The organism is Microbacterium sp. K36 (assembly GCF_004794355.1).
GTDB classification, from domain to species: domain Bacteria; phylum Actinomycetota; class Actinomycetes; order Actinomycetales; family Microbacteriaceae; genus Microbacterium; species Microbacterium paraoxydans_D.
Genome location: NZ_SSDN01000092.1, coordinates 1 through 99,247 on the forward strand (window position 1 = coordinate 1; position 99,247 = coordinate 99,247).

At 70.3% G+C, this 99,247-nt stretch carries 98 protein-coding genes, 2 tRNA genes, 1 other RNA gene and 1 pseudogene; 45 read left to right on the forward strand and 57 right to left on the reverse strand.

What is annotated here, in order from left to right:
* Positions 1-463 (forward strand): annotated as a pseudogene (locus DW296_RS16510) (hypothetical protein); the annotation flags it as partial.
* A gap of 104 nt (positions 464-567) precedes the next feature.
* Complete coding sequence (locus tag DW296_RS12190; RefSeq protein WP_136052452.1) at positions 568-1,716, forward strand: AI-2E family transporter; 1,149 nt, start codon at positions 568-570, stop codon at positions 1,714-1,716.
* On the opposite strand, the gene DW296_RS12195 is transcribed toward DW296_RS12190, so the two are convergent.
* Genes DW296_RS12195 through DW296_RS12210 form a run of 4 tightly spaced genes read right to left on the reverse strand, consistent with a single transcriptional unit; the run spans position 1,717 to position 7,248 of the window.
* Entirely contained in the window at positions 1,717-2,637 is a 921-nt protein-coding gene (locus DW296_RS12195; RefSeq protein WP_136052453.1) for a diacylglycerol/lipid kinase family protein, read from the reverse strand. It abuts the gene before it with no gap.
* Between the two features lie 48 nt (positions 2,638-2,685).
* Positions 2,686-5,661, reverse strand: a complete 2,976-nt coding sequence (locus DW296_RS12200) for a bifunctional [glutamine synthetase] adenylyltransferase/[glutamine synthetase]-adenylyl-L-tyrosine phosphorylase (RefSeq protein ID WP_136052454.1) — start codon at positions 5,659-5,661, stop codon at positions 2,686-2,688.
* 7 nt (positions 5,662-5,668) lie between these two features.
* Entirely contained in the window at positions 5,669-7,006 is a 1,338-nt protein-coding gene (glnA, locus tag DW296_RS12205; RefSeq protein ID WP_025103603.1) for a type I glutamate--ammonia ligase, read from the reverse strand.
* Positions 7,007-7,008: 2 nt separating this feature from the next.
* Positions 7,009-7,248 (reverse strand): hypothetical protein, encoded by a 240-nt coding sequence (locus DW296_RS12210; RefSeq protein ID WP_025103604.1) that lies wholly within the window; start codon positions 7,246-7,248, stop codon positions 7,009-7,011.
* Between the two features lie 81 nt (positions 7,249-7,329).
* On the opposite strand from DW296_RS12210, the gene ppgK reads away from it, so the two are divergent.
* On the forward strand, positions 7,330-8,076 hold the full coding sequence (gene ppgK, locus DW296_RS12215; protein WP_136052455.1) for a polyphosphate--glucose phosphotransferase: 747 nt from the start codon (positions 7,330-7,332) through the stop codon (positions 8,074-8,076).
* A 75-nt stretch (positions 8,077-8,151) separates the two neighbouring features.
* Here the strand turns inward: ppgK and rnpB are convergent.
* From rnpB to DW296_RS12235, 4 genes are all read right to left on the reverse strand, one after another.
* Positions 8,152-8,508: RNase P RNA component class A (gene rnpB, locus DW296_RS12220), an RNA gene on the reverse strand.
* A 24-nt stretch (positions 8,509-8,532) separates the two neighbouring features.
* Positions 8,533-10,233 (reverse strand): bifunctional 3'-5' exonuclease/DNA polymerase, encoded by a 1,701-nt coding sequence (locus DW296_RS12225; RefSeq protein ID WP_136052456.1) that lies wholly within the window; start codon positions 10,231-10,233, stop codon positions 8,533-8,535.
* 22 nt (positions 10,234-10,255) lie between these two features.
* Positions 10,256-10,993: a zinc ribbon domain-containing protein gene (locus DW296_RS12230; RefSeq protein WP_136052457.1), complete on the reverse strand. Its 738-nt coding sequence runs from the start codon at positions 10,991-10,993 to the stop codon at positions 10,256-10,258.
* A gap of 37 nt (positions 10,994-11,030) precedes the next feature.
* Positions 11,031-11,414 (reverse strand): YchJ family protein, encoded by a 384-nt coding sequence (locus DW296_RS12235; RefSeq protein ID WP_136052458.1) that lies wholly within the window; start codon positions 11,412-11,414, stop codon positions 11,031-11,033.
* A 99-nt stretch (positions 11,415-11,513) separates the two neighbouring features.
* Here DW296_RS12235 and DW296_RS12240 point away from each other — a divergent pair, with 99 nt between their 5' ends.
* Positions 11,514-12,353, forward strand: coding sequence for an aldo/keto reductase (locus DW296_RS12240; RefSeq protein WP_136052459.1), 840 nt, complete (start codon positions 11,514-11,516; stop codon positions 12,351-12,353).
* 11 nt (positions 12,354-12,364) lie between these two features.
* On the opposite strand, the gene DW296_RS12245 is transcribed toward DW296_RS12240, so the two are convergent.
* Positions 12,365-13,201 (reverse strand): helix-turn-helix transcriptional regulator, encoded by an 837-nt coding sequence (locus DW296_RS12245; RefSeq protein WP_136052460.1) that lies wholly within the window; start codon positions 13,199-13,201, stop codon positions 12,365-12,367.
* A gap of 100 nt (positions 13,202-13,301) precedes the next feature.
* On the opposite strand from DW296_RS12245, the gene DW296_RS12250 reads away from it, so the two are divergent.
* Positions 13,302-14,066, forward strand: coding sequence for an SDR family oxidoreductase (locus DW296_RS12250; protein WP_136052461.1), 765 nt, complete (start codon positions 13,302-13,304; stop codon positions 14,064-14,066).
* A 34-nt stretch (positions 14,067-14,100) separates the two neighbouring features.
* Here DW296_RS12250 and DW296_RS12255 read toward each other — a convergent pair whose 3' ends face one another.
* The 3 genes from DW296_RS12255 to DW296_RS12265 all read right to left on the reverse strand — a co-directional run bounded on the left by DW296_RS12255 (position 14,101) and on the right by DW296_RS12265 (position 16,106).
* Positions 14,101-15,054, reverse strand: a complete 954-nt coding sequence (locus DW296_RS12255; RefSeq protein WP_136052462.1) for an L-lactate dehydrogenase — start codon at positions 15,052-15,054, stop codon at positions 14,101-14,103.
* Between the two features lie 64 nt (positions 15,055-15,118).
* Positions 15,119-16,006, reverse strand: coding sequence for a TIGR01777 family oxidoreductase (locus DW296_RS12260; RefSeq protein ID WP_136052463.1), 888 nt, complete (start codon positions 16,004-16,006; stop codon positions 15,119-15,121).
* Between the two features lie 27 nt (positions 16,007-16,033).
* A tRNA-Val gene (locus DW296_RS12265) sits at positions 16,034-16,106 on the reverse strand.
* 153 nt (positions 16,107-16,259) lie between these two features.
* Here DW296_RS12265 and aceE point away from each other — a divergent pair.
* The 6 genes from aceE (at position 16,260) to DW296_RS12295 (ending at position 23,881) form a co-directional block, all read left to right on the forward strand.
* Positions 16,260-18,986 carry a pyruvate dehydrogenase (acetyl-transferring), homodimeric type gene (gene aceE / locus DW296_RS12270; protein WP_136052464.1) on the forward strand — a complete coding sequence of 909 codons (2,727 nt, stop codon included), beginning with the start codon at positions 16,260-16,262 and terminating at the stop codon, positions 18,984-18,986.
* Between the two features lie 31 nt (positions 18,987-19,017).
* Complete coding sequence (locus DW296_RS12275) at positions 19,018-20,214, forward strand: PucR family transcriptional regulator (protein WP_136052517.1); 1,197 nt, start codon at positions 19,018-19,020, stop codon at positions 20,212-20,214.
* A gap of 94 nt (positions 20,215-20,308) precedes the next feature.
* Positions 20,309-21,229 carry an ACP S-malonyltransferase gene (locus tag DW296_RS12280; protein ID WP_136052465.1) on the forward strand — a complete coding sequence of 307 codons (921 nt, stop codon included), beginning with the start codon at positions 20,309-20,311 and terminating at the stop codon, positions 21,227-21,229.
* Positions 21,226-22,227, forward strand: coding sequence for a beta-ketoacyl-ACP synthase III (locus DW296_RS12285; RefSeq protein ID WP_085607669.1), 1,002 nt, complete (start codon positions 21,226-21,228; stop codon positions 22,225-22,227). The genes DW296_RS12280 and DW296_RS12285 overlap by 4 nt, the downstream gene beginning before the upstream one ends.
* A 69-nt stretch (positions 22,228-22,296) precedes the next feature.
* Positions 22,297-22,545: an acyl carrier protein gene (locus tag DW296_RS12290; protein WP_017202249.1), complete on the forward strand. Its 249-nt coding sequence runs from the start codon at positions 22,297-22,299 to the stop codon at positions 22,543-22,545.
* 97 nt (positions 22,546-22,642) lie between these two features.
* The gene (locus DW296_RS12295) at positions 22,643-23,881 is read left to right on the forward strand and encodes a beta-ketoacyl-[acyl-carrier-protein] synthase family protein (protein ID WP_136052466.1); all 1,239 of its coding nucleotides are present in this window, start codon (positions 22,643-22,645) and stop codon (positions 23,879-23,881) included.
* 48 nt (positions 23,882-23,929) lie between these two features.
* On the opposite strand, the gene yczE is transcribed toward DW296_RS12295, so the two are convergent.
* Positions 23,930-24,607, reverse strand: a complete 678-nt coding sequence (yczE, locus tag DW296_RS12300) for a membrane protein YczE (protein ID WP_136052467.1) — start codon at positions 24,605-24,607, stop codon at positions 23,930-23,932.
* A gap of 95 nt (positions 24,608-24,702) precedes the next feature.
* Between yczE and yczR the strand changes: the two genes are divergently transcribed.
* Entirely contained in the window at positions 24,703-26,106 is a 1,404-nt protein-coding gene (gene yczR / locus DW296_RS12305) for a MocR-like transcription factor YczR (protein ID WP_136052468.1), read from the forward strand.
* A 139-nt stretch (positions 26,107-26,245) separates the two neighbouring features.
* On the opposite strand, the gene DW296_RS12310 is transcribed toward yczR, so the two are convergent.
* Complete coding sequence (locus tag DW296_RS12310; protein ID WP_025103621.1) at positions 26,246-26,749, reverse strand: DUF3145 domain-containing protein; 504 nt, start codon at positions 26,747-26,749, stop codon at positions 26,246-26,248.
* 192 nt (positions 26,750-26,941) lie between these two features.
* On the reverse strand, positions 26,942-27,715 hold the full coding sequence (locus DW296_RS12315) for a hypothetical protein (RefSeq protein WP_025103622.1): 774 nt from the start codon (positions 27,713-27,715) through the stop codon (positions 26,942-26,944).
* 176 nt (positions 27,716-27,891) lie between these two features.
* On the opposite strand from DW296_RS12315, the gene DW296_RS12320 reads away from it, so the two are divergent.
* Genes DW296_RS12320 through DW296_RS12330 form a run of 3 tightly spaced genes read left to right on the forward strand, consistent with a single transcriptional unit; the run spans position 27,892 to position 31,486 of the window.
* Positions 27,892-29,895 carry a DUF262 domain-containing protein gene (locus DW296_RS12320; protein WP_136052469.1) on the forward strand — a complete coding sequence of 668 codons (2,004 nt, stop codon included), beginning with the start codon at positions 27,892-27,894 and terminating at the stop codon, positions 29,893-29,895.
* Positions 29,892-31,148, forward strand: a complete 1,257-nt coding sequence (locus DW296_RS12325; RefSeq protein ID WP_205807982.1) for an alpha/beta fold hydrolase — start codon at positions 29,892-29,894, stop codon at positions 31,146-31,148. The genes DW296_RS12320 and DW296_RS12325 overlap by 4 nt, the downstream gene beginning before the upstream one ends.
* A gap of 53 nt (positions 31,149-31,201) precedes the next feature.
* Positions 31,202-31,486 carry a hypothetical protein gene (locus tag DW296_RS12330; RefSeq protein WP_240743081.1) on the forward strand — a complete coding sequence of 95 codons (285 nt, stop codon included), beginning with the start codon at positions 31,202-31,204 and terminating at the stop codon, positions 31,484-31,486.
* Positions 31,487-31,555: 69 nt separating this feature from the next.
* Here the strand turns inward: DW296_RS12330 and DW296_RS12335 are convergent, their stop codons facing one another.
* The 3 genes from DW296_RS12335 to glgA all read right to left on the reverse strand — a co-directional run bounded on the left by DW296_RS12335 (position 31,556) and on the right by glgA (position 33,946).
* Positions 31,556-31,813 carry a type B 50S ribosomal protein L31 gene (locus DW296_RS12335; protein ID WP_017202258.1) on the reverse strand — a complete coding sequence of 86 codons (258 nt, stop codon included), beginning with the start codon at positions 31,811-31,813 and terminating at the stop codon, positions 31,556-31,558.
* Positions 31,814-31,958: 145 nt separating this feature from the next.
* Positions 31,959-32,744 (reverse strand): ABC transporter ATP-binding protein, encoded by a 786-nt coding sequence (locus tag DW296_RS12340; RefSeq protein ID WP_025103627.1) that lies wholly within the window; start codon positions 32,742-32,744, stop codon positions 31,959-31,961.
* Positions 32,745-32,761: 17 nt separating this feature from the next.
* Positions 32,762-33,946 (reverse strand): glycogen synthase, encoded by a 1,185-nt coding sequence (glgA, locus tag DW296_RS12345; protein WP_085607679.1) that lies wholly within the window; start codon positions 33,944-33,946, stop codon positions 32,762-32,764.
* 69 nt (positions 33,947-34,015) lie between these two features.
* Here glgA and DW296_RS12350 point away from each other — a divergent pair, with 69 nt between their 5' ends.
* From DW296_RS12350 to DW296_RS12360, 3 genes are read left to right on the forward strand one after another with little or no spacing between them, the layout of a single operon-like run.
* Complete coding sequence (locus tag DW296_RS12350; RefSeq protein WP_060921847.1) at positions 34,016-35,257, forward strand: glucose-1-phosphate adenylyltransferase; 1,242 nt, start codon at positions 34,016-34,018, stop codon at positions 35,255-35,257.
* A 48-nt stretch (positions 35,258-35,305) separates the two neighbouring features.
* Entirely contained in the window at positions 35,306-35,941 is a 636-nt protein-coding gene (gene serB, locus DW296_RS12355) for a phosphoserine phosphatase SerB (protein ID WP_136052472.1), read from the forward strand.
* A 38-nt stretch (positions 35,942-35,979) separates the two neighbouring features.
* Complete coding sequence (locus DW296_RS12360; RefSeq protein WP_136052473.1) at positions 35,980-36,675, forward strand: alpha/beta fold hydrolase; 696 nt, start codon at positions 35,980-35,982, stop codon at positions 36,673-36,675.
* 15 nt (positions 36,676-36,690) lie between these two features.
* Here the strand turns inward: DW296_RS12360 and fabG are convergent, their stop codons facing one another.
* Positions 36,691-37,401, reverse strand: coding sequence for a beta-ketoacyl-ACP reductase (gene fabG, locus DW296_RS12365; protein ID WP_136052474.1), 711 nt, complete (start codon positions 37,399-37,401; stop codon positions 36,691-36,693).
* Positions 37,402-37,541: 140 nt separating this feature from the next.
* Between fabG and DW296_RS12370 the strand changes: the two genes are divergently transcribed.
* The 4 genes from DW296_RS12370 to DW296_RS12385 are packed head-to-tail and all read left to right on the forward strand — an operon-like array spanning position 37,542 to position 39,442.
* Positions 37,542-38,045, forward strand: a complete 504-nt coding sequence (locus DW296_RS12370) for a DUF4190 domain-containing protein (protein WP_240743082.1) — start codon at positions 37,542-37,544, stop codon at positions 38,043-38,045.
* Positions 38,046-38,097: 52 nt separating this feature from the next.
* Entirely contained in the window at positions 38,098-38,442 is a 345-nt protein-coding gene (locus DW296_RS12375; protein ID WP_083391784.1) for a DUF3099 domain-containing protein, read from the forward strand.
* On the forward strand, positions 38,439-38,636 hold the full coding sequence (locus DW296_RS12380) for a hypothetical protein (RefSeq protein ID WP_060921850.1): 198 nt from the start codon (positions 38,439-38,441) through the stop codon (positions 38,634-38,636). The genes DW296_RS12375 and DW296_RS12380 overlap by 4 nt, the downstream gene beginning before the upstream one ends.
* Complete coding sequence (locus DW296_RS12385) at positions 38,633-39,442, forward strand: SURF1 family cytochrome oxidase biogenesis protein (protein WP_136052475.1); 810 nt, start codon at positions 38,633-38,635, stop codon at positions 39,440-39,442. Before DW296_RS12380 ends, DW296_RS12385 begins: the two co-directional genes overlap by 4 nt.
* A 176-nt stretch (positions 39,443-39,618) precedes the next feature.
* Here the strand turns inward: DW296_RS12385 and DW296_RS12390 are convergent, their stop codons facing one another.
* Positions 39,619-40,212, reverse strand: coding sequence for a pyridoxamine 5'-phosphate oxidase family protein (locus DW296_RS12390; protein ID WP_136052476.1), 594 nt, complete (start codon positions 40,210-40,212; stop codon positions 39,619-39,621).
* A 22-nt stretch (positions 40,213-40,234) separates the two neighbouring features.
* Positions 40,235-41,833 (reverse strand): ABC-F family ATP-binding cassette domain-containing protein, encoded by a 1,599-nt coding sequence (locus DW296_RS12395; RefSeq protein ID WP_060921888.1) that lies wholly within the window; start codon positions 41,831-41,833, stop codon positions 40,235-40,237.
* A 131-nt stretch (positions 41,834-41,964) separates the two neighbouring features.
* Here DW296_RS12395 and DW296_RS12400 point away from each other — a divergent pair, with 131 nt between their 5' ends.
* The 4 genes from DW296_RS12400 to DW296_RS12415 all read left to right on the forward strand — a co-directional run bounded on the left by DW296_RS12400 (position 41,965) and on the right by DW296_RS12415 (position 45,967).
* Positions 41,965-42,618, forward strand: coding sequence for a DedA family protein (locus DW296_RS12400; protein WP_240743083.1), 654 nt, complete (start codon positions 41,965-41,967; stop codon positions 42,616-42,618).
* A gap of 5 nt (positions 42,619-42,623) precedes the next feature.
* Positions 42,624-43,892 carry a sensor histidine kinase gene (locus DW296_RS12405; protein ID WP_136052477.1) on the forward strand — a complete coding sequence of 423 codons (1,269 nt, stop codon included), beginning with the start codon at positions 42,624-42,626 and terminating at the stop codon, positions 43,890-43,892.
* Positions 43,889-44,560 carry a response regulator gene (locus DW296_RS12410; RefSeq protein WP_062634324.1) on the forward strand — a complete coding sequence of 224 codons (672 nt, stop codon included), beginning with the start codon at positions 43,889-43,891 and terminating at the stop codon, positions 44,558-44,560. Before DW296_RS12405 ends, DW296_RS12410 begins: the two co-directional genes overlap by 4 nt.
* Before the next feature lie 96 nt (positions 44,561-44,656).
* A complete protein-coding gene (locus tag DW296_RS12415; RefSeq protein WP_136052478.1) occupies positions 44,657-45,967 on the forward strand; it encodes an acyltransferase family protein in 1,311 nt (436 codons plus the stop codon).
* Between the two features lie 3 nt (positions 45,968-45,970).
* Here DW296_RS12415 and DW296_RS12420 read toward each other — a convergent pair whose 3' ends face one another.
* Positions 45,971-46,564, reverse strand: a complete 594-nt coding sequence (locus DW296_RS12420; RefSeq protein ID WP_136052479.1) for an energy-coupling factor transporter transmembrane component T — start codon at positions 46,562-46,564, stop codon at positions 45,971-45,973.
* On the reverse strand, positions 46,561-47,274 hold the full coding sequence (locus tag DW296_RS12425; protein WP_136052480.1) for an energy-coupling factor ABC transporter ATP-binding protein: 714 nt from the start codon (positions 47,272-47,274) through the stop codon (positions 46,561-46,563). Before DW296_RS12425 ends, DW296_RS12420 begins: the two co-directional genes overlap by 4 nt.
* A gap of 50 nt (positions 47,275-47,324) precedes the next feature.
* Here DW296_RS12425 and DW296_RS12430 point away from each other — a divergent pair, with 50 nt between their 5' ends.
* Entirely contained in the window at positions 47,325-47,909 is a 585-nt protein-coding gene (locus tag DW296_RS12430) for a TetR family transcriptional regulator (protein ID WP_136052481.1), read from the forward strand.
* Here DW296_RS12430 and DW296_RS12435 read toward each other — a convergent pair.
* The 7 genes from DW296_RS12435 to sufB all read right to left on the reverse strand — a co-directional run bounded on the left by DW296_RS12435 (position 47,872) and on the right by sufB (position 54,547).
* Complete coding sequence (locus DW296_RS12435) at positions 47,872-49,242, reverse strand: MFS transporter (RefSeq protein ID WP_136052482.1); 1,371 nt, start codon at positions 49,240-49,242, stop codon at positions 47,872-47,874. The genes DW296_RS12430 and DW296_RS12435 overlap by 38 nt on opposite strands.
* The gene (locus DW296_RS12440) at positions 49,239-50,393 is read right to left on the reverse strand and encodes a MalY/PatB family protein (protein WP_136052483.1); all 1,155 of its coding nucleotides are present in this window, start codon (positions 50,391-50,393) and stop codon (positions 49,239-49,241) included. Before DW296_RS12440 ends, DW296_RS12435 begins: the two co-directional genes overlap by 4 nt.
* A gap of 93 nt (positions 50,394-50,486) precedes the next feature.
* On the reverse strand, positions 50,487-50,816 hold the full coding sequence (locus tag DW296_RS12445; RefSeq protein WP_017202280.1) for a metal-sulfur cluster assembly factor: 330 nt from the start codon (positions 50,814-50,816) through the stop codon (positions 50,487-50,489).
* A 9-nt stretch (positions 50,817-50,825) separates the two neighbouring features.
* Positions 50,826-51,596, reverse strand: coding sequence for a Fe-S cluster assembly ATPase SufC (gene sufC / locus DW296_RS12450; protein WP_025103648.1), 771 nt, complete (start codon positions 51,594-51,596; stop codon positions 50,826-50,828).
* Positions 51,597-51,599: 3 nt separating this feature from the next.
* Positions 51,600-51,926 carry a non-heme iron oxygenase ferredoxin subunit gene (locus DW296_RS12455; RefSeq protein ID WP_136052484.1) on the reverse strand — a complete coding sequence of 109 codons (327 nt, stop codon included), beginning with the start codon at positions 51,924-51,926 and terminating at the stop codon, positions 51,600-51,602.
* The gene (sufD, locus tag DW296_RS12460) at positions 51,923-53,128 is read right to left on the reverse strand and encodes a Fe-S cluster assembly protein SufD (protein WP_136052485.1); all 1,206 of its coding nucleotides are present in this window, start codon (positions 53,126-53,128) and stop codon (positions 51,923-51,925) included. The genes DW296_RS12455 and sufD overlap by 4 nt, the downstream gene beginning before the upstream one ends.
* A complete protein-coding gene (sufB, locus tag DW296_RS12465; RefSeq protein ID WP_136052486.1) occupies positions 53,129-54,547 on the reverse strand; it encodes a Fe-S cluster assembly protein SufB in 1,419 nt (472 codons plus the stop codon).
* A gap of 232 nt (positions 54,548-54,779) precedes the next feature.
* Between sufB and DW296_RS12470 the strand changes: the two genes are divergently transcribed.
* Together DW296_RS12470 and DW296_RS16665 are read left to right on the forward strand one after the other, a co-directional pair.
* Entirely contained in the window at positions 54,780-55,901 is a 1,122-nt protein-coding gene (locus DW296_RS12470; RefSeq protein ID WP_136052487.1) for a COX15/CtaA family protein, read from the forward strand.
* Between the two features lie 68 nt (positions 55,902-55,969).
* On the forward strand, positions 55,970-56,455 hold the full coding sequence (locus DW296_RS16665; RefSeq protein ID WP_240743084.1) for a hypothetical protein: 486 nt from the start codon (positions 55,970-55,972) through the stop codon (positions 56,453-56,455).
* Here DW296_RS16665 and DW296_RS12480 read toward each other — a convergent pair.
* On the reverse strand, positions 56,401-57,306 hold the full coding sequence (locus tag DW296_RS12480) for a heme o synthase (protein ID WP_029989291.1): 906 nt from the start codon (positions 57,304-57,306) through the stop codon (positions 56,401-56,403). The two genes, DW296_RS16665 and DW296_RS12480, sit on opposite strands and share 55 nt — an antisense overlap.
* 249 nt (positions 57,307-57,555) lie before the next feature.
* Here DW296_RS12480 and tkt point away from each other — a divergent pair, with 249 nt between their 5' ends.
* From tkt to pgl, 6 genes are read left to right on the forward strand one after another with little or no spacing between them, the layout of a single operon-like run.
* Positions 57,556-59,652 (forward strand): transketolase, encoded by a 2,097-nt coding sequence (tkt, locus tag DW296_RS12485; protein ID WP_126893156.1) that lies wholly within the window; start codon positions 57,556-57,558, stop codon positions 59,650-59,652.
* The gene (gene tal, locus DW296_RS12490) at positions 59,649-60,761 is read left to right on the forward strand and encodes a transaldolase (RefSeq protein WP_136052488.1); all 1,113 of its coding nucleotides are present in this window, start codon (positions 59,649-59,651) and stop codon (positions 60,759-60,761) included. Before tkt ends, tal begins: the two co-directional genes overlap by 4 nt.
* Positions 60,758-62,365: a glucose-6-phosphate isomerase gene (locus tag DW296_RS12495; protein WP_136052489.1), complete on the forward strand. Its 1,608-nt coding sequence runs from the start codon at positions 60,758-60,760 to the stop codon at positions 62,363-62,365. Before tal ends, DW296_RS12495 begins: the two co-directional genes overlap by 4 nt.
* A gap of 20 nt (positions 62,366-62,385) precedes the next feature.
* A complete protein-coding gene (zwf, locus tag DW296_RS12500; protein WP_071329489.1) occupies positions 62,386-63,936 on the forward strand; it encodes a glucose-6-phosphate dehydrogenase in 1,551 nt (516 codons plus the stop codon).
* On the forward strand, positions 63,933-64,868 hold the full coding sequence (locus tag DW296_RS12505; protein ID WP_060921903.1) for a glucose-6-phosphate dehydrogenase assembly protein OpcA: 936 nt from the start codon (positions 63,933-63,935) through the stop codon (positions 64,866-64,868). Before zwf ends, DW296_RS12505 begins: the two co-directional genes overlap by 4 nt.
* Before the next feature lie 5 nt (positions 64,869-64,873).
* A complete protein-coding gene (gene pgl / locus DW296_RS12510; RefSeq protein ID WP_205807985.1) occupies positions 64,874-65,653 on the forward strand; it encodes a 6-phosphogluconolactonase in 780 nt (259 codons plus the stop codon).
* Here the strand turns inward: pgl and DW296_RS12515 are convergent.
* Positions 65,647-66,687 carry a DMT family transporter gene (locus DW296_RS12515; RefSeq protein WP_105949946.1) on the reverse strand — a complete coding sequence of 347 codons (1,041 nt, stop codon included), beginning with the start codon at positions 66,685-66,687 and terminating at the stop codon, positions 65,647-65,649. The genes pgl and DW296_RS12515 overlap by 7 nt on opposite strands.
* Positions 66,688-66,748: 61 nt before the next feature.
* Between DW296_RS12515 and def the strand changes: the two genes are divergently transcribed.
* Together def and DW296_RS12525 are read left to right on the forward strand one after the other, a co-directional pair.
* A complete protein-coding gene (gene def / locus DW296_RS12520) occupies positions 66,749-67,315 on the forward strand; it encodes a peptide deformylase (RefSeq protein WP_082750022.1) in 567 nt (188 codons plus the stop codon).
* Between the two features lie 116 nt (positions 67,316-67,431).
* Positions 67,432-67,947, forward strand: coding sequence for a hypothetical protein (locus DW296_RS12525; protein WP_136052491.1), 516 nt, complete (start codon positions 67,432-67,434; stop codon positions 67,945-67,947).
* Positions 67,948-68,011: 64 nt separating this feature from the next.
* On the opposite strand, the gene DW296_RS12530 is transcribed toward DW296_RS12525, so the two are convergent.
* Positions 68,012-69,424, reverse strand: coding sequence for a PucR family transcriptional regulator (locus DW296_RS12530; protein WP_136052492.1), 1,413 nt, complete (start codon positions 69,422-69,424; stop codon positions 68,012-68,014).
* A 114-nt stretch (positions 69,425-69,538) separates the two neighbouring features.
* Here DW296_RS12530 and DW296_RS12535 point away from each other — a divergent pair, with 114 nt between their 5' ends.
* Positions 69,539-70,636 (forward strand): alcohol dehydrogenase catalytic domain-containing protein, encoded by a 1,098-nt coding sequence (locus tag DW296_RS12535; RefSeq protein WP_136052493.1) that lies wholly within the window; start codon positions 69,539-69,541, stop codon positions 70,634-70,636.
* Positions 70,637-70,682: 46 nt separating this feature from the next.
* On the forward strand, positions 70,683-72,119 hold the full coding sequence (locus DW296_RS12540; protein WP_136052494.1) for an APC family permease: 1,437 nt from the start codon (positions 70,683-70,685) through the stop codon (positions 72,117-72,119).
* 118 nt (positions 72,120-72,237) lie between these two features.
* Here the strand turns inward: DW296_RS12540 and DW296_RS12545 are convergent.
* The 5 genes from DW296_RS12545 to dusB form a co-directional block, all read right to left on the reverse strand.
* Positions 72,238-72,313: transfer RNA gene (locus DW296_RS12545), tRNA-Asn, on the reverse strand.
* Between the two features lie 97 nt (positions 72,314-72,410).
* A complete protein-coding gene (locus tag DW296_RS12550) occupies positions 72,411-73,184 on the reverse strand; it encodes an ATP-binding cassette domain-containing protein (protein ID WP_025103667.1) in 774 nt (257 codons plus the stop codon).
* A gap of 36 nt (positions 73,185-73,220) precedes the next feature.
* Positions 73,221-75,089 carry a DNA primase gene (dnaG, locus tag DW296_RS12555; protein ID WP_136052495.1) on the reverse strand — a complete coding sequence of 623 codons (1,869 nt, stop codon included), beginning with the start codon at positions 75,087-75,089 and terminating at the stop codon, positions 73,221-73,223.
* Positions 75,089-76,474 (reverse strand): deoxyguanosinetriphosphate triphosphohydrolase, encoded by a 1,386-nt coding sequence (locus DW296_RS12560; protein WP_136052496.1) that lies wholly within the window; start codon positions 76,472-76,474, stop codon positions 75,089-75,091. The genes dnaG and DW296_RS12560 overlap by 1 nt, the downstream gene beginning before the upstream one ends.
* Positions 76,464-77,618 (reverse strand): tRNA dihydrouridine synthase DusB, encoded by a 1,155-nt coding sequence (dusB, locus tag DW296_RS12565; protein WP_136052497.1) that lies wholly within the window; start codon positions 77,616-77,618, stop codon positions 76,464-76,466. Before dusB ends, DW296_RS12560 begins: the two co-directional genes overlap by 11 nt.
* Before the next feature lie 59 nt (positions 77,619-77,677).
* On the opposite strand from dusB, the gene DW296_RS12570 reads away from it, so the two are divergent.
* Together DW296_RS12570 and DW296_RS12575 are read left to right on the forward strand one after the other, a co-directional pair.
* Entirely contained in the window at positions 77,678-78,172 is a 495-nt protein-coding gene (locus DW296_RS12570) for a glutathione peroxidase (RefSeq protein WP_060922173.1), read from the forward strand.
* A gap of 143 nt (positions 78,173-78,315) precedes the next feature.
* Positions 78,316-79,512, forward strand: a complete 1,197-nt coding sequence (locus DW296_RS12575; RefSeq protein WP_168429034.1) for a metallophosphoesterase family protein — start codon at positions 78,316-78,318, stop codon at positions 79,510-79,512.
* Between the two features lie 64 nt (positions 79,513-79,576).
* Here the strand turns inward: DW296_RS12575 and DW296_RS12580 are convergent, their stop codons facing one another.
* Positions 79,577-80,251, reverse strand: a complete 675-nt coding sequence (locus DW296_RS12580; protein ID WP_136052498.1) for a DsbA family oxidoreductase — start codon at positions 80,249-80,251, stop codon at positions 79,577-79,579.
* A 52-nt stretch (positions 80,252-80,303) separates the two neighbouring features.
* Here DW296_RS12580 and DW296_RS12585 point away from each other — a divergent pair, with 52 nt between their 5' ends.
* Positions 80,304-80,912 carry an AAA family ATPase gene (locus DW296_RS12585; RefSeq protein WP_136052499.1) on the forward strand — a complete coding sequence of 203 codons (609 nt, stop codon included), beginning with the start codon at positions 80,304-80,306 and terminating at the stop codon, positions 80,910-80,912.
* Here DW296_RS12585 and DW296_RS12590 read toward each other — a convergent pair.
* Positions 80,855-81,655, reverse strand: coding sequence for an isoprenyl transferase (locus DW296_RS12590; protein ID WP_071329502.1), 801 nt, complete (start codon positions 81,653-81,655; stop codon positions 80,855-80,857). The two genes, DW296_RS12585 and DW296_RS12590, sit on opposite strands and share 58 nt — an antisense overlap.
* Positions 81,652-82,395, reverse strand: a complete 744-nt coding sequence (gene recO / locus DW296_RS12595) for a DNA repair protein RecO (protein ID WP_025103676.1) — start codon at positions 82,393-82,395, stop codon at positions 81,652-81,654. Before recO ends, DW296_RS12590 begins: the two co-directional genes overlap by 4 nt.
* 34 nt (positions 82,396-82,429) lie before the next feature.
* Between recO and DW296_RS12600 the strand changes: the two genes are divergently transcribed.
* The gene (locus tag DW296_RS12600) at positions 82,430-83,122 is read left to right on the forward strand and encodes a trimeric intracellular cation channel family protein (RefSeq protein WP_136052500.1); all 693 of its coding nucleotides are present in this window, start codon (positions 82,430-82,432) and stop codon (positions 83,120-83,122) included.
* Between the two features lie 66 nt (positions 83,123-83,188).
* On the opposite strand, the gene DW296_RS12605 is transcribed toward DW296_RS12600, so the two are convergent.
* Positions 83,189-83,902, reverse strand: coding sequence for a TetR/AcrR family transcriptional regulator C-terminal domain-containing protein (locus DW296_RS12605; RefSeq protein ID WP_136052501.1), 714 nt, complete (start codon positions 83,900-83,902; stop codon positions 83,189-83,191).
* Positions 83,903-83,968: 66 nt separating this feature from the next.
* Between DW296_RS12605 and DW296_RS12610 the strand changes: the two genes are divergently transcribed.
* Positions 83,969-84,349, forward strand: a complete 381-nt coding sequence (locus tag DW296_RS12610; protein ID WP_136052502.1) for a VOC family protein — start codon at positions 83,969-83,971, stop codon at positions 84,347-84,349.
* 73 nt (positions 84,350-84,422) lie between these two features.
* On the opposite strand, the gene leuA is transcribed toward DW296_RS12610, so the two are convergent.
* A complete protein-coding gene (gene leuA / locus DW296_RS12615) occupies positions 84,423-86,177 on the reverse strand; it encodes a 2-isopropylmalate synthase (RefSeq protein ID WP_136052503.1) in 1,755 nt (584 codons plus the stop codon).
* 191 nt (positions 86,178-86,368) lie between these two features.
* Between leuA and DW296_RS12620 the strand changes: the two genes are divergently transcribed.
* Entirely contained in the window at positions 86,369-87,019 is a 651-nt protein-coding gene (locus tag DW296_RS12620; RefSeq protein ID WP_240743085.1) for a hypothetical protein, read from the forward strand.
* Here DW296_RS12620 and DW296_RS12625 read toward each other — a convergent pair.
* From DW296_RS12625 to DW296_RS12690, 14 genes are all read right to left on the reverse strand, one after another.
* Positions 87,016-87,957 carry a quinone oxidoreductase family protein gene (locus tag DW296_RS12625; protein ID WP_136052505.1) on the reverse strand — a complete coding sequence of 314 codons (942 nt, stop codon included), beginning with the start codon at positions 87,955-87,957 and terminating at the stop codon, positions 87,016-87,018. The two genes, DW296_RS12620 and DW296_RS12625, sit on opposite strands and share 4 nt — an antisense overlap.
* Positions 87,958-88,001: 44 nt before the next feature.
* Positions 88,002-88,472: a hypothetical protein gene (locus DW296_RS12630; protein ID WP_136052506.1), complete on the reverse strand. Its 471-nt coding sequence runs from the start codon at positions 88,470-88,472 to the stop codon at positions 88,002-88,004.
* The gene (locus DW296_RS12635; RefSeq protein WP_136052507.1) at positions 88,469-89,449 is read right to left on the reverse strand and encodes a hypothetical protein; all 981 of its coding nucleotides are present in this window, start codon (positions 89,447-89,449) and stop codon (positions 88,469-88,471) included. The genes DW296_RS12630 and DW296_RS12635 overlap by 4 nt, the downstream gene beginning before the upstream one ends.
* Positions 89,449-89,970, reverse strand: coding sequence for an RNA polymerase sigma factor (locus DW296_RS12640; RefSeq protein ID WP_136052508.1), 522 nt, complete (start codon positions 89,968-89,970; stop codon positions 89,449-89,451). Before DW296_RS12640 ends, DW296_RS12635 begins: the two co-directional genes overlap by 1 nt.
* Before the next feature lie 54 nt (positions 89,971-90,024).
* Entirely contained in the window at positions 90,025-90,921 is an 897-nt protein-coding gene (gene era, locus DW296_RS12645) for a GTPase Era (protein WP_136052509.1), read from the reverse strand.
* A complete protein-coding gene (locus tag DW296_RS12650; RefSeq protein WP_136052510.1) occupies positions 90,914-92,206 on the reverse strand; it encodes a hemolysin family protein in 1,293 nt (430 codons plus the stop codon). The genes era and DW296_RS12650 overlap by 8 nt, the downstream gene beginning before the upstream one ends.
* Positions 92,203-92,664 carry an rRNA maturation RNase YbeY gene (gene ybeY / locus DW296_RS12655; RefSeq protein ID WP_025103688.1) on the reverse strand — a complete coding sequence of 154 codons (462 nt, stop codon included), beginning with the start codon at positions 92,662-92,664 and terminating at the stop codon, positions 92,203-92,205. The genes DW296_RS12650 and ybeY overlap by 4 nt, the downstream gene beginning before the upstream one ends.
* The gene (locus DW296_RS12660; protein WP_240743087.1) at positions 92,661-93,686 is read right to left on the reverse strand and encodes a PhoH family protein; all 1,026 of its coding nucleotides are present in this window, start codon (positions 93,684-93,686) and stop codon (positions 92,661-92,663) included. The genes ybeY and DW296_RS12660 overlap by 4 nt, the downstream gene beginning before the upstream one ends.
* Positions 93,687-93,732: 46 nt before the next feature.
* Positions 93,733-94,080: an HIT domain-containing protein gene (locus tag DW296_RS12665; protein ID WP_136052512.1), complete on the reverse strand. Its 348-nt coding sequence runs from the start codon at positions 94,078-94,080 to the stop codon at positions 93,733-93,735.
* Positions 94,081-94,117: 37 nt separating this feature from the next.
* On the reverse strand, positions 94,118-94,846 hold the full coding sequence (locus tag DW296_RS12670) for a 16S rRNA (uracil(1498)-N(3))-methyltransferase (RefSeq protein WP_136052513.1): 729 nt from the start codon (positions 94,844-94,846) through the stop codon (positions 94,118-94,120).
* Between the two features lie 2 nt (positions 94,847-94,848).
* Complete coding sequence (gene dnaJ / locus DW296_RS12675) at positions 94,849-95,961, reverse strand: molecular chaperone DnaJ (RefSeq protein WP_136052514.1); 1,113 nt, start codon at positions 95,959-95,961, stop codon at positions 94,849-94,851.
* A 36-nt stretch (positions 95,962-95,997) separates the two neighbouring features.
* A complete protein-coding gene (gene hrcA / locus DW296_RS12680) occupies positions 95,998-97,029 on the reverse strand; it encodes a heat-inducible transcriptional repressor HrcA (protein ID WP_136052515.1) in 1,032 nt (343 codons plus the stop codon).
* Between the two features lie 107 nt (positions 97,030-97,136).
* Complete coding sequence (gene hemW / locus DW296_RS12685; protein ID WP_136052516.1) at positions 97,137-98,354, reverse strand: radical SAM family heme chaperone HemW; 1,218 nt, start codon at positions 98,352-98,354, stop codon at positions 97,137-97,139.
* Positions 98,354-99,007, reverse strand: a complete 654-nt coding sequence (locus DW296_RS12690; protein WP_025103695.1) for a DUF1990 family protein — start codon at positions 99,005-99,007, stop codon at positions 98,354-98,356. The genes hemW and DW296_RS12690 overlap by 1 nt, the downstream gene beginning before the upstream one ends.
* Between the last annotated feature and the right edge of the window lie 240 nt (positions 99,008-99,247).

Sequence of the window (99,247 nt, forward strand, 5' to 3'; positions counted from 1 at the left end):
CCGCCGTCGCGCCGCCCCGGCGCACCCCGCGGCGTCCCCGGCACGGCGTACGCGACGTCGTCGCGAGTCCCTGCTCATCGCTGCGGTGGTCGTGCTCGGCGCGGTGACCACCGGCTCCGCCGCACTGCTCGGTCACGGCGAGCAGGCCCTCGCCAGCTCGGGTGCCGTCTCCGACGGTGCGTCGAGGATCGTCGAGGGCGTCGAGGACCTCGTGCCCGTCGAACCGGCTCCCGCCGACACCGTCGCCAACCCGGCGCCGGCAGAGACCATCGCCGTGGAGCCGGTGGCCGCGACCCCGGTGGCACCGGCGTCCTCGGTCACCGAGTCGGTGCCGGACACGAGCCTGCCCGAGAACGCCGCACCTCAGGCGCAGGAGAACCGGGGGAAGAACCCCGGCCGCGACGGCAACAACGGCAAGGGCAACAGCAACGGCAACAGCGGTAAGGGAAACAGCAGCCACTGACCCGCGTCCCTGGAGCACCCGCACCGCCCGCGGGTGTCGCTGAGCAGCGCGCGGGAGCGGGTGGAGGATGATCGAGTGTCGAGTATCGACAGAGGGAGGGGACCATGCGTCGCAGGAAGTTGATCGCACCACCGGACCAGGCACCGAGTGTGGCCGCTCAGCGACGGTCACCGTCGAGTGTGGTCGCCGGTGCCAGGGCGAACCCCTTCATGTTCGGTCTCCTCGGTGCCCTCGGGGTGCTCGTCGCGCTCATGATCGGCGGCATCGTCGGCCAGCTCGCCACCGTGCTGGTCTACATCGGCGTCGCGCTCTTCCTGGCGCTCGGGCTTGACCCGATCGTGCGCTTCATCGAGCGCAAGCTCCCCCGTCCGGCCGCGGTCGCCGTGGTCGTGATCGGGGTCCTCCTCGCCTTCGCCGGGATCATCCTCGCGATCATCCCCACCCTCGTGGAGCAGATCGGCAACCTCATCAAAGACGGTCCGAAGATGATCGAGGACTTCACGAACAGCGCCTGGTTCCAGGACGTGAGCGGACAGTTCGGCGGCACGATCAAGGACGCGGTCGACGGCGTGCTCGGCTTCGTGCAGAACCCGGACAACTTCCTCGACATCGGCGGCGGCGTCTTCGCCGTCGGTGCCGGGATCGCCGGTGGCCTGACGGGCATCACGATCGTGGTCATCCTCACGCTCTACTTCATGGCGTCGCTGCGCAGCATGAAGCGGGTGGCTGCCCGGTTCGTCCCGGCCTACCAGCGCGAGACGTTCAGCGAGCTCCTGGAGGACGTCTCGAGCGCCGTCGGGCGCTACGTCATCGGTCAGGCGAGTCTCGCGCTCATCAACGGCATCCTGAGCCTCATCTTCCTGACCATCATCGGAGCGCCGGTGCCGGCGCTGCTCGCACTGATCGCCTTCATCGGCTCGATGATCCCGCTCGTCGGAACCCTCTCGGCGTCGATCATCATCTCGCTCATCTGCCTGTTCGTCTCGCCGACGACCGCGCTGATCGCGATCATCTACTACCTGATCTACATGCAGATCGAGGCGTACGTGCTCTCTCCGCGGATCATGAACAAGGCCGTCGATGTCCCTGGCGCGCTGGTCGTCATCGCCGCAGTGGCCGGTGGTGCGCTCGGCGGGATCCTGGGTGCGCTCGTCGCCATCCCGGTGGCCGCGAGCATCATCATCATCGTGCAGAAGGTCGTCTTCCCCAATCAGGACAGGAAGAAGACGCCGCCCGCGGTGACCGTCGCCTGATCAGCGGACGAGGACGGCGCCGGGCTGCACACGGACGGTGAAGGCGTCGACCTCGCCGATCTCCTCGCCATCGATCTCGAACATCTGCGGCGCGGCGAGCTGCACCCGGATCCGCTCTGCCGAGACGTGGGTCGTGGAGTCCGTGCTCACCGCCTGATCGACGTTCCCGATCATGCGACGGATCCCGTTGTCCCAGACGACGGAGCGGACGGTGTCGAGCCACTGCAGCGCGCCGTCGGAGCTGATGAGCAGCATGTCGAGGAGGCCGTCGTCGAGGACGGCGTCCGGAAGCAGCCGGATGCCGCCCTGGAGCATGCCGCAGTTGCCGACGAGCAGCGTGTGCCCGCGCACCTCCTCCGGCTCGTGGTCGTCGAGCTGCAGCGTGATGTCCGTCATCTCGGTACCGGCGAGTGCCCGCCCCATCGCCTCTACGTACGCGAGCCAGCCGGCGCGATCCTTGAGATCGTCGTTGGTCTCCACGAGCATCTGCGCATCGACCCCGAAGCCGACCATGACGGAGAAGGCGTGCTCCTCGCCGTCGAACTCCACCCAGCCGAGGTCGATGCGGTGGGGCTCCGAGTCGCGGATGTGCTCGAGCGCCGGCAGCACGCCCTCCAGCGGCACGCCGAGGTTGCGCGCCAGGAGATTGCCGGTGCCCTGCGGCACGATCCCGAGGGCGACATCCGTGCCGACCAGAGCTTCGGCGACGGCGCGGATCGTGCCGTCGCCGCCGACTGCGATGACGAGGGCGCAGCCTTCCTCGACGACCTTCGCGGCGACTCCCCGACCGGGGTCGTCCGGAGTGGTCTCCCCCCAGCGCACATCGGCTTCCTCGCCGAACGCGAGGGTGACGGCCTCCTCGAGGACATCCCGGTCGGACTTCGTCGGGTTCCAGATCACGCCGATGCGAGGAGAGGTCATACGCTCACTCTGAGCGACGGAGGGCGATCGTGCAACTCGACCGGCCGTCTAGCCGTAGAAGAGCTGCTCGAAGGTCCGTCGCGCGCGCCGCGTGACCGCCAGATAGTCCTCTTCGAGCTGTGTCGCCGACCGGGGCGGATAGCCGAGCAGACGGGCCAGGGCGTCCAACTGACGACGGTCCGCGGGGAGGACGTCGCTCGTCTGGGCCGTGAGCAGCGTGATGCCCGAACGGAGCCGACTGGACAGCAGCCACGCCGCCCGCAGGCGCTCCGCGTCTTCCTCCTCGACGAGCCCGGCCTCGACCGTGGCGTCCAGCGCCTGCAGCGTGGATGTCGTGCGGAGACCCGGAACGTCGGTCGCATGCTGAAGCTGGAGGAGCTGCACGAGCCACTCCACGTCGCTGAGAGTCCCCGGCCCGAGCTTGAGATGACGACGCGGGTCCGTGCCCTGCGGCAGGCGCTCCCCCTCGACGCGGGCTTTGATCCGCTTGATCTCCCGGAGGCCCTGAAGGTCGACCGTCTCGGGATACCGGATGCTGTCCGCGAGCTCCATGAACCGCCCGATGAGCTTCGTGCTCCCGGCAACACCACGCGCCCGCAGCAGCGCCTGGGCCTCCCAGGACAGCGACCAGCGGCGGTAGTAGGCCGCGTAGGCGTCGAGGGACCGCACGATCGGACCGTTGCGCCCCTCGGGGCGCAGACCCGCGTCGAGGTCGAGGGGGAGGCGATGATCGGTGAGGTGTTCGCGGAGCCCCGCCACGATCCGCGTCGCGAGCTTCTCCGCTCTGCCCGGGTCGACGCCGTTCGCGTCGTACACGTACAGCACGTCCGCATCGGACCCGAAGCCGAGCTCGGCACCGCCGAACCGCCCCATGCCGATGACCGCGAAGTCGAGCGCCGCGTCCTCGGGCGGCACGACCTCGCGGAGGACGGCACGGAGGCCGGCCTGGATCGTCGCATCCGTGATGTCGGTGAGCGCGGTGGCCACCTCCTCGATGGTGACGACGTCGAGCACGGCCGCCATCGCGGTGCGCAGGAGCTCGCGACGCCGCAGGGCCCGCACGGCTCGCAGCGCATCGGCGACCGTCTCATGGCGCGTCTGGATCGCTCGGGCCTCGTCGTCGAGCGCCTGCGCGCTCCGCGGACGCAGCCGCTCGGCGCTGTCCAGCCACGCCACCGACTCCGGGATCCACTCCAGCAGCTCGCCGATGTACCGCGAGGACGACAGCAGTCGGGTGAGGCTCTCCGCCGCGCCGGACGAGTCCCGCAGCATGCGCAGGAACCACGAGGTGTCCCCCAGCCGCTCGCTGATGCGGCGGAACGCGAGGAGACCGTAGTCGGGGTCGCTGCCGTCCGCGAACCAGCGCACCATGACGGGCATGAGGTGACGCTGGATCGTCGCCTTGCGGCTGAGTCCGCGTGTCAGCGCGCCGATGTGGCGCAGCGCTCCCGCCGGGTCGCGGAACCCGATCGCGGCGAGCCGGTCGTGAGCCTGCTCCGCCGACAGGGTGCGCTCTTCCTCGGGCAGTCCGGCCACGGCGCTCAGCAGCGGCCGGTAGAAGAGGCGGGTGTGGATGTCGCGCACCTCGCGACGGACGCTCTCCCAGCGTGCCCAGACGCCCTCCCCCGTCTCCGCCAGCTTCGTGCTGCGCGCCAGGATGCGCAGGCCGGCCGGCGTCTTCGGCATGAGGTGGGTGCGGCTGAGGTCGCGCAGCTGCAGACGGTGCTCCATGAGCCGCAGCACCCGATAGTCGTCCGCGAAGGTGCCCGCATCCGCCCGACCGATGTAGCCGCCGGCGACCAGGGCGTCCAGGCTCTCCAGCGTGCCACGGGTGCGCAGCGACTCGTCGGTGAGACCGTGCACGAGCTGCAGGAGCTGCACCGTGAACTCGATGTCGCGCAGCCCGCCTGCCCCGAGCTTGAGCTGGTACGGAGCGTCCTCCGGGTCGATGTGCTCCATGACCCGCTCGCGCATGCGCTGGACGCTCTCGACGAACTCCTCCCTGGCGGCACTCGACCACACGCGCGGCTGCACCGCATCGATGTAGGCCGCGCCCAGGTCGGGATCGCCGGCGAGCGGACGAGCCTTCAGCAGAGCCTGGAACTCCCAACTCTTCGCCCACCGGTCGTAGTACGCGACATGGGAGGCGAGGGAACGCACGAGGGCGCCCTGCTTGCCCTCCGGACGCAGCGCCGCGTCGACCTCCCAGAGCGGCGGCTCGACCTCGATGGCGCTGAGGTTGCGCATGGTGTCCCTGGCCAGACGCGTGGCGATGTCGATCGCCTGCGGCTCGGAAAGCGCCTCTTCATCCGCCGTGCCGCCGACGAAGATGACGTCGACGTCGCTGACGTAGTTGAGTTCCCGCGCGCCGGCCTTCCCCATGCCGATCACGGCCAGTTGGGTGGCAGCGACGGCATCGCGACCGGCGGACGGGGCCTGGCGGGTGCGGGCGATCGCGAGCGAGGCCTCAAGGGCCGCGCCGGCGAGATCCGCGAGGGAAGCGGCGACCGCGGCGACCACCTCTTCGGGACGCGGGTGGCTGAGATCGAAGGCGGCGATCTCCGCGAGGTTCCGCCGATACGCGACGCGGAGCGCCACGACCGTCCCGTCGTCCGCCGAGTCGGCGAACCCGTCCTCCGCCCCGACGGCAGCGAGGAGGCGATCGCGCCACACGTCCGCCGCGGGGAGCACGTCGACCGCTGCCGCCAGCACCTCCAGCTCGTCGGGATGCCGCAGGAAGAACTCCGCCAGTCCCACGGAGGCGCCGAAGACGCGCCAGACGCGCCGGCGTGTCTCCTCGTCGCCGACGAGCGCTCGCAGCGGGGAGGGATCTCGTCGAGCGACCCGCAGCATCCCGCGAACGGCCGCATCCGGATCCGCGGCGACGGCCGCCTCGAGCAGCATCGCGCGCGGCACGCCGAGCAGGCTCTCGAGCTCCGCCAGCGACGCCACGGCCTCGCTCAGCTCGGCGAACCCGAGCCGGGCGAGGGCCGAGAGCGAGACGGAGGCGTCGGGGCGAGCCATGCAGCGCTCAGAGGAGCTCGAGGTTGTTCTTCAGCTCCAGCGGCGTGACCTGGCCGCGGTACGCCTCCCACTCCTTGCGCTTGTTGAGCAGCACGTAGTTGAACACCTGCTCCCCCAGCGTCTCCGCGACGAGCTCCGAGGCCTCCATGTACTCCAGGGCGTGGTCGAGGCTGGCGGGCAGGGCGGAGTATCCCAGCGCCCGGCGCTCGGCGTCGCTCAGCGCCCAGACGTTGTCCTCCGCCTCCGGCGGAAGCTCGTACTCCTCCTCGATGCCCTTGAGACCGGCGGCGAGCATGAGCGCGTAGGCCAGGTAGGGGTTCGCCGCAGAATCGAGCGCGCGGTACTCGACGCGCGACGACTGCCCCTTGTTCGGCTTGTACATCGGGACGCGGACCAGGGCGGAGCGGTTGTTGTGGCCCCACGTGATGAAGCTCGGTGCCTCGTCGCCGCCCCAGAGCCTCTTGTACGAGTTGACGAACTGGTTCGTCACGGCGGAGATCTCGTTGGCGTGCTTGAGTAGACCCGCGATGAAGTGGCGTCCGGTCTTGGAGAGCTGGTACTTCGCACCCTCCTCGTAGAAGGCGTTCTGATCGCCCTCGAACAACGACATGTGCGTGTGCATGCCGCTGCCGGGCTGGCCGCTGAGCGGCTTCGGCATGAACGTGGCGTACACGCCCTGCTCGATAGCGACCTCCTTGATGACCGTGCGGAAGGTCATCACGTTGTCCGCGGTGGTGAGGGCGTCGGCGTAGCGCAGGTCGATCTCGTTCTGGCCGGGGCCACCTTCGTGGTGGCTGAACTCCACGGAGATGCCGAGGTCCTCCAGCATGCGGACCGAACGGCGACGGAAGTCGTGCGCCGTGCCCCCGGGCACGTTGTCGAAGTAGCCGGCAGAGTCGACGGGGACGGGTCCCTCAGGGCCGAACGACGACGACTTGAGCAGGTAGAACTCGATCTCCGGGTGCGTGTAGAACGTGAAGCCCGCATCGGCGGCCTTCGCGAGCGTCCGCTTCAGCACGTGACGGGGATCGGCCACCGCGGGCTGCCCGTCGGGGGTGGTGAGGTCGCAGAACATGCGAGCGGTCGGGTCGATCTCCCCGCGCCACGGCAGCGTCTGGAAGGTCGTCGGGTCGGGCTGGGCGAGCAGATCGGACTCGTAGGTGCGGGTCAGCCCCTCGATGGCGGAGCCGTCGAACCCGATGCCCTCGGCGAAGGCGCCCTCGACCTCTGCCGGCGCGATGGCGACGGACTTGAGCGTGCCGATCACGTCGGTGAACCACAGGCGCACGAACTTGACGCCGCGCTCCTCGATCGTCCGGAGGACGAAGTCCCTCTGCTTGTCCATGGCTACTCTGCGCCCTGGCCCTTCTCCGCACCGAAGCCACTGGACGGCTTCGCATCCCAGCCCTGCTCCGCGGCCTCTTCCTCGGCCCAGGCGCGCGACCGCTCCTTGAGCACCTCGGGGGCGCGGCGCGCCTCGGCCTCGGTGTCGAACGGACCGATGCGGTCGATGGACGGCGACAGCATGCCGAACTCGACCTCGCCCGTGACGGAGTTGTACCAGTACTTGTGATCGCCGTCGGTCATGGCTGCTCCTTCTTCCCGCGAGCGGTTGGGGTGATGTCATCGATCCTACTGGCGTGCACCGTGGTCGCTAAGCTATCGGCCATGGCAAAAGCGATCGGCGTCGACATCGGCGGCACGGGCATCAAAGCGGGAATCGTCGACCTCGAGCACGGCACCATGGCCTCGGATCGGGTGCGCGTGCCCACTCCGGCCGGCGCGGCACCGGAAGACGTCCTCGTCGCGGTGCAGACCGTCCTGAAGACGCTCGACGTGCACGAGTCGACCCTGCCGCTCGGCGTGGCGTTCCCCGCGATCGTCAAGCGCGGCAAGACCCTCTCCGCGGCCAACGTCTCGAAGGAGTGGATCGACTTCGACGCCGAGCGCTTCTTCCGCGACGGCCTCGGCCGCAACATCGTCTTCGTGAACGACGCCGATGCCGCCGGCGTCGCGGAGGCCCGCCACGGAGCCGCCCGCGACGTGCTCGGCTTCACGCTCCTGACCACGCTCGGCACCGGGATCGGCTCCGCGTTCCTGTACGACGGCGTCCTGCTGCCGAACACGGAGCTCGGCCACCTGAACTTCCGCGAGTACGAGTCCGTCGAGACCTACGCGGCCACCTCGGCGCGCGAGCGCGAGGGCCTGAGCTGGGCGGAGTGGGCCGAGCGCCTGCAGGCGTTCTACTCGCACATCGAGTTCCTGTTCAGCCCCGACCTGTTCGTGGTCGGCGGCGGCGTGTCGAAGAACGCGGGCGACTTCCTGCCCCTGCTCGACCTGAAGACGCCGATCGTCCCGGCGATCCACCGCAACAACTCCGGCATCATCGGCGCGGCCTCGCTCGCCGGCGACTGACCCTTCGACAGGCTCAAGGACCCAACGAGAGAAGGCCCCGATGACGCGAGTCATCGGGGCCTTCGGCGTTCGAGGCGAATGGGCCGACCTGTACGCCGGGTTCTGTTCCGGGGTTCTTCGCCCCTTCGACGGCCATCTCTCTCGGCGACACGTTGCCGTGCCGCTCCAGCGGTCTACCCGAGGACTCGGCGGGCCGCGTCATCATCCTCTGTCTGACCTTGCTCCGGGCGAGGTTTACCTGGCGGGCCGTGTCACCACGGCCCCCGGTGGTCTCTTACACCACCCTTTCACCCTTACCCCTCGCGGGGCGGTCTGCTCTCTGTGGCACTGTCTCGCGGATCACTCCGGGTGGGTGTTACCCACCGCCCTGCCCTCTGGAGCCCGGACGTTCCTCGGTGCGGTTGCCCGCCACGCGACCGTCCAGTCGACCCATTCGCCCCTCCAGTCTACGGGGCCTCACTTCTCTGCGGAGTCCGCGATGCGCAGGTCGAGCGGCACGTCGATCGGGAAGGTGCCGAACAGGCGGGTGGTGGCAACGGCAGCGGCATCGCGCACGGCGTCCGCGGCGGCTTCCGCGTGCTCCTGCGGCGTGTGCAGGATGACCTCGTCGTGCAGGAAAAATGCCAGGTGCGGCTCCCGGGCGAACGCCCCCGATGCCTCGGCCGCGCCGAAGACCTCGGGGAGCTGTGCCAGGCGATGACGGATCTCTGCGAGCCAGATGAGCGACCACTCCGCCGCGGTGCCCTGGACGACGAAGTTCCGGGTGAAGCGCCCCCACTCCCGCGCGCGGCGGCGGGCGAGGGAGACCACGGCGGGGTCGGCATCCGCGCCCGTGGCATCGGCCTGCAGCCGCATCCACTCCGTGGAGGGACGCGGCGAGGAGCGACCGAGCCAGGTCGAGACGATGCCGCCGTCCTCGCCCACCCGCGCCGCGTCGTCGACGAGCGCCATCGCACGCGGGTACACCTTCCGCAGCCGGGGAACGAGTCGCCCGCTGTCGCCGCTGGTGGCGCCGTACATCGCACCAAGCACCGCGTACTTCGCCTCCTCGCGGGTCGCGACGGCACCCGACGCGACGACCCCCGCGTAGAGGTCGCCGCCGCGCGCCGCGGCCGCCATCGCCTCGTCGGCAGCCATGGCCGCGAGCATCCGCGGCTCGAGCTGGGCGACGTCCGCGACGACGAGGGCCCAGCCCGGATCCGCGCGCACCGCGGGGCGGAGGTTGCGCGGCAGTTGCAGCGCGCCGCCGCCGGCCGATGCCCACCGTCCGGTCACGACGCCCCCGGGGATGTACACCGGGCGGAAACGGCCGTCCTGCACCCACTCCGACAGCCAGCTCCAGCCGTTCGCGCTGAGCAGTCGAGACAGCTTCTTGTAGGCGAGGAGCGGTTCGATCACCGGGTGCTCGTGGGCGGACAGCTCCCACTTGCTCGTGGACTCCACCGACACGCCCACGCGGTGCAGCGCCCGCAGCAGCTTCTGCTGGCTGTCCAGGTGCAGCGTGGGGTCGTCGAGCAGGGCCCGCACCTCGTCGCCGCGCTCCACCATCCGTCGGGGCAGCCCGCCCGCGGCCGGACGAGCCCCCAAGGTCTCGGTGAGGATCGCATCGTGCACCCCGGCGTCCCACGGGAGCCCCGCGACGCGCATCTCCTCCGCGATCAGCCCGCCGGCCGACTCCGCGGCGCACAGCAGCGTCAGGCGCCCGTCGGCCGCCTCCGCCATTACGGTCCGCTGCGCGCGGTACTGCTCGAGTGCCGCGGCGATCGCGTCCTCGCCGGACTCCTCGTCGAGGACGTCGAACAGAGAGGGGGTGGTGTCGACCGGGTCGCGGCGCTCCCACGTAGCGGCGGGTGCCAGCGGCGTGGACACCATGGCCGTGTCGCGCAGGATCGCGTGGCAGAGCACGAGATCATGGCTGCGCGTGATCCTGACGCCCTCGGTCAGGAGCAGCGCGTAGATCTCGGCCGCGCTGCGGATGATCCACCGCGGGGCGTCGGCGGCTTCGACCGCGGCCACCCATCCGGCGAGTTCCGCCGCGGGCAGGAGCGTACGCTGCTGCTCCTCGTCGTGTTCGTCGAGCTCGATCGCGGCGTACTCCCCCGCACCGAGGCCGACCAGCGCGAGGCGTCGCTCCGGGCCCGACGCCGGCGCCGTCACGGGCGGTGCAGGCCGGATGCGCTCATGAAGAGAGTCCCGACTCCTCGGTGCGCACGAGGATGCAGCCGCACTCGGGGCACGAGACGACCTCGTCCTCGGGCGCACGGCGGATCTCGTTGAGATCGGTGCCGGGGAGCATCATGCGGCAGCCTTCGCAGGTCCCGCGGGTGAGGAGCGCGGCTCCGGCGCTGTTCGCGGCGCGGCGATCGTACTCCGCGAGAAGAGGCGCGGGAACGGTGGCGGCGACCGCCTCCCGGTCGCGGGCGAGCTGGGCGCCGAGCTCGGTCGCCGCAGCGACGTCGGCCTTGCCCTGCGCGGTGAGGGCACTCCCCTCCGCGGTCGTCGCATCCAGCAGCGCCTGCTGCGCGGCCACGGCGGCGTCGGCTTCCTCGACCCGGCCCATGACGTCGAGCTCCGCATCCTCCAGGTCGCTCAGACGCTTGGCGAGGCTAGCGAGCTCGTGCTCCAGGGCCTGCGCCTCCTTCGGGTTCGTGGCCGCCGCGAGGCGCTGGGCGTCGCGGTCGCGCCGCTGCTCCGCCAGCGCGACGTCGGACTCCAGCCGCGAGAGCTCGGTGCGGGCGTCGTCCCTGGCGCCGGTCAGAACCGTGAGCTCGCGGAGCTGCTCCTGACGGATGGCGACGAGCTCGGCGATCCGGCCCGCCTGGCTCGGCTGCGTGCGGGCACGCTCCGCCTGCGCGATGCGCCGGTCGAGGTCCGCGATGTCGAGCAGGGTGCGCTGGTTCTCCGGGGTGGCGTTCACGCTCTCAAATCTAGTCGCTGCCGGGCCGAGCGCCGCATCATCGGATGTCGCCGTCCACGTAGAACCACGTCCGGTTCTCGCGGACGAAGCGGCTGCGCTCGTGCAACGATCCACGTGCGCCGCCCTGCCGCCAGAAGGCCTCGAACTCGACCACGCCCTCCGTATCGAACGGGCCGCCGGCCACGCGATCCACGATCACCAGCCGACGCCACTCGAGGTCGTCCTCGAAGGTGATCGTCTCCGGTCGTGTCTCCGGGTGCCAGGTGCGGAGCAGGTATGCCCCGTCCTCCCGCACGAAAGCGGTGTACCGGGAGCGCATCAGCCGCTCGGCGGTCGGGGCAGGAGCGCCGTCGAGGACGGGGCCGCAGCACGCGGCGAAGGTGTCCCCCGAAGCACAGGGGCAGCGGAAGGACGCCGTCATGAGAGCGCGACGATCAGGGCCATGCCTGCCAGCATCGCGCGGAGGGCCGCGACGCGCCAACTCGGCCTACGCTGGAGGCACGCCAACGGAGGAGCATCGATGACCACTGTCCCCACCTTCCGCGCACACAACGGCTTCGCCCTGCCGGCACTCGGCCTCGGCACGTATCGGCTGAACGGCGACGCCGGAGCCGACGCGATCGCCCAGGCCCTCCGTGCGGGCTACCGCCTCGTGGACTCGGCGTTCAACTACGAGAACGAGGGCTCCGTGGGGCGCGGCGTCGCGGCCTCCGGCGTCCCCCGCTCCGAGGTCATCGTGACGACGAAGCTCCCCGGACGGCACCATCCCCGCGCGACGGCGACCGCCAGCATCGAGGAGAGCCGCTCCCGCCTCGGCCTCGACGCGACCGATCTGCACCTCATCCACTGGCCGAACCCGAGCCAGGACGAGTACGTCGAGGCATGGGAGGCTCTCGTGGAAGCCCAGTCGCGCGGCGTCGTCCGCCAGATCGGGGTCTCGAACTTCCTCCCCGAGCACCTCGAGCGCATCGAACGGGAGACCGGGGTCCGGCCGGTCGTGAATCAGATCGAGGTGCACCCGTACTTCCCGCAGGAGGAGCAGCTGGCCTATCACCGGGAGCGCGGCATCCTCACCGAGGCCTGGAGCCCGCTGGGGCGTGCGCAGGCCCTCCTCGACGAGGACGTCGTCCGCGAGGTGGCCGCCGCTCACGACATCACACCCGCACAGACCGTCCTCGCCTGGCACGTGGCCAGGGAGACGGTCGCGATCCCGAAGGCGTCGTCCGCGGAGCACCAGTCGGCAAACCTCGCCGCCGCCGCCGTCGTGCTCGACGACGCGGAGGTCGCCGCGATCACCGCACTCGGACGCGCGGACGGGCGCCTGTTCGACGGCGATCCTGCCGTGCACGAGGAGTCCTGAGCCGCGAGGGCTCAGACGCTCTGTGTGCCGAGCACGCGCAGGAACTCCAGCTTCCCGGCGGCCCCGCTCCCGGGTTGCGCTGTGAGGACGATGAGCGCCTGCGACTCGTCCTCGGTGAACAGCGCCTGGCAGTCCACCTCGATCTCCCCGAGCTCCGGGTGGACGATCACCTTGCGCTGCTCGAAGCGACGGGCGACCTCGTGGGCCGCCCACAGCCGCACGAACTCGGGGCTCCGTTCCGACAGATCCGCCACGATCTCCCCCGCCCGTGACCGCGCGCCCATGGTGCCGTACGCCGCGCGCAACGCCGCCACCAGCGCCCGTGACTGCCGGGGGTGATCGACCTCCCGGTATCGCCGCCGTTCCTCCTCCGGTCGCGCGAACCAGCGATGGATGCCGCTCCGGTCGAGCCCGGTCAGACCGCTCGCGTCTCCGATCAGCGCCCGCGAGGCGTCGTTCTGCACCAGCACCTCGTCGAGTGCCGAGACCACGAACGCCGGGGTGTCGTGCAGACGGTCGAGCACCCGGAGAATGCCGGGACGGACGTAGTCGGTGATCACCGCGCGATCGGGAGCGCTGAGCCCGCTGAGCCGGTAGAGGTAGTCGCGCTCGTCCGAGGACAGCCGCAGCGCGCGGGCGAGGGCGGCGAGGATCTGGGGGCTCGGCTGCGGGCCCCTGCGCTGCTCGAGACGCGTGTAGTAGTCCGTCGACATGGTCGCCAGCTGCGCGACCTCCTCCCGGCGCAGCCCGGCCGTCCGCCGACGCGGCCCTTCAGGCAGACCCACATCGGCGGGACGGAGCGCCTCCCGACGGCGCAGGAGGAAGTCGGCCAGGGCATCGCGATCCATCCGTGCAGTATCCCCCGGACGTGGGACGGGATCCAGGGACCGCCGATCCCCCGATCAGCCGTCTCTGGCACGGCGCCGGTGCAGCACCGAGGCTGGGGTCATGGACATCACCGGAAACACCATCTTCATCCCCGGCGCGACGAGCGGGATCGGTCTGGCGCTGGCGCTCCGGCTGCAGGAGCGCGGCAACACCGTGATCGTCGGGGGACGCCGCGGGGACCGGCTGACCGCGATCGCCGCCGCGCATCCCGAGCTCCACACCGTCCGGATCGACACCGCGGACCCGACCAGCATCCGCGAGGCTGCGGCCGCGGTCCTCGCCGCGCATCCGACGCTGAACGTGCTGATCACGATGGCGGGCATCATGCGCACGGAGGACTGGACCACGCCGGCCGGCTTCCTGTCCACCGCCGAGGAGACCGTCACGACGAACATCCTCGGCCCGATCCGTCTCATCGCCGCCTTCATCGAGCACCTGCGGGCCCAGCCCGCCGCGACCATCATGACCGTCTCCTCCGGTCTCGCCTTCGCACCCCTGAAGGTCACGCCCACGTACAACGCGAGCAAGGCGGCGATCCACATGCTCAGCGAGTCGCTGCGGCTGCAGCTCGCGGGCACGACCGTCGCGGTGCAGGAGCTCGAGCCGCCCGCCGTGCGCACGGACCTCATGCCCGGGCACGCGGAGAACGAGGCCGCTCTGCCGCTCGACGCGTTCGTCGACGAGGTCATGACGCTCATCGAGACCCAGCCCGACGCGACCGAGATCCAGGTCGAGCGGGTGAAGTTCCTCCGCTACGGCGAGGCGCGCGGCGATTACGACGACGTCGTCACGATGCTCAACCGCTCCGATCCGCACGGCCGGTGAACCCCGGTGGGGCGGACCGCCGCCCCACCGGCCGTCACTCCTGCAGGGATGCGGCGACCGCGGTGAGCGCGCCGGCGGACTGCCGCAGCAGCTCGAGCTCGCGATCCGAGAACGCCGTCGTGCGGATCGGCACGGCCCCGGCGGCGCTGACGATCGACGGCACGGACAGGGCGACGCCGTCGATCCCGTGGAAGTCGCGGAGCACCGTGCTCACGGGCATCACCGCATGCTCGTCCCGGAGGATCGCCTCGACGATGCGCGCGCTGGAGAGCCCGATCGCGTAGTTCGTGGCGCCCTTCCCCTGGATCACCTTGTAGGCGGCGTCCCGGACGTCGACGGCGATCTCGTCCAGCTCCTCCAGGGTGAAGCGCGGGTGCTCCGGGGTCTCCCAGTCGAGGATCGGGACCGTGCCGATCGTCGCCCGCGACCAGAGCGGGAACTCGGTGTCGCCGTGCTCCCCGATGATGTGGGCGTGCACGCTGGCCGTGGACACGCCCGCCCGCTCCCCCAGCTTCCAGCGCAGCCGGGAGGTGTCGAGGACCGTTCCGGAGGCGAAGATGCGCTCCGGGGGCAGGCCCGTCTCCTGCTGAGCGATGACGGTGAGCACATCGCACGGGTTCGTGACGATGACGTAGACCGCGTTCGGCGCGACGGACAGCAGCTCCGGCATCATGCGCCGGATGATGCCGGCGTTCACCCCGGCGAGCTCGGTGCGCGTCTGCCCCGGGTTCTGCTTCGCTCCCGCGGTGATGACCACGACGTGGGAACCGGCCGCCACCGAGATGTCGCTGCCGCCGATGATGTCGCTGCTGCCGGTGAACTGCGTCCCGTGTGCGAGGTCCAGCACCTCCGCCTCGACCTTCTCGGTCGCGATGTCGTACAGCGCGACGTGGCGGGCCGAACCGCGGATCAGAGCCGCATATGCCACGCTCGATCCGACGCTTCCGGCGCCGACGACGGTGAGCTTCGAGTTCTCGATGATCTCCATGCGCCCATCCTGACAGCGCGGTCGCCGTCACGGCAGGGGTCTCGCCGGGAGAATCGCGGGCTCGTCAGATCGCGGCGTCCACGGCGTCGACGGCGGTGGAATGGGTGAACCGGAAGCCGGACCGCTGGAGAGCCTCGGGGCGCACGTCGGCATCGGGGAGCAACAACGAGTCGGCGGCATCGCCGAGGGCGAGGCGCAGGGCCCACCGGGGAGCGGGCAGCCAGAACGGCCGGTGCATCCGCTGCGCGAGCGCGCGACCGATGTCGTTCGCGGACGCCCGGGTGGGCCCGCTGAGGTTGACCGGCCCCGCGAGCTTCTCATCGAGGACATGGCGGATACCGCGCACCTCGTCGTCCAAGGAGATCCACGGCCAGATCTGCGTACCCGGACCCAGGGGGCCGGCGACGCCGAGCTTCGTCAGCGTGACCATGGGCCGGAGCACACCCCGGCGGTGGATCACCGGTGCCGTCCGCAGCAGCGCGACCCGCGTGTGGTCCTCCGCTCGTCGCGCGGCTGTCTCCCAGCGCACGGTGAGGTCGGCCAGGAAGGTGCTCCCGGGGCCGGAGTGCTCGGTGAGCACCTCGCCGGGCGCCGATCCGTAGTAGCCCACGGCGGAGGCGGAGAGGAAGGCGGGCGCGTCGGTGCGCAGAGCGCGCAGCGCGGTGGTGAGCGTGTTCGTCGCGTCGAGCCGCGATTCGACGAGCTGGCGGCGGTACCCGCGCGTCCACGGCAGCCGGCCGACGCTCGCACCCCCGAGGGCGACGACGGCCTCCGCCCCGGCGAGTGCGTCGGGATCGAGGGACGCCTCCCCCGGAGCCCACTCGATCTCGCCCTCCGCCTGCGGGGGACGCCGCACGAGGGTGCTCACCTCGATGCCGTCCGCCCGCAGGGAGGCGGCGAGAGCGGAACCGATGAGGCCTGATGCCCCGCTGATGACGATGCGTCGCGTCATTGCGCTCCCCGCTGCAAACGTTACGGGTGGGCCCTGCCGGGATCGAACCGACGACATCCACGGTGTAAACGTGGCGCTCTACCAGCTGAGCTAAAGGCCCTGGTGCGCTCAGTCTATCCGGGCGCGGATGCGCACCCGTGTCGTGGAAGAGGGATAGGCTGAGGTCGGCGCGCGTTGTGCACGGCCGACAAGGCTGCCCGTGTCGCTTCCCGTTTCCTTGGCATGACCTGCCAGCTTGACGAAAGGTTCCCCCGTGACCGTCCACGACCAGGATCCGTACTCTCAGGGCCCCCTCGACAGCGATCCGGAAGAGACCGGTGAGTGGCAGCAGTCGCTCGACGAGCTGGTGGACGCCAAGGGCCACGGCCGCGGGCGCGAGATCATGCTCAGCCTGCTCAAGCGCTCCAAGGAACTGCACCTGAACGTGCCGATGGTTCCGACCACCGACTACATCAACACCATCGCCCCGGAGAACGAGCCCGAGTTCCCCGGTGACGAGGAGATCGAGCGGCGTTACCGCGCCTGGATCCGCTGGAACGCCGCCATCACGGTGCACCGCGCCCAGCGCCCCGGCATCGGCGTCGGTGGTCACATCTCCACCTACGCGTCCTCGGCCGCGCTGTACGAGGTGGGCTTCAACCACTTCTTCAAGGGCGCGGACCACCCCGGTGGCGCCGACCAGATCTTCATCCAGGGCCACGCCTCCCCCGGCACCTACGCCCGCTCCTTCCTCGAGGGTCGCCTCACCGAGGACCAGCTCGACGGCTTCCGCCAGGAGAAGTCGCACGCGCCGAACGGCATCCCGTCGTACCCGCACCCGCGCCTCATGCCGGAGTACTGGCAGTTCCCGACGGTGTCGATGGGTCTCGGCCCGATCAACGCCATCTACCAGGCGATGTCCAACAAGTACCTCGAGAACCGCGGCATCAAGGACACCTCGCAGTCGCACGTCTGGGCCTTCCTCGGCGACGGCGAGATGGACGAGGTCGAGAGCCGCGGACAGCTCCAGGTCGCGGCGAACGAGGGCCTCGACAACCTCACCTTCGTCGTGAACTGCAACCTCCAGCGTCTCGACGGCCCGGTGCGCGGCAACGGCAAGATCGTCCAGGAGCTGGAGTCGTTCTTCCGCGGCGCCGGCTGGAACGTCATCAAGGTGGTCTGGGGCCGCGAGTGGGACGACCTGCTCGCCCGTGACACCGAGGGTGCACTGCTCAACCTCATGAACGTCACCCCCGACGGCGACTACCAGACGTACAAGGCCGAGTCCGGCGCATACATCCGCGAGCACTTCTTCGGCCGCGACGAGCGCGCCGCCGCGCTCGTCAAGGACTACTCCGACGACGACATCTGGAACCTCAAGCGGGGTGGCCACGACTACCGCAAGGTCTACGCCGCGTTCAAGGCCGCGACCGAGCACAAGGGCAAGCCGACCGTCATCCTCGCGAAGACCGTCAAGGGCTACGGGCTCGGCCCGCAGTTCGAGGGCCGCAACGCGACCCACCAGATGAAGAAGATGACGCTGGACAACCTCAAGACGTTCCGCGACGCGATGCACATCCCGATCACGGACGCGCAGCTCGAGGAGAACCCGTACCTGCCCCCGTACTACAACCCGGGACCGCAGGACGAGACGATCCAGTACATGCTCGAGCGCCGCAAGGCCCTCGGCGGCTTCCTCCCGGAGCGCCGCTCGACGCACGTCGGCCTGTCCCTCCCCGAGGAGAACGCCTACGCGCTCCCGAAGAAGGGCTCGGGAACGCAGGAGATCGCCACGACCATGGCGTTCGTCCGTCTGCTGAAGGACCTGCTGCGCTCGAAGGAGTTCGGCCACCGCATCGTGCCGATCATCCCGGACGAGGCGCGCACGTTCGGCATGGACGCGTACTTCCCGACCGCGAAGATCTACAACCCGAACGGCCAGCACTACACGTCGGTCGACCGGGAGCTGCTGCTCGCCTACAAGGAGAGCCCGCAGGGCCAGATCGTCCACGTCGGCATCAACGAGGCGGGCGCTCTCGCGGCATTCACCGCCGCGGGCACGTCGTACGCGACGCACGGCGAGCCGCTCATCCCGATCTACATCTTCTACTCAATGTTCGGCTTCCAGCGCACCGGCGACGCCCAGTGGGCCGCCGGCGACCAGATGGCCCGCGGCTTCATCATCGGCGCCACCGCCGGCCGCACCACCCTCACGGGTGAGGGCCTCCAGCACGCCGACGGACACTCGCACCTGCTCTCCTCCACCAACCCGGCGACGGTCTCCTACGACCCGGCGTACGGCTATGAGATCGCGCACATCATGCGCTCCGGTCTCGAGCGCATGTACGGCGGGCAGCACGAAGACCCGAACGTCATGTACTACCTCACGGTGTACAACGAGCCGATGGTGCAGCCCGCCGAGCCGGCCGACGTGGATGTGGACGGCATCGTCCGCGGCATCCACCGCGTCGCCGTCGGCGAGGGCGACGGCCCGCGCGCGCAGCTCTTCGCCTCCGGCGTCGGTCTGCCGTGGGCGCTCGAGGCGCAGGAGCTGCTGAAGAAGGACTGGGGCGTGGTCGCCGACGTGTGGTCCGTCACCTCGTGGACCGAGCTGCGCCGCGACGGCCTCGCCGCCGACGAGCACAACTTCCTCCACCCGGAGCAGGAGCCGCGCACCGCGTACCTCACGCAGAAGCTCCAGGGCGCTGAAGGTCCCGTCGTCGCGGTGAGCGACTTCATGCACGCCGTGCAGGACCAGATCCGCCCGTGGGTCCCGAACCGCTTCGCCACCCTCGGTGCGGACGGCTTCGGCTTCTCGGACACCCGCGCCGCGGCCCGCCGCTTCTTCAAGATCGACGGCCCGTCGATCGTCGTGCGCACCCTGCAGGCACTGGCCGAGGAGGGCAAGGTCGACCGCGGCCTCTCCGCTCAGGCCATCGAGAAGTACCGCCTGCACGACGTGAACGCCGGCACGAGCGGCAACGCAGGCGGCGAAAGCTGAGCCCTCGGTGACACCCGCCTCCGCCGCCGGCATGGACAAGGCCGCCACGCTCACCTGGCTGCGCCGGATCTCCGGCGACATCGCCACGGTGACCATCAAGCGGCTGGAGGACACCCTCCCCTGGTACGCCGACATGCCACCGGCCCGCCGCTCCGCGGTCGGGCTGGTGGCGCAGGCGGGCATCACGTCGTTCATCCAGTGGTACGACGACCCGACGTCCACCCCGTGGATCGCCGCGGACATCTTCGCCGCCGCTCCCCGTGAGCTGCTGCGGAGCGTGAGCCTGCAGCAGACTCTCCAGCTCATCCGCGTCACCGTCGAGGTGACCGAGGAGCGGGTCGCGGGGAAGGGCGAGGATCTCCGCGAGGCGATCCTGCTCTACTCGCGGGACGTGGCGTTCGCCGCCGCCGACGTCTACGCCCGTGCCGCCGAGGCCCGCGGGCTGTGGGACGCGCGGCTCGAGGCGCTCGTCGTCGACTCGATCCTCACGGGCGAAGCCGACGAGGAGCTGCCCAGCCGGATCGCCGCACTCGGATGGCACGGCCATGGAGAGGTCGCGGTCCTGGTCGGCACCACGCCCCCGCAGTTCGACGTTGACCTCGTGCGCCGGACGGCGCGGAAGCTCGCCGTCGACGTCCTCATCGGCGTGCAGGGCTCGCGACTCGTCCTCGTGCTCGGGCGCGCGCGGGTCGAGGGCCAGGAGGGAGAGGACGAGGAGCTCGGGTTCCAGGAGATCGCCTCGCGTCTGGAGCCGTCCTTCGGTCCCGGCTTCGTCGTGCTGGGCCCGGCGGTCGCCGCCCTCGTCGACGCCAGTCAGAGCGCTCGCGCAGCCCTGGCCGGATTCGCGGTGGCCCGCGCCTGGCGGAGCGCACCGCGGCCCGTCGAAGCCGACGACCTGCTTCCGGAGCGCGCCCTCGCCGGCGACCCCCTCGCGAAGCAGACCCTCATCGAGCGCATCTACCGCCCTTTGCAGGCGCATTCCACCGATCTCGTCACGACGCTCTGGAGCTACCTCGACAACGGCCGCTCGCTCGAGGCGACGGCTCGCGAGCTCTTCGTGCATCCGAACACCGTGCGCTACCGCCTCAAGCGGGTGAGCGAGGTCATCGGGTGGGACGCGACCGGACCCCGCGAGGCCCTCATCCTGCAGACCGCGCTCATCCTCGGCTCCATCGGGGCGGCCGAGCAGGTCCGGCGCCGTCCGCCGCTGCGCCGCCCTCCGCGCTGAGCCGCGCGCGATCTGTGCGCCACACACAAGGGTTTCGCGCAATCTTGTGATGGATCATCCACCGTTCTGCCTCGATCGTTGGCAGACTGGGTGGGTGATTGTCGTCGTCTGCCCTGGACAGGGCTCGCAGACCCCCGGATTCCTCGCCCCCTGGCTCGAGCTCGACGGAGTGGAGGAGCGTCTCGCCGCCTACTCCGAGGCCGCGCAGCTCGATCTCCGCGCGCACGGCACCGAGTCGGACGCGGACACCATCCGCGACACCCGCGTCGCGCAGCCGCTGATCGTGGCCGCCTCCCTCGTCGCCGGTGACGCCCTCGTGGCCGCTGCCGGCCGCCGCGCCGACGGCATCGCCGGGCACTCCGTCGGGGAGATCGCGGCGCTCGTCGGCAGCGGCGTGCTGGACGCCGAGACGGGCATGCGCCTCGTCGGCATCCGCGGGCGGGCGATGGCCGATGCCGCCGCCCAAACCCCGACAGGGATGAGCGCGGTGCTCGGCGGCGATGAGGAGACTCTCCTCGCGCGGCTCGCCGAACTCGGCCTCGCGCCGGCGAACTTCAACGGCGGCGGGCAGATCGTCGTCGCCGGTCCCCTTCCGGCCCTGGCGGCTCTCGCCGAGGAGCCGGTCAAGGGCACGCGCGTGGTGCCGCTCCAGGTCGCCGGCGCGTTCCACACCGACTACATGGCCTCCGCCGTCGCGACGCTCCGCGACGCGGTCGCCGACGTGCAGCCGTCCGATCCCGGGATCACGCTCTGGACCAACCGCGACGGCTCGGTCGTGACCGAAGGCCGGACGGCGCTCGACTACCTCGTCGACCAGGTCTCCTCCCCCGTCCGGTGGGACCTCTGCATGGCCTCGTTCGCCGACGCCGGCGTGACGGGCGTCATCGAACTCGCCCCCGCGGGCGCCCTCGTCGGTCTCGCCAAGCGCGGCCTGCGCGGCGTACCCACGGTCGCCGTGAGAACCCCCGAAGACCTCGAAGCCGCCGTCGCGCTGCTGAACGGAGAAGCCGCATGACCGCCTCCCTCGCCCAGATCGCCGGGCCCGCCTACACCCGCATCTACGCGTTCGGCGCGGCTCGCGGCGAGAACGCGGTGCCCAACGAAGACCTCATCGGGCCGATCGACTCCAGCGACGAGTGGATCCGTCAGCGCACCGGCATCGTCACGCGCGCCCGGGCCGACAAGGGGACGGACGCCATCGACCTCGCGACCGCGGCGGCAGCCGAGGCCATCGAGAAGTCGGGTGTCCCCGCCGACCAGGTCGACCTCGTCATCGTCGCGACCATCAGTAACCCGAAGCAGACGCCGTCGGTCTCGGCCATCGTCGCCGACCGAGTCGGGGCCAACCCGGCCGCGGCCTACGACATCAACGCGGCCTGCGCCGGCTACGCCTATGCGGTCGCGCAGGCGGACGCGCTCATCAAGGCCGGAGCCGCCCGCCACGCCCTCGTGATCGGCACGGAGAAGCTCTCCGACGTCGTCGACCCGACCGACCGCAGCATCTCGTTCCTCCTCGGCGACGGCGCCGGCGCCGCACTCATCGGCCCGAGCGACACGCCGGGCATCGCCCCCGCGGTCTGGGGCAGCGACGGCTCCAAAGCCGACGCCGTGGGCATGAACGGCACCCTCACCGACTTCCGCGACGGTGTGGTGCCGTGGCCGACACTCCGCCAGGAGGGCCCGACGGTCTTCCGCTGGGCCGTGTGGGAGATGGCCAAGGTGGCCCGCGAGGCGCTGGACAAGGCCGGGATCGAGGCCTCCGACCTCGCCGCCTTCATCCCGCACCAGGCCAACATGCGCATCATCGACGAGTTCGCCAAGCAGCTCGGCCTGCCGGAGACCACCGTCATCGCCCGCGACATCGAGACCACCGGCAACACGTCGGCCGCCTCGATCCCCCTCGCCAGCCACCGCCTCATGGCCGAGCACCCGGAGCTCTCCGGCGGTCTCGCCCTGCAGATCGGCTTCGGCGCCGGCCTCGTCTTCGCAGCCCAGGTCGTCGTCCTCCCCTGAAGACGCGACGACCTTCCCTAGACTGTTCCACGGTTCCGAATACAACCCGCAAGAAAGAGGAAGACCACCATGGCTTTCACCAACGATGAGGTCCTCGCCGGCCTCGCAGAGCTGATCACCGACGAGACCGGCATCAACGCCAGCGAGGTCGCCCTGGAGAAGTCGTTCACGGACGACCTCGACATCGACTCGATCTCGATGATGACGATCGTCGTCAACGCCGAGGAGAAGTTCGGCGTCACCATCCCGGACGACGAGGTCAAGAACCTGAAGACCGTCGGCGACGCCGTCAACTTCATCGTCGCGGGCCAGGAGTAATCCCGGCAGGATGCCACCCTCGCCCCGCGCGGGGCGTGGCATCCTCCGGCCCTGCCCATCCCCCGCACGAACTCGTTTCGACAAGGAACCACACCTCATGACCAAGCGCATCGTCGTCACCGGCATCGGCGCCACCTCCGCCATCGGCGGGACGGCCCCGGAGAACTGGGACAACCTTCTCGCCGGTGCCTCCGGCGCCCGCACGATCGAGCACGACTGGGTGCAGGAGTACGACCTGCCCGTCACGTTCGCCGCCTCCGCGAGCGTCCGCCCGGAAGAGGTGCTGCCCCGCCACGAGGCGAAGCGTCTCGACCCCTCTTCGCAGTTCGCGCTCATCGCGGCGCGCGAGGCCTGGGAGGACGCGGGCTCGCCCGAGGTCGCTCCCGAGCGCCTCGGCGTCGACTTCGCGACCGGGATCGGCGGCCTCTGGACGCTGCTCGACGCCTGGGACACGCTGCGCGAGAAGGGCCCCCGCCGGGTCATGCCGCTGACCGTGCCGATGCTGATGCCGAACGCGGCCGCCGGCAACCTGTCGCTGCAGTTCGAGGCCCGCGCCTATGCGCAGACCGTCGTCAGCGCGTGCGCCTCCAGCACCGAGTCGATCATCCACGCCTTCCACCACCTGCAGGAGGGGCTGGCCGACGTCGTCATCGCCGGCGGCACCGAGTCGGCGATCCACCCGATCACGATGGCCGCGTTCGCGTCCGCGCAGGCGCTGTCGCGCCGCAACGACGACCCGGCCCACGCCTCCCGACCCGGCGCGATCGACCGCGACGGCTTCGTGATGGGCGAGGGCGCCGCGGCCCTCATCCTCGAGACCGAGGAGCACGCCAAGGCCCGCGGCGCGAAGATCTACGGCTACGTCCTCGGCGGTGGCGTGACCGCCGATGCGTACCACATCACCGGCAACGACCCGGAGGGCAAGGGGGCGGCGCGTGCCGTCGTCCAGGCACTCGAGGAGGCCGGCATCACGCCCGACCAGGTGACGCACATCAACGCCCACGCGACCTCGACCCCGGTCGGCGACCCCAACGAGTACGTCGCGCTGAAGAACGTCTTCGGCGACCGGATCGACGAGATCCCGGTGTCGGCCACCAAGGCGTCGACCGGACACCTCCTGGGCGGGACCGGCGCGCTGGAGGCGATCTTCTCCCTCCTCGCGCTGCGGGACCGCGTGGCCCCGCCGACGATCAACATGACCGAGCCGGACCCGGAGGTGCCGTTCCGTCTGTCCGGAGAGGCGGCTCCGCTCGGCGACGGCCCGCAGATCGCCATCAGCAACTCGTTCGGCTTCGGCGGACACAACGCCGTGCTCGTGCTCGGCGGCGTCGACTGACCGTTTCCGCGCCCACGATGCGCGGTCCGCTCTGGCCCTTCGACGGGCTCAGGGACCCAGGCGCGCGCTCGCCCCGACGGCAAGGCGCTGCGAACGCTCCCGGCGGCGGCGCTCGATCCGCGGGAGGAACCAGCCGATCAACGGGCCGACGCCGAAGGCGAACAGCACGGTGCCGACGCCCACCGGACCGCCGAGCAGGAAGCCGATCAGCAGCACGGACCCCTCGATGACCGTCCGCGCCAGCCAGACCGGCCATCGGGTCACCCGGACGAGCCCCGTCATGAGTCCGTCGCGCGGTCCGGGGCCGAAGTCCGCCGCGATGTAGAGCCCGGTCGCGAACGCCAGCAGCACGAGTCCGAAGACGAACATGGGCGCCCCCACCCACACGGACGGCGGAGCAGGCAGCACGAGGAGCGTGAGATCGGCGAACGGGCCGATGAGCAACGCGTTGAGCAGGGTGCCGAGGCCCACCCGTTGACGGAGCGGGATCCACAGCAGCAGGACGACGATCGAGATCAGCACGGTGACGACGCCGTACCCGAGTCCCGTCCAGCGTGCGACACCCAGCGACAGGACATCCCAGGGAGCGACGCCGATGCCGCCGCGCACCATGAAGCCGAGCGCGACGCCGTAGAGGAAGAGCCCGCCCACGAGCTGCGCCAGCCGCTCGACCAGGTCTCGGCGGCTGGTCGCGGTGAAGGGTAGGAAGACGGCACGGAAGAGCATCTCCCCATCGTGGCCCGGACGAAGGCGTCCCGAGACCGACCACTGAGCGAAAAGTGGCCTGCACATGGAAGGCCACTTTGCGGCAGGCTGGAGGCATGGCCTCCCGTCTCGTCACTCAGCTCGGTACGCAGGACATCGACGATGCCTCGGCGTCGGGCCTGGCTGACCGCATCAGGGCCCTCATCCTCGATGGACGACTCACGGTCGGCGAGCGACTGCCGAGCGAACGGGCCCTCGCCCTCGAACTGAGGCGGTCACGCTCGACCATCACCCGCGCCTACGGCGTTCTCGAGGCCGGCGGCTATGTGTCCCGGCATCATGGCGGAAGCACCAGAGTGACCCTCCCGCACGGCCCGGCGGCCGCCGCCCCCGACGCGGACGACGAGGCGATCGACCTGTCGATCGCCTCGATGGACTCGACCCCCGGCCTGTACGACGCGACCGTGCGGTCCCTCCCCCGGCTGGCGGCCCTGCGGGGGACGAGCGGCTACTCGCTGCAGGGCCTTCCCGAGCTCCGAGAAGCCGTGGCCCGCCGATTCACCGAACGCGGCGCGGCGACCTCGGCCGACGAGATCATGATCACCTCGGGCGCCCTGAACGCCGTCAACCTCATCCTCACGGCGATCGGCCGCCGCGGCGAACGCGCCCTCGTGGAGCAGCCGACCTTCCCGCATGCGCTCGAGGCTCTGCACCGGCACGGCTACCGCCTGGTGCCGACACCGGTCGACACCGACGGCTGGGACGCCCGGCACCTCACCGACACCCTGCGGACAGCGCGCCCGCACGTCGCGTACCTCATCCCGGACTTCCACAACCCCACCGGAGCGACGCTGCCGCAGGAGGAGCGGTCCCGGATCGCGACGACGGCCCGCAACACCGGCACGCACCTGATCGTCGACGAGACGACGGCGGAGCTGGACATCGACCGGGGATGGGCTCCGACGCCGATGGCAGCCGAGGGCCCGAACGTGATCACGGTGGGATCGATGTCGAAGATCGCGTGGGGAGGCATGCGCATCGGCTGGATCCGCGCCGAGCGCTCGGTCATCGCCCGGCTGCTGGCCGTCCGCCCCTCGTTCGAGCTCGGCACGGCCCTCCTCGAGCAGTGCATCGCCGTGGAGCTGCTCGACGACGTCCCGGCACTGACCCAGCACGTCCGGCGACGGCTCACGGCCGGGCGGGATGCCGTGACCGCGGGAATCGCCGGGATCCCGGGGATGCGGATGCCGGAGACGCCCGGCGGCCTCTCCGCCTGGATCGATCTCGGCGCCCCGTTGTCGACTACGCTCTCCCTCGCCGCCCGGGAGCGGGGACTCATCCTCCCGCCTGGGCCGCGCTTCACCACCGGAGGCGTGCTGGAGCGGCGGCTCCGGGTCCCGATCACGCTGCCGCCCGAGCGTGCGGCGGAGGCGATGACGCGCCTGGCACAGGCCTGGGCGGACGTGCGCGGCGGTGGAGTCCGCACCGTCGACGACCTCGCGCACGCCGCCGTGATCTGACCGGCGCAGACGAAGACCCCGCCCGGGCGCCCGGGGCGGGGTCTTCGTCGAGCGGAGCGGGGATTCGTCTTCTCAGCGTCCGGGATCACTCACCGGAATCCGATACTCACGCCTCCGCGCTCCCGGTCTCAGCGGTCGGTCAGCCGACCTTGTGGAGCCAGACGACGCGCGCGTCGTCGCTGGCGTGACGGAAGGGCTCCAGCTCCTCGTCCCAGGCGGAGCCCAGGGCGATGTCGAGCTCGCGCTGCAGCTCAACGGCGTTGCCCGCGGCGATCTCCATCGCGTAGCGGATGCGGTCCTCACCGATGACGATGTTGCCGGCGGCATCGGTCTGGGCGTAGTGGATGCCGAGGTCCGGCGTGTGCAGCCACCGACCGCCGTCACTGCGCGGTGTGGGATCCTCGGTCACCTCGAACCGGAGGTGCTCCCAGCCCCGGATCGCGGTCGCGAGGGCAGCACCAGTACCGACGGGACCGTCCCAGTAGAACTCGGCGCGGCGCGCGCCGGTCAGCACGGGCTGCTCGGTCCAGTCGAAGTTCACCGCACGCCCGATAGCGCGACCCACCGCCCATTCCAGGTGCGGGCAGAGCGCGCGAGGCGCCGAGTGGATGAACACCACTCCGCGTGCGTAAGCCGTCGCCATGATCTCTCCGTTTCATCAGGTGCGTCTTCCCCTACGACCTGAACCACGAAGTGGCGAGAGTATGCGGTTGTGCGCCCATTCTCGCCGAGTTCCCGCGAAATCACAAGCATGTGATTCGACGACGAAGGCCCCGGTCCGCGGACCGGGGCCTTCGGGCGCTTCGACGAGCTCAGCGACCCGGCATGGGGACGCTCAGGCCTCGCTCATGGCCTGCTTGACCTGCTGGCCCTTCGCGGCGTAGTAGGCCGCGCGAGCAGCGTCCTTGCGGGCCTGCTCGGCGTAGCCGAACTCGAGCACGTCCTGCGGGACCTCGACGTTCGGGACGTCGTCGGTGCCGTGGTACTTCTCGATGTAGGCGTCGAGCTCGGGACCGGAGGTCCACGAGGTGATGAGGCAGTAGCGCGGGTCGGTGCCGTTGTGGGTGGCCGCGTGCCACAGACGCTGGGTGTCGACGATGAGCTGGGCACCGGCCGGCAGGGCGATGCGGTACTCGATGCTGGGGTCCGTGCGGTTCTCACGCAGGACGAAGTAGCTGTCCTTGTCGTCCGTCAGGTTGAAGAATCCGCGCACGACCCAGCCGGTGCCGTCCGGGTTCAGGCGATTGTTGTCGTCCTGGTGGAGGTTGTAGAGGCAGTCGCCGTACGGGGTCGGCTGCAGCTCGATGACGCGGCAGCGGCCGACGTTCGCGCCGGGCTCCTGCGCACGGCGCGTGAGGTTCGGGGCCTTGGCGGTCTGCTCGTCGATCCAGACGCCGTCCTTGTCGGTGCGCGGCGGCTTGTGGTTCCAGAAGCCGTTGCACTCGATGTCGCCGAAAGCGCTGGCGAGGGGCGCGAACCGGGTGTCGCCCGAGGACTTCCAGTCGACGTACTCGATGTCGAGCCACTCCTTGGGGTCGGCCTCCTGGTCGTAGCTGTCGAGGACGACGAAGCCCTTCTCCTCCAGCGCTGCGGACTTGATGTATCCCATGATCGAGTCATGTTCCTTTCATCGGGGGCCAGCACGTTTTAACAGGCCCTGATAAGGCAAGGCTAACAGCGGGACCTGGCGCTCCCCCGGAGGGTCGCCGTGGATAAGCGAATAGACTGGGCGGGGCACCCGGCGCGTCCGTGGCGCCTGTCGCTACGGGAGGACGAGACACCAGCATGAGCACCGCGACCAACGTCGAGGCGACGGCAGTCAACACGATCGAATGGCTCGCGGCGGGACGCACGACCATCGTCGTCCCGGTCTACCAGCGGCAGTACCGCTGGGACATCGGCGGCTGCGAGCGGCTCCTCTCCGACGTCAGGGCGGTGGCCGCGGAAGACGACGCGCATCGCCATTTCATCGGTTCGATCCTCTCCGCCGAGGACGGCTCCGGTCCGGACGCCGACCTCATCCTCATCGACGGGCAGCAGCGCCTCACCACGCTCATGCTCCTCGTCGCCGCGCTGCATCACTCGGTGCGCGACCGCGATCCGGAGCTCGCCGCCGACCTCGCCCGCGTGCTGGTCCGCCCCGACGATCCCGAGCGCACGAAGCTCCGTCCACACGACGCCTGGGCCGATCTCTACGAGTCGGTCGTGCTCGATCGCCGGGACGACGTCGACCGCGAATCGCGCTTCGACGACAACTACGCGTTCTTCCGCAGCCAGATCCATGCCGACGAGGTGCCGTTCATCTGGCAGGGGCTGCAGCGCCTGGAGCACGTCTCGATCACGCTCGGCGCCCAGGCCAACGCGCAGCAGATCTTCGAAAGCCTGAACTCCACCGGCGAGCCGCTGCGGGATCACGAGCTGATCCACAACTACATCCTCATGGGGCTGAACCACGCCGAGCAGATGGATGTGGAAGCGCGGTTCTGGCTGCCGATCGAGCAGCACACGGGCGAGGCGATCGGCGCTTTCTGGCGCCACTACCTCGTGCTCGTGACGGGGCGTGAGGTGGCGGCGAACGGCGAGCACGGCGTGTACAGCGCCTTCCGCCAGTCGTTCCCGCGCGTCGACGTCGCCCACCTCCAGGCCGACGCCGAGACGTGGCGGCACTATGCGGAGATCTACGGCATCCTCCTCGATCCGACGAAGGAGCAGGACCCGGAGATCGCGCGGCAGCTGCGGTACGTGAACACGTTCGGACGCTCCTCCTCCCCGCTGGTCATGAGCGCCTACAGCGATCACGCGCGTGGCCTCATCGACCGGAGCCAGCTCCTCGAGACGCTCGAGTGGCTGCAGGCGATGTTCCTTCGTCGCGCGCTCGTGAACCTTCCCGCCGAACGCCTGATCGCCCGGCTCTGCCGTGCCCGCCGCGACGGACACGACGCCCTCGCCCGCGCCATCGCGCGCATCACCCCGTCGGACGAGCGGGTCAGCGCCGTGCTCAAATACAGCGAGCTGCCGTATCCGGCCTACGTGCTCGGCCGGCTCGAGGGCGTCGACGACGTGGACGGCTTCGACGTCGAGCACATCGCGCCCGCCGTGCCCGGCGACGCCTGGTCCGGCGACGGCGTGCGTCCCTGGAGCGAGTACTCCGAGGACGAGCAGAACAGCCACCGCGCCCTCGCACCGACCCTCGGCAACCTCACGCTCCTGGAGCAGGGGCTGACGGAGCGGGTGTTCGGCGCTTCCTTCCCCGCCAAACGCGATGAGGCCTACGCCCGCAGCGCGGTGCCGGCCACCCGCGCCCTTGCCGCAGAGGAATCCTGGGGCACGGCGGCCATCACCGCACGAACGGTGGCGCTGACGGCCGACCTCGTCCGCGTGTGGGCACGACCCGCGCTGCCCGAGATCGACGACGACGGCCTCACCCCGATCCTCGACGCCGTGCGCCGCCGCGGCTGGCCCGCGGGGTGGGAGCGCGAGTTCGACTACGTGGAGTACCGCGGCGAGCGGTGGGAGGTGTACGACGTCAAGCACCTGTTCAACCGTGTGTTCCGTCGCGCATGGACCGACACGACCGAGGCCGCTCTGGCGTACTGCGCGACCCACGGCGGCCCGATCTACCGCGACAAGGCGTGGAAGGGGCAGTGGGACGACCTCGATGACACGCACTTCCTCTACATGGGCTGGGACTCGAACTACATGATGACGGCCGTCCAGGGCGTCCTCGACGAGTCCGGTATCGCCGCCGAGGTCTTCGTGAAGTACTCCTACATCGGGAATGTGATGTGACCATGACCACTGTCATCCGCCGCCGCCTGCTCGACCTCGCCGTCGAGGAGCACACGCTCACGGTCCCCCTCGTCTGGGAGGACCCGGCAGACACCCGCACGATCGATGTGTTCGCCCGCGTCGTCGCACGGGAGGGCGGCGAGGCGCTCCCCTACCTGGTCTTCCTGCAGGGCGGGCCGGGCCACGAGGCGCCGCGCCCCTTCCACTCCTCCACGGCGCCGGCGTGGCTGGATCAGGCCCTCGCGCACTATCGGCTCGTGCTCCTGGACCAGCGCGGCACCGGCCTTTCCTCCCCCGTCGGCGACGGCGACCTCGCGCAGGGCGCCGAAGCCGTCGCCGAGTACCTGACGCACCTGCGTGCCGATGCCATCGTGCGCGACTGCGAGGCACTGCGGGAGCATCTGGGGGCATCGACCTGGAGCGTCCTCGGGCAGTCGTTCGGCGGGTTCACGACGCTGGCGTACCTGTCGACCCACGCGGATTCCCTCGACGACGTCTTCATCACCGGCGGTCTCAGCACGGTCGAGCGCGATCCGGACGAGGTGTACGCGCTCTGCTACGACAAGATGCGCACGGCCTCGGAGCGGTACTACCGCCGCTTCCCGTTGCACCGCGACGTCATGCGACGCCTGATCGATCTCGCGGACGCCGGTGAGCTCGTCCTTCCCGACGGCGAGGTCGTGTCACGTTCCCGCCTGCGCTCCGTCGGCTCCGCTCTCGGCACCGACGACGGCTGGCAGACGGTCTGGTCCTTGCTGGAGCGGGATCCCGCGTCCAACGCCTTCCGGCACGACCTGCAGCACGCCATGCCCTTCGGCGGCCGCAACCCGCTGTACTACGCCTTCCACGAGTCGAGCTATGCGAACGGACACACCACGCGGTGGTCCGCCGAGCGCGTCGAGCCGGCCGATTTCCGCGACGATCCGACGCTCTTCACGGGCGAGCACATCCGCCGCGAGTGGGCCGACACCGTCCCGGCGCTGCAGCCCTGGCGGGAGGTGACGTCGATCCTGGCGGAGCACCCCTGGCCGCGGATCTACCACACCGCCGCCCTCGCCGCCTCCGGGGCGACGGGCGCGGCCGCCGTCTACGTGAACGACGTGTATGTGCCCCTGGAGTTCTCGCTGGAGACCGCCCGTCTCCTCCCCGGCGTGACGCCCTGGGTGACGAGCGAGCACGAGCACAACGGCCTGCGGATGGGGCCCGTGCTGGAGCGGCTGATCGACCTCGCCCACGGACGCCGCATCCGCTGACCTCCGCCGCGCGACGGATGCCACCGCCGCGCTCCGCGATCTATCCTGGGGCCATGGAGCATCTGCTCGGGTGGACCACGATCGTCCTCGTGCTCGGCACGGGGCCGGTGCTGTTCTTCGTGGGCATCCGGCATGCCCTCTCCCGTCGTCCGGTCGAGGAGAAGTACGAGCAGGCCGGCTCGGGAGGGCTCGTCGGCGTCTTCGACGCGGTGTGGTCCCCCACCGCGCACGAGGCCGGCCAGGAGCGGGACCGGCAGACCCGGCGCACGGCCCCGGCGCCGACCCCCGGAGATCCGCCGGGCCGCATCGAGCGCGGACGCATCGTCATCGACGTCTGAGCGCCTCGTCCACCCCGGACATGACGAAGGCCCCGCACTCCGAGGAGTACGGGGCCTTCGTGGGCGGTCTTACTTGGAGGAGCCGCCGAAGCCCTTGAAGCGCTGGTTGAACTTCTCCACGCGGCCGGCCGAGTCCATGATGCGCTGCTTGCCCGTGTAGAAGGGGTGCGAGGCCGAGGAGATCTCGACGTCGATCACCGGGTACTCCACGCCGTCCAGCTCGATCGTCTTGTCGCTCGTGACGGTGGAGCGGGTGAGGAAGGTCTCGCCCGAGCCCAGGTCGCGGAACACGACAGCCTTGTAGTCGGGGTGAATGTCAGTCTTCATGGGATTCCTTTGTTGCTGCCCTGGATTGTGCCAGGGACGAGGGAAGTCTGTGGTGCCGAGTGCACCAAGGATCGATTCTACCAGTACTTCGACAAGCTCAGTAACCCAGCGGGGACCGAACTCAGTGACCCAGCGGGGACCGAGGTCAGGAGGCGGCGCGGGCGGAGTAGCGCCCGTCCTCGCTGCTGAGCGCGATCGGCATCCCGAAGGTCTCGCCCAGGGCATCCGCGGTGAGCGTCTCCGCGATCGGGCCCGCGGCGACCACGGCGCCGTCGCGGATCAGCAGCACGTGCGTGAACCCGACGGGGATCTCCTCGACGTGGTGGGTGACCATGAGCATCGCGGGCGTCGTCGGCGCCGACGCATAGCCGCCGAGCAGAGCCAGCAGCTCCTCGCGCGACCCGAGGTCGAGCGAGGCCGTCGGCTCGTCGAGCAGCAGGAGCTCCGGGTCCGTCATGACCGCCCGGGCGATCTGCACGCGCTTCTGCTCGCCGTCGCTCAGCGTGCCGAAGGTGCGGTCGGCGAGGTGCGCGAGACGCCAGTCGCCCAGCACGCGCAGCGCACGCCGCTCATCGATGTCCTCGTAGCTCTCGTTCCAGCGTCCGAGCACGGAGTACGCCGCCGTGAGGACGGTGTTGAGCACCGTCTCGTCACGCGGGATGCGCTTGGCCATGGCGGACGACGCGAACCCGATCCGCGGACGGATCTCGAAGACGTCGGCGCGTCCGAGTGTCTCGCCGAGGACGGTGACCGTGCCCGAGGTGGGGTGCATCAGCGTGTCGGCGAGCTGCAGCAGGGTCGTCTTCCCCGCACCGTTCGGCCCGAGGATCACCCATCGCTGATCGTCAGAGACCTGCCAGGTCACGTGATCGATGATGTTGCGCCCCTCTCGGCGCACGACGACGTCGGTGAACTCCAGAGCGATCGGCATACCGAAAGCCTATCGGCTCAGGCGGACAGCTCTGCGTAGAGCGCGCGGGTCTCGTCGGCGATCGCGCCCCAGCTGAACTGCGTGCGGGCCCGCTCCCGACCGGCCTCCCCGTACTCCCGCGCCCGCGCCGGATCCGTGGCGACCTCGGTGAGGACTGCCGCGAGATCGGCGACGAAGCGGTCGGGGTCGGTCGGTGTGCCCGTGCCGTCCTGCACCTGCTCGATGGGGACCAGCCGGCCCGTCACGCCGTCGTCGACGACCTCGGGGATGCCGCCGGTCGCCGTTCCCACGACGGCCGCTCCGCACGCCATGGCCTCGAGGTTCACGATCCCGAGCGGCTCGTAGACGGAGGGGCAGACGAAGGTGGTCGCCGCGGCCAGGATCGCCGACAGCTCGTCCCGCGGCAGCATCCGCTCGATCCACACCACGCCCTCTCGGGTCTGCTGCAGCAGCCGCACCCCCTCCTGGACCTCCGCCATGATCTCCGGCGTGTCCGGAGCACCGGCGCAGAGGATGAGCTGGACCTCGGGCGGCAGCAGCCGTGCCGCCTGCAGAAGGTAGGGCAGCCCCTTCTGCCGTGTGATGCGTCCGACGAAGACGACCGAGGGGCGGTCGGGATCCATACCGATCGAGGAGAGGAAGGCCGGATCCTGCACCGGACGCCAGCGCTCCACATCGATCCCGTTGTGGATCACCCGGACCCGCGCGGGGTCGACCTGCGGATAGCTGCGGAGGATGTCCGCGCGCATGCCGGCGCTCACGGCGATCACCGCGGCGGCGTTCTCGTAGGCGAGCTTCTCGATGCCGCTCGACACGGCGTAGCCGCCCCCGAGCTGCTCGGCCTTCCACGGCCGCAGCGGCTCGAGGCTGTGCGCCGTGAGCACGTGCGGGATCCCATGGAGCTGGGAGGCGAGGTGTCCGGCGAAGTTGGCGTACCAGGTATGGCTGTGCACGACGTCGGCGCCCGCGATGGCCGACACGATCTCCAGGTCCGTTCCGAGCGTCTGCAGCGCCGGGTTGGCGGCGGAGAGGCTCTCGGGAGCGCGGTAGGCGAAGGTGCCCTCCTCGTCGCGCGGCGCGCCGAACGCTCGCACCGTCACATCGATGTCCCGACGCAGTGCGGAGACGAGTTCGGCGACGTGCACACCCGCGCCTCCGTAGATCTCCGGCGGATACTCCTTGGTGATCATCTCGACTCGCATGCCTAGACGCTATCGAGCGGGTTGTCCAGATGCTAGTTCCCCGCGCCGAACGGGATCTATGGTGGACCCATGTCCGCTCCAAAGAAGGTCTTCGGGATCATCCTCGCCGGCGGCGAGGGCAAGCGACTCATGCCGCTGACGGCCGACCGCGCAAAACCCGCCGTCCCGTTCGGCGGCCAGTACCGCCTGATCGACTTCGCCATCTCGAACCTCATCAACTCCGGGCTGAGACAGATCGTCGTGCTCACGCAGTACAAGTCGCACAGCCTCGACCGGCACATCTCCCAGACCTGGCGCATGTCGGCCCTGCTCGATTCGTATGTGACCTCGGTCCCGGCCCAGCAGCGCCTGGGCAAGCGCTGGTTCTCCGGCTCCGCGGACGCGATCCTGCAGAGCATGAACCTGATCAACGACGAGAAGCCCGACATCGTCGTCGTCATCGGCGCCGACCACGTCTATCGGATGGACTTCCGCCAGATGCTCGAGGCGCACATCGAGTCCGGGGCGAAGGCGACGGTGGCGGGCATCCGTCAGCCGCTCGCCCTGGCGTCCCAGTTCGGGGTCATCGACGCCGATCCGGAATCCGGACGGATCCGGCAGTTCCTGGAGAAGCCGACCGACGCCACGGGTCTCGCGGACTCCCCGCACGAGGTCCTGGCCTCGATGGGCAACTACATCTTCGACACCGACGCCCTGATCGCAGCCGTCGAGGCCGACGGCGAGCTGCCCACGTCGAGCCACGACATGGGCGGCGACATCGTCCCGTACTTCGTCGACCGCGGCGAGGCCGGCTATTACGACATGAAGCAGAACGAGGTCCCTGGATCGTCGCCGCGCGACCGCTCCTACTGGCGCGACGTGGGGACGATCGACTCGTTCTTCGACGCGCACCGGGACCTGATCTCGACGCTTCCGATCTTCAACCTCTACAACATGGAGTGGCCGATCCACTCGCAGGCGGTCAACTCCCCGCCGGCGAAGTTCGTCCGCGACTCGGTGGGGCGGATCGGCAACGCCATCGACTCGATCGTGTCGCTGGGATCGGTGCTGTCCGGCACACACCTCGAACGCAGCGTCGTGGGTCCGTGGACGCTCGCCGGCGGCGGCTCGACCATCACGGACTCCGTGGTGTTCGATCACGTGCACGTCGGACAGGGTGCCCGCGTGCACCGCGCGATCCTCGACAAGAACGTGGTCCTCGCCGACGGCGCGACGGTCGGAGTCGACCGCGAACGGGATCTCGCCCGCGGCTTCACGGTCACGGAGTCGGGGATCACGGTCGTCGGCAAGGGCGTGTTCATCGAACGCTGACGTGTCATGCGGCACGGGCTCCGGTCCCCCGGTCGCTAGGCTCGGTGGGTGACCACCGCGCGATTCCTCGTCGTCCTCGATGCCGATTCCACGCTCATCCGGAACGAGGTGATCGAGCTGATCGCGGACGAGGCCGGCCGCCGCGCGGAGGTGCAGGCGGCCACCGAAGCGGCGATGCGCGGGGAGATCGACTTCGCGACCAGCCTCCGCTCCCGGGTGGCGGCCCTCGCGGGCGTTCCCGTCGAGGCCTTCGCCCGGGTCCGCTCCCGGATCGAGCCGACGCCGGGGGTCCGCGACCTCACCGCCGCCGTGCACGCACGCGGAGGGGTGGTCGGCGTGGTCTCGGGCGGGTTCCACGAGATCCTCGACGGCGTCGCACCGGGGCTCGGCGTGGACCGGTGGCGGGCGAACCGCCTCGAGGTCGCCGACGGCGCGCTCACTGGCCGGGTGGACGGTGACATCGTCGACGGCGCGGCCAAGGCCTTCTGGCTGCGCACCTGGGCGGAGGAGCTCGGCGTGGCGCCGCACGCGACTATCGCGATCGGAGACGGCGCCAACGATCTTCCGATGATGGCGGTCGCCGGCCTGGGGCTCGCCTTCAACGCCAAGCCCGCCGTCCGCGAGTCCGCGAGCCTGGTCATCGGACCGGTCGACCTCGGTACGGTCATCCCCCTGCTCCCCTGAGCCTGGCCGATGTCCGGGGCCGGGTCTACGGTCGGGTCATGGACATCATCCTCATCCCCGGCCTCTGGCTCGACGCGACCAGCTGGGAGACCGTAGTCCCCGCGCTGGAGCGAGCCGGTCATCGAACACTGCCGCTGACCATGCCCGGACTCGACGCGTCTGCGGAGCCAGCGGCGGGTATCGGTATCGACGACTGGGTCGCCGCCGCGGTCGCCGCCGTCGATGCCGCGGAGGGCGATGTGGTGGTCGTCGGGCACAGTGGCGGAGGCAATGTCGCCTGGGGAGTCGCCGACGCACGACCTGACCGCGTGGCCAGGGTGGTCTTCGTCGACACCGTGCCCCCACCCCCGGGCTCGGGCATCAGCGAGTTCCCGGTGCAGGACGGCGTCGTCCCGTTCCCGGGCTGGGACTTCTTCCCCGACGAGGACGTGCACGATCTGGACGACGAGACCCGCGCGAGGACCGGCCCGCTCACCCACAGCGTGCCCGCGCGGGTGCCGACGGACGAACTCGCACTGAACGACCCGGCGCGGTACCGCATCCCGGTCACCCTGCTGATGGGAGGTCTGGATCAGGACGCCTTCGACGCGGTGATCAGCCAGTGGGGTCCGTACGCAGAGGAGTATCGGGCGATCGACGATTCCGAGGTCGTCCGGATCGGCTCCGCACACTGGCCCCAGTTCTCGGCGCCCGAGCGTCTCGCGGAGCTCCTCGTGCGCGCGATCGATCGCTGACGGGAAGAGCCGGGGTCAGTGCCCCATGCCGAGACCGCCGTCGACCGGGATGACGGCGCCCGAGATGTAGCCGGCGTCGTCGCTCGCCAGCCAGGTCACGACACCCGCGACCTCATCCGGCATCGCGAAACGCCCGGCGGGGATGTTCGCCTTGTACTGCTTCTGCGTCTCCTCAGGGAGTTCCGCCGTCATGTCGGTCTCGATGAAGCCCGGGGCCACCACGTTGGCCGTGATGCCGCGTCCGCCGAGCTCACGCGTGAGCGAGCGGGCGAAACCGACCAGCGCGCTCTTGGAGGCGGCGTAGTTCGTCTGCCCCGCGGAGCCGTAGAGGCCCACGACGCTGGAGATGAGGATGACTCGTCCGAACCGCGCTCGCAGCATCCCCTTCGAGGCCCGCTTGACGACGCGGAAGGTGCCGCCGAGGTTCGTCGCCACGACGCTGTCGAAGTCGTCCTCGCTCATGCGCATGAGCAGGGTGTCCTTGGTGATGCCGGCGTTGGCGACGACGATCTCCACCGGGCCGAGCTGCTGCTCCACCTCGGTGAAGGCCGCGTCGAGAGCGGCCGCGTCTGTGACGTCGGCGCGCACTGTCAGGGTGCCGTCCGGGCCCTCGCCGCTGCGCGCGGTCACCGCCACCCGGTATCCCTCGCGTACGAAGCGCTCCGCGATGGCGCGGCCGATGCCGCGGTTGCCTCCGGTGACGAGGACGACGCGCTCCGCGCTCATGGGACACTCCTGGGTCTGGGGTCGAGGGCCGGGAATCCGAACCGTGATCGATCCTAGCGACGTTGCCCTCTCGCCTTCGCGACGGCCGTTTGACAGACGCGGGACGTGCTGGGACTCTGAGGGCGACGAAAGGCATCAGAGTGAGCGATCCCCGTATCTCCGGTCCGTCGGGTGAGCAGCCCCCGGCCCTCCCGCCGGCCGCCGGCTCCTCGCCTGCGTACCCGGGATTCCCGCAGACGCCCCCGGCGCACACCGCACCGCAGCCGTACGCGGCTCCTCAGCCGTACGCGCCTCCTCAGCAGTACGCGGCCCCTCAGCAGTATGCGGCCCCTCAGCACTACGCGGCAGCGCCCGCCCGCCCGACCAGCGGTCTCGCCGTCGCCGCGCTCGTCTGCGGTATCGCGGGTGTGGTGCTGTTCTGGGCCCTCCTGCCGATGCTCGCATCCATCGCCGCCGTGATCACCGGCCATATGGCCCTCGCGCAGATCCGTCGCACCCCGGGCCTCGGTGGGCGCGGCATGGCGATCGCCGGGCTCGTCATGGGGTATCTCATGATCGGCGTCCTCGTCTTCACGATCGTCTCGACGATCATCGGCCTGGTCGTGTTCGGCGCCTTCACCCTGCCTTTCGTCTTCGCGAGCTGACACTCCGCACCCGCATGCCGATGTCGCTGCGGCGGCGTAGGCTGGAATCATCGTGAAGAACGCACGTCGAGTCCCGGCCGTCACCTCACTGCCGCAGTCCCCGCGGGATGAGGGTGACCACCGTGTGCGCCGATACGCCCTCACGATGACGATCCGCATCGTCTGCTTCGGGTTGATGTTCTTCGTGCAGCCCTTCGGCTGGTGGACATGGGTCTTCGCGCTGGCCGCCGCCGTCCTCCCGTACATCGCGGTGGTCTTCGCCAACGCCGGAAGCGACAGCACGGAGACCGCGGCCGAGTCGCCGTTGCGCGAGATCGACGCGCCGCCCGCACCGTCGCTCGCTCCGGAGACCGCCCCCGACGTCATCACCATCCGTGAAGGCCGCACGGACCGATGAGCGAGCTCATCTGCTCGCGCGCCGGATGCCGGAGCGCGGCCACGAAGCAGGTCGTCTGGCGCAACCCGCGCATCCACGCCGCCGACCGCGAGAAGATCTGGCTGGCGTGCGATGAGCACGTCGGCTTCCTCCACGACTACCTGGCCGCGCGGGACTTCCCGGTGACGGTTCGAGACGGGGTGCCCTCCTCATGAGCAACCGCCTGACCCGCTGGGGCGTGTACGTCCTCATCGCCATCGGATTCGCGATCGCCTGCGTCTTCCTGTCGAACTGGCAGTTCGAGCGGAACGAGTCCAGGGCCGAGCAGATCGCGCTCGTGGAGCAGAACTACGATGCGCCGGCCGTCCCCCTCGCCGACGTGGTCGCCGGCGACGAGCTCGACGCCGCAGACGAATGGCGCCCCGTCACGCTGCAGGGCGAGTACCTCACCGACGAGCAGCTCCTGGTCCGGAACCGTCCGCACGGAGGCACGAGCGCGTTCGAGGTGCTGGTCCCGTTCCGGGACGCAGACGGCCGCGTCCTCATCGTCGACCGCGGCTGGGTGCCCCCGGGCGAGGGGCAGCTCCCGGACGCCGTTCCGTCCCCGCCGTCCGGCGAGGTCACGGTGACCGTCCGCCTGCGTCCCGGCGAGCCGCTTCCCGGGTCCGGACGCGGGGCTCCGGAGGGCCAGGTGCCCACGATCCACCTCCCGTCCATCGCCGACCTCGTCGGGGACGACGTGATCACCGGAACGTACGGACGCCTGGTCGAGGAGCAGCCCGCCGCCGACACGGCGCTGGGTGGTTTCGAGTCTCCGACCGACGACCCGGGGCCGCACCTGTCCTATGCGATCCAGTGGATCCTGTTCGCCATCATGGGCTTCATCTTCATCGGGTACATCATCCGCACGGAGATCGTGAAGCACCGCGAAGAGGTCGAGGGGAAGCCGGCACCGGTGAAGGCGCCGAAGCGCCGCGACCGCGACGCGGACGCCGAGGACGAACTGCTAGACGCGCGCTGACGCACCCGCCGAGCGTCACGCGACCGCGAGAATGCGCCAAACGCTGCGCTGCCCGGCACCCTTTCGATCCCGGACACGGCAACCATGCCGATGCAGGATCGGAAACGGGCCCTTCGGACCGTCGGCAAGCACCATTTCGATCCCGCCTGCGGGATGCCTCCGGTCGTTCCGGATCTCTAGCGCTCTCGAGCAGAGCCCGTGACGGTATGCCGCCATCCGCGGCCGACGACGTCGTAGACGATCCGGGTGTGGGTCCGGTCGGACGCCCCCTGCCAGAACTCGACCCGCGTCGGAACCACCCGCCACAGCACCCAGTCTCCCGGCCCGAGACCGGCACGTGCGCTCGCGGAGCGGGCCGCGAGGTCGGCGGCGCTCTCGGCCGCCGATGCCTCGTGCACGGTTCCCCGTACGCGCACGGCACGCCGCTGCGGCTGCCACCAGAAGTTCAGGGCCGCAGAGGGATGCGCGTCGAGCTGCGCGGCCTTCCCGGAGGACCGCGCCCCGGCGAACGCCCAGCCGCGGGCGTCGACGTCCTTGAGGATCAGCGTGCGCGCGTCGGGCATGCCGTCCGCGTCCACCGTCGCCAGTGTCGCGGCGTGAGGTTCGGCGACGCCGGCCGCGGCCGCCGCACGGACCCAGTCCTGGAAGAGCAGCACGGGATCATCGGGGAGATCCGCGAGGCGCAGCGGCGGTGCGACGCCGGTGAGGGTGGGCAGAGCCCGCAGCCACGTCGCGAGTTCCGAGGGAGGAAGGATCGGGTGCTCCGCCATCCTCCGACTATGCCACGATCCGCTACGCGAGCTCGATGAGGTCCTGGTACTCCTGGCTCCAGATGTCCTCGACGCCGTCGGGCAGGATGAGGACACGCTCGGGGTTCAGCGACTGCACCGCTCCGGGGTCGTGCGACACGAGCACCACCGCGCCCTCGTAGTGGGCCAGTGCCCCGAGGATCTCCTCGCGGGATGCCGGATCGAGGTTGTTCGTGGGCTCGTCGAGCAGGAGCAGATTCGCCGACGACACGACGAGCGTCGCCAGCGACAGCCGGGTCTTCTCGCCACCGGACAGCACGCCCGCCGGCTTGAGGACGTCGTCGCCGGTGAACAGGAAGGAGCCGAGGACCTTGCGGGCCTCCGTCTCCGTGATGTGCGGGGCCGCCGACACCATGTTCTCCAGGACCGAGCGGCTGACGTCGAGGTTCTCGTGCTCCTGCGCGTAGTACCCGACCTTGAGGCCGTGTCCGGGCTCGAGCTGACCGGTGTCCGGCTGGTCGACACCCGCGAGCATGCGTAGCAGCGTCGTCTTGCCCGCACCGTTCAGTCCGAGCACGACGACCTTGGAGCCGCGGTCGATCGCGAGGTCGACGTCGGTGAAGATCTCCAGCGAGCCGTACGACTTCGACAGCCCGGAGGCCATGAGCGGGGTCTTGCCACAGGGGGCGGGCTTCGGGAACCGCAGCTTCGCGACGCGGTCCTCCTGACGCACGTCCTCCAACCCGGAGAGGAGCTTCTCGGCGCGCGCGAGCATCTGGTGCGCTGCTGCCGCCTTCGACGCCTTCGCCCCGAAGCGCGCCGCCTGCTGCTGCAGGGTCGTCGCCTTCTTCTCGGCGTTGGCCCGCTCCTTCTTGCGACGCTCCTCGTCCGCAGCGCGCTGCCGCAGATAGTTCTTCCAGTTCATGTTGTAGATGTCGATGACCTGGCGGTTGGCGTCGAGGTAGAACACCCGGTTGACGGTCTCGCCCACGAGCTCGACATCGTGGCTGATGACGATCAGCCCGCCCTTGTAGTTCTTGAGGAACTCGCGCAGCCACACCACGCTGTCCGCGTCGAGGTGGTTGGTCGGCTCATCGAGGATCATCGTCTGCGCGTCGGAGAAGAGGATGCGCGCGAGCTCGATGCGACGACGCTGGCCTCCGGAGAGGGTCGACAGCGGCTGGTCGAGGATGCGGTCCGGCAGCGAGAGGTTGTGCGCGATCGACGCGGCCTCGGCCTCGGCCGCGTAGCCGCCCTGCGCCTCGAACTTCTCGGTGAGCGCGGCGTAGCGCTTCATCGCCTTGGCAGCGACCGCGGGGTCGTCGGACCCCATCGCGAGCGAGGCCTCCGTCATGCCGAGGTTGAGCTGACCGAGGCCGCGGGCGTCGAGGATCCGGGTACGAGCGAGGTCTTCCGGATTGCCCGAACGGGGGTCCTGCGGCAGGTAGCCGAGCTCGCCGGACCGGGTGACGGTGCCACCCGAGGGCAGCACGTCGCCGGCGAGCACCTTGGTGAGCGTGGTCTTGCCCGCACCGTTGCGTCCGACGAGGCCGATCTTGTCGCCGTCGGACACACGGAACGAGACGTTCTCCATCAGCAGGCGCGCGCCAACGCGGATCTCGAGGTCGTGCACGGCAAGCACAGCGGACGTCCGTTCGTTCGGGAGGAGGGTGATGGCCGACCGGCCAGCCAACCAGTATATGCCGCCGTGCCTGTGGCGACGCCCGGCACGGATATCCCTCTCCAGGGTGACCGAGGCGATACCCCGGAGTGATGCCCCTCTCCCCACCCGCTGCTTACGGTGCCGGAGTGGACATCCTCAACGACCTCATCCTGCAGGCGATCGCCTCCCCCTGGCTGTACGCCGTGCTGTTCGCGGTGACCGTGATCGACGGGTTCTTCCCGCCGGTCCCGAGCGAGACGGTCCTCGTCGCCGCGGCGGCGGTGGCCGCGTCCACCGGTGACGGCGACATCGTGCTGCTGGGTGCCGTCGCCGCCCTGGGCGCCGCGATCGGCGACAACATCGCGTTCCTCATCGGGCGCCGACTGGGCACGACGAGGTTCGCCTGGATGCGGCGCTCCCGCGTCGCCGCGGCGTTCGCCTACGCGCAGCGTGCGCTCGACCGGCGCAGTGCCACGCTGATCCTCGGCGCCCGCTACATCCCGATCGGACGCGTCGCGGTGAACATGTCCGCCGGAGCGCTCGGGTTCCCCTGGCGGCGGTTCCTCCCGCTGAGCCTCATCGCCGGTGTGAGCTGGAGCGTGTTCAGCCTCGCGATCGGGCTGCTCGCCGGCGCCTGGCTGCACGACCAGCCCGTGCTCAGCGCCGCGATCGGCATCGTCGTCGCGTTGCTCGTCGGTGTGATCATCGACCGGATCGCGGCGCTCCGCCGACGCCGTACGCCGGTCGCGCACCTGGCAGGATGAGACGCATGGCACGCCGCCGAGAGCGCACCCCGCGCCCGCCACGGATGAGCCGTCGCACCGGCGCCCTCGTGGCGCTGACTGCGGCGGTCGTCGTGCTGTATGCGCTCCTCGTCTCCCTGCAGACGGTGCTCTCCGGCACGCCGCTGCCCCTGTCCTTCCTGCTCGGCGCCGCCGTGTGCGGCGCTCCCCTCCTCGTCCCCTCCCGGCCGCGGACGGCGATCGTCGTCTTCGCCGCCGGCGCCTTCCTGCTTCCGCTCCTCGTCGAGCCGGCGCGCGCGATCCACTCCCCCTGGCCCTGGTCGGTACCGGCGCTCCTGGCCTTCGTCCTCCTCGTGGGCGTGATGTCCTTCGTGCAGGGAGCCCGCCTCGGAGGCCTCACCCTCGTGATCGGCGCACTGACCTCGCTGACGGCGCCGCTGCTGCGCCCGGACATGGTCGCGACGCCGGCGAGCTCCGGCAGCGCCACCGCCAATCTCATCGTGACGACCTCGGTCGCTGCCGCGATGCTGCTCATCGCCGTCCTCGTCGCCGGTCGCGTGCGTGTCGCGGCGGAGCTCACGAGGGAGAAGGAGCACAGCGCGCTGGAGGAATCCCGGCGCGCTCTCGTGGAGGAGCGCACCCGGATCGCCAGGGAGCTGCACGACGTCGTGGCGCACAGCATGTCGGTGATCCAGGTGCAGGCGTCGACCGCGCGCTACCGGATCACAGGCCTCGATGCCGACGCCGCCGCCGAGTTCGACGACATCGCCGCCACCGCCCGGACCTCGCTCACCGAGATGCGGCGCATGCTGGGGGTGCTCCGCACGGAGGACCAGCATGCCGAGCTCGCACCGCAGCAGGGACTGGACGATGTCCCGGCCCTCGTCGACACGATCCGCCGGGCCGGGGTGGAGGTCGGCCTCGTGCTGGAGGGGATGGAAGCGGCCTCCGCGGCCGGACCCGGCGTGCAGATCGCCGCCTTCCGCATCGTGCAGGAGGCGCTGAGCAACGCCGTCCGCCACGCGCCCGGTGCCCGCGTCACCGTCCGGCTCCATGCCGACGCCGACAGCCTGCACATCCGGGTGCACAACGCCACGCCCCCGCAGCCGACCGAGAGCCCCTCCGGCGGCTACGGCCTCCGGGGAATGCGCGAGCGCGCAGAGCTGCTCGGCGGGAGTCTCGCCGCCGGGCCGTCCGACGACGGCGGCTGGACGGTCGAGGCCGCCCTGCCGTTGTCCACGACGACGGCACCACCCACCCCGACCGCCTCGGCGGAAGACAAGGAGAACCCGTGACGATCAGCGTGCTCATCGCCGACGACCAGGCGATGGTCCGCGCCGGTTTCGCCGCCCTGCTCGACGCGCACGAGGGGATCCGCGTGGTGGGCCAGGCGGCCGACGGCGCGGAGGCCGTGACGCTCGCCGCGCGACTCGATCCCGACGTCATCCTCATGGACGTCCGCATGCCGGAGCTCGACGGCATCGAGGCCACCCGCCGCATCCTCGGCCCGTCTTACCCGGCCGCGCACGTGCCACGGATCCTCATGCTCACCACGTTCGACATCGACGACTACGTCTACGACGCCCTCGCCGCCGGGGCCAGTGGCTTCCTCCTCAAAGACGCTCTGCCGGAGGAGCTGGTCCATGCGGTCCGCGTGGTGGCCGGTGGCGATGCGCTCCTCGCCCCCAGCGTGACCCGGCGCATGATCGAGCAGTTCGCCGGACGGCGGCCGGCGTCGCGCCGGTCCGCGACGGCTCTCGCCGATCTCACCGACCGCGAACGAGAGGTCCTCGTCCTCATCGGAAAGGGCCGGTCGAACACCGAGATCGCCGGCGACCTGTTCATCGCCGAGCAGACCGTGAAGACCCACGTCGGCAAGGTGCTCGCGAAGCTCGGCCTCCGGGACCGCGTGCACGCCGTCATCCTCGCCTACGACACCGGCCTGGTCGAGCCGTCCGCCTGAGTCACCCCTGCGTAGGGGGCAGGACAGCACCACGGAGTGATGTCCCGCCCACCACCGCCTCCATAGCCTCCGAGGACACCGTTCCCAGGAGGACTCATGGTCATCGCCGCGGCTCCGCGCCTCAGCACCCCCGCTCCCGTTCCATCCGCCCTCGCCGGGCATCGCGACACCGGAATCGACTTCGTGCGCGCGCTGTGCGTGCTCGGCGTCGTCCTGCTGCACGCGATCATGGTCGGGGTCACCGTGTCGGAGACCGGGCCGGTGTTCGAGAACGCGAGCGACGGCACGGGCTGGATCGCGCCGCTGAGCTGGGTGCTGCAGGTGATGCCGCTCTTCTTCGTGATCGGAGGGTTCTCGGGCCTCCTCGCGTACCGCCGCCTCCGCGCCCGCGGCGGGAGCCCGACCGCCTTCGTGGCCGGTCGGGTGCACCGGCTCCTGCGCCCGGCCCTGTTCACGGTCGGCGCGGTCGGGGTCGCGCTCGCGGTGCTCACCGTCGTCGGCGTCGCGCCGGATCTCATCGCCGTCGCGGGCTTCCGATACGGACAGCCCCTGTGGTTCCTGGGGGTCTTCCTGCTGTGTCAGGCGCTGCTCCCCGCGTTCGTCGCCCTGCACGACCGCGCGCCCCTGCGCACGATCGCCCTCCTCGCGGGTGCGTCCGTGGCGGTCGATGTCCTGCGGGCCACGACCGGGAACGACGCCGTGGGGTTCCTCAACCTCGCCTTCGTGTGGTTGACGATGCAGCAGCTCGGATTCCTCCTCGCCGACGGTCGCGTGGACGCCCTGCGTCGCCGCACCCGCGTCGTGATCGGCGCCGGCTCCCTCGCCCTCCTGGTCGCCCTCTTCCTCGTCGGCGTGTACTCCCCCGACCTCATCGCCAACATCAACCCGCCGACGTCCGCCCTGCTGCTGGTCGGGCTGATCCACACGACCCTGTTCTCCCTCCATCGCGCGCGCATCGGGCGCTTCAGTCGTCGCATCCCGGTAGCCGCGTTCACCGCTTTCGTCACCCGGCGGACGATGACGATCTACCTCTGGCACATGCCAGTGCTCCTGGGGATGGCCGGAGCGACGGCCCTGGTCGCCGTGCTCGGCGACGTGGCCCTTCCCGCCCTTGACAGTGCGGAGTGGTGGGCCGCCCGGCCGCTGTGGCTCCTGACGGCCGTCGTCCTCACCGCGGTGCTCGCGGTGCGCGTCGACCGGTTCGAGAACCACCCCTCGCCGGAGCCGACGGCGTCGCACCGCCGCCTGGCGCTGGGCACGCTGCTGGGTCTCGGCGGAGTGGTGCTGCTCCTGGTTCTCGGCACGACGGTCGCCACCGCCGCGCTCGCCGTCCTGCTCCTGGTCGCGGCGCTGCGGCTGGCGCGCCGCCCCGGCAGTGCCGTCCCCGGCACCACCGTCGTGGCGTGACCGTCAGCCGACCCCGCGGGCTGCGAGGGCGTCGCCGACCTGATCCGCGTGGCGCAGCGTCAGCACGAGCAGCGGCACGACGCCGCGCACACCCAGGCGCACTCCTCGTGCGCGCTCCGCGTCCCGCACCCGCTGCGCGAATCCGGCGACGACGGGCACCATGGTCAACGTCAGAGACACCGCCATCGACACCGCCTCGGGATCCATCCCGACGCGGCGCACGGGACGCAGGAGGCGCTGCAGCAAGGCCAGGAGATCGGACATGCGCGTGGTCAGGGTGAGGAGCGCGGCGAGCAGCAGCAATGCCGCGACCCTCCCGGTGCTCACCCAGGCGGCGACGGGAGACACGAAGACGGCGAGGGCGACCGCGAGCACGACGAGGACCGCACGCAGCCGCCACAGCTCGGTCCCGGCGGCGGAGAGCGGCACACCCGCGATCGGGTACAGCGCGATCACGGCCACGAGGCAGACAGCGATGCTGATCGGCCCTTGCGGCACCATCGTCAGCGCGAGCGCCGCGACGGCGAGCCCGGCGAGCTTCGGACCGGCGGGCACCCGATGCAGCAGTCCCGCACCGACCGGGGACGGCAGGATCATGCGCACAGCCGCCGGTAGCGCGCGACGACCGCGTCGGGATCCCCCTGATCGATGACGCGTCCGCCGTCGAAGAGGATGGCCGTGTCACAGCGGGCGGCGAGCTCGAGATCGTGGGTGACGACGAGCACCTGCGCCTCCTGCGACAGGAGGAGGTCTCCGATCCGCCGCGCGTTGCGCAGGTCGAGGAGCGTCGTCGGCTCATCCGCCACGATCAGCGCCGGCTCGGCGAGGAGCACCGCGGCGAGGGCCAGCATCTGCTTCTGGCCTCCCGAGAGCGACGACGCCGGGACGTCGGCGTGGCCCCCGAGACCGTGCCGGTCCAGCGTCTCCTGCACCCGGCGGGCGATCTCGTCACGGGGCCGCCCTCGGAGGGACAGGGCGAGGTCCTCGGCCGGGGTCGGCATCAGGATCTGGGCATCCGGATCGGTGAAGACGAAGCCCACCCGGCGGCGGACCGCAGTCCGCTCTCGGAGCACGTCGAGGCCGTGGACGGTGACCGTCCCCGTGGTCGGCGTCACGAGGCCGTTCAGCAGCCGGGCGAACGTCGACTTCCCCGAACCGTTCGCTCCGATCACGGCGATGCGCGGTGCGGTGAGCTCCAGCGTCACGTCGTCGAGGAGCACGCGGTCGTCGATGGTCACGCCCACGCCGTCGAGACGCAGCGTCCCCGGCTCCGCGATCGTGGTCGCTTCCCGCTCCCGCCAGCGCATGCATCCTCCTGAACACCGTTCACCTGAACGCCGTTCACTATAGTGGGGGTATGAGTCCCGAGACGAATCCCGCCCGTCATGATCGGGAGAGCGTCGCACGGACCGCCCTCGCCCTTCTCGACGAGGTGGGGTTGGCCGATCTCTCCATGCGCCGCATCGCGGCCCGGCTCGACGTGCAGCCGAGCGCTCTCTACTGGCACGTGGCGAACAAGCAGGAGCTCCTCGCCGACCTCGCCGATCGGATCACCGCGACCGTCCCGGACGGAGCGGAGGGAGTGCTCGCGACCGCCCGTGCGCTCCGCGACGCCCTCTTCGCCTACCGGGACGGCGCCGAACTCGTCCTCAGTACGTACGCGCTCCAACTCGGCTCCGCGCATGCCCGTGACGCCCTGGTCGCCGCGCTCCGCACCGAGGGGGCTGCCGACGCCGAGGACCGCGGGGCGGCTCTCCTGCACTTCGTGCTCGGCCACGCGACCCTCGTCCAGCAGCGGATGCACGCCGACAGCCACGGCGCTCTGCCGGCATCCGGCGAGGTCGACGTCACCGCGGGCCTGGACCGGGTGTTCGACCTCGGCGTCGTCGCTCTGGCCGGCGAGCTCAGCGCGCCGGTGACTCCGCGGCGTGCCCGAGCCTGAGCCCGGGGATCACCGCGAGCAGCACCAGCGCGGTGCCGAGGACGAAGACGACCGCGAACGCGTCCGCGCCGCCACCGAGAGACGCCACGGCCAGCCCGGCGAGGGCGATCGCCACCGCCGAGCCCGTGGCATCCGAGATCGAGAGCGCCGAGGAGTTGAACCCTTGGTTCGTCTCATCCGAGTAGGCGAGGGTCAGCACGGTGAGCCGCGGGTACAGCAGCCCCATGCCGCCCCCGGCGAACGCCCACCCGATGATCACGAGAACCGGGGAGACGTCGAACGCCGCCGCAGCCAGGACGCAGAGCATCGCCACCAGCAGTGCCCCCAGGCTGAGGGCCGTGATGCGGTGATTGCCCAGCCGCTCGCCATAGCGACCCTGCGCGGCGGAGGCCCCGGCCCAGGCGAAGGCCGCCAGCATCAGGGCGATCCCGGCCCAGGTGGCCGAGAAGTCGAACTTCCGCATCAGCAGGTACGGGATATAGGCCTCGGCGGCGAAGAACGCCCCGGCTGCGATCCCGCGCATGAGCACGACGCTCGGGAGCCCGGCGCCCGCGCGAAGCGTCCGCCGTGGCAGGAGGGGCAGCACGGCCACGCCGATCGCGAGCATGGCGCCCAGAGCCACCGGCCAGCCGATCCCCGGCTCCAGCTCGGCGGACAGTCCGATCGCCACCGCGAGCACCGCCACGACGACGGCCAGCGAGAGGCGCGAGAGCAGCGCACGCCGGTCCTGCGGCTCGCCGCGGCCGAGATCGACGCCCCGCAGTCGGATCGCGATCATCACGAACGCGATCGCGGTCAGGACCGCCACGCCGAGGAACGCCCACCGCCAATCGAGGTACTCCGCCACCGCTCCCGCGAGGAAGGGTCCGATCATCGACGGGACCACCCAGGCGGCGGCGAACGCCGCGAACACCCGCCCGTGCAGGTGCGGCGGATACAGCCGCGCGACCACGACGTACAGGGCGACCGTCTGGCCACCCGCGCCCAGCCCCTGCACCAGCCGTCCGATCAGGAACTGGGGCATCGTCGTCGCGAACCCGGAGATCAGCAGGCCCAGGATGAAGAGGGTGACCGCGGCGTACAGCGCGCCGCGCGGACCACGCGCGTCCGACCAGGCACCGGTGGCGACCATCCCGATCACGCTGGTCGCGAGCGTGCCCGCGAAGGCGACGGCGTACAGAGACTGGCCGTCCAGCGCATCGCTGACGATCGGCATGACCGTCGTCACCGCGAGGGCCTCGATCGCGGCGAGGAAGATCAGGGCGACAGCACCCAGAGTCACCCAGACCCGGCTGCGGTCCCAGATCGTGGCGGTGGGCTCCGCCGCCGTCATCGCTCGACGAGCGCGGCGATGCGCTCGATCGCCTCGGTGAGGATCTCGGGGCTGGTGCCGAAGTTGAGCCGCACGTGTCCGGCCCCTTCCTCCCCGAAGGCCGGGCCGAAGTGCAGCGCGACCTTCGCCTCGCGGAGGATCTTCCGGGCGGGGTTGTCGCCCCAGCCGAGGGCGGAGAGGTCGATCCACGCGAGGTATCCCGCGTCCGGAATGCGGTAGCGGGCGGCGGGCAGGTGGCGCGCGAGGAGGTCCTCCAGCAGCACGCGGTTCTCGTCGAGGCTGCGCAGGAGGCCGTCGAGCCACGCGTCGCTCTCCTCCGAGAACGCGGCGACGGCCGCGAGCAGACCGAACTGGCCCGTCCGCCACTCCACCTCGACCGGGAGATCGCGGACGACCGCGGACGTCTCGTCCGCGGCGGTCACCATGAGCGCGCACTTCAGTCCCGCGAGGTTGAAGGCCTTGCTCGCGCTGACGACGGCGTAGCCGACCCGGGCGGCCGCGTCGCTCGCGGCAAGGAAGGGCGTGAATCCCGTGCCCGGCTGGGCGAGCGGCGCATGGATCTCGTCCGAGACGATGGTCGCGCCGAACTCCTCGGCCAGTTCCGCCAACGCGGACAGCGCCTCCCGATCGTGCACGGTGCCGGTGGGGTTGTGCGGGTTGCAGAGGAGCATGGCCGTCGCACCGTCCTCGAACGCGGCGCGGATCCCGTCGAGGTCGAGCTCCCACCGCGCCCCCGTGTCGCGCAGCGGGACGCGCTGCACCTCAGCACCGGCCTCGGCGACGAGGTCGTAGAAAGGCGGGTAGACCGGAGGCGTCACGACGACGCGCTCCCCCGGCTGCGTGACGCGGCGGAGGACCTCGACGATGCCCATGCTCACGTCCGCGGTGCTGCGCATCCGCGCCGGGTCGGGACGCCAGCCGAAGCGGCGCTCCGCGAAACCCGCGTACGCCGCCGCCAGCGGCGTCCGCGAGGCGATGTACCCGGTGTCCCCCAGATCCAGCGCCCGCTGCAGTGCGGCGGTGATCGCCGGGGCGAGCGGGAAGTCCATCTCCGCGACGAAGAGGGGCAGCACGTCTTCGGGATACTCCCGCCACTTCTCGCTGGTCCGCTCGCGCAGCTCCGACAGCGACAGGGCCTTCACCGACAGCATTCGTCCTCCGATTCTCTCCGCGCCGATGCGGAGACGTCGAAGCGGGCGTGCCCGGCACGCCCGCTTCGTCTGGTGGTCAGGTGACCGGAACGCTCAGATCGCGAAACCGAGCGCACGCATCATGTCGCGCCCGTCGTCCGTGATCCGCTCGGGCCCCCACGGCGGCATCCACACCCAGTTGATGCGGAAGCGGTCCACGACGTTGTCCAGGGCCTGCGCCGTCTGGTCTTCGAGGACGTCCGTGAGCGGGCAGCCCGCACTGGTCAGCGTCATGTGGATGACGAGAGCGTCGTTCTCGTCATCCCAGGCGAGGTCGTAGATGAGTCCGAGGTCGACGACGTTGATCCCGAGCTCAGGATCCATCACGTCCTTGAGAGCCTCGGTGACCGCGTCGTACTTCTCGTCCGTCAGGGTCGCTGTCATGCGATCAGCCTACGCCTCGATGGGAGCGGAGGGGTCGAGGAACCGGTCGTAGCCCTCGTTCTCCAGACGGTCGGCGAGCTCGGGGCCGCCCTCCTCGACGATCTTGCCCGCGACGACCACGTGCACGTAGTCGGGGCGGATGTAGCGGAGGATCCGGGTGTAGTGCGTGATGAGCAGCACACCGAGGCCGGTGGACTCCTTCGCACGGTTGACGCCCTCAGAGACGATCTTCAGCGCGTCCACGTCGAGGCCGGAGTCGGTCTCGTCGAGCACGGCGAACTTCGGCTTGAGCACCTCGAGCTGGAGGATCTCGTGGCGCTTCTTCTCGCCGCCCGAGAAGCCCTCGTTGACGTTGCGCTGCGCGAACTTCGGGTCCATGCGGAGGTTGGCCATGGACTCCTTGACGTCCTTGGTCCACTGCCGGATCGACGGCGCCTCGCCGTCGAGCGCGGTCTTCGCCGTGCGCAGGAAGTTCGTCACCGTCACGCCGGGGATCTCGACCGGGTACTGCATGGCGAGGAACAGACCGGCGCGGGCGCGCTCGTCGACGCTCATCGCCAGGACGTCCTCACCGTCGAAGGTGATGGAGCCGGAGGTGACCGTGTACTTCGGGTGGCCGGCGATCGTGTAGGCCAGGGTGGACTTGCCGGAGCCGTTGGGGCCCATGATGGCGTGGGTCTCACCGGTGTTCATGGTGAGGGTGATTCCGTTGAGGATCGGGGTGGTCCCCGCCTCGGTCTCGACCGTCACATGCAGGTCGCGGATCTCGAGAACAGACATTCTTCAGACTTCCTTCGTCACAGCGGGATCGATGAGCACGTCGTCGCCGTCGATCTCGACGACGTAGACCGGGACGGGCTCATATGCGGGGAGGTTCTGGGGCTTGCCGGTGATCAGGGAGAACGCGGAGCCATGGGCCCAGCACTCCACCGTGTCACCTTCCACGAAGCCCTCGGACAGCGAGATGTCGCCGTGGGTGCAGGTGTCGCCGATGGCGTGGATGACGCCGTCGCCGTCCTTGATGACCGTGATCGGCACACCGTCGGGCTCGACGCGCAGCGGCGTGTCCTGCTCCAGCTCGGAGACGCCGCAGACGCGCTGCGCGGTCACGCGTCCACCTCGGCGAGCTCGGCCTCGATGGCGGCCAGCAGCTCCGACTCCAGGTCGGGGATGCCGAGGCGCAGCACGATGTCGGTGAGGAAGCCGAGCACCACCAGTCGGCGGGCCTCGTCCTCCGGGATGCCGCGGGCCTGGAGATAGAAGAGCTGCTCGTCGTCGAAGCGGCCGGTGGCACTCGCGTGCCCGGCGCCGACGATGTCGCCCGTCTCGATCTCGAGGTTCGGGATGGAGTCGGCGCGCGCGCCCTCCGTGAGCACCAGGTTGCGGTTGGCCTCGTAGGAGTCGGTGCCGGTGGCGTCCGCCCCGATCAGCACGTCGCCGATCCACACGCTGTGGGCGCTCTCGCCCTGCAGCGCGCCCTTGTAGAGCACGTCGCCGGTCGTGTGCGGGCCCTTGTGGTGCAGGTACACCTGGCTCTCCAGGTGCTGACCGGAGTCGGCGTAGGACAGCCCGTAGAGGTAGCCCTCGGAGCCGGCACCGGCGAGCTCGACGCTCGGGTTCACGCGCACCACGCCGCCGCCGAAGCTCACCACGAAGTGCTTGAGGGTGGCGTCGGCCGCGACCCGCGCCTGGTGGGCGGCCGCGTGCACGGCGTCGTCGTCCCACTGCTGCACGGAGACGACGGTGAGCTTCGCCCCGTCACGGACGATGATCTCCACGTTCTGGGCGTACTGCGCCGAGCCCTTGTGCTGCAGCACCACCGTGGCGGCGCTGTGCTCGAGGGCCTCGATCACGATGTGGGCGTCCGCCCGGCGGTCGGCTCCGGTGCCCGTGAGCGACAGGAAGATCGGCGATGCGACCTCCTCCTCGCGCGGGATGCGGATGTGCAGGGCCTCGGAGGCACCTTGCCACGCCACGGCGGCGGTGATGTCCTCGGCGAGGAAGACCTCGCCGCGCGGAGCGGTTCCCGCCGGGAGCGGCGCGGCGACGTACTGCTCGCCGGACGTGAAGGAGTACTGCACGCCCTCGTCGCCCTCGGCCGTGCGGAACAGCGGCGTGAGCGCGGCCACCGGCGTGTGCTTCCAGTTCACCTCGCGGCCGGTCGGCGTGCCGAAGTCGTCCGGGTCGAACGAGTGCGGACGCTCGGAGCGGGTCTGCACCGGGACGAATCCGGCGTCCGCCACCTGAGCGGCCGGGTCGATGTGCGCGTTCGTGTGCTGCGCCTCGCTGGGCGCTGTCGTCGAGGCCGCCATTTAGCCGACCGATCCTTCCATGCCCATCTCGATGAGCTTGTTCAGTTCCATCGCGTACTCCATCGGCAGCTCGCGCGCGATCGGCTCGATGAAGCCGCGCACGATCATCGCCATCGCCTCGTCCTCTGGCATGCCGCGGGACTGCAGGTAGAAGAGCTGCTCCTCGCTGACCTTGGAGACCGTGGCCTCGTGCCCGAGCTGCACGTCGTCGACACGGATGTCGATCGCCGGGTAGGTGTCGGAACGGGACTTCGTGTCCACAAGGAGGGCGTCGCAGCGGACGGTGTTCGCCGAGTGATGGGCGGCGGCGTCGACACGCACCTCGCCGCGGTAGCCGGCACGGCCACCGCCGCGGGCGATCGACTTCGAGACGATCGACGACTGCGTGTACGGCGCCATGTGGATCATCTTCGCGCCGGCGTCCTGGTGCTGGCCGGGTCCGGCGAAGGCGACGGAGAGGGTCTCGCCCTTGGCGTGCTCGCCCATCAGGTAGATCGACGGGTACTTCATCGTCACCTTGGAGCCGATGTTGCCGTCGACCCATTCCATGGTCGCGCCCTCGTGCGCCACGGCGCGCTTGGTGACCAGGTTGTAGACGTTGTTCGACCAGTTCTGGATCGTCGTGTAGCGCACGCGGGCGTTCTTCTTCACGATGATCTCCACGACGGCCGAGTGCAGGGAGTCCGACTTGTAGATCGGAGCCGTGCATCCCTCGATGTAGTGGACGTAGCTGTCCTCGTCGGCGATGATCAGGGTCCGCTCGAACTGGCCCATGTTCTCGGTGTTGATGCGGAAGTAGGCCTGCAGCGGGATCTCGACGTGCACGCCCTTGGGGACGTAGACGAACGAGCCGCCCGACCAGACGGCGGTGTTCAGCGCGGCGAACTTGTTGTCGCCGGCGGGGATGACCGTGCCGAAGTACTCCTCGAAGAACTCGGGGTGCTCGCGCAGGGCGGTGTCGGTGTCCATGAAGATGACGCCCTGCTGCTCCAGGTCCTCACGGATCTGGTGGTACACGACCTCGGACTCGTACTGCGCAGCAACGCCGGCGACCAGGCGCTGACGCTCGGCCTCGGGGATGCCCAGGCGCTCGTACGTCTCGCGGATCTCCTCGGGGAGGTCTTCCCAGCTCTGCGCCTGCTTCTCGGTGGAGCGGACGAAGTACTTGATGTTGTCGAAGTCGATGTCGCTGAGGTCGGCGCCCCAGGTCGGCATCGGCTTGCGGCCGAAGAGCTGATAGCCCTTGAGACGGGTCTTCAGCATCCATTCCGGCTCGTTCTTGAGGGCCGAGATCCCGCGGACGACCTCTTCGGAGATCCCGCGTTTCGCGACGGCACCCGCGGCATCCTCATCGTGCCAGCCGAATTCGTACACCCCCAGACCATCGAGCTCCGGGCGGTCGATCAGCACATCCGACATGCAACACTCTCCTCACAGGTCCCAAACGGTGTCATCCGCCCCGACACACCTGATCCCCGTCGAGTCTGCGGGAGCGGGTGCCGTTGGTGGGGCCCTCATCACGGGCGCTTCCATCGCGCCTAAACTGTTGACGATGCTTCAGCGCTGTCAGCGCTCATCGCAACAATCCGATTCTACAGGTTCCGCCTGACGGACGGGCCGTGCGCCACGTCTTCGACGGGCCGGAGGACTTATGCCCGAGACGACCATCCCCGCCCCCTCGACGAACAGGGCGACCGCCTCCCCCCGCTCCGCGGTGTGGGGTCGCGCGCTCACCGTCTTCGCGTGGCTGTCGTTCCTCAGCGAGACGATCATCATCGGCACCGGCGGCGCCGTGCGGCTGACCGGCTCCGGCCTCGGCTGCACCGAGTGGCCGCTGTGCACGCCCGAGTCGCTCGTCCCGATCGTCGAGGTGCAGGGCATCCACGGGATGATCGAGTTCGGCAACCGGCTGATGACCGGCGTCGTCGGGATCATCGCGATCGCCGTCGTCCTGCTCGTCCTGCACACCATCAGCGGCCGCCGGGCGCTCATCGACGCCCTGTGGTTCGCCGTCGGCGGTCTCGCCGGCGCGGCCGTCGCCTTCGTCCTGGTCTCGCTCACCGACTTCCCGGCGTTCCCCGTCGCCTCCGCCGTGCTCCTGATCGCGGTGATCGCGGCGGCGGTCCACTCGGTGCGCACGACGCCCGCCCGGCGGGATCTCGTCCTCCTCGCCTGGCTCGTGCTGATCGGCGTCGTCGCGCAGGCCCTGGTCGGCGGCATCACCGTGCTCACCGGCCTGAACCCCTTCATCGTCGGGTTCCACTACACGTCGTCGCTCCTGCTCGTCTGCATCACCGCCGCGTTCCTCGTGCGGCTGGCGACTCCGGAAGGACCGCGCGAGCGGGCCGTCCCCGCCTGGTTCGCGATCGTGACGCACGTCACCGGCCTCGCCCTCGCCGTGACCATCCTGTTCGGTGTGCTGACGACCGGATCGGGCCCGCACTCGGGCGACGCCGACGTGCTGCGCCGCGGCTTCGACGCCACGGTCCTCGCCCACGTCCACTCCTGGCCGGGCTACATCCTGGCCGCACTCGTGCTCTTCCTGACGGTGTCCGCCTGGGTCCTGCACCTCGAGCCCCGCCGGTGGCTGCTCGTGCTCGTCATCGCGATCCTCGTGCAGGTGGCCGTCGGCGTCTGGCAGGCGCGAGAGGGGCTGCCGCCCGTGCTCGTAGGCATCCACATGGTCCTGGCATCGCTGTCGGCCGCGACCTACACGGTCGTCGTGCTGCACCTCAAGCGCACCGCGTCCGTCGTACCCGCCCACGTCGACTGACCTGCCGCACAGACGATCCATAGCGCGCGCACCGGGCGCTCATCACCGCATCGACCATCGTGGTCGACATGAACAAGACACTCACCCGCAGCGCCGGGTTCTGGCTCCTCATCGTCGTCTCCCTCGCCGCGGTCGGGGTCGGCGGCTGGATGATCGCCGGACAGGTCGGCACGATGACCACGACCCTGATGGACGGCACCGCCACCGGTGTCGAGGTGTACGTCGGTCAGTCGCTCGTCGTCGTCGGCGCGGTCGTCCTCGGCGCGGGCCTGGTGGGCCTGCTCCTGTCGCTCGCCCTCGTCGCCGCGCGCACGCTCGTCGCCACCCCCGTCACCGCCGCGCCGGTCGTCGAGCACGAGGCGCCGAGCATCCAGGACGAGACGATCGAGACGGTCTCAGTCCCGCGCGACGAGCCCGCTCTCCGGACCGCCGATGCCGAGTTCGCAGAGCCGCAGGTCGATGCGGAGCCTCAGGCTGACGAGCCCCAGGCCGACGAGGATCAGAAGGGCAGCAGCGGGTCGATCGCCACGGCGACGAACAGCAGCGTCAGGTAAGTGATCGAGGCGTGGAAGACTCGCATCGGCCGCGCCTCAGTCCCCCGCACTGCCTGGTTGTACAGGCGGTGCGACTCATAGATGAACCAGCCGCCGAACACCAGGGCGGAGACGGTGTAGACGAGGCCCATGCCGGCAATCGGCACGAGCAGCAGCGAGCAGGCGACCGTGGCCCACGCGTACAGGATGACCTGCAGGCCGACCTGCGACGCGTTGCGGGTGACGCCGAGCATGGGCACGTCGACATCGTCGTAGTCGTCCTTGTACTTCATGGACAGCGGCCAGTAGTGCGGCGGCGTCCAGAGGAAGACGAGCAGGAAGAGGATGAAGGCCGGCCAGTCGAGCGAACCGGTGACGGCGGACCAGCCGATGAGGACCGGGAAGCACCCCGCGATTCCGCCCCAGATGATGTTCTGCTCGGTGCGGCGCTTGAGGATCATCGTGTAGATCACGACGTAGAAGAAGATCGCGGAGGCCGACAGGATCGCCGTGAGCGGGTTCGTGGTGAACCAGAGCCACACGGTCGACACGATCGCGAGCGTCCACGAGAAGATCAGGGCGCCACGCGGGCTGACCTCGCCGGTCACGAGCGGCCGGTTCTCCGTGCGGTGCATGTGCGCGTCGATGTCGCGGTCGAGGTACATGTTGAACGCGCCCGCCGAACCGGCGCTCATCGATCCGCCGATGACCGTCGCGAGGACCAGCCAGAGATCGGGCAGTCCGCCCTGCGCGAGGAACATGACCGGAACGGTCGAGACGAGGAGGAGTTCGAGGACCCGGGGCTTCGTCAGAGTGACGTAGGCGCTCACCGTGCGACCGATGGACGACTTCCGTACGGTCTGATCAGACATCGTCGAGATCTCGATCGCCTCCTCCGCGCGCGTTACCGGACAACCTCTCCAGTGTATGACACGCCGTGACGCCTTCCGCGCCTTCCACCCCCCGGTCGCCGGGACCGTCCCCGCTATGCTGAGAGCACTCGCGCGCCCGGTGCTGCGCTCAACCCCGCCCGTCTCCCGGACGATGCGGGATGCGCCAGGGAAGTTGCGGATGCGCCAGGGAATACCGGCGCCCTCGAAACTGTCGGAAAGGGCATGAACGTGTCGGAATTGCAGTGGGACGAGATCGATCGACGCGCGGTGGACACCGCCCGGATCCTGGCGGCCGATGCGGTCGAGAAGGTCGGCAACGGTCATCCCGGCACGGCGATGAGTCTGGCTCCCGCCGCCTATCTGCTCTACCAGCGGGTGCTGCGGCATGACCCGACCGACACCGACTGGCTCGGTCGCGACCGCTTCATCCTGTCGGTCGGCCACTCGTCGCTGACGCAGTACGTGCAGCTCTACCTCGGCGGGTTCGGGCTCGAGCTCGACGACCTCAAGGCGCTCCGCACCTGGGGCTCGAAGACCCCCGGTCACCCCGAGTACGGCCACACCAAGGGCGTCGAGATCACCACGGGCCCGCTGGGCCAGGGCCTCGCCTCGGCGGTCGGCTTCGCGTACGCCGCCCGCTACGAGCGCGGCCTCTTCGACCCCGAGGCCGCAGCGGGCACGAGCCCGTTCGACCACTTCGTCTACGTGATCGCGGGCGACGGCGACCTGCAGGAGGGCGTCACCAGCGAGGCCTCCTCGCTCGCCGGCCACCAGCAGCTCGGCAACCTCATCGCGATCTACGACTCGAACCAGATCTCCATCGAGGACGACACGAACGTCGCCTTCACCGAGGACGTCGCCGCGCGCTACGAGGCCTACGGCTGGCATGTGCAGACCGTGGACTGGAAGAAGACCGGCGAGTACGTGGAGGACGTCGCCGAGCTCCACGCCGCGATCGAGGCGGCCAAGGGCGAGACCGACAAGCCGTCGCTCATCATCCTCAAGACCATCATCGGCTGGCCGGCTCCCGGCAAGCAGAACACCGGGAAGATCCACGGATCGGCGCTCGGAGCCGACGAGCTCGCCGCCACCAAGAAGGTCCTCGGGTTCGACCCGGAGCAGACCTTCGTCGTCGCCGACGAGGTGCTGGAGCGCACGCGCGGCCTCGCGGAGCGCGCCGCCGAGGCCCGCGCCGCCTGGCAGGAGTCGTTCGATGCCTGGGCGGCCGCCAACCCCGAGCGCAAGGCCCTGCTCGACCGCGTCGAGGCCCACGAGCTCCCCGCCGACATCGCCGACGCACTCCCCGTCTTCGAGGCCGGCAAGGACGTCTCGACCCGCGCCGCGTCCGGCCAGGTCATCAACGCGCTGGCGGCGCAGCTCCCCGAGCTCTGGGGCGGCTCCGCCGACCTCGCCGAGTCGAACCTCACGACGATCAAGGACGCACCGTCGTTCATCCCGGCTGAGTGGTCGACCCACGAGTGGTCGGGCACCCCGTACGGCCGGGTGCTGCACTTCGGCATCCGTGAGCACGCCATGGGCGCGATCGTCAACGGCATCGTGCTGCACGGCCCCACGCGCGCCTTCGGGGGCACGTTCCTCATCTTCAGCGACTACATGCGTCCGGCCGTGCGCCTGGCCGCGCTGATGAACGTGCCGAGCGTCTTCGTCTGGACGCACGACTCCGTCGCCCTCGGCGAGGACGGCCCGACGCACCAGCCGATCGAGCAGCTCGCGACGCTGCGCGCGATCCCGAACCTGGCCGTCGTCCGTCCGGCGGACGCCAACGAGACCGCCGCCGTGTGGCTCGAGATCCTCCGGCGCCACGAGGGCCCGGCCGGCATCGCGCTGACCCGCCAGAACATCCCGGTGTTCCCGCGCGGCGAGGGCGAGGCTTCGGGCGACACCTTCGCCTCCGCCGCCCAGGCCGCCAAGGGCGCCTACGTCCTGGCCGAGGCGCCGGGCGGCACGCCGGACGTCATCATCGTGGCCACCGGCTCCGAGGTGCAGCTCGCCGTGAACGCCCGCGAGGTGCTCGCCGGCGAGGGCGTGAACGTCCGCGTCGTCTCCGCCCCCTCGCTGGAGTGGTTCGCGGAGCAGGACGAGGCCTACCGCGAGAGCGTGCTGCCGTCGTCCGTCACCGCCCGCGTCTCGGTCGAGGCCGGTTCCGTGCTCACGTGGCGCGGCATCGTCGGCGACCGCGGCCGGTCGGTCGGCATCGATCACTTCGGCGCCTCCGCCGATTACAAGACCCTCTTCGAGAAGTTCGGCATCACCACCGAGGCCGTCGTCGCGGCCGCCCGCGAGACCATCAAGGAGAACGCATGAGCACCCCCACCGCCCAGCTCGCCGCCGCTGGCGTCAGCATCTGGCTCGACGACCTCTCGCGCACCCGCATCTCCTCCGGCAACCTCGCCGAGCTGATCGCGTCGCGCAACGTCGTGGGCGTCACCACGAACCCGACCATCTTCGCGAACGCGATCACGGACAAGAACGACACCTCCTACGACGCGCAGGTCACTGAGCTCGCCGCGTCCGGAGCCTCCGCCGAGGACGCCGTGTTCGCCGCGACGACCCAGGACGTCCGTGCCGCGCTCGACGTCTTCCGCCCGGTGTGGGAGGAGTCTGGTCACGTCGACGGACGCGTCTCGATCGAGGTCTCCCCCGACCTCGCCCACGACACCGACGGCACCGTGGCGCAGGCCAAGGAGCTGTGGGACCGGATCGACCGGCCCAACCTCCTCGTGAAGATCCCGGCGACCAAGGCCGGCCTCCCGGCCATCACCGAGGCCATCGCGAACGGCATCAGCGTCAACGTGACCCTCATCTTCAGCCTGGAGCGCTACGCCGAGGTCATCGAGGCATACCTCACGGGCCTCGAGCGTGCCAAGGAGGCGGGCATCGATCTGTCCACCATCCACTCCGTGGCCTCGTTCTTCGTCTCCCGGGTCGACACCGAGACGGACAAGCGCCTGACCGCGATCGGCACGGACGCGGCCACCGCGCTGAAGAGCAAGGCGGGGCTGGCGAACGCCCGACTCGCCTACGAGCTCTTCGAGAAGACGTTCGCCGAGAAGCGCGCGCAGGATCTCCTCGCCGCCGGCGCCAACGTCCAGCGCCCGCTGTGGGCGTCCACCGGCGTGAAGGACCCGGCGCTGCCGGACACGCTCTACGTCACGGAGCTGGTCGCGGACGGCGTCGTCAACACGATGCCGGAGAAGACCCTCGAGGCGACGTTCGACCACGCCGTCGTCACGGGAGACACCATCACCGGCGGCTACGAGGAGGCCCGCGAGGTCTTCGCCGGGCTCGCCGAGGTGGGCGTCGACTTCGATGCCGTGACCGAGGTGCTCGAGGAGGAGGGGGTCGCGAAGTTCATCGACTCCTGGCACGATCTGCTCGCGCAGGTCACCGAGGCTCTGGAGGCACAGCGATGACCTTCGCCATCCACGCATCGGGCCCGGCGCGCGTCGCCATCGAGGAGACAGTGCCGGCGCTGGTCCACGACCTCGTCGCCTCCCGCATCACCGGCGGCGACGCCACGCTCTGGGGTCCGGCCGCCGAGGCCGAGGCGTCGGTCCGCCTCGGCTGGGTCGAGGCCGTCTCGGTCTCCCGCCCGCTGGTCGCGGAGATCGTCGCGCTGCGCGAGGAGCTCGCGGCCAAGGGTGTCACCCGCGTGGTGCTGGCCGGAATGGGCGGCTCGTCGCTCGCTCCCGAGGTCATCGCGCAGACGTCCGGCGTCCCGCTCACGATCCTCGACTCCACCGCCCCGGGGCAGGTGCTCGCCGCGCTCGACGAGGGTCTCGCCGAGACGGTCCTCGTCGTGTCGTCGAAGTCGGGCTCCACGGTCGAGACCGACTCGCAGCGCCGGACCTTCGAGGCCGCCTTCCGCGACCTCGGCATCGATCCCACCGAGCGGATCGTCGTGGTCACCGACCCCGGCTCCCCGCTCGACGCCTCGGCACGCGAGGCCGGCTACCGGGTCTTCAACGCCGACCCGAACGTGGGCGGCCGCTACTCGGCGCTGACCGCCTTCGGTCTCGTGCCCTCGGGGCTCGCGGGCGTGGACGTCGACGAGCTGCTGGACGAGGCCGAGGCCTCGATGCTCGAGGTGGCCGTGGACTCCGCCGACAACCCCGCACTCCGTCTCGGGGCGGCGATCGCCGCCACCAGCCCCCGCCGCGACAAGCTGGGTCTGATCACCGACGGCACGCACATCAAGGGGCTGCCGGACTGGATCGAGCAGCTCATCGCCGAGTCCACGGGCAAGGAGGGCACGGGCATCCTCCCGGTCGTCCTGCTCCCGGTCTCGCCGGAGCTCGACCCGGTCCCCGCCGACCTCCAGATCGTGCGTCTCGTCGACGACGCCAACGAGTTCCACCTGCACGAGCGGCACGAGGGCGAGATCCTCGTCAGCGGCACGCTCGGCGCGCAGTTCATCGTCTGGGAGTACGCGACGGCCATCGCCGGGCACCTCCTCGGCATCAACCCGTTCGACCAGCCCGACGTCGAGTCGGCCAAGGTCGCCGCCCGGGGCCTGCTCGACGCCCGACCGGAGCCGACGGCACCCGCATTCGTCGAGAACGGCGTCGAGGTGCGGGTCTCCGACCCCGCCCTCGCCGTCTCGGGCACGGTCGAAGGCGTGCTGGACGCACTCTGGGCCCAGCTCCCCGCCGACGGCTACGTGTCCATCCAGGCCTACGTCAACCGCCTCGAGGTGCCGCAGCTCCAGGGCCTGCGCGAGCTCGTCGCCGCCGATTCCGGGCGCCCGACCACGTTCGGCTGGGGACCGCGCTTCCTGCACTCCACGGGCCAGTACCACAAGGGCGGCCCCGCCCAGGGCGTGTTCCTGCAGATCCTGGAGCGCACGGACGTGGATCTCGAGATCCCCGACCGCCCGTTCACGTTCGGGCAGCTCATCCAGGCGCAGGCGGCCGGCGACGCGGGTGTGCTCGCGGAGCATGGACGGCCCGTCGTCTCGCTGACGATCACCGAGTCCTCGGACGACGTGCTCGCCCTCTTCGAAGCCGCACAGAAGTAACCGCAGGAGAGCCCCCACCGATGTCTGTACCCATCTCGCGCGGGCACAACCCGCTGCGCGACCCCGACGATCGTCGTCTCAACAGGATCGCGGGACCCAGCGCCCTCGTGATCTTCGGCGTGACGGGTGATCTGTCCCGCAAGAAGCTCATGCCGGCGGTCTACGATCTCGCGAACCGGGGGCTCCTGCCCCCGGGCTTCGCGCTCGTGGGCTTCGCCCGCCGCGACTGGGAGGACCAGGACTTCGCCCAGGTCGTCTACGACGCGGTGAAGCAGCATGCCCGCACGCCGTTCCGCGAGGAGACCTGGACGCAGCTGCTCCAGGGCATCCGGTTCGTCTCCGGCGAGTTCGACAACCCCGACTCCTTCCGCAAGCTGCGGGAGACCGTCGAGAAGCTCGACGTGGAACGCGGCACCATGGGCAACCACGCCTACTACCTCTCGATCCCGCCGAAGGACTTCCCGCTCGTCGCGAAGCAGCTCAAGGAATCGGGGCTCGTGGGCGAGGACGCGGACGACGACGAGCGCTGGCGGCGCGTCGTCATCGAGAAGCCGTTCGGGCACGACCTCGAGTCGGCTCGCGCTCTCAACGCGGCCCTCGAGGTGGCGTTCCCCGCCGACTCGATCTTCCGCATCGACCACTACCTCGGCAAGGAGACGGTGCAGAACATCCTCGCGCTGCGCTTCGCCAACGAGTTGTACGAGCCGATCTGGAACCGCAACTACGTCGATCACGTGCAGATCACGATGGCCGAGGACATCGGCGTCGGCGGTCGCGCCGGGTACTACGACGGGATCGGCGCCGCCCGCGACGTCATCCAGAACCACCTGCTCCAGCTGCTCGCGCTCACGGCGATGGAGGAGCCCATCAGCCTCTCCGCCGAGCACCTGCGTGCCGAGAAGGAGAAGGTCCTCGCCGCGGTGCACGTGCCGGAGGATCTCTCCCTCGCCACGGCGCGCGGACAGTACGCCGGCGGCTGGCAGGGCGGCGAGAAGGTCACCGGCTTCCTCGACGAGGAGGGGATGAACCCCGAGTCGACGACCGAGACCTACGCGGCCATCAAGCTGGAGATCGATACCCGACGCTGGGCCGGCGTGCCGTTCTACCTGCGGACGGGCAAGCGCCTCGGCCGACGGGTGACGGAGATCGCCGTGGTGTTCAACCGCGCGCCGCAGCACCTGTTCGGCCGCGGCAACGCCTCGGAGCTCGGGCAGAACGCCCTCGTGATCCGCGTCCAGCCCGACGAGGGCGTGACGATCCGCTTCGGCTCGAAGGTGCCGGGCAACGGCACGAACGTCCGCGACGTGACGATGGACTTCGGCTACGGCCACGCGTTCACGGAGGCGAGCCCGGAGGCGTACGAGCGTCTGATCCTCGACGTCCTCCTGGGCGACCCGCCGCTCTTCCCGCGGCACGAGGAGGTCGAGCTCTCCTGGAAGATCCTCGACCCGGTGGAGAAGTACTGGGCCGCCCAGGGCGGTCCGGTGGAGCAGTACGCGCCCGGCTCGTGGGGACCGGCCTCGGCCGACGACCTGCTGGCCCGCGACGGACGAGTCTGGAGACGCCCGTGATCATCGACCTTCCCGACACGACCGTCAGCCAGGTCGCCAAGCAGCTCGTCAAGGTGCGCGAGGAGGGTGGCGCCGTCGCCCTCGGCCGCGTCCTCACCCTGGTCATCGCTGCCCGCAAGGGCGTCGCGGAAGCCGCGATCGACGCGGCGAACGATGCGTCGCGCGAGCACCCGATGCGCGTGATCGTGCTGACGACCGGCGACGGCGAGTCCCGCCTCGACGCGCAGATCCGCGTGGGCGGAGACGCCGGGGCGAGCGAGGTCGTCGTGCTGCACGCGCACGGCGCCGCCGCGAGCAACGAGGAGAGCCTGCTCACCGGGCTGCTCCTCCCGGACGCCCCGGTGGTGGCGTGGTGGCCGGACGAGGCCCCCACCTCTCCCGCGACGTCGCCGCTCGGCCGCATCGCCCAGCGCCGGATCACCGACGCCGCCACGTCCCCGGATGTCCGCGACCGCCTCGCCCTCCTCGGGCGTACGCACGCCCCCGGCGACACCGACCTGGCCTGGACGCGCCTCACGCACTGGCGCGAGCAGCTCGCCGCGGTGCTGGACCAGCCGCCGTACGAGACCATCACCGCCGTCGAGGTCCGGGGTGGGAGCGCCTCGCCCTCCACGGCGCTGCTCGCCGCGTGGCTGCAGATGGCACTGGACGTCCCGGTGCGGTGGTCGTACGAGGACCCGGAGCACTGGCAGGAGGGCATCAAGTCGGTGCGCCTCACCCGGGAGTCCGGCGACATCCTCCTCGAGCGCCCGTCGCCCGGCGTCGCCGTGCTCACCCAGCCGAACCAGCCCGACCATGACCTCCACCTGCCGCGGCGGACGCTGCGCGAGTGCCTCGCGGAGGAGCTGCGCCGGCTCGACCCCGACGTCCTGTACGGTCGAGTGATCACGGAGGGCTGGGAGAAGCTCGGTCCGCCCGAGACAGGAGAGTGACCTCGATGCCGGGATCATCCGCAGAGAAGCGGGTCGTGGTCGAGGCCACCCCCGCCGCCCTCGCCCTCCGGGTCGCCGATCGCTTCCTCACCCGTGTCCGCGCGCGGACGCGCAACGGCCGTCTGGCTCACGTCGCCCTGACGGGCGGGTCGATGGGCGGTGCCGTCCTGCGCGCCGTCCGGGAGAACCCGCGATCCGCCGAGATCGACTGGTCCCTCGTGCACTTCTGGTGGGGTGACGAGCGATTCGTTCCGCGGGAGGACGCGGAGCGAAACGCCCTCCAGTCGCGGGAGGCGCTGCTCGACTACATCGAGCTCCCCGCGGAGAACGTGCACGAAGTCGCCGGATCCGACAGCGGACTCGACCTCGATGAGGCCGCCGCCGCGTACGCCGCCGAGCTCGCCCGGTTCGGCACCGAGGACCATCCGTGGCCCTCGTTCGCCGTGTGCTTCCTCGGCGTCGGTCCCGACGGCCACATCGCTTCGCTCTTCCCGGACCGGGAAGAGGTCACCGTGACCGATGCCGCGGCGCTCCCCGTGCGGGACTCCCCCAAGCCCCCGCCCGAGCGCGTGACCCTGACGCGCCCGGTGCTGAACGCGTCCAAGCGGGTGTGGCTGGTCCTGACGGGTGCCGACAAGGCATCGGCGCTCGGCCTCGCTCTCGCCGGCGCCAGCTACACGAGCGTTCCGGCCGCGGGGGCGAAGGGCCGCAAGCGGACGGTGTTCTTCGTCGACGAGGCGGCGGCGTCCGAGGTCTCTCCGGACCTCATCGACCAGGCCTACTGAGCGTCGGGGCCGCGTGTCTCACGCGGGTCCGGCTGCTCCGGCGCACCCGATGCCGGAGCAGCCGGCGGGGTGGCGGGGTCGCTTCCCCGGGTGATGCCGAGCTCCTGGCTCTCGCTGAGGACCTGCGGGTGGAATCGCGCGAGCCCGACGACGCCCCAGACGGCGATGCTGCCGGCGACGCCGAAGATGATGAAGACCCACCACGGAGCCGCCGCGGCCTCACCGAGCACGAGCATGCCGATGAGCACGGCCACCATCGGGTCGACCACTGTCAGACCGGCGATGACGAGGTCCGGCGGACCGGAGCTGTAGGCGGTCTGCACGAAGTACGCGCCGACGGCACCCGCCGAGAGCAACGCGAGCAGGCAGACCGCGGTGATCCACTCGAACTGGCCGGCCTCGATGCGCTTGATGATGACCTTCGCGAGGGTGGCGACGAAACCATAGAGGATGCCGGCGCCGATGATGTAGAACAGCGCCCGCATCCGATGCCGGAGGATGAGCCAGCACGCCCCGAGCACGATGATCACGACGAGCAGGATCGCGAGGATGACGAACAGTTCGCGGTCCGTGACCTCCTTCTCCGTGGCGTAGATCGCGGCGAAGAACACGAACAGGAAGATGCCACCGACGCAGGCGATGATCGCGGTGAGGGATTGCCGCGTGGGGGCGTGTCCGGAGACGCGGGCATTCAGCAGCGTCGTGATGACGAGGGCGATGGCGCCGAGCGGCTGCACCACGATCAGCGGCGCTTTCACGAGGGCCGCGAGCTGACAGACGATCGCGAGACCCAGCATGAGCGTCCCGACCACCCAGGACGGGCGCGTGAACAGGCGCTTGAGCTGATCGAAGCTGAGGCCGGCGGCGCCGTCGGAGCCGCTGAGCCGCTCGACCTTCTCCACGCCCCGGTGCTGGTACTGCGCGCCGAGCGACATGAACACGGCACCGGCGAGAGCCAGCGGGATCCCCAGGAGCAGGCCGGGGTTCTGGAACGCTCCGACCAGCTGGTCGCCGACGTCCTCGACCGTCCCCATCCACACCCCTGCGCTCACAGTACGACCCTACCCGGAGAGTGCCGCCGACTAGGGTTGTGACGTGGCTGTCCTTCCGATTCGCATCATGGGCGATCCCGTCCTGCACTCCCCCGCCTCCCCCGTCGAGGCGATCACCGACGAGATCCGCACCCTCGTCGCCGACATGTTCGAGACCATGGACGCCGCGCCCGGCGTCGGTCTCGCCGCTCCCCAGGTGGGGGTGCCGCTGCGGATCTACACGTACTCCTATGTCGACGACGACGACCAGCCGTGGCGCGGCGTGCTCATCAATCCCGAACTGTGGATGACGCCGACGGAGCCGGGCGCGCCGGACCCCGAGCTGGAGTCCGAGGGCTGCCTGTCCTTCCCGGGCGAGCGGTTCCCGCTGCGCCGGTCCGACCGCGTGCGGGTGACGGCGACGGATCTGGACGGTAGCCCGGTCACGCTGGAGGTGGACGGCTGGCGCGCTCGGATCATGCAGCACGAGTTCGATCACCTGGACGGCGTGCTCTACATCGACCGCCTCTCGGACTCCGACTGGAAGACGACGCAGAAGATCGCGCGCAAGCGCGGCTGGGGGCGTCCGGGGGCCAGCTGGCTCCCCGGCGTGGACGACCTCGAGGGCTGATCTCACTCAGCCCACGCACAGCATCCTTCAAGTTGCGTCATAGACTCCGGGCACTATAGCGTGTTCGCGGCGGGGATATTCAGCATGCCCCGCGTCACGCTCTGAAGGGGAAATCCATGATGAAGTCGCGCACCCGTCGCGCACTCGTGCTCACCGGTTCGGCCGTCGCCGTCTCGCTCGCTCTCACCGGTTGCAGCGCGATCAACAGCATCCTCGGCGGCGGTCGCGCCGACGCCGACCGCGATGAGGAGACCGGCCAGGTCACCGAGAGCGCGAACATCGACGTCTTCTCGGTGAAGCTCGGCGACTGCATGCTCGAGACCGGCTCCGGGATGCTCACCGACGCGAACGTGGTGCCGTGCTCCGAGCCCCACGACGAAGAGGTCTTCTACGAGATCAAGATGGACGACGGCGACTACTCCGAGGAGGCCATCGGCGCCGCGTCCGAGGACTGCATCGGCGACGCGTACACGTCCTTCGTCGGCGTCTCCTACCAGGAGTCCGCCCTGGACGTGACCACGCTCACCCCCAGCAAGGACTCGTGGGAGCAGGCCAACGACCGCGTGATCCAGTGCATCATCATCGACCCGGCCGGACAGGTCGAGGGATCGCTCAAGGGCGCCGCGCGCTGATCAGACCGCATCTTCACGAAGGGCTCCGCCGCGAGGCGGGGCCCTTCGTCGTCCGTGCCACGGCTCAGCCGTCTGCGGCGCGGAGAGCGAGCCACGCCGCGACGCGGTCGTCCGGATCGGACAGCGAAAGACCCGTGAGGTCCTCGATCCGTCGGACGCGCGTCGTCAGCGTCTGGCGGTGGATGCGCAGCCGCGCCGCGCTCTCGCTCCATGCCCCGTTGCACGCGAGGAACACCCGGAGCGTGTCGAGGAGCTCGGCCGGCCGCTCGGCCGCGCGCAGCGGGTCGAGCAGACGCGCGAGGCGCGTGGTCTGATCCGGATCCAAGGCCCCGAGCACGAACGACACCGTGGGGATGGCCTCGTAGCGGACCACGCGTTCGCCCCCGGTGCGCGCGGCTTCGCAGGCGTGCCGCGCCTCGTCGATGCTGCGTGCGAGAGCATCGGTGCTTGCCGGTCGGCCGAGGCCGAGATAGAGGGTCGACGCGAAGGCCCTGGCGCGATGCGCAATCTGGTCGGCATGGTCCTCGCGCACGACGCCCTGGACGATTCCCCGCTGCGACGTGAAGACGTGCTCCGCGCCGAGTTCGTCGAGCCAGAGGCCGAGCAGATGCTCGACGTCGACGCCGCTGGTACGGGAGGCGAGGGCGAACCCCACCAGCACGCGCTCGTGCACACCCCAGCGACGGAGCAGACGAGCGGCCTCCTCCCCTCCCTCGCGCACGGTCTCGAACATCATCGAGCGGCCCAGGCGCTCCAGCTGACTGCTGTCGCGGGTGCGCATCAGGAGATCGAGCAGCGCCGCGGCCTGGGAGCTCAGTTCCCGCCCGCGGCCGGAGCTGTCGTTGCGCGGAGCGGTCACGAGCTGCGCGCTGATGTCCTGGCCGGGACCGACCGGGTGCACCTGCAGGGCGCGATGCCGCACCCGCACCGGTCGGCCGACGGCGACGGCGATCGCATCGTCGATGTGCAGGCTCCCGGCACCGGCCGTGGTGATGACCTCGCCGTGCCGATCCAGGAGCACCGCCCACCCGTCGATGCGGTGTGCGAGCTCGGCGATGACGCCGGTGATGCCGCTGCGTCGCGCCGCCAGCGTGAGCACCCGCATCGCCGAGGTGATGGCGCGAGCCTCCGCCGCCTGATCGACGGCGAGGAGCGAGGTCAGCGTCGGTACGAGCAGCGGCGGCGACAGGGAGGCCCCGATGATGGCCGTGATCCCCGCGTCCCGCAGGGCCTCGCGAAGGCGGAGGCTGTCGGCGCTGGTGACCACCACGGCCTCCCCCAGCGCGGCGCGGCGGTCGCCGGCGACGCCGAGGAGCGAGGTCTCTTCGGCCACGACGAGCGTCGCATGGAGCGGATCCACCGGCGGACCGAAGTCGTCGAGGGGCACGACCGCGTTGACGGGCCGCGCACCGGGAACGGCGCCGGGCAGCAGCTCCCCGCGGAGATATCGGGCCACGGAGGCGACGTCACGAGCCACCCTCCGATCATACAGATTGTCGAAGAGAGACCATTCAGTTCACGCTTCTGTCGGATGCCGAGGCCTTCCGCTCTCTCCTAGCATCGTGCGCATCCCCACTTTCCGAAGGATGTCATGAAAGCTGTTGTCTTCCGCGACCCCCAGTCGCCCATCGAGTTCGTCGACGTCGACCTCGCTCCGCCCCGCGCCGGTGAGGTGCGGGTGCGCATCGCCGCCGCCGGCGTCTGCCACTCCGACCTGCACGTCAAGCGCGGCGAGTGGGATGCCGCCGCTCCCCTGGTCATGGGGCACGAGGGCTCCGGCGTCGTCACCGAACTCGGCGAGGGCGTCACCACGCTCGCCGTCGGCGACCACGTCGTGCTGAGCTGGGTGCCGCCGTGCGGCGAGTGCCGGTACTGCCGCGCCGGGCACGAAGCCCGGTGCCAGAAGGTCGCGACCGTGGTAGCTCCCCTCGGCGTGCTCTTCGACGTCACGTCCCGACTGAGCCGCGACGGCGAGCAGCTGCACCACTACCTGGGCGTCTCGTCCTTCGCGGAGGAGGTCGTCGTCCCCGCATCCGGAGCCGTGAAGGTCCGTGACGACGCGCCCCTCGACGTCATCGCGGTCGTCGGCTGCGCGGTCGCGACCGGTGTCGGCGCCGTCCTGAACACCGCCGCCGTGGAACCGGGGTCGACCGTCGCCGTCATCGGCTGCGGCGGCGTCGGGCTCAACGTCGTCCAGGGCGCCCGTCTCGCCGGGGCGGAGCGCATCGTCGCGATCGACGTTCGTCCGGAGAAGACGCAGATGGCCCTGCAGTTCGGGGCCACGGACCGCATCGACGCCTCCCAGGGCGATGCCGTGGCCCAGCTGCGCGAACTCATCCCGGACGGCGTCGACTACGCCTTCGACGCGATCGGCCGGACCTCCACGACCGAGCAGTCCATCCAGATGCTCGGTCTCGGTGGCGCCGCCGTCATCGTCGGGCTGCCGCCCACGGGAGCGCGCGCCTCGTTCGAGCCGCTCGTCCTCGCCGAGGCCGACCAGCGCATCCTCGGCTCGAACTACGGCTCGGTGCGGCCGTCGATCGACGTCCCCGCGCTCGTGGACCGCTACATGGACGGGCAGCTCAAGATCGATCCGCTGATCTCCGGTCGCCGTCCGCTCTCCGAGGCCGCCGCGGCCCTGGACGACCTCGACGGGGGCTCGGCACTGCGCACCCTCCTCATCCCCTGACCGCCGCGCGCGGCTCCCACCCCTGAAACCCGAATCCAGGAGAACCATGTCAGACACCGTCGTCGCTCCGCCCGGCGCCCCGCAGGATGCCGGGCTCCGCACCGGCGTCATGAGCGGACCCGAGCTCGCCGCCCAGGCCATCGCCAACATCGCCCCCAGCGCCGTCATCGCCTTCACGGCCGCCGCCATCTTCCTCGGCGCCGGGAACGGCACCATCTACGCCTTCGCACTGGCCACCATCGTGATCCTGTGCGTCGGCTACTGCGTGGTGGTGTTCGCCCGCAAGCACGCCTCCGCGGGCTCGCTGTACACCTACGTGTCGAAGGGCCTCGGCCCGTTCGGCGCCTTCCTCGCCGGCGTGACGCTGCTGATCGGCTGCTTCGGCATCGCGGCGGCCTCCCTCAGCGGCTCGGTCAGCTACATGGGACAGTTCCTGAGCATGCTGGGCCTGCCCGCTCAGGGGCTCGGCTGGGACATCGGCCTGGCGATCCTGCTCGGCGGCCTGGCGACGCTGTTCACCATCCGCGGCATCCGCCTGTCCGCCCGGGTCTCACTCGTCCTCGAGCTGCTCTCCGTCGGCATCATCCTCGTGCTGCTCATCGCGGCGCTCGCGTGGGCGGGCCCCTCCGCGTGGGACCCTGCGCAGGTGCTCGCGACCGGCTCGTCGTTCCAGGGCATCGCGTCCGGCATGGTGCTGGGCATCCTGGGCTTCGTCGGCTTCTCCTCTGCGGACGCCCTCGGCCGCGAGGCCAAGGAGCCGTACAAGGCGATCCCCCGCGCCATCATGTGGAGCGCCCTCGGCGTCGGCGTGCTCTACGTCTTCGCCGCGTACACGCAGATCGCGGTCCTCGGCGACGACCTCGCCACCGCCGCGAGCCCGCTGGAGAGCATGTCCGCCCTGATCGGCATGCCGGGCTGGTTCGCGGCCGTGCTCACGTTCGGCGTCTCGGCGTCGTTCTTCGCGGTCGTCGTCGCCCCGCTCAACGTGATCGGCCGCATCGTCTACGTGATGGGCAAGGAAGGCGTCGTCGCGGAGCGCTTCGGACGCACGCACGAGCAGCACCTCACGCCGCACCGCGTGCTCATCCTCGCCGGTGCCGCGGCGATCACGGTCGACATCGTGCTGCTGGTGGCGGGAGCGGCGACGGGCGACATCCTCGTCTGGGTCAACACCTGGGGCACTTACGGCTACATGGTCGCCTACGCCCTCGTCGCCATCGCGTGCGTGGTCTACACGCAGCGGGCGAAGATGCGGAACGGTCTCGTGAAGATGTGCGCCACGGTCGCGGTCGTGACGATGGCGTACGTCTTCTTCGCGAACGTGTGGCCGGTGCCGGCCTTCCCGTACAACGTGATCCCGTACGTGTTCCTCGTGACCGTCGCTCTCGCGCTGACCCGGTACGCCTACCTCGCCCGTCGCCGCCCTGACGTGATTGCCCGGATCGGCAACACCGAGACGAGCGCCATGGAGGGCGTCGGCTGAGCCGTTCTCTTTGACAGGAAGAGCCTCTCCGCCAGGAGGGGCTCTTCCTGTGTCCGGGCATGCCACCGAGCGGTCCGGGAACGGAAGAAGCCCCCTCCGTGGAGGGGGCTTCTCTCGTTGGCTCCCCGGCTTGGACTCGAACCAAGAACCTGCCGGTTAACAGCCGGCTGCTCTGCCAATTGAGCTACCGAGGAATGTGCGCCGCGGAGCGGGCAACTCGTCAAGCTTAGCAAACTCGAGACCCTGTTCGTGACACCGGGGCGCCTTCCGCGACCCTCGGGCGTGTCGCGCTCAGCGGCGGGAATCCGACTCCGCATTCGGCACCCAGAGCAGGTCCTTGCCGACACCCCGCGCAACGACGTGGCCCCCGCGCAGCATGAGGGTCTCCGCGTTCAGCTCCCGGATGAAGTCCGCGTCGTTGGTCACGAGGAGAGCCGCCATCCCCTCCTCCTTGCGGCGCCGGGTGATGGCGTCGAAGACGACCGGTCGCACCTCCAGATCGAGGTTCGCGAGGATCTCGTCGGCGATGAGCACCCGCGGCTCCAGCACGAAGGAGCGGGCGATCGCGACCCGCTGGCGCATGCCCGCACTGAGCTCGTAGGGGAACTTCGCCGCGGTCCCGAGCGGCAGGTGGAGCTCATCCAGGAGCGTCGCCACCCGGATGGAGAGCGCGCGGGTGTTGACGCGCTTCTCCCGGATGAGGATCGGCTCAGCGATGACCTCGTTGACCGTCAGCTGCGGCGGCAGATCCGCCCCGGCGCCCTGGGGCACGAAGCCCGTGCGATAGGTGAGGATGCGGTGCTTGCGACCCGGACGACGGATGTCGATGCCGCAGACCTGCGCCCGGCCGCCGACGACGCGCACGGAGGGATCCGTGGAACCCGCGAGCGCAGCGACGAGCGTCGACTTGCCCGAGCCGGTCGGTCCCGCGACGCAGATGAGCCCGCCGGGGGCGAGCGAGAACGTCACGCCGTCGACCGCGCGATTGGGCGTGCCGTGACCGATCCGGTCGATGACCAGATCGGAGCACTCGATCGCGTTCGAGGATTCGGGCGTGCGGGGCATATCTCCATCCTGCCGTCTCGTCCGGGACCGTTCCGGTTACGACTCGGCGAAGAACCGCTGGCGCTCCACGTCGATGTCCCGCAGGCGCACCCGCAGCGCGCGTCCGCCGTCGGAGTCCGCGGGGACGCGCTGGACCGCGCCCAGCAGCTCCTGCTTCTCGTGCTCGAGCTGGCGCACGACCAGCCGTCGGGCGAGATCCGTCGCGGACGCCACCGCGCCGGCCTCGTCCCGCGCCGGGAACGGCGTCATCAACAGCTCGCCGGCGAGCGAACGGTACGGCTCGCGCACGCTGTTCACCGCGTCCGTCACCCATCCGGCACGGCTGCGGTCGGGGGCCGCCGCGACCGCCTCCCGCACCGCATCGAGGCCGGGCGTGCGGAACGGCTCCGCGAGGGCTCGGGTCAGCAGCGCCGCGTCGATCTGGTGACCGTACTGGAGGGCGCCCATGAGCGCGTCGCGCTCCACGGCGACGTCGGGCGACCGGGGCAGGCTGGCGAGCGTCACGGCCGCGACAACCGGTCCGCCCGTGGCGGGATCGACCCGCGGCGAGGCGTCCCGACGCGTCTGTGGAGCGGCGGCCTGCGCACCGCGCGCGGCGCGCTCGACCTCCCCGTGCACCTCGGTCGGGTCCATGCCGAGACGGCGGGCCAGCACCCGCTCGTAGCCGGGGCGCAGGAGGCGATCGCGGATCTCCGCGACGATCGGGGCCGCGGCGCGGAGGGCGCCGACCCGGCCCTCCACCGTGGCGAGGTCGAATCCGGCGAGCTTGCGGTCGATCGCGAACTCGAACATCGGCTGCTTCGCGTCCATGAGACCGCGCACCGCCGCGTCTCCGCGCTGCAGCCGGAGGTCGCACGGATCGAGGCCGTCCGGTGCGACCGCGACGAACGTCTGCGCGTTGAACCGGTCGTCCTCGGTGAACGCCCTCAGGGCGGCCTTCTGCCCCGCCTCGTCGCCGTCGAAGGTGAACACCACCTCCCCGGACGCGTTGTCGTCGCCCATGACCCGGCGGAGGACCTTGATGTGCTCGGAGCCGAAGGCCGTGCCACAGGTCGCGACCGCGGTCGTCAAGCCCGCGAGGTGGCAGGCCATCACGTCGGTGTAGCCCTCGACGACCACGACCCGGCGGGGGTCGCCACGAGCGATGTCCCGTTTGGCGAGATCGAGCCCGTAGAGCACCTGCGCCTTCTTGTAGATCGGGGTCTCGGGGGTGTTGAGGTACTTGGGCCCCTGATCGTCGTCGAAGAGCTTGCGGGCGCCGAAGCCGATCGTCTGCCCCGACACGTCACGGATCGGCCAGACGAGCCGGCCGCGGAAACGGTCGTACACGCCGCGCTGGCCCGTCGAGACGAGGCCCGCGGTGCTCAGCTCCTCACGGGTGAACCCCTGCGCGGTCAGCGCCTTGAGCATGCCGTCCCAGCCACGGGGGGCGAAGCCGACGCCGAAATGCGCCGCCGCGCCGGCGTCGAAACCGCGCTCCCCGAGGAAACGGCGGGCGGCCTCGGCATCCGGGGACAACAGCTGGGAGCGGAAGAACTCCGCCGCCGCCGTGTTCGCCGCGTACAGGCGGCTGCGACCACTGGTCTCGGGCGCCGGGCCGCCGTCTTCGTAGTGGAGGGTGTAGCCGATCCGGCCCGCGAGCCGCTCCACCGCCTCGGTGAAGCTCACGTGGTCCATGGCGCGGAGGAAGGAGTACACGTCGCCGGACTCGCCGCAGCCGAAGCAGTGGTAGTAGCCGACCTGCTGGCGCACGTGGAAGCTGGGGCTCTTCTCGTCGTGGAAGGGGCAGAGCCCCTTGAGCGACCCGACTCCCGCCGATTTGAGGGCGACGCGCTCCCCCACGATGTCCGCGATGTTGGTGCGGGCCTTGACCTCGTCGACGTCGGCCTGCCGGATACGGGGCATCAGCGTGCGCCTTCTGCGACGGGCCGCCTCTCGACAGGCGTGCGCGCCCCGGGGCGCGCATGACGCGGCGTCCAGATGCCGACCTCAGCCGGGTCGATCTCGCCGACCAGCCGGTTGTGCCAGTCGATCGCACTCTGATCGGTCAGGCTCGCGATCTGGTCCACGACCACGCGTGCCCGCTCGGCGTCGCCCTCGGCGGCGACGAAGTCGGCCGCGAACGCCGGCTCCAGCACGTCGGCGCCGGCCGACCACAGGGTGTCCGTCGACCACAGGGCGTCGGCCAGCCGTTTGAGGACCCTCCGCTGCTCCTTGTAGACGCCCTTCCTGGCATCGATCGTGACGATCGCCTGACCCATGATCCCCTTGAGCACGGCGATCTCGACCTCGACGACGCGGGGCACGATCACGTGCGCGTTGTAGCGGACCAGGCGCGTGCCGCCGAAGGCCTCGCGCGTGGCCGAGACCGCCGCGCGGGCGAACCGGCCGATGAGGTCGCTGGTGAGGTTCTTGAGCCGGGCGAGGTCCTGTCGGGAGCGGTCGAAGGACGCGAGCCACATCGGCTGCGAGGCGAGCCGGTAGAGGGCGTCGGCGAGCTCGTCGCGGGTGAAGTCGTAGCCGACCCACTGCTGGATCCGGCTGAGCAGGGCTTCGTGGGCCGCCGGGTCGGCGAGCTGAGCGACGTCGACGTACCCGTTGACGATCGCGTCCTCGAAGTCATGCACCGAGTAGGCGATGTCGTCGGAGAGGTCCATGATCTCCGCTTCGATGCAACGCAGCCGCCCTGGCGCTCCGTCGCGCATCCAGCGGAACACCGCCTCGTCCTCGGGGTACACGCCGAACTTCAGTCGGCCGCCAGGGTCGGGGACGGGACTGTCGACCGTCCACGGATACTTGCAGGTCGCGTCGAGACTCGCCCGCGTGAGGTTCAGGCCGACGGAGGCGCCGTCGGCGTCGAGCACCTTCGCCTCGAGCCGCGTGAGGATGCGCAGCGACTGGGCGTTGCCCTCGAAGCCGCCGATCGCCTCGGCCCACTCGTTCAGCGCCCGCTCCCCGTTGTGGCCGAACGGCGGGTGGCCGAGATCGTGGCTCAGGCACGCGGTGTCCACCACGTCCGCAGAGACCCCGAGGGCGGCCGCGAGCTCCCGGCCGACCTGCGCGACCTCGAGCGAGTGGGTCAGGCGGTTGCGTGCGAAGTCGGCGGTACTGGCGGGGCTGAGCACCTGCGTCTTCGCGGCGAGCCGCCGCAGAGCCGCGGAGTGCAGCACCCGAGCGCGGTCGCGGGCGAAGTCGTCTCGCTCGGAACGGTGGGTCTCCGCGATGAAGCGCTCCGCGTCGCGCGGGTCGTAGCCGTCGGCGCGTGCGCCGCCCCTGGGGTCATCCGCCACTGTTCTCGATCTCCGCTCCACGCATCATCTCCGAAGCCGACGACGCGAGCTCGCGCGACTCCAGCCACTTCTCCGGAAGGGCGGTCTTCTTCGGGTGCCCCGCGCGTCCGCGCTGCCCTTCGGCGTCCGCTCCCGGATACGGCGCCGCGCGATCAAGCCGGCCGAGGAGGTCGTCGATCTCCTGCAGGCTTGAAGCCGTCGCGAGTCCGGTGCGGATGTCTCCGCCCACCGGGTAGCCCTTGAAGTACCAGGAGACGTGCTTGCGGATGTCGCGGCAGCCTCGGTCCTCGTCCTCGAAGAACTCGACGAGCAGCTCCGCGTGCCGGCGGAAGGCGTCGGCGACGAAGCCGAGCGTCGCATCGACTGTCTTGCCGTCTCCTCCGAAGGCGATAGCGAGCTGCCCGAACAGCCAGGGCCGTCCCAGGCACCCGCGGCCGACGACCACGCCGTCGCAGTCAGTCTCCGCCATCATCCGCACGGCGTCGTCCGCCGACCAGATGTCGCCGTTGCCCAGCACGGGAATGCTGGTCACGGCCTGCTTGAGCTCGCCGATCGCGCTCCAGTCGGCGTGACCGGAGTAGAACTCGCTCGCGGTTCTGGCGTGCAAGGCCACGGCGGCGGCTCCCGCGTCCTCGGCGGCCCGCCCGGCGTCGAGGAACGTGAGGTGGTCGCGGTCGATGCCCTTGCGCATCTTCACCGTCAACGGGATGTCGCCGGCGGCCTTGACGGCCTGATCGACGATGTCGGCGAAGAGCTTCGACTTCCACGGCAGTGCCGCTCCGCCGCCCTTGCGCGTCACCTTGGGAACGGGACAGCCGAAGTTGAGGTCGATGTGGTCGGCGTGGTCTTCCGCGACGATGATGCGGACGGCCTCGGCGATGGTCTTCGGGTCGACGCCGTACAGCTGGATGGACCGCGGCGTCTCCGACTCATGGTGCCGGATCAGTCGCATCGTCGTCTCGTTGCGCTCGACGAGCGCGCGCGAGGTGATCATCTCGCTGACATAGAGGCCGGCCCCGTACTCCCGGCACAGGCGTCGGAAGGCCGTGTTCGTGATCCCGGCCATCGGCGCGAGGACGACCGGCACGTCGAGGTCGATCGGGCCGATGCGGAGGGGGCGGGCGGGGGCGGTGGCGAGAGTCATGGCGTGTCCATTCTCCCAGACCCGGAGCCGGTGGGGATGCGGCGACCTAAGCTGTGCATATGACCGATTCCGCGCTCCGTTCCATCCCCTTCACCGACGCCCAGGGGCAGGAGAAGACACTGGATGATCTGGGTGCCGACGTGGTGCTCGTGGTGAACGTGGCCTCCAAGTGCGGCCTCACTCCGCAGTACGAGCAGTTGGAGGAGCTGCAGCGCCGGTTCGGCGACCGCGGCTTCACCGTGGTCGGGTTCCCCTGCAACCAGTTCTTCGGCCAGGAGCCCGGGTCGGTAGACGAGATCCTCGAGTTCTGCTCCACGACGTACGGCGTCTCCTTCCCGGTGAACGACAAGATCAAGGTCAACGGCAAGAACGCCGCCGAGCTCTACAAGGCTCTCAAGGAGACACCGGACGCGGGCGGCAAGGCAGGACGGGTCGAGTGGAACTTCGAGAAGTTCCTCGTGCTGCCGGACGGCGACGTGCTCCGCTTCCGGCCGAAGCAGAAGCCGGACGCTCCCGAGATCGTCGAGGCGATCGAGGCCGCGCTCCCCCGCTGAGCGTCGTTCACCTCTGCGTCACACGCGCTCCGCGCCGTGACGCCGGACGTGGCCGCCCTCGTTCACCTTCTGGTCTCCCCGTCGACATGCGGCGTCCCTAGTCTCACCGCGGCGACACGCGCCGAAGACGAAGGAGACCACGCATGCCCGACCGACTGCCCCTCAGCCGGCGAACTGTCCTCACCGCGGGAGCGCTCGGTGCGCTCGGTACCGCCCTCCCCCTCGGCACCGGACCCGCCGCAGCGGCGATCGCCCCGGCGTCGCCGGGTGGCGGGCAGGCGCGGAGCCTGCGGTTCCGTGCCGACGGCACCTTCAAGGTCGTGCAGTTCAACGACACGCAGGACGACGAGCTCACCGACCGTCGCACCGTCGAGCTGATGGAGAAGGTGCTCGACCAGGAGAAGCCGGACTTCGTGGTCATCAACGGCGACGTGATCACGGGCGGCTGCGAGACGCGGCTGGCGGTGAAGCAGGCCATCAACAACGTGGTCATGCCGATGGAGTCCCGTCGCATCCCCTGGGCGGTCACATACGGCAACCACGACGAGGACTCGCTGCCCCAGTCCGGCGTCGACGAAGCCGGGATGCTGAAGCTCTACCGGTCGTACGAGTACAACGTGAACGCCGAGAACACGCGCGGCGTGACGGGTACGAGCAACACGATCGTGACGATCGGGTCCGCCGCCAAGAAGAACCGGGAGACGTTCGCCCTCTGGCTGATGGATTCCGGCCGCTACGCGCCGGACGCCATCGACGGCCAGGACTTCGCCGGCTACCCGGCCTGGGACTGGCTGCGGATGGACCAGGTGGCCTGGTATCGCGACCAGTCGCAGCGCCTGGAGCAGCGCCGTGGACGCAAGGTGCCCGGCCTCATGTTCCTCCACATCGCGCTGTGGGAGCACCGCTTCATGTGGTGGGGTGGTGTGGACACCCGTACGGCGGCCGACGCCGCGCGCGGCAAGGCCCGCCACGGCATCGTCGGGGAACGCAACGAGGACGAGTGCCCCGGGCCGTTCAACTCGGGCATGTTCAACGCGATCCTCGAGCGCGGCGACGTGAAGGGCGTGTTCGTCGGGCACGACCACGTCAACGATTACATGGGCGACTACTACGGCGTGATGCTGGGCTATGCCCCGGGAACCGGCTTCGGCGCCTACGGCCTCTCCGGTGCCGAGCGCAACCGCATGCGCGGGGGCCGGGTGTTCGAGCTGAAGGAGGCGGGCGACGACGTCGCCATCTCCACCAGGGTCGTCTACGCCAGGGACCTCGGCATCGACCTGACCGCGAACGACCAGCCGATGGAGCCGCTTCCCCTCGGCCCCCGCCAGCAGCGCCTCTGAGGCCGGGCAGCAGAACGGCGGGGACCCCCGACCCGGGGTCCCCGCCGTCGTCTGTCGATGCGGGTCAGGCCTCGACGGCCGTGCTGCGCTGCGCCCAGAGGTCGCGGATCACGTTCTCGAACGCGGCCGGCGGCTGCGCGCCGCTGATGCCGTACTGGCCGTCGACCACGAAGAACGGCACCCCCTGGATGCCATACGCGCGGGCCTGCGCCTGGTCCTGACGGACGTCGGCGAGGTACTGCTCGCTCTCGAGCGCGGCACGGGCGCGATCGGCATCGAGACCGACCTCGGCGGCGAGGGCGACGAGGTCGTCGATGCGCCCCACGTGCTTGCCCTCGGTGAAGTAGGCGGACATGAGCCGCTCCTCCATCTCGTGCTGGCGCCCCTCGGCCTTCGCGAAGTGCAGCAGCTCGTGCGCCTTCACGGTGTTCGTGTGCTGCAGCAGGTCGAACCGGTACTGCAGGCCCGCGTTCGCGGCGACGTTCGTGACGTTGGCCAGCATCTGCTCGACCTGTGTGCGCGGCATCCCCTTGTGGCCGGAGAGGAAGTCGATCTCGTCACCGTCGAAGTCGACCGGGGTGTCCGGGGAGAGCTCGAACGAGTGGAAGGTGACCGTGACCTGCGGAGCGTCCTCATCGGCGGAGACCGCCTCCAGCCCCTTCTCGAGGTTGCGCTTGCCGATGTAGCACCAGGGGCAGGCGATGTCGGACCAGATGTCGATGGAGATGGGTTCAGTCACACCGGGGACAACCGCTCGGGCGTCCGACGTATTCCGTCAGTAGAATCCTCGGATGCTCTCCGCCGACGATCCGCTGCCCTTCCGGCCCGCACGGGTGCTCGTCGCGGGGGTCACCGGCTCGGGGAAGACGACCCTGTCCCGACGGCTGGCCGCCCTCTGGGACCTCCGCCACGTGGAGATCGACGGCCTGTTCCACGGCCCGGACTGGACCCCGCGGGCGGAGTTCCTCGACGACGTGCGCGCCTTCGCGGCGGAGGAGCGCTGGGTGACCGAGTGGCAGTACACGAGCAAGGGGACCGACGAGATCATGACCCCGAGGGCGCAGCTCGCGCTCTGGCTCGACTACCCGTACCGCGTGGTGCGCTCGCGTCTGCTCCGACGCACCCTCAGCCGCAGCATCCTGCGCACCCGGATGTGGAACGGGAACGTCGAGAAGCCGATCTGGCACCTCTTGCGCAGCGATCCGGAGGCGAACATCCTGGCCTGGCAGACGAAGACGCTGCGAACCTGGGCGGAGCGCTTTCCGGAGGTCGAGGCGCGCTTCCCCCACCTCACGATCGTGCGACTCACGCATCCGCGCGAGACGGAGCGCTGGCTGCGGGCTCAGGCCGAGGTCGGGGTGTCCACCGCGCCGCCGAAGCGTCGGTCGCGGGAGAGGTAGACCCCGATCGCGCGCCAGAGCTCCTCGCGGGAGAAGTCCGGCCACAGGGTGTCCAGGAACACCATCTCGGCGTAGGCCGACTGCCACAGCAGGAAGTTCGACGTGCGCTGCTCCCCCGAGCTGCGCAGGAACAGGTCCACGTCCGGCATGTCCGGGACGTAGAGGTGACGACGGATCGTCTTCTCGCTGATCGCGTTCGGCTTCACCCGCCCGGCCGCGACATCGGCCGCGATGGCCCGCATCGCGTCGACGAGCTCGACCCGGCCGCCGTAGTTGACGCACATGGTGAGGGTGAGCACGTCGTTGTCGCGGGTGAGCTGCTCGGCGTACTGCAGCTCCTTGATGACGCTCCCCCACAGTCGCGGCTTGCGCCCCGCCCACCGCACGCGCACACCCCACTCGTTGAGCTGATCGCGGCGGCGGTGCAGGACATCGCGGTTGTACCCCATGAGGAAGCGGACCTCCTCGGGCGAGCGGGCCCAGTTCTCGGTGGAGAACGCATAGACCGAGAGGTGCTTCACGCCGGCCTGGATCGCGCCGGCGACGACGTCGAGCAGCACCTCCTCCCCGGCCTTGTGGCCCTCGATGCGGTTGAGGCCGCGGCGGTTCGCCCAGCGGCCGTTGCCGTCCATGACGATGGCGACGTGCTCCGGGACGGCCGGGAACGCGGGCGGGTACACGCCGGTCCAGTCGAGCGGCCGGTACGGCACGGCGTCCTTGTGCGTGTAGGGCTTCGGGCTCACCGTGCTCCTTCTCCGGGGGTGGACGACACGTGCGCGAGCGAGCGGATGCCCCGCTCCAGGTGCCACTGGGCGTACGCCGCGACGAGGCCCGACGCGGCGGCGGTGTCGGCGTGCGGTGCCGCGTCGATGAGGTCCCAGTCGCCACGGATCAGCGCGCGCAGCAGCGTGAGTGTCTTCTCGGCGATCCTTGGGCTCCCAGCGGGCGCGTCGGCGTGGCACACGAGTCCGCCCAGCTGCGCGACGAAGACGGAGTGCGGCCCCGGAGCCCCGCAGCGCGCGCAGTCCTCGAGGGACGGCGCCCACCCCGAGAGGGACATGACCCGCAGCAAGTACGAGTCGAGGATGCTGCGCGGCGCGTGCTCGCCGCGGGACAGCGCCCGCAACCCGCCGACGAGTAGGAGGTACTGCTCCGGGGTGGCCTCGGCGTCGCTGAGGCGGTCGGCGGTCTCGACCATGGCGTTCGCGGCGGTGAACCGGTCGTAGTGCGCGGCGATATCCGTGCCGTAGGCCCCGAGCGACTCCGCCTGCTGCACGATGTCGAGCGAGCGGCCTTCGTAGAGCTGTACGTCTGCGACCATGAACGGCTCGAGGCGGGAGCCGAACTTCGACGAGGTGCGGCGCACGCCCTTGGCGACCGCGCGCACCTTGCCGTGCCGCCGGGACAGCATCGTGACGATGCGATCCGCCTCGCCCAGCTTGTGGGTGCGCAGGATCACCGCTTCGTCTCGGTAGGTGGGCACCCTTCGATTATCCTCCGTGCGCGACAATGGACGCGTGACCGAACCGCTCTTCACCATTCCGCTGTGGGCGGACCTCCTCGGCGTCGGCCTCGGCGGAGTGCAGGGCGCGATGTTCGCCGCGGGATTCCAGGGCCAGCGCCGGCTCGACTGGCTGGGCGTCGCGATCATCGGGATCATGATCGGCATGGGCGGCGGTCTCATCCGCGACATCCTGCTCGGACAGACGCCCGCCACCCTGCAGAACCAGTGGTACCTGGTCACCGCAGCGGGTGCGGCCCTGCTCGGCATGCTGCTGGCCGGACTCTTCACGCGGCTCAACACGGCGATCGTGGTGCTCGACGCCGTCGTGATCGGGATGTTCGGCGCCTTCGGGACGAGCAAGGCCCTCGCCTTCGGCATCCCCGAGGTTCCCGCGGTCTTCATCGGCGTCTGCGCCGCGGTCGGCGGGAGCGTGCTCCGCGATATGCTGATGGGCCTGCCGACGGCGATCATGCACGTCGGCTCCCTGTATGCCGTGGCTGCGGCCGCCGGCTGCACGTTCATCGTCGTCGCGAACGCCGTCGGGATGCCCATCCCCCTCGCGGCCGTCATCGGCATCATCGTGACCGCCGTGATCCGGATCCTCGCGGTGACGTTCGACGTGTCGCTACCGGAGCAGCGCCGTCTCTACCGCCGCAAGGTCGCCGCGGAGACCGGTGCCATCCCGATCGTGAAGCCCCGAGACTGACTTCGAATCGCGCGATTGGCTCCATCCGGCGGCCGAATACGACCAATCGCGCGATTCGAAGGAGGGTCAGACGGCGGCGAGCCCGTCGATCACGCGCGCGAGGCCGAATTCCCACGCCGTTCGAGCGTCATAGGGCGCGCCCATGGCTTCCCCGGCAGCCTGGCCCACCGACCGGGCGAGCGGCAGGTCGTCACCCAGGTAGGCCGCCAGACGCGGTGCCGCCTCCGCCCAGGAAGCCGCGAACGACTCGGCACTCTGCTGCTCCCGCATGCGGGCCGCCGCGGAGAGGGTGAAGTCCAGCACGAAGCTCAACGCCGCGTCGCGCTCCACGGCGCCGAGACCGAGGCCGTCGAAGGCGTGGAGTTCCCGGTCGTACTTCGCGATGGTGCCCGGGCCGAGCGCGACCCGCGGATCGCGGATGTCGATGAGCCACGGGTGCGTCCGGAGGAGGCGCAGGTTGTCCTCGGCGATCGCCCGGACCGCGTCGCGCCATCCGGAGGCCTGCGCAGGCGCGACGAGCATCCTGGCGTGCATCGCGTCCGCCATCAGGACGAGCAGGTCGGCGCGGCTATTGACGTGCGTGTAGATCGACATCGGCGTCAGCTCGAGACTCTGCGCGAGAGACCGGATGGTCACCGCGCCGAGGCCGTCGGCGTCAGCCAACACGACAGCGCGGTCGACCACGTCATCCGTCGAATGACGCGCCTTCGGTCCGCGCTGTGGGGTCGCGGGAGCCACGGGGCTGTGCCGCCAGAGCAGATCGACGAGGTTCTTGGCCATCGGGAATAGCCTAGACCGCTCGCGCCTTAACCCTATACGCTGTACAGACTTTCGATAAGGAGAACCGTGAACATCACGCAGACCGCCCTCTCGCTCAACGTCCCCGACGTCGCCGCCTCCGCCGCGTTCGCCATGACGCACTTCGGGTTCGAGGAGGCGATGTCCGCGGAGGGCTTCGTCTCGTTGCAGCACCCGGGGCCCGTGCCGAATGTCATCTTCCTCGAGACGGGGCTGTCGACGTTCCGCCCGCAGGAGATCGCCGGGTCCGCCGGTCAGGGAACTCTGATCGTCTTCGTCGTCGACGAGATCGACCGGGAGTTCGCCCGTATCGCCGGCGCGGGCGCTCGCGTGGTCACCCCTCCCGAGACCGAACCCTGGGGCGAGCGGTACTGCCAGTTCGCCGACCCCAACGGCCTCATCTGGCAACTGGTGCAGTGGATGGACTGATCCCCCACTTCGAGTCGCGCGATTCGTCGCACCCGGCGGCCGGATACGACCAATCGCGCGATTCGAAGGAGGGTCAGACGGCGGCCAGCTCCTGCTGACGGCTGCGGATCGAACGGTTCACACCGGACACGATCGCCTTGAGCGACGCGGTCGAGATGTCACCGTCGATGCCGACGCCCCACAGGCGCTGATCGCCCACCTGCAGCTCGACGTACGCGGCGGCCTGCGCGTCCCCGCCGGCGCTGAGAGCGTGCTCGACGTAGTCGTAGACCGTGATGTCGAAGCCCTGTCCACGCAGCACCTCGACGAACGCGGCGACCGGACCGTTGCCGTTGCCAGAGACGGAGACCTCCTGGTCGTCGTCCCGCAGCACGACGTCGAGCACGACGTCGCCGGACATGTCGCTCCGGGTCTGCGTCGCGAGCAGCTCGAACCGGCCCCACTTCGCCTCGGTGTCGACGGCAGGCAGGTACTCGTCGGTGAAGATCGACCAGATCTGCTCGCTGGTGACCTCGCCGCCCTCGGCATCCGTCTTGGCCTGCACGACACCGGAGAACTCGATCTGCAGCTTGCGCGGGAGGTCGATCGCATGGTCGGACTTCAGCAGGTACGCGACGCCGCCCTTGCCGGACTGCGAGTTCACGCGGATGACGGCCTCGTAGGAGCGACCGAGGTCCTTCGGGTCCACGGGCAGGTACGGCACGGCCCACTCGATCTCGTCGACCGTCACGCCCTGCGCCTCGGCCTTGGCGGCCATGGCCTCGAAGCCCTTCTTGATGGCGTCCTGGTGCGAGCCGCTGAACGCCGTGAAGACGAGGTCCCCCACCCACGGGCTGCGCTCCGGAACCGGCAGCTGGTTGCAGTACTCGACCGTGCGCTTGACCTGGTCGATGTCGCTGAAGTCGATCTGCGGATCGATGCCCTGCGTGAACATGTTGATGCCCAGCGCGACGAGGTCGACATTGCCCGTGCGCTCCCCGTTGCCGAACAGGCACCCCTCGATGCGGTCGGCTCCGGCCATGTACCCCAGCTCGGCCGCGGCGATCGCGGTCCCGCGGTCGTTGTGCGGGTGGAGCGACAGGATCACGTTCTCGCGGTGGTTCAGGTGACGACTCATCCACTCGATCGAGTCGGCGTAGACGTTCGGCGTCGCCATCTCCACCGTCGCGGGGAGGTTGATGATGACCTTGCGGTCCGGCGTGGGCTCGAAGATCTCGATGACCTGGTTGCAGACGTCGACCGCGAACTCCAGCTCGGTGCCGGTGTAGCTCTCCGGGGAGTACTCGTAGTACACCTGGGTGTCCGGGATCGTCTTCTCGAACCGACGGCACAGCCGGGCGCCCTCGAGCGCGATGTCGGTGATGCCCTGCTTGTCGGTGCGGAAGACGACCTCGCGCTGCAGAACGCTCGTGGAGTTGTACAGGTGGACGATGGCCTGCTTCGCACCGGCGATGGCCTCGTAGGTGCGGGCGATCAGGTGCTCGCGCGCCTGCGTCAGGACCTGGATCGTGACGTCATCCGGGATGACGTTCTCCTCGATGAGCTGGCGCACGAAGTCGAAGTCGGTCTGGCTCGCCGAGGGGAAGCCGACTTCGATCTCCTTGTACCCCATGCCGACGAGCAGCTCGAACATGACGCGCTTGCGCTCGGGCGACATGGGGTCGATGAGGGCCTGGTTGCCGTCGCGGAGGTCGACGGCGCACCAGCGGGGCGCCTCGGTGATGCGGGCATCGGGCCAGGTGCGGTCAGGCAGGTGGACGTTGATCTGCTCGTGGAAGGGCCGGTACTTGTGGATCGGCATCGCGGACGGGCGCTGGGTGTTCTGCATGATGGGGCTTCTTCTCTTCGTCAAGATGTACGGGCCAACACAAGCGCCGCGACGAGGAAGGCCCTAGCTTTAGGACTCGTCGCGGCAGCTAAGAAGAAGCAGACCGCCGAAAGGCATGTGGTCATGCTAGCAGGGAAGCCGCGGGCGTTTCGACGTCTGAGACGATGCGTGCCCGCGCGACACTGGTCGGTATGAGCATCCTCCGCGACCGCCCTGTCACCGCCGTCGGGGTCGCGACGGCAGTGCTGTTGCTGCTGGCCGCCTGTGCCACCGCGCCGGGAGCGGCCGCTCCGCCGACCAGCACGACCGTCCCCTCGGACATGCTCCTGGAGGAGGCGGAACCCGCACCACCGAAGGGGCACGTCGTCGCCACGGGAACCGTGCTCGATGAGTCCGGGGACGTGCGGCTGTGTCTCGGCGCGATCCGCGAGTCGTATCCGCCGCAGTGCGACGGCGTCCCGCTCGACGAGTGGAGCTGGGACGGTCTGGACGGCCGCGAGGCGTCCGGCGAGACGCGGTGGGGGGCCTACGCGGTGACCGGTACCTGGAACGGCGCGCGATTCACGCTGACCGATCCCCCGGCGCTCCTCGCCCTCTACGATCCGATGGCTCCGGAGGATCCGACGGCCGGCGTCGACGGCACGAGCTCGGCGGACGAGCTGGATCGGGTGCAGAACGACATCATCGGACGTCTCGGCGCGGACGCGCTCGCCGTGTCGGTGGACCGTGGCTACGTGTGGCTCCAGGTCGTCTGGGACGACGGGGCGCTGCAGGACACGGTCGATGCCGAGTACGGCGAGGACGTGGTCATCGTGACCTCAGCACTGCGGGAGACCGGTTAGCCCTCGGGGATCAGCGCGGGCTTGCCGCCCGGGTGCCCGGCGGCGAGGAGGCGATGCGCCTCTGGCGCGTCGGCCAGCGGGAAGGTCCGTGCCACAGGGACCACGAGGTCGCCGTTCTGCGCCAGAGCGAGGAGTTCGCTGCGCACCTCGTCGCGGAACCGGGCGCTCTCCGGCATCGACCCGGCGATCGTGAGGAAACCCTCGGCGGACGCCCGCGACGGGTTCGCGATCGTGACGACCCTCCGGCGGTCCGCCACCAGGCTCAGGGAGACGTCGACGGCCTCGTCGGTCCCCACGGCATCGAGAGCCGCGGCGACCGGCCCGTCCGCCAGCGCGCGCACCCGATCGACGAGGCCCGGACCGTAGGGCACCGGGATACCGCCGAATCGCCGCACCTCGTCGAAACGCTCAGGGCTCGCCGTGCCGATAACCCGGATGTCCCGGAGCCGTGCCTGCTGCAGCACGCTCACACCCACCGCACCGGACGCCCCGTGCAGCAGGACCGTCTCCCCCGGCGTCGCCCCCGTGACGGCGAGCATCTCCGCGGCCGTCGTGCCGACGAGCAGGAGGTTGGCCGCTTCCGGGTGGGTGAGCGTCGACGGCTTCGCGAACACCTTCGCCGCGGGCACCGTGACCTCGGTCGCGTAACCGCCCCGCACGCGGAACGCCACGACCTCATCGCCCACCTCGGCCTCACCGGAACCGATGCGGGTCTCGGGGCCGATCGCCGCGAGCTCACCCGAGACCTCGTATCCGATGGGCACGGGGAACTCGAGCCCCGGCCGGGCGGCGGCCACATGCTTCGCGTCGGCCGGATTCACCCCCGCGGCCCGCACCCGGATCGTGACCTCGCCCTCGCCCGGCTCCGCGGGCTCGTGCTCCTCGAACGACCACGACTCGGGAGGTCCCGCCGCCCTCGCCACCCAGTGCCCCGCCATGCTCCCGCCCCCTCGTCGTCTCACGTACGGGCCTGCCCCGACTCTCAGAGGAAGCAGCGGATGTTGGTCGCCGAGCCGGAGACGTTGCCCCAGGCATTGGCGTTGACGGTCGCGAGCACCGAAGTCCCGTTGCGCACCTGCATGTACCCCGAGGTCCGCGCGTTCGCAGCGGAACGGGTGGCGAACGACGAAGGGATGGTGATGGTGGTGCAGCTCCCCCAGCTCAACATGCCACCACCGAGGTTGGAGGCGTTGTACGCGCAGATCCGCCCGGTCGCGCAGGAGCCGACGGAGCGCGCCGCGACCCGCGACGTCGCCGGGGCCGGTCGGTACTCCATGTCGAGCTTCGGCCAGACGGCGCTGCCGCCGTCGGTCACCACACCCCCGGGAACCTCTTCGAGCAGCTGGGAGAGCTGGGGATCGACGGGCTCCTCGCCTGCCGCGACGGCGGGCCCGCCGGTCGCGACGAGAGCCAGGGCCACGAGAACCGCGGTCAGCGGTCGCGAGTGCTTCATTGCACGACCTCCTCAGGGATGTCCCACATCCGGTAGTCCACGACCGCCCCGGCCGGGAAGACGCCGTCGTCCTTCAGGACGGTTCGCTCGATGCCGACGATGCGGCCGGTGTCGAGGGACACCAGAAGGTCGTCGCTCACGACGCCGTCCGCGGACAGCACTCGGATACCGGCGACAGGACGCCCGAGGCGGTCGGTGGACTCGCCGAGCGCCTGCGCCCCTCCGGACGCCTCGATGAGCGTCAGCACCGCGGCGTGCTGCGCGTTGGTGAGCGTCCACTGACCGAAGACCGAGGTGAGGGCGGTCACCACCTCGAAGGCCGTCGGATCGTCCGGCATGCCGAACGCCCCCAGGAGCGCCCGCACGTCGGCGGCGGAATCCCCCGGCGCGGCGACGACCGGGGTCTCGAACTCGCCGGGGGCGAACGTCACGCGCGAGGCCACCTCGCCGCTGCTCACGATCTCGGAGTCGCCGTTCGCGACCGCGTCCTCGGGATCGTACGGGACGCCGTTGATGGCGAGGGCCTCCCCGGAGAGGTCTTCCCGCCAGGTGAACGTCGAGAACTGCGGCATGACCTCGGTGCGCCCCGTGTCCATCTCCGCGTTGAACGACCAGGAGGCGGTCCGCACCGAGCGCTCCGGGTCGGCGGGCGGCGCGAACACCGTCAGTTCGGTCTCCGCGTCGGCGACGATGTCGCTCAGAGAGCCGGTGCTCTCGAAAACCAGCGGCGACGGAGTACCCGCAACGGCGGACTGCGGCGGAGTGAGGGCCGCGAAGGCGATGGCGACCGACGCCGCGGCAGCGGTCAGCCCTGCCGCCCAGCCGATCGTCCTGGCTCGCCGTCGTCGCGGGGCACGCTTCGACCGGATGATGCGGTCGCGCGCGGCGATCGCGCGCGCGTCCGGCTCGGCATCGCGCGGCGTGCGCGCGGGATCGGCCTCCACGAGCACACGCTCGAGCAGGGCATTGTCAGACATCACGCACTCCCCGTCCCCTCCAGTCCCAGCGTCGCGCGCAGCCGTTCCTCGGCCCGCGCCAGCGTCTTCCGCACCCGGACCTCGGAAGCGCGCAGCAACTCCGCAATCTCCCCCACCGCGAGTCCGTCCCAGTACGTGAGCATGATGATACGCCGTTGCCCCGGAGTGAGGACACCCAAAGCTCTGAGCACTTCGCTGCGCCCGAACCCGCCGAGGGTCTCCGGGTCGCCGGAGAGCCCCGCGTGCACCGCGTCGACCGCACCGTGCGCGGTGGACGAACGCCGAGCCCGCGCGCGGAGCTGCCGGTCGGTCTGACGGAGCAGCCAGACCTTCCCCGGAGGCCGCGAGGGTCGCAGTCGCGACCACGTCACGAGGAACACCTCGGACACGATCTCGCTGACCTCGTCGTCATCCGGGACGACGCCCTCGATGTGGTGGCGCACTGTCGCCCAGTGCTCATCGAACACTCGTGTGAAGACCTCGTTCCGCAGCGAGCTCGGGTCTTCGCCGCGGCCGATCATGTCGGCGGGGTCGGCGGTCGGCCCGCCGCCTCCGACGTCCTGCTGTCCGGCATGTCAGAACCCGAGCCGCCCGAGCTGCTTGGGGTCGCGCTGCCACTCCTTCGCGACCTTGACGTGAAGCCCGAGGAACACGCGGGTCCCGAGGAGCTCCTCGATGCCGGCGCGGGCGCGCGCTCCCACGTCGCGGAGACGCTTGCCCTTGTGGCCGATGATGATCGCCTTCTGGCTGTCCCGCTCGACGACGATCGAGGCATGAACGTCGGTGAGGTCGCTGTCCTCACGCGGGGAGATGTCGTCGACGACGACGGCGATCGAGTGTGGCAGCTCGTCGCGCACGCCGTCGAGGGCCGCCTCTCGGATGATCTCGGCGATGCGGTCCTCGGTCGACTCGTCCGTGGTGACGCCCTCCGGATACAGCGCCGGACCCTCCGGCATGAGCTGCAGGATCTCATCCGCGAGCACCTCGAGCTGGTCGCGGGTCAGCGCCGACAGCGGGATCACCGCGGCCCAGTCCTCCCGGAGGGAGTCCACCTCCATCAGCCGTTCGGTGATCTCATCGCGACCCGCGGCGTCGGTCTTGGTGACGATCGCGATCTTCTGCGCACGCGGGTAGCCGTCCAGCGAGGCGGCGATGCGGCGATCGCCGGGACCGACCTTCTCGGTCGCGGGCACGCAGAAGCCGATCACGTCGACATCGCCCAGCACCTGCTCCACGAGATCGTTCAGGCGCTCGCCCAGGAGCGTCCGCGGCTTGTGGATGCCGGGGGTGTCCACGATGACGAGCTGTCCGTCGGGGCGGTTGAGGATGCCGCGGATCGCCCGGCGGGTGGTCTGCGGCTTCTCGCTCGTGATGGCGATCTTCTCGCCGACGAGGGCGTTGGTGAGCGTCGACTTGCCCACGTTCGGCCGCCCGACGAACGTCACGAACCCGCTCCGGGTGTCTTCAGTCATCGCGCCGTTCTCCTTCGTCCTGCACATCTTCGGGCTCTGCCGCCCGTTCCACGAACACCGTCGCGATCCCGCGTCCCCGCCCGCGGGAGGCCCCGCCGGTGAGCACGAGGCCGTGGACGGTCGCCGTCGCACCGGGCTGCGGCACCTGGCCGAGCGTCTTGCCGAGCAGGCCGCCGATGGAGTCGACGTCCTCGTCCTCGAGCTCCAGGCCGAACAGGTCGCCCACGTCCTCCAGCGAGAGCCGGGAGCTCACCCGATATCGACCGTCGCCCAGGTCGACGAACTCGGCGGATACCTGATCGTACTCGTCCGAGATCTCCCCCACGAGCTCCTCGATGAGGTCCTCCAGGGTCACGAGGCCGGAGATGCCGCCGTGCTCGTCGATCACGAGGCACACGTGCACGGCGTCGCGCTTCATCTGCTGCAGCAGGGTCTCCGCGCGCATCGACTCGGGGACGAACGTGGCCGGTCGCGCGATGGGGCGGATGGACGCCGCACGCCAGGCACTGTCGTCGCGGTAGGCGAACTGCACGAGGTCTTTGAGATACAGCACCCCGACGACGTCGTCGGCCTCGTCGTCGACGACCGGCATGCGGGACACGCCGCGATGCAGGAAGAGCGACATGGCCTCGTCGGTCGTCGCCTCCGCACCCACGGTGACCATCTCGGTGCGCGGCACCATCACCGCCCGGACGAACTGGTCGGTGAAGTCGAACACCGAGTGGATGAGGTCGCGGTCGTCCTCCTCGATGAGGTCGTTGGACGCGGCCTCGTCGACCATGCTCAGCAGCTGGTCCTCGCTGGAGAACGAACTGCGTCCGGTACCCGGCGTCACCCGGTTGCCCAGGACGACGAGTCCCTGGGCGATCGGCCCGAGGATGATGCGCAGCCCGCGGACGACGTTCGCGCTGCCCCGGATCATGCTCTCCGCATGCTGATGACCGAATGTGCGCGGACTCGCCCCGACGAGGACGAAGGTGATGCCGGTCATCAGGATGGCGGCGGCGAGCATGGCCCACCAGATGTTCTCGAAGAAGAGGGTGAACGCCACGGTCACGAGCACCGCGGCCGTCACCTCCGCGAGGACGCGGATGAAGGCGACCGCGTTGACGTGCGCGTCGAGATCGGCGGCGATCCGCTCCAGCGCCTTCGCGCGGCGGCCCTCCGTGGCCATGTCGGCCAGACCGGCGCGGGAGGTGACGCTGTACGCCGCGTCGATCGCGGCCATGAGGCCGCCGAACGCCACCAGCAGGACCGCGGCGACGAGCAGCAGCAGCTCCGTCATCGCCGGCGGCGCTCGGACGCGGCGAAGCCCTGGATGAGCTGCTTCTGCAGCCCGAACATCTCGCGCTCCTCGTCCGGCTCGGCGTGGTCGAAGCCGAGCAGGTGCAGCAGTCCGTGCGTCGTGAGCAGGATGAGCTCGTCCATGAGGGTGTGGCCGGCGGCCTGGGCCTGCGTCTCCGCGACCTGCGGGCACAGGACGATGTCGCCGAGCAGCCCGGGAGGCGTCGGCCGGTCCTCGGTGCCGGGGCGGAGCTCGTCCATCGGGAAGCTCAGGACGTCGGTCGGGCCCGGCTCGTCCATCCACTGCACGTGCAGCGCCTCCATGGCGCCCTCGTCGACGAGCACGATGGCCACTTCGGCGTCGGCGCTGACATGGAGCTGCGCGAGGTTGAAGTCGGTCAGCCGCTGCAGCACGGTCTCGTCGACGTCGATGGCCGACTCGTTGTTGATCTCGATCATGAGAGCCCTCGTTTCGGCATGCGGTCGCGTGGTCCTGGTCGCTGGGCGCCGCGGCGCTCAGCACGGTTGGCGAACTCGTGAGCCTGCTCGCGCTCGGCCCGCTGCGCCACGCGCCGCTCGTCGTACTCGCTGTAGGCGTCGACGATGCGCCCCACCAGGGAGTGCCGGACCACGTCGTCACTGGTGAGACGGGAGAAGTGGATGTCGTCGATGCCGTCGAGCACCCGGGTGACCAGACGGAGGCCGGACGCGCCCTGCGGGAGGTCGACCTGCGTGATGTCGCCGGTCACGACCATCTTCGTGCCGAACCCGAGACGCGTGAGGAACATCTTCATCTGCTCGGGCGTGGTGTTCTGCGCCTCGTCGAGCACAACGAAGGAGTCGTTGAGCGTGCGCCCGCGCATGTAGGCGAGCGGGGCGACCTCGATGGTGCCGGTCGCCATCAGGCGCGGCACGATCTCCGGATCCATCATCTCGTTCAGTGCATCGTAGAGCGGCCGCAGATACGGGTCGATCTTGTCGGTGAGCGTGCCGGGGAGGAACCCGAGGCGCTCGCCCGCCTCGACCGCCGGACGGGTGAGGATGATGCGGGTGACCTCCTTGCGCTGCAGCGCCTGGACGGCCTTCGCCATCGCGAGGTAGGTCTTGCCCGTTCCGGCCGGACCGATGCCGAACACGATCGTGTTCTCCTCGATCGCGTCGACGTACTCCTTCTGACCGAGGGTCTTCGGCCGGATCACCTTGCCCCGCGTGGAGAGGATCGCCTCACCCAGCACCTCACTGGGCCGCGGGCCGCCGTCCTGACGCAGCATGCGCGCGGAGCTGGACACGTCGCTCGGGGCGAGGTCGTGCCCGGCCTTCGTCATCGTGAGCAGCTCGTCGACGAGGTTCTTCGCCTTGGCGACGGCCTCGCGCTCGCCCGTGAGCGTGATCTCGTTGCCGCGGACGAGCACCTGCACGTCTCGGTGCTCGCGCTCCAGCATCCGCAGCAGCCGGTCCTGCGGACCGAGCAGCTGCACCATCGCGACGCCGTCGGCGTAGAGCCGTTCGGTGACGTTTTCCTGATCGTCAGAAGCCAACGAGCTTGTTCTCCTCGAGGTTGCCGAGCACATGGGCGTGCACGTGGAAGACGGACTGCGCGACGCTCGCGCCGTTGTTGAAGATGAGGCGGTACTCGCCGTTCGCGTGCTCGTCGGCGATGCGCTTCGCCGCGGCGACCATCTCGGCCAGCAGAGCGGGGTCCCCGGCCGCGAGTTCGGTGACGTCGCGGTACTCCTCGGTCTTGGGGATGACGAGCACATGGAGCGGCGCCTGCGGATCGATGTCGCGGATCGCGAAGACGCGGCCCGTGTCGAGCAGGATCTCGCCCGGGACGTCCCCGGTGAGGATGCGCGTGAAGATCGAGGGTTCGCTCATGCTCTCAGCTTACTGGGGGGACGCGCGGCGCGGCCGGTCACCACCGGCCGAGGGCGGCCGACAGCACGGCGATCGCCGCGGGACCCGCGGTCGACGTGCGCAGCACGGTGTCGCCGAGGAGAACGCGCTCGGCGCCCGCCGCCGTGAGCTTTTCGAGCTCCTCCGGAGCGATCCCGCCTTCCGGCCCCACCACGAGCACGAGGTCGCGGTCATCGGGAACGAGCGCGGAGAGCCGGGCGGGAGCGGTCGGGTCGAGCAGCAGCACCCGTTGCGTCGCCGCCCGGGCCGCGAGCTGCGCGGTCGACTCCGGCGCGGCCACCTCGGGCACCCAGGCCCGGTGCGCCTGCTTGGCCGCCTCGCGGACGATCGTCGCCCAGCGCTCGCGTCCCTTCACGGCCTTCGGTCCCTCCCAGCGGGACACGCTGCGCCCCGCCTGCCAGGGCACGACCTCGTCGACGCCGAGCTCGCACGCGGCCTGCACGGCGAGTTCGTCGCGGTCGCCCTTCGCCAGCGCCTGCACGAGCACGAGGCGCGGACTCGCGGGCTCGTGCTCGACGCGCTCGGCGATCCGGACGTCGACGCGCGACGGCGACACCTCTTCGGCGACGCCGGTCAGCCAGACGCCCCGGCCATCGCCGACCGTGACGGCCTCACCGACGCGGAGTCGCCGGACGACGGCCGCATGCTTCGCCTCGGCCCCGGTGAGCGCCACGAGACCGCCCACCGCGGCGTCGCCCGCGGATTCGACGAGGAAGTGCAGCGCCACGATCAGTGGGTGCGGAACCGGTCGCGGAGCTTGGAGAACAGGCCCTGCTGGAACTGCGCGAGCTGCGGGCCCGGCGCCTTGTTCTTCTTGGCGAAGTCCTCGATGAGCTTGCGCTGCGCGGAGTCGAGCTTGGTGGGGGTGACCACCTGCACGCCGACGCGGAGGTCGCCGCGCTGCGTGCCGCGCAGCGGCGTGATGCCCCGCCCCTTGACGGTCAGCACATCGCCGGACTGCACGCCCGCGCGGATCTCCAGGTCGACCTCCCCGTCGAGTCCCTCGATCGAGGTCTCGGTACCGAGGATGGCATCGGTCATGGACACCTCGAGCGTGGCGAGCAGGTCGTCGCCGTCACGGCTGAACGCGGGGTGCGGGTTGACCGTGACCTCCACGTAGAGGTCGCCGTTCGGGCCGCCCGCGCGGCCGACCTCGCCGGAGCCGGGGAGCTGCAGCCGCAGGCCGGTCTCGACGCCTGCCGGGATGTCGAGGGAGACCGTACGGCGGGAGCGGACGCGTCCCTGCCCGCCGCAGGTGCCGCAGGGGTACGGGATGGTCGTGCCGTAGCCCTCGCACGTGCCGCACGGCTGGGAGGTCACGACGTTGCCGAGGAGGCTCCGCACCTGACGCTGCACGTGACCGGTGCCACCGCAGATGTCGCAGGTGACCGGCGAGGTGCCCTCCTGGCAGCAGGAACCCTGACAGGTCTCGCAGAGCACGGCTGTGTCGACCTCGATGTCGCGGTGCGCACCGAAGACGACGTCGCCGAGATCGAGCGTGACCCGGACGAGCGCGTCCTGCCCGCGCTCACGCCTCGACCGCGGGCGGGCTCCGCGTCCGCCACCCTGCGACGCCCCGAAGAACGTCTCGAAGATGTCGCCGAAGCCGCCGAAGCCGCCGAAGTTGTTCGCGCCGTCGCCGCCGCCCATGTCGTAGCGGCGGCGTGACTCCTCGTCGCTCAGCACATCGTAGGCGTGCGTGACGAGCTTGAACTTCTCTGCGGCTTCCTCGCCCGGATTCACGTCCGGGTGGAGCTGCCGTGCCAGGCGCCGATACGCCTTCTTGATCTCATCGGTGGAAGCGTCCCGGGACACCCCGAGAACCTCGTAGTGGTCCGCCACAATCGCCCTTCTGCGTGTGTTTCCGTGGGGGCCGCCTCAGCGGCCGGCCTCGTCGTCGTCGAGCATCCGCGACAGGTAGCGGGCGACCGCCCGTGCCGCCGCGAGGTTGCTCGGATAGTCCATCCGGGTGGGCCCCATGACACCGACCCGCGCGGTCCCCGAGGGCGCCGCGTAGTTGCTGGCGACGATCGACGCCTCGCCGAGCCCGAAGGAGGCGTTCTCGGTGCCGATGCTCGCCGCGAGGCCGTGCTCGTCGGGCACCATCTCGCTCATCAGCCGCAGCAGCGTCACCTGTTCCTCGATGGCCTCGAGGAGGGGATGGATGCTGCCGCGGAAGTCCTGCTCGCGCCGCGCCAGCGTCGCCGCGCCCGCCATCACGAGCCGCTCCTGCCGGAAGCCGCCGAGTTCGTCGATCACGACTCCGGCGACTGCCCGGAGCACACGATCATGGGGCGTCTCCTCCGTGCCGACGAGTGCCTGAAGCCGGTCGGAAGCCGACGCGATCGCCTGCCCGGTGATGAGGGCGGACAGTCGCGCGCGAAGCACTGCGAGGTCCGCTTCGTCGATCGCGTCCGGCAGTGCGGTGATCCGCTGGGACACCCCGCCCGCGTCCGTCACGAGGACGATGAGGAGCCGGTTGGGGGCCAGCGTGACGAGCTCCACGTGGGTCACGTGCGCTCTCGCGAACGACGGATACTGCGCCAACGCGACCTGTCCGGTGAGTTGCGTGAGCACGCGCACCGTCCGGACCATCAGATCGTCGAGGTCGGCCGGATCGGCGAGGAACGACTCGATGGCGGAACGCTGCGCGGTGGAGAGAGGACGGAGCTGGGCGAGGTGGTTGACGAACACCCGGTAGCCCTTGTCCGTCGGCACGCGTCCGGATGACGTGTGCGGAGCCGTGATCAGCTCCTCGTCCTCCAGCTGCGCCATGTCGTTGCGGATGGTCGCTGCCGAGACGCCGAAGGAATGACGGTCGACGATGGAACGACTGCCCACGGGCTCGTGCGTCTCGACGTAGTCCTGCACGATCGCGCGGAGGACCTGCAGCCCTCGCTCTGTGACCATGGGTTCCCCTTCCCGCCGACCGGATGCTGGCACTCTGCCGCCCTGAGTGCCAATCCTACCTCCTGCGATCGGGAGATCTCCGAAGGCGGACAGCCCGGCGTCGCGGCTCAGTCCGTCAGCTCGCGCACGACGGCATCGGCGAGGAGACGGCCGCGGAGCGTGAGCTGGACGCGCCCGCGGATCGCCGCCGCCGCGTCGATCAGGCCGTCGGCGATGAGCCCCGCCACCCGCCCCCCGTTCTGCTCCGGGACGTCGGTCACCGCGATCCCCTCACGGATGCGACTGAGGAGGAGGATGCGCTCGAGCGTCTGCGCGTCCTGGTCCGGCCGCTCCCGCCCTGCCGCCGGCGACGAGGAAGCGGCCAGCCGCTGCGCGTAGGCAGCGGGATGCTTGACGTTCCACCACCGGAGGCCGGCGACGTGGCTGTGCGCCCCGGGGCCGAAGCCCCACCAGTCGCTCCCCCGCCAGTACGCGAGGTTGTGACGCGACCGCTCCCCCTCGCTGCGAGCCCAGTTGCTGACCTCGTACCACTCGAACCCGGCGGCGGCGAGGCGCTCGTCCGCCAGCTCGTACATGTCGGCCTGGAGGTCGTCGTCCGGGGTCGGCACCTCACCGCGGCGGATCTGACGAGCGAGCTTGGTGCCGTCCTCGATGATGAGGGCGTATGCGGAGATGTGATCGGACTCCAGGGCCAGCGCGGCGTCGAGCGAGGCCTCCCAGTCGGCGAGAGTCTCCCCCGGTGCACCGTAGATGAGGTCGACGCTGACCGCGAGTCCTGCCTCCTTCGCCGCGGCGACGGCGGTGCTGACGTTCTCGGGCCGGTGCGTCCGGTCGAGCGCGGCGAGGACGTGCGGGACGGCGGACTGCATGCCGATGGACAGCCTCGTAACGCCCGCCTCGGCGAGGATGTGCGCGACCTCCGGGGTCACGGTGTCGGGATTGGCCTCGACCGTGACCTCGGCGCCCGGTGCGAGTCCGAACGCCGCGGTGGCCGCTCCCAGCATGCGGGCGAGGTCTCCCGCGGGGAGCAGGGTGGGCGTGCCGCCGCCGAAGAACACCGTGTCCATCGGGCGCAGCGCTCCGGCCTCGTCCAGCACCGTACGCGCCAGGGCGATCTCGCCGATGAGGGTGGACGCGTAGTCCTCCTGCTTCGCCCCGCGCAGCTCGCCGGACGTATACGTGTTGAAGTCGCAGTAGCCGCAGCGCACCCGGCAGAACGGGATGTGCAGATAGGCGGAGAAGGGCGTCTCGGCGGAGATCGGAAGGTCTGCGGGGAGTCGTCCGTCCGCGGGCGCCGGATCCCCGAGCGGAAGTGGTCCCGCCATCACACCGGGGTCGCGTAGAGCGGAGAGATCGCGCGGAGGTAGCGCGCGAAGAGTTCGCGACGGCGGCGCTTCATCAGAGCGGGGACGAGACGGTAGAGCAGCGTGTTCGGGGCATCGAAGGCCCGCACCGTGAACCAGACCTCGTCGTTGTCCTCTCGCCAGTCCACGTCGAACGACTCCTCGCCGCTCACGACGGAGCCTCCGACCGTGCCCAGCACGAAGCCGATCCGCCGGGTCTCCTCGGTGACCGAGATCACGCGCAGCTCGGAATCGGCGCGCATGCCGCCGACGCGGCCTCGCAGGTGGAGCGTCATGCCCGCGCCCACGAAGGGCATCCCCTCCGCGTCGTACCGGGGCTCCACGTCGCGCTTGCTCGGCGCGATGGGATTGCCCTCGGCGTCGAAGCTCACGCCCGCATAGGCGGGACCGGGAGCAGGGCGGACGTCTTCCACGGACAGCCCGGCTGCACGCTGCGCCGTCCACGACAGCAGGGCTTCGCCGGCCGTCTGGAAACGCTCCTCGCCACTGCCGATCCGCCAGGATTCCTCCGCCGGGATGCTGCGCTCCGGCGGGTACTGCATCAGATCGGGGGCGTGGGTCGCACCCACGGCCGCATAGTCCACCGTGTCGTCTCGGAAAGTCCCGCGCCGCATGAGTTCCAGCCTACTTCGGGTTCCCTGAGCGAACACCCCCCGCGCCGCGCGCCGTCACATCCTCCGGGAAGCCCGGCCCCCCTGACCCCCTCCGACGCTGGGTCCCTGACCCTGTCGAAGGGTGGGTCCCTGAGCCTGTCGAAGCGTGGGTCCGAGAGCCTGTCGAAGGGTGGGTCCCAGAGCCGGTCGAAAAGTGGGTCCCAGAGCCTGTCGAAGGGTGGGTCCCTGAGCCTGTCGAAG

What these genes read in the sequence shown, in the direction of transcription:
- leuA (WP_136052503.1), bottom strand. Translation starts at nt 86,177, where the DNA reads ATGCAGAACACCCAGCGCCCGTCCGCGATGCCGATCCACAAGTACCGG.
- zwf (WP_071329489.1), top strand. Translation starts at nt 62,386, where the DNA reads ATGTCTGTACCCATCTCGCGCGGGCACAACCCGCTGCGCGACCCCGAC.
- DW296_RS12575 (WP_168429034.1), top strand. Translation starts at nt 78,316, where the DNA reads ATGCCCGACCGACTGCCCCTCAGCCGGCGAACTGTCCTCACCGCGGGA.
- dnaG (WP_136052495.1), bottom strand. Translation starts at nt 75,089, where the DNA reads ATGCCCCGTATCCGGCAGGCCGACGTCGACGAGGTCAAGGCCCGCACC.
- DW296_RS12660 (WP_240743087.1), bottom strand. Translation starts at nt 93,686, where the DNA reads ATGGTGCAGCTGCTCGGTCCGCAGGACCGGCTGCTGCGGATGCTGGAG.
- yczR (WP_136052468.1), top strand. Translation starts at nt 24,703, where the DNA reads ATGGCCTCCCGTCTCGTCACTCAGCTCGGTACGCAGGACATCGACGAT.
- DW296_RS12340 (WP_025103627.1), bottom strand. Translation starts at nt 32,744, where the DNA reads ATGCCGATCGCTCTGGAGTTCACCGACGTCGTCGTGCGCCGAGAGGGG.
- DW296_RS12330 (WP_240743081.1), top strand. Translation starts at nt 31,202, where the DNA reads ATGGAGCATCTGCTCGGGTGGACCACGATCGTCCTCGTGCTCGGCACG.
- DW296_RS12380 (WP_060921850.1), top strand. Translation starts at nt 38,439, where the DNA reads ATGAGCGAGCTCATCTGCTCGCGCGCCGGATGCCGGAGCGCGGCCACG.
- DW296_RS12350 (WP_060921847.1), top strand. Translation starts at nt 34,016, where the DNA reads ATGTCCGCTCCAAAGAAGGTCTTCGGGATCATCCTCGCCGGCGGCGAG.
- DW296_RS12430 (WP_136052481.1), top strand. Translation starts at nt 47,325, where the DNA reads ATGAGTCCCGAGACGAATCCCGCCCGTCATGATCGGGAGAGCGTCGCA.
- pgl (WP_205807985.1), top strand. Translation starts at nt 64,874, where the DNA reads ATGCCGGGATCATCCGCAGAGAAGCGGGTCGTGGTCGAGGCCACCCCC.
- DW296_RS12275 (WP_136052517.1), top strand. Translation starts at nt 19,018, where the DNA reads ATGGACAAGGCCGCCACGCTCACCTGGCTGCGCCGGATCTCCGGCGAC.
- sufB (WP_136052486.1), bottom strand. Translation starts at nt 54,547, where the DNA reads ATGTCGGATGTGCTGATCGACCGCCCGGAGCTCGATGGTCTGGGGGTG.
- dusB (WP_136052497.1), bottom strand. Translation starts at nt 77,618, where the DNA reads ATGACTCTCGCCACCGCCCCCGCCCGCCCCCTCCGCATCGGCCCGATC.
- DW296_RS12525 (WP_136052491.1), top strand. Translation starts at nt 67,432, where the DNA reads ATGATGAAGTCGCGCACCCGTCGCGCACTCGTGCTCACCGGTTCGGCC.
- DW296_RS12470 (WP_136052487.1), top strand. Translation starts at nt 54,780, where the DNA reads ATGCCCGAGACGACCATCCCCGCCCCCTCGACGAACAGGGCGACCGCC.
- glnA (WP_025103603.1), bottom strand. Translation starts at nt 7,006, where the DNA reads ATGGACAAGCAGAGGGACTTCGTCCTCCGGACGATCGAGGAGCGCGGC.
- DW296_RS12540 (WP_136052494.1), top strand. Translation starts at nt 70,683, where the DNA reads ATGTCAGACACCGTCGTCGCTCCGCCCGGCGCCCCGCAGGATGCCGGG.
- DW296_RS12190 (WP_136052452.1), top strand. Translation starts at nt 568, where the DNA reads ATGCGTCGCAGGAAGTTGATCGCACCACCGGACCAGGCACCGAGTGTG.
- DW296_RS12285 (WP_085607669.1), top strand. Translation starts at nt 21,226, where the DNA reads ATGACCGCCTCCCTCGCCCAGATCGCCGGGCCCGCCTACACCCGCATC.
- DW296_RS12535 (WP_136052493.1), top strand. Translation starts at nt 69,539, where the DNA reads ATGAAAGCTGTTGTCTTCCGCGACCCCCAGTCGCCCATCGAGTTCGTC.
- sufC (WP_025103648.1), bottom strand. Translation starts at nt 51,596, where the DNA reads ATGTCTGTTCTCGAGATCCGCGACCTGCATGTGACGGTCGAGACCGAG.
- DW296_RS12440 (WP_136052483.1), bottom strand. Translation starts at nt 50,393, where the DNA reads ATGCTGTCGGTGAAGGCCCTGTCGCTGTCGGAGCTGCGCGAGCGGACC.
- DW296_RS12425 (WP_136052480.1), bottom strand. Translation starts at nt 47,274, where the DNA reads ATGCGCTGGCGGGAGCGGGAAGCGACCACGATCGCGGAGCCGGGGACG.
- DW296_RS12255 (WP_136052462.1), bottom strand. Translation starts at nt 15,054, where the DNA reads ATGGAGATCATCGAGAACTCGAAGCTCACCGTCGTCGGCGCCGGAAGC.
- DW296_RS12435 (WP_136052482.1), bottom strand. Translation starts at nt 49,242, where the DNA reads ATGACGGCGGCGGAGCCCACCGCCACGATCTGGGACCGCAGCCGGGTC.
- DW296_RS12515 (WP_105949946.1), bottom strand. Translation starts at nt 66,687, where the DNA reads ATGGGGACGGTCGAGGACGTCGGCGACCAGCTGGTCGGAGCGTTCCAG.
- DW296_RS12310 (WP_025103621.1), bottom strand. Translation starts at nt 26,749, where the DNA reads ATGGCGACGGCTTACGCACGCGGAGTGGTGTTCATCCACTCGGCGCCT.
- DW296_RS12295 (WP_136052466.1), top strand. Translation starts at nt 22,643, where the DNA reads ATGACCAAGCGCATCGTCGTCACCGGCATCGGCGCCACCTCCGCCATC.
- hemW (WP_136052516.1), bottom strand. Translation starts at nt 98,354, where the DNA reads ATGGCGGGACCACTTCCGCTCGGGGATCCGGCGCCCGCGGACGGACGA.
- DW296_RS12415 (WP_136052478.1), top strand. Translation starts at nt 44,657, where the DNA reads ATGGTCATCGCCGCGGCTCCGCGCCTCAGCACCCCCGCTCCCGTTCCA.
- DW296_RS12320 (WP_136052469.1), top strand. Translation starts at nt 27,892, where the DNA reads ATGAGCACCGCGACCAACGTCGAGGCGACGGCAGTCAACACGATCGAA.
- glgA (WP_085607679.1), bottom strand. Translation starts at nt 33,946, where the DNA reads ATGCGAGTCGAGATGATCACCAAGGAGTATCCGCCGGAGATCTACGGA.
- DW296_RS12495 (WP_136052489.1), top strand. Translation starts at nt 60,758, where the DNA reads ATGACCTTCGCCATCCACGCATCGGGCCCGGCGCGCGTCGCCATCGAG.
- DW296_RS12630 (WP_136052506.1), bottom strand. Translation starts at nt 88,472, where the DNA reads ATGAAGCACTCGCGACCGCTGACCGCGGTTCTCGTGGCCCTGGCTCTC.
- fabG (WP_136052474.1), bottom strand. Translation starts at nt 37,401, where the DNA reads ATGAGCGCGGAGCGCGTCGTCCTCGTCACCGGAGGCAACCGCGGCATC.
- DW296_RS12625 (WP_136052505.1), bottom strand. Translation starts at nt 87,957, where the DNA reads ATGGCGGGGCACTGGGTGGCGAGGGCGGCGGGACCTCCCGAGTCGTGG.
- ppgK (WP_136052455.1), top strand. Translation starts at nt 7,330, where the DNA reads ATGGCAAAAGCGATCGGCGTCGACATCGGCGGCACGGGCATCAAAGCG.
- DW296_RS12480 (WP_029989291.1), bottom strand. Translation starts at nt 57,306, where the DNA reads ATGTCTGATCAGACCGTACGGAAGTCGTCCATCGGTCGCACGGTGAGC.
- DW296_RS12690 (WP_025103695.1), bottom strand. Translation starts at nt 99,007, where the DNA reads ATGCGGCGCGGGACTTTCCGAGACGACACGGTGGACTATGCGGCCGTG.
- DW296_RS12665 (WP_136052512.1), bottom strand. Translation starts at nt 94,080, where the DNA reads ATGAGCGAACCCTCGATCTTCACGCGCATCCTCACCGGGGACGTCCCG.
- DW296_RS12400 (WP_240743083.1), top strand. Translation starts at nt 41,965, where the DNA reads ATGCCCCTCTCCCCACCCGCTGCTTACGGTGCCGGAGTGGACATCCTC.
- DW296_RS12640 (WP_136052508.1), bottom strand. Translation starts at nt 89,970, where the DNA reads ATGATCGGCCGCGGCGAAGACCCGAGCTCGCTGCGGAACGAGGTCTTC.
- DW296_RS12245 (WP_136052460.1), bottom strand. Translation starts at nt 13,201, where the DNA reads ATGGATCGCGATGCCCTGGCCGACTTCCTCCTGCGCCGTCGGGAGGCG.
- DW296_RS12290 (WP_017202249.1), top strand. Translation starts at nt 22,297, where the DNA reads ATGGCTTTCACCAACGATGAGGTCCTCGCCGGCCTCGCAGAGCTGATC.
- DW296_RS12335 (WP_017202258.1), bottom strand. Translation starts at nt 31,813, where the DNA reads ATGAAGACTGACATTCACCCCGACTACAAGGCTGTCGTGTTCCGCGAC.
- DW296_RS12360 (WP_136052473.1), top strand. Translation starts at nt 35,980, where the DNA reads ATGGACATCATCCTCATCCCCGGCCTCTGGCTCGACGCGACCAGCTGG.
- DW296_RS12585 (WP_136052499.1), top strand. Translation starts at nt 80,304, where the DNA reads ATGCTCTCCGCCGACGATCCGCTGCCCTTCCGGCCCGCACGGGTGCTC.
- yczE (WP_136052467.1), bottom strand. Translation starts at nt 24,607, where the DNA reads ATGCTCTTCCGTGCCGTCTTCCTACCCTTCACCGCGACCAGCCGCCGA.
- era (WP_136052509.1), bottom strand. Translation starts at nt 90,921, where the DNA reads ATGACTGAAGACACCCGGAGCGGGTTCGTGACGTTCGTCGGGCGGCCG.
- DW296_RS12385 (WP_136052475.1), top strand. Translation starts at nt 38,633, where the DNA reads ATGAGCAACCGCCTGACCCGCTGGGGCGTGTACGTCCTCATCGCCATC.
- DW296_RS12240 (WP_136052459.1), top strand. Translation starts at nt 11,514, where the DNA reads ATGACCACTGTCCCCACCTTCCGCGCACACAACGGCTTCGCCCTGCCG.
- DW296_RS12200 (WP_136052454.1), bottom strand. Translation starts at nt 5,661, where the DNA reads ATGGCTCGCCCCGACGCCTCCGTCTCGCTCTCGGCCCTCGCCCGGCTC.
- DW296_RS12260 (WP_136052463.1), bottom strand. Translation starts at nt 16,006, where the DNA reads ATGACGCGACGCATCGTCATCAGCGGGGCATCAGGCCTCATCGGTTCC.
- DW296_RS12650 (WP_136052510.1), bottom strand. Translation starts at nt 92,206, where the DNA reads ATGACGGAGCTGCTGCTGCTCGTCGCCGCGGTCCTGCTGGTGGCGTTC.
- DW296_RS12620 (WP_240743085.1), top strand. Translation starts at nt 86,369, where the DNA reads ATGAGCATCCTCCGCGACCGCCCTGTCACCGCCGTCGGGGTCGCGACG.
- DW296_RS12445 (WP_017202280.1), bottom strand. Translation starts at nt 50,816, where the DNA reads ATGACAGCGACCCTGACGGACGAGAAGTACGACGCGGTCACCGAGGCT.
- DW296_RS12210 (WP_025103604.1), bottom strand. Translation starts at nt 7,248, where the DNA reads ATGACCGACGGCGATCACAAGTACTGGTACAACTCCGTCACGGGCGAG.
- DW296_RS12390 (WP_136052476.1), bottom strand. Translation starts at nt 40,212, where the DNA reads ATGGCGGAGCACCCGATCCTTCCTCCCTCGGAACTCGCGACGTGGCTG.
- DW296_RS12250 (WP_136052461.1), top strand. Translation starts at nt 13,302, where the DNA reads ATGGACATCACCGGAAACACCATCTTCATCCCCGGCGCGACGAGCGGG.
- DW296_RS12605 (WP_136052501.1), bottom strand. Translation starts at nt 83,902, where the DNA reads ATGGCCAAGAACCTCGTCGATCTGCTCTGGCGGCACAGCCCCGTGGCT.
- DW296_RS12550 (WP_025103667.1), bottom strand. Translation starts at nt 73,184, where the DNA reads ATGCCCCGCACGCCCGAATCCTCGAACGCGATCGAGTGCTCCGATCTG.
- DW296_RS12635 (WP_136052507.1), bottom strand. Translation starts at nt 89,449, where the DNA reads ATGTCTGACAATGCCCTGCTCGAGCGTGTGCTCGTGGAGGCCGATCCC.
- ybeY (WP_025103688.1), bottom strand. Translation starts at nt 92,664, where the DNA reads ATGATCGAGATCAACAACGAGTCGGCCATCGACGTCGACGAGACCGTG.
- sufD (WP_136052485.1), bottom strand. Translation starts at nt 53,128, where the DNA reads ATGGCGGCCTCGACGACAGCGCCCAGCGAGGCGCAGCACACGAACGCG.
- DW296_RS16665 (WP_240743084.1), top strand. Translation starts at nt 55,970, where the DNA reads ATGAACAAGACACTCACCCGCAGCGCCGGGTTCTGGCTCCTCATCGTC.
- hrcA (WP_136052515.1), bottom strand. Translation starts at nt 97,029, where the DNA reads ATGGTCACAGAGCGAGGGCTGCAGGTCCTCCGCGCGATCGTGCAGGAC.
- DW296_RS12420 (WP_136052479.1), bottom strand. Translation starts at nt 46,564, where the DNA reads ATGATCCTGCCGTCCCCGGTCGGTGCGGGACTGCTGCATCGGGTGCCC.
- DW296_RS12570 (WP_060922173.1), top strand. Translation starts at nt 77,678, where the DNA reads ATGACCGATTCCGCGCTCCGTTCCATCCCCTTCACCGACGCCCAGGGG.
- tal (WP_136052488.1), top strand. Translation starts at nt 59,649, where the DNA reads ATGAGCACCCCCACCGCCCAGCTCGCCGCCGCTGGCGTCAGCATCTGG.
- DW296_RS12195 (WP_136052453.1), bottom strand. Translation starts at nt 2,637, where the DNA reads ATGACCTCTCCTCGCATCGGCGTGATCTGGAACCCGACGAAGTCCGAC.
- DW296_RS12235 (WP_136052458.1), bottom strand. Translation starts at nt 11,414, where the DNA reads ATGACGGCGTCCTTCCGCTGCCCCTGTGCTTCGGGGGACACCTTCGCC.
- DW296_RS12405 (WP_136052477.1), top strand. Translation starts at nt 42,624, where the DNA reads ATGGCACGCCGCCGAGAGCGCACCCCGCGCCCGCCACGGATGAGCCGT.
- DW296_RS12315 (WP_025103622.1), bottom strand. Translation starts at nt 27,715, where the DNA reads ATGGGATACATCAAGTCCGCAGCGCTGGAGGAGAAGGGCTTCGTCGTC.